105 protein-coding genes, 2 tRNA genes, 1 pseudogene and 1 riboswitch (2 of these 109 cut by a window edge) are annotated in these 112,796 nt (G+C 62.8%); of the genes and pseudogenes, 49 read left to right on the top strand and 59 right to left on the bottom strand.

Going from position 1 to position 112,796, the window contains the following annotated elements; translation table 11 throughout:
* The 7 genes from topA to rpmG all read left to right on the top strand — a co-directional run.
* On the top strand, positions 1-187 hold the 3' end of the coding sequence (topA, locus tag FJ953_RS05690) for a type I DNA topoisomerase (protein WP_140623457.1). It extends 2,435 nt beyond the left edge of the window; only the last 187 of its 2,622 coding nucleotides appear in the window; the start codon falls outside the window, past its left edge; the stop codon is at positions 185-187.
* Between the two features lie 6 nt (positions 188-193).
* Positions 194-2,512, top strand: coding sequence for a ribonuclease R (gene rnr / locus FJ953_RS05685; protein WP_140623456.1), 2,319 nt, complete (start codon positions 194-196; stop codon positions 2,510-2,512).
* Entirely contained in the window at positions 2,512-2,958 is a 447-nt protein-coding gene (locus FJ953_RS05680) for a DUF983 domain-containing protein (protein WP_140525403.1), read from the top strand. Before rnr ends, FJ953_RS05680 begins: the two co-directional genes overlap by 1 nt.
* 73 nt (positions 2,959-3,031) lie before the next feature.
* Positions 3,032-3,772, top strand: coding sequence for an NUDIX domain-containing protein (locus FJ953_RS05675; protein WP_140518285.1), 741 nt, complete (start codon positions 3,032-3,034; stop codon positions 3,770-3,772).
* Positions 3,773-3,795: 23 nt separating this feature from the next.
* Positions 3,796-4,971 carry an MFS transporter gene (locus FJ953_RS05670; protein WP_140501562.1) on the top strand — a complete coding sequence of 392 codons (1,176 nt, stop codon included), beginning with the start codon at positions 3,796-3,798 and terminating at the stop codon, positions 4,969-4,971.
* A gap of 149 nt (positions 4,972-5,120) precedes the next feature.
* Positions 5,121-5,579 carry a hypothetical protein gene (locus tag FJ953_RS05665; protein ID WP_140501560.1) on the top strand — a complete coding sequence of 153 codons (459 nt, stop codon included), beginning with the start codon at positions 5,121-5,123 and terminating at the stop codon, positions 5,577-5,579.
* 151 nt (positions 5,580-5,730) lie between these two features.
* Entirely contained in the window at positions 5,731-5,898 is a 168-nt protein-coding gene (gene rpmG, locus FJ953_RS05660; RefSeq protein WP_006201775.1) for a 50S ribosomal protein L33, read from the top strand.
* A 288-nt stretch (positions 5,899-6,186) separates the two neighbouring features.
* Here the strand turns inward: rpmG and FJ953_RS05655 are convergent, their stop codons facing one another.
* The 10 genes from FJ953_RS05655 to FJ953_RS05605 all read right to left on the bottom strand — a co-directional run bounded on the left by FJ953_RS05655 (position 6,187) and on the right by FJ953_RS05605 (position 18,099).
* Positions 6,187-7,326, bottom strand: a complete 1,140-nt coding sequence (locus tag FJ953_RS05655; protein WP_140623455.1) for a hypothetical protein — start codon at positions 7,324-7,326, stop codon at positions 6,187-6,189.
* A 573-nt stretch (positions 7,327-7,899) separates the two neighbouring features.
* The gene (gene ugpC / locus FJ953_RS05650; protein ID WP_140623454.1) at positions 7,900-8,967 is read right to left on the bottom strand and encodes a sn-glycerol-3-phosphate ABC transporter ATP-binding protein UgpC; all 1,068 of its coding nucleotides are present in this window, start codon (positions 8,965-8,967) and stop codon (positions 7,900-7,902) included.
* A gap of 3 nt (positions 8,968-8,970) precedes the next feature.
* The gene (locus FJ953_RS05645) at positions 8,971-9,819 is read right to left on the bottom strand and encodes a carbohydrate ABC transporter permease (protein ID WP_140501552.1); all 849 of its coding nucleotides are present in this window, start codon (positions 9,817-9,819) and stop codon (positions 8,971-8,973) included.
* On the bottom strand, positions 9,819-10,742 hold the full coding sequence (locus FJ953_RS05640; RefSeq protein WP_140623452.1) for a sugar ABC transporter permease: 924 nt from the start codon (positions 10,740-10,742) through the stop codon (positions 9,819-9,821). Before FJ953_RS05640 ends, FJ953_RS05645 begins: the two co-directional genes overlap by 1 nt.
* Positions 10,743-10,922: 180 nt before the next feature.
* Entirely contained in the window at positions 10,923-12,200 is a 1,278-nt protein-coding gene (locus FJ953_RS05635) for a sugar ABC transporter substrate-binding protein (protein WP_140623450.1), read from the bottom strand.
* A 29-nt stretch (positions 12,201-12,229) separates the two neighbouring features.
* Entirely contained in the window at positions 12,230-13,417 is a 1,188-nt protein-coding gene (locus FJ953_RS05630) for a PLP-dependent transferase (RefSeq protein WP_140518291.1), read from the bottom strand.
* The gene (locus tag FJ953_RS05625; protein ID WP_140520979.1) at positions 13,414-14,148 is read right to left on the bottom strand and encodes a FadR/GntR family transcriptional regulator; all 735 of its coding nucleotides are present in this window, start codon (positions 14,146-14,148) and stop codon (positions 13,414-13,416) included. Before FJ953_RS05625 ends, FJ953_RS05630 begins: the two co-directional genes overlap by 4 nt.
* 150 nt (positions 14,149-14,298) lie before the next feature.
* Entirely contained in the window at positions 14,299-15,792 is a 1,494-nt protein-coding gene (locus FJ953_RS05620) for an FAD-dependent monooxygenase (protein WP_140623448.1), read from the bottom strand.
* A 528-nt stretch (positions 15,793-16,320) separates the two neighbouring features.
* Positions 16,321-17,694: a PleD family two-component system response regulator gene (locus FJ953_RS05610; protein WP_140562440.1), complete on the bottom strand. Its 1,374-nt coding sequence runs from the start codon at positions 17,692-17,694 to the stop codon at positions 16,321-16,323.
* Positions 17,695-17,727: 33 nt separating this feature from the next.
* On the bottom strand, positions 17,728-18,099 hold the full coding sequence (locus FJ953_RS05605) for a response regulator (RefSeq protein ID WP_140501538.1): 372 nt from the start codon (positions 18,097-18,099) through the stop codon (positions 17,728-17,730).
* Between the two features lie 236 nt (positions 18,100-18,335).
* Here FJ953_RS05605 and FJ953_RS05600 point away from each other — a divergent pair, with 236 nt between their 5' ends.
* Positions 18,336-18,635: a DUF3572 domain-containing protein gene (locus tag FJ953_RS05600; RefSeq protein WP_140501536.1), complete on the top strand. Its 300-nt coding sequence runs from the start codon at positions 18,336-18,338 to the stop codon at positions 18,633-18,635.
* A 146-nt stretch (positions 18,636-18,781) separates the two neighbouring features.
* On the opposite strand, the gene FJ953_RS05595 is transcribed toward FJ953_RS05600, so the two are convergent.
* Both FJ953_RS05595 and FJ953_RS05590 read right to left on the bottom strand, forming a co-directional pair.
* Positions 18,782-20,284 (bottom strand): hypothetical protein, encoded by a 1,503-nt coding sequence (locus tag FJ953_RS05595; protein WP_140623510.1) that lies wholly within the window; start codon positions 20,282-20,284, stop codon positions 18,782-18,784.
* A gap of 94 nt (positions 20,285-20,378) precedes the next feature.
* Positions 20,379-20,966 (bottom strand): GNAT family N-acetyltransferase, encoded by a 588-nt coding sequence (locus FJ953_RS05590; RefSeq protein WP_140520982.1) that lies wholly within the window; start codon positions 20,964-20,966, stop codon positions 20,379-20,381.
* Positions 20,967-21,031: 65 nt separating this feature from the next.
* Here FJ953_RS05590 and FJ953_RS05585 point away from each other — a divergent pair, with 65 nt between their 5' ends.
* Positions 21,032-22,360: a DNA polymerase IV gene (locus FJ953_RS05585; RefSeq protein ID WP_140623446.1), complete on the top strand. Its 1,329-nt coding sequence runs from the start codon at positions 21,032-21,034 to the stop codon at positions 22,358-22,360.
* A gap of 22 nt (positions 22,361-22,382) precedes the next feature.
* On the opposite strand, the gene FJ953_RS05580 is transcribed toward FJ953_RS05585, so the two are convergent.
* A complete protein-coding gene (locus FJ953_RS05580) occupies positions 22,383-22,889 on the bottom strand; it encodes a hypothetical protein (RefSeq protein ID WP_140501529.1) in 507 nt (168 codons plus the stop codon).
* A 179-nt stretch (positions 22,890-23,068) separates the two neighbouring features.
* Between FJ953_RS05580 and FJ953_RS05575 the strand changes: the two genes are divergently transcribed.
* Positions 23,069-23,950 carry a DMT family transporter gene (locus FJ953_RS05575; protein ID WP_140623444.1) on the top strand — a complete coding sequence of 294 codons (882 nt, stop codon included), beginning with the start codon at positions 23,069-23,071 and terminating at the stop codon, positions 23,948-23,950.
* A 17-nt stretch (positions 23,951-23,967) separates the two neighbouring features.
* On the opposite strand, the gene FJ953_RS05570 is transcribed toward FJ953_RS05575, so the two are convergent.
* The 3 genes from FJ953_RS05570 to FJ953_RS05560 all read right to left on the bottom strand — a co-directional run bounded on the left by FJ953_RS05570 (position 23,968) and on the right by FJ953_RS05560 (position 30,492).
* Positions 23,968-24,771 carry a potassium channel family protein gene (locus tag FJ953_RS05570; RefSeq protein ID WP_140501525.1) on the bottom strand — a complete coding sequence of 268 codons (804 nt, stop codon included), beginning with the start codon at positions 24,769-24,771 and terminating at the stop codon, positions 23,968-23,970.
* 67 nt (positions 24,772-24,838) lie between these two features.
* A complete protein-coding gene (gene dnaE, locus FJ953_RS05565; RefSeq protein WP_140623442.1) occupies positions 24,839-28,366 on the bottom strand; it encodes a DNA polymerase III subunit alpha in 3,528 nt (1,175 codons plus the stop codon).
* Between the two features lie 113 nt (positions 28,367-28,479).
* The gene (locus tag FJ953_RS05560) at positions 28,480-30,492 is read right to left on the bottom strand and encodes an acetyl/propionyl/methylcrotonyl-CoA carboxylase subunit alpha (protein WP_140623441.1); all 2,013 of its coding nucleotides are present in this window, start codon (positions 30,490-30,492) and stop codon (positions 28,480-28,482) included.
* A gap of 202 nt (positions 30,493-30,694) precedes the next feature.
* Here FJ953_RS05560 and FJ953_RS05555 point away from each other — a divergent pair, with 202 nt between their 5' ends.
* From FJ953_RS05555 to gcvP, 9 genes are all read left to right on the top strand, one after another.
* A complete protein-coding gene (locus tag FJ953_RS05555) occupies positions 30,695-31,822 on the top strand; it encodes an S-(hydroxymethyl)glutathione dehydrogenase/class III alcohol dehydrogenase (protein ID WP_140579701.1) in 1,128 nt (375 codons plus the stop codon).
* Between the two features lie 65 nt (positions 31,823-31,887).
* Entirely contained in the window at positions 31,888-32,457 is a 570-nt protein-coding gene (gene gfa / locus FJ953_RS05550) for an S-(hydroxymethyl)glutathione synthase (protein ID WP_140623439.1), read from the top strand.
* Between the two features lie 64 nt (positions 32,458-32,521).
* The gene (locus FJ953_RS05545; protein WP_140623437.1) at positions 32,522-32,989 is read left to right on the top strand and encodes a YaiI/YqxD family protein; all 468 of its coding nucleotides are present in this window, start codon (positions 32,522-32,524) and stop codon (positions 32,987-32,989) included.
* Between the two features lie 25 nt (positions 32,990-33,014).
* Entirely contained in the window at positions 33,015-33,692 is a 678-nt protein-coding gene (locus FJ953_RS05540) for a DUF1345 domain-containing protein (RefSeq protein ID WP_140623435.1), read from the top strand.
* A gap of 116 nt (positions 33,693-33,808) precedes the next feature.
* A complete protein-coding gene (locus FJ953_RS05535; RefSeq protein ID WP_140564213.1) occupies positions 33,809-34,690 on the top strand; it encodes a cytochrome b/b6 domain-containing protein in 882 nt (293 codons plus the stop codon).
* 1 nt (position 34,691) lies between these two features.
* Entirely contained in the window at positions 34,692-35,483 is a 792-nt protein-coding gene (locus FJ953_RS05530) for a molybdopterin-binding protein (RefSeq protein ID WP_140623433.1), read from the top strand.
* Positions 35,484-35,586: 103 nt separating this feature from the next.
* Positions 35,587-35,673: riboswitch (glycine riboswitch) on the top strand.
* Positions 35,674-35,821: 148 nt separating this feature from the next.
* Entirely contained in the window at positions 35,822-36,919 is a 1,098-nt protein-coding gene (gcvT, locus tag FJ953_RS05525) for a glycine cleavage system aminomethyltransferase GcvT (protein WP_140623431.1), read from the top strand.
* A 7-nt stretch (positions 36,920-36,926) separates the two neighbouring features.
* The gene (gene gcvH / locus FJ953_RS05520) at positions 36,927-37,295 is read left to right on the top strand and encodes a glycine cleavage system protein GcvH (RefSeq protein WP_140623429.1); all 369 of its coding nucleotides are present in this window, start codon (positions 36,927-36,929) and stop codon (positions 37,293-37,295) included.
* Between the two features lie 17 nt (positions 37,296-37,312).
* Positions 37,313-40,123, top strand: coding sequence for an aminomethyl-transferring glycine dehydrogenase (gene gcvP / locus FJ953_RS05515; protein WP_140623427.1), 2,811 nt, complete (start codon positions 37,313-37,315; stop codon positions 40,121-40,123).
* A 9-nt stretch (positions 40,124-40,132) separates the two neighbouring features.
* Here gcvP and FJ953_RS05510 read toward each other — a convergent pair whose 3' ends face one another.
* From FJ953_RS05510 to cpaB, 10 genes are all read right to left on the bottom strand, one after another.
* A complete protein-coding gene (locus FJ953_RS05510) occupies positions 40,133-41,308 on the bottom strand; it encodes a diguanylate cyclase (protein WP_140495851.1) in 1,176 nt (391 codons plus the stop codon).
* Positions 41,309-41,483: 175 nt separating this feature from the next.
* Positions 41,484-41,954, bottom strand: coding sequence for a tetratricopeptide repeat protein (locus tag FJ953_RS05505; protein WP_140623425.1), 471 nt, complete (start codon positions 41,952-41,954; stop codon positions 41,484-41,486).
* Positions 41,955-42,115: 161 nt separating this feature from the next.
* Positions 42,116-42,934, bottom strand: coding sequence for a hypothetical protein (locus FJ953_RS05500; RefSeq protein ID WP_246674712.1), 819 nt, complete (start codon positions 42,932-42,934; stop codon positions 42,116-42,118).
* 72 nt (positions 42,935-43,006) lie between these two features.
* The gene (locus FJ953_RS05495) at positions 43,007-43,969 is read right to left on the bottom strand and encodes a type II secretion system F family protein (protein WP_140623423.1); all 963 of its coding nucleotides are present in this window, start codon (positions 43,967-43,969) and stop codon (positions 43,007-43,009) included.
* Position 43,970: 1 nt separating this feature from the next.
* Entirely contained in the window at positions 43,971-44,936 is a 966-nt protein-coding gene (locus FJ953_RS05490; RefSeq protein ID WP_140495848.1) for a type II secretion system F family protein, read from the bottom strand.
* A gap of 4 nt (positions 44,937-44,940) precedes the next feature.
* Positions 44,941-46,362, bottom strand: coding sequence for a CpaF family protein (locus FJ953_RS05485; protein ID WP_140623421.1), 1,422 nt, complete (start codon positions 46,360-46,362; stop codon positions 44,941-44,943).
* Positions 46,359-47,573, bottom strand: coding sequence for a response regulator (locus FJ953_RS05480; RefSeq protein WP_140561477.1), 1,215 nt, complete (start codon positions 47,571-47,573; stop codon positions 46,359-46,361). Before FJ953_RS05480 ends, FJ953_RS05485 begins: the two co-directional genes overlap by 4 nt.
* A 24-nt stretch (positions 47,574-47,597) precedes the next feature.
* Positions 47,598-47,867: a hypothetical protein gene (locus FJ953_RS05475; protein ID WP_140517033.1), complete on the bottom strand. Its 270-nt coding sequence runs from the start codon at positions 47,865-47,867 to the stop codon at positions 47,598-47,600.
* A gap of 4 nt (positions 47,868-47,871) precedes the next feature.
* Complete coding sequence (locus FJ953_RS05470) at positions 47,872-49,257, bottom strand: type II and III secretion system protein family protein (RefSeq protein ID WP_181167416.1); 1,386 nt, start codon at positions 49,255-49,257, stop codon at positions 47,872-47,874.
* Positions 49,258-49,373: 116 nt separating this feature from the next.
* Complete coding sequence (gene cpaB, locus FJ953_RS05465) at positions 49,374-50,300, bottom strand: Flp pilus assembly protein CpaB (RefSeq protein WP_246674710.1); 927 nt, start codon at positions 50,298-50,300, stop codon at positions 49,374-49,376.
* Between the two features lie 235 nt (positions 50,301-50,535).
* Between cpaB and parE the strand changes: the two genes are divergently transcribed.
* Both parE and FJ953_RS05455 read left to right on the top strand, forming a co-directional pair.
* Entirely contained in the window at positions 50,536-52,596 is a 2,061-nt protein-coding gene (gene parE / locus FJ953_RS05460) for a DNA topoisomerase IV subunit B (RefSeq protein WP_140495843.1), read from the top strand.
* A gap of 38 nt (positions 52,597-52,634) precedes the next feature.
* Entirely contained in the window at positions 52,635-54,701 is a 2,067-nt protein-coding gene (locus FJ953_RS05455) for an FUSC family protein (protein ID WP_140623419.1), read from the top strand.
* Between the two features lies 1 nt (position 54,702).
* Here the strand turns inward: FJ953_RS05455 and FJ953_RS05450 are convergent, their stop codons facing one another.
* Positions 54,703-55,827, bottom strand: coding sequence for a DUF2336 domain-containing protein (locus FJ953_RS05450; RefSeq protein ID WP_140520995.1), 1,125 nt, complete (start codon positions 55,825-55,827; stop codon positions 54,703-54,705).
* 151 nt (positions 55,828-55,978) lie between these two features.
* On the opposite strand from FJ953_RS05450, the gene FJ953_RS05445 reads away from it, so the two are divergent.
* Together FJ953_RS05445 and FJ953_RS05440 are read left to right on the top strand one after the other, a co-directional pair.
* Positions 55,979-56,431 (top strand): MaoC family dehydratase, encoded by a 453-nt coding sequence (locus tag FJ953_RS05445; protein ID WP_140623417.1) that lies wholly within the window; start codon positions 55,979-55,981, stop codon positions 56,429-56,431.
* On the top strand, positions 56,431-57,312 hold the full coding sequence (locus FJ953_RS05440) for a CoA ester lyase (RefSeq protein WP_140495837.1): 882 nt from the start codon (positions 56,431-56,433) through the stop codon (positions 57,310-57,312). Before FJ953_RS05445 ends, FJ953_RS05440 begins: the two co-directional genes overlap by 1 nt.
* Before the next feature lie 3 nt (positions 57,313-57,315).
* Here the strand turns inward: FJ953_RS05440 and FJ953_RS05435 are convergent, their stop codons facing one another.
* The 3 genes and pseudogenes from FJ953_RS05435 to FJ953_RS05425 form a co-directional block, all read right to left on the bottom strand.
* Positions 57,316-57,990, bottom strand: a complete 675-nt coding sequence (locus FJ953_RS05435; protein WP_140495836.1) for an isoprenylcysteine carboxylmethyltransferase family protein — start codon at positions 57,988-57,990, stop codon at positions 57,316-57,318.
* Between the two features lie 202 nt (positions 57,991-58,192).
* Positions 58,193-58,802: pseudogene (locus tag FJ953_RS05430) on the bottom strand (flavin reductase family protein).
* Entirely contained in the window at positions 58,803-59,387 is a 585-nt protein-coding gene (locus tag FJ953_RS05425) for a nitroreductase (RefSeq protein WP_140623415.1), read from the bottom strand.
* Positions 59,388-59,541: 154 nt separating this feature from the next.
* On the opposite strand from FJ953_RS05425, the gene FJ953_RS05420 reads away from it, so the two are divergent.
* Entirely contained in the window at positions 59,542-60,504 is a 963-nt protein-coding gene (locus FJ953_RS05420) for a hypothetical protein (protein ID WP_140623504.1), read from the top strand.
* 55 nt (positions 60,505-60,559) lie between these two features.
* On the opposite strand, the gene FJ953_RS05415 is transcribed toward FJ953_RS05420, so the two are convergent.
* The 4 genes from FJ953_RS05415 to yidD form a co-directional block, all read right to left on the bottom strand.
* Positions 60,560-61,498: a GNAT family N-acetyltransferase gene (locus tag FJ953_RS05415; RefSeq protein ID WP_140623413.1), complete on the bottom strand. Its 939-nt coding sequence runs from the start codon at positions 61,496-61,498 to the stop codon at positions 60,560-60,562.
* 119 nt (positions 61,499-61,617) lie between these two features.
* On the bottom strand, positions 61,618-63,594 hold the full coding sequence (thrS, locus tag FJ953_RS05410; RefSeq protein ID WP_140623411.1) for a threonine--tRNA ligase: 1,977 nt from the start codon (positions 63,592-63,594) through the stop codon (positions 61,618-61,620).
* Positions 63,595-63,741: 147 nt separating this feature from the next.
* Entirely contained in the window at positions 63,742-64,560 is an 819-nt protein-coding gene (gene blaOXA / locus FJ953_RS05405; RefSeq protein ID WP_140623409.1) for a class D beta-lactamase, read from the bottom strand.
* 142 nt (positions 64,561-64,702) lie between these two features.
* Positions 64,703-65,077 (bottom strand): membrane protein insertion efficiency factor YidD, encoded by a 375-nt coding sequence (gene yidD / locus FJ953_RS05400; RefSeq protein ID WP_140579725.1) that lies wholly within the window; start codon positions 65,075-65,077, stop codon positions 64,703-64,705.
* Positions 65,078-65,403: 326 nt separating this feature from the next.
* On the opposite strand from yidD, the gene FJ953_RS05395 reads away from it, so the two are divergent.
* Positions 65,404-66,309, top strand: a complete 906-nt coding sequence (locus FJ953_RS05395) for a LysR substrate-binding domain-containing protein (protein ID WP_140579727.1) — start codon at positions 65,404-65,406, stop codon at positions 66,307-66,309.
* 16 nt (positions 66,310-66,325) lie between these two features.
* On the opposite strand, the gene FJ953_RS05390 is transcribed toward FJ953_RS05395, so the two are convergent.
* Positions 66,326-66,772 carry an iron-sulfur cluster assembly scaffold protein gene (locus FJ953_RS05390; protein ID WP_140495827.1) on the bottom strand — a complete coding sequence of 149 codons (447 nt, stop codon included), beginning with the start codon at positions 66,770-66,772 and terminating at the stop codon, positions 66,326-66,328.
* A gap of 242 nt (positions 66,773-67,014) precedes the next feature.
* Between FJ953_RS05390 and folE the strand changes: the two genes are divergently transcribed.
* From folE to FJ953_RS05375, 3 genes are all read left to right on the top strand, one after another.
* Positions 67,015-67,650 (top strand): GTP cyclohydrolase I FolE, encoded by a 636-nt coding sequence (gene folE, locus FJ953_RS05385; RefSeq protein ID WP_140517057.1) that lies wholly within the window; start codon positions 67,015-67,017, stop codon positions 67,648-67,650.
* A 90-nt stretch (positions 67,651-67,740) separates the two neighbouring features.
* Complete coding sequence (gene hisI, locus FJ953_RS05380) at positions 67,741-68,199, top strand: phosphoribosyl-AMP cyclohydrolase (RefSeq protein WP_140521255.1); 459 nt, start codon at positions 67,741-67,743, stop codon at positions 68,197-68,199.
* 97 nt (positions 68,200-68,296) lie between these two features.
* The gene (locus tag FJ953_RS05375; protein ID WP_140495825.1) at positions 68,297-69,268 is read left to right on the top strand and encodes a patatin family protein; all 972 of its coding nucleotides are present in this window, start codon (positions 68,297-68,299) and stop codon (positions 69,266-69,268) included.
* An 11-nt stretch (positions 69,269-69,279) separates the two neighbouring features.
* On the opposite strand, the gene recJ is transcribed toward FJ953_RS05375, so the two are convergent.
* The 7 genes from recJ to FJ953_RS05340 all read right to left on the bottom strand — a co-directional run bounded on the left by recJ (position 69,280) and on the right by FJ953_RS05340 (position 76,053).
* Positions 69,280-71,064 (bottom strand): single-stranded-DNA-specific exonuclease RecJ, encoded by a 1,785-nt coding sequence (gene recJ / locus FJ953_RS05370; RefSeq protein ID WP_140495824.1) that lies wholly within the window; start codon positions 71,062-71,064, stop codon positions 69,280-69,282.
* Positions 71,065-71,124: 60 nt separating this feature from the next.
* Entirely contained in the window at positions 71,125-72,108 is a 984-nt protein-coding gene (glpX, locus tag FJ953_RS05365; RefSeq protein ID WP_140623502.1) for a class II fructose-bisphosphatase, read from the bottom strand.
* A gap of 179 nt (positions 72,109-72,287) precedes the next feature.
* Positions 72,288-72,455: a Thivi_2564 family membrane protein gene (locus tag FJ953_RS05360; protein ID WP_140495823.1), complete on the bottom strand. Its 168-nt coding sequence runs from the start codon at positions 72,453-72,455 to the stop codon at positions 72,288-72,290.
* A gap of 66 nt (positions 72,456-72,521) precedes the next feature.
* Positions 72,522-72,878 (bottom strand): hypothetical protein, encoded by a 357-nt coding sequence (locus FJ953_RS05355; protein WP_140495822.1) that lies wholly within the window; start codon positions 72,876-72,878, stop codon positions 72,522-72,524.
* A 128-nt stretch (positions 72,879-73,006) separates the two neighbouring features.
* Positions 73,007-74,320 (bottom strand): homoserine dehydrogenase, encoded by a 1,314-nt coding sequence (locus FJ953_RS05350; protein WP_140623407.1) that lies wholly within the window; start codon positions 74,318-74,320, stop codon positions 73,007-73,009.
* 48 nt (positions 74,321-74,368) lie between these two features.
* The gene (locus FJ953_RS05345; protein WP_140495820.1) at positions 74,369-75,586 is read right to left on the bottom strand and encodes an LL-diaminopimelate aminotransferase; all 1,218 of its coding nucleotides are present in this window, start codon (positions 75,584-75,586) and stop codon (positions 74,369-74,371) included.
* Between the two features lie 74 nt (positions 75,587-75,660).
* On the bottom strand, positions 75,661-76,053 hold the full coding sequence (locus tag FJ953_RS05340) for a hypothetical protein (RefSeq protein WP_140495819.1): 393 nt from the start codon (positions 76,051-76,053) through the stop codon (positions 75,661-75,663).
* A 98-nt stretch (positions 76,054-76,151) separates the two neighbouring features.
* Between FJ953_RS05340 and phaC the strand changes: the two genes are divergently transcribed.
* The 4 genes from phaC (at position 76,152) to FJ953_RS05320 (ending at position 81,104) form a co-directional block, all read left to right on the top strand.
* The gene (gene phaC / locus FJ953_RS05335) at positions 76,152-77,987 is read left to right on the top strand and encodes a class I poly(R)-hydroxyalkanoic acid synthase (RefSeq protein ID WP_140623405.1); all 1,836 of its coding nucleotides are present in this window, start codon (positions 76,152-76,154) and stop codon (positions 77,985-77,987) included.
* A gap of 216 nt (positions 77,988-78,203) precedes the next feature.
* Positions 78,204-79,451 (top strand): YcbK family protein, encoded by a 1,248-nt coding sequence (locus tag FJ953_RS05330; RefSeq protein ID WP_140495817.1) that lies wholly within the window; start codon positions 78,204-78,206, stop codon positions 79,449-79,451.
* A 268-nt stretch (positions 79,452-79,719) separates the two neighbouring features.
* Positions 79,720-79,794, top strand: a tRNA-Glu gene (locus FJ953_RS05325).
* 167 nt (positions 79,795-79,961) lie between these two features.
* The gene (locus FJ953_RS05320; RefSeq protein WP_140555339.1) at positions 79,962-81,104 is read left to right on the top strand and encodes a hypothetical protein; all 1,143 of its coding nucleotides are present in this window, start codon (positions 79,962-79,964) and stop codon (positions 81,102-81,104) included.
* A 40-nt stretch (positions 81,105-81,144) separates the two neighbouring features.
* On the opposite strand, the gene FJ953_RS05315 is transcribed toward FJ953_RS05320, so the two are convergent.
* The 4 genes from FJ953_RS05315 to FJ953_RS05300 all read right to left on the bottom strand — a co-directional run bounded on the left by FJ953_RS05315 (position 81,145) and on the right by FJ953_RS05300 (position 82,766).
* Positions 81,145-81,546: a DUF6074 family protein gene (locus FJ953_RS05315; protein ID WP_224646992.1), complete on the bottom strand. Its 402-nt coding sequence runs from the start codon at positions 81,544-81,546 to the stop codon at positions 81,145-81,147.
* 1 nt (position 81,547) lies between these two features.
* Positions 81,548-81,844, bottom strand: coding sequence for a DUF982 domain-containing protein (locus tag FJ953_RS05310; protein WP_140517077.1), 297 nt, complete (start codon positions 81,842-81,844; stop codon positions 81,548-81,550).
* Between the two features lie 178 nt (positions 81,845-82,022).
* Positions 82,023-82,259 carry a hypothetical protein gene (locus FJ953_RS05305; RefSeq protein ID WP_140547213.1) on the bottom strand — a complete coding sequence of 79 codons (237 nt, stop codon included), beginning with the start codon at positions 82,257-82,259 and terminating at the stop codon, positions 82,023-82,025.
* Positions 82,260-82,367: 108 nt separating this feature from the next.
* A complete protein-coding gene (locus tag FJ953_RS05300) occupies positions 82,368-82,766 on the bottom strand; it encodes a hypothetical protein (RefSeq protein ID WP_140521011.1) in 399 nt (132 codons plus the stop codon).
* Positions 82,767-82,975: 209 nt separating this feature from the next.
* Here FJ953_RS05300 and map point away from each other — a divergent pair, with 209 nt between their 5' ends.
* The 9 genes from map (at position 82,976) to FJ953_RS05255 (ending at position 91,951) form a co-directional block, all read left to right on the top strand.
* Positions 82,976-83,803 carry a type I methionyl aminopeptidase gene (gene map, locus FJ953_RS05295; RefSeq protein WP_140623403.1) on the top strand — a complete coding sequence of 276 codons (828 nt, stop codon included), beginning with the start codon at positions 82,976-82,978 and terminating at the stop codon, positions 83,801-83,803.
* A gap of 49 nt (positions 83,804-83,852) precedes the next feature.
* Positions 83,853-84,641, top strand: a complete 789-nt coding sequence (gene radC / locus FJ953_RS05290; protein ID WP_140623401.1) for a DNA repair protein RadC — start codon at positions 83,853-83,855, stop codon at positions 84,639-84,641.
* 232 nt (positions 84,642-84,873) lie between these two features.
* Entirely contained in the window at positions 84,874-86,055 is a 1,182-nt protein-coding gene (locus FJ953_RS05285) for a PfkB family carbohydrate kinase (RefSeq protein ID WP_140623399.1), read from the top strand.
* Positions 86,056-86,091: 36 nt separating this feature from the next.
* Positions 86,092-86,868: a glutamine amidotransferase gene (locus FJ953_RS05280; protein ID WP_140623397.1), complete on the top strand. Its 777-nt coding sequence runs from the start codon at positions 86,092-86,094 to the stop codon at positions 86,866-86,868.
* Between the two features lie 27 nt (positions 86,869-86,895).
* Positions 86,896-87,666, top strand: coding sequence for an ATP-binding cassette domain-containing protein (locus FJ953_RS05275; protein ID WP_140495806.1), 771 nt, complete (start codon positions 86,896-86,898; stop codon positions 87,664-87,666).
* 31 nt (positions 87,667-87,697) lie between these two features.
* Positions 87,698-88,684 (top strand): autoinducer 2 ABC transporter substrate-binding protein, encoded by a 987-nt coding sequence (locus tag FJ953_RS05270; protein ID WP_140495805.1) that lies wholly within the window; start codon positions 87,698-87,700, stop codon positions 88,682-88,684.
* An 8-nt stretch (positions 88,685-88,692) separates the two neighbouring features.
* Positions 88,693-89,679, top strand: coding sequence for an ABC transporter permease (locus tag FJ953_RS05265; RefSeq protein WP_181175000.1), 987 nt, complete (start codon positions 88,693-88,695; stop codon positions 89,677-89,679).
* Positions 89,676-90,632, top strand: a complete 957-nt coding sequence (locus tag FJ953_RS05260) for an ABC transporter permease (protein WP_140561491.1) — start codon at positions 89,676-89,678, stop codon at positions 90,630-90,632. Before FJ953_RS05265 ends, FJ953_RS05260 begins: the two co-directional genes overlap by 4 nt.
* A 2-nt stretch (positions 90,633-90,634) precedes the next feature.
* Entirely contained in the window at positions 90,635-91,951 is a 1,317-nt protein-coding gene (locus FJ953_RS05255; protein WP_140623395.1) for an ArgE/DapE family deacylase, read from the top strand.
* A gap of 195 nt (positions 91,952-92,146) precedes the next feature.
* On the opposite strand, the gene FJ953_RS05250 is transcribed toward FJ953_RS05255, so the two are convergent.
* The 7 genes from FJ953_RS05250 to FJ953_RS05220 all read right to left on the bottom strand — a co-directional run bounded on the left by FJ953_RS05250 (position 92,147) and on the right by FJ953_RS05220 (position 100,607).
* Positions 92,147-93,025: an SMP-30/gluconolactonase/LRE family protein gene (locus FJ953_RS05250; RefSeq protein ID WP_140517088.1), complete on the bottom strand. Its 879-nt coding sequence runs from the start codon at positions 93,023-93,025 to the stop codon at positions 92,147-92,149.
* Between the two features lie 37 nt (positions 93,026-93,062).
* Positions 93,063-94,025 (bottom strand): 3-keto-5-aminohexanoate cleavage protein, encoded by a 963-nt coding sequence (locus FJ953_RS05245; RefSeq protein WP_140517090.1) that lies wholly within the window; start codon positions 94,023-94,025, stop codon positions 93,063-93,065.
* The gene (locus FJ953_RS05240) at positions 94,022-94,969 is read right to left on the bottom strand and encodes a 3-hydroxyacyl-CoA dehydrogenase (protein WP_140517092.1); all 948 of its coding nucleotides are present in this window, start codon (positions 94,967-94,969) and stop codon (positions 94,022-94,024) included. Before FJ953_RS05240 ends, FJ953_RS05245 begins: the two co-directional genes overlap by 4 nt.
* 10 nt (positions 94,970-94,979) lie before the next feature.
* A complete protein-coding gene (locus tag FJ953_RS05235; RefSeq protein ID WP_140495799.1) occupies positions 94,980-95,786 on the bottom strand; it encodes an SDR family oxidoreductase in 807 nt (268 codons plus the stop codon).
* A gap of 13 nt (positions 95,787-95,799) precedes the next feature.
* Positions 95,800-97,866 (bottom strand): ABC transporter permease, encoded by a 2,067-nt coding sequence (locus FJ953_RS05230; RefSeq protein WP_140623393.1) that lies wholly within the window; start codon positions 97,864-97,866, stop codon positions 95,800-95,802.
* A complete protein-coding gene (locus tag FJ953_RS05225) occupies positions 97,863-99,404 on the bottom strand; it encodes a sugar ABC transporter ATP-binding protein (protein ID WP_140623498.1) in 1,542 nt (513 codons plus the stop codon). The genes FJ953_RS05230 and FJ953_RS05225 overlap by 4 nt, the downstream gene beginning before the upstream one ends.
* Positions 99,405-99,479: 75 nt before the next feature.
* On the bottom strand, positions 99,480-100,607 hold the full coding sequence (locus tag FJ953_RS05220; protein ID WP_140623391.1) for a sugar ABC transporter substrate-binding protein: 1,128 nt from the start codon (positions 100,605-100,607) through the stop codon (positions 99,480-99,482).
* Positions 100,608-100,823: 216 nt separating this feature from the next.
* Between FJ953_RS05220 and FJ953_RS05215 the strand changes: the two genes are divergently transcribed.
* From FJ953_RS05215 to FJ953_RS05185, 7 genes are all read left to right on the top strand, one after another.
* Entirely contained in the window at positions 100,824-101,504 is a 681-nt protein-coding gene (locus FJ953_RS05215; protein WP_140495796.1) for a GntR family transcriptional regulator, read from the top strand.
* 284 nt (positions 101,505-101,788) lie between these two features.
* A complete protein-coding gene (coxB, locus tag FJ953_RS05210) occupies positions 101,789-102,673 on the top strand; it encodes a cytochrome c oxidase subunit II (protein ID WP_140495795.1) in 885 nt (294 codons plus the stop codon).
* Positions 102,674-102,694: 21 nt separating this feature from the next.
* The gene (gene ctaD, locus FJ953_RS05205) at positions 102,695-104,464 is read left to right on the top strand and encodes a cytochrome c oxidase subunit I (RefSeq protein WP_140495794.1); all 1,770 of its coding nucleotides are present in this window, start codon (positions 102,695-102,697) and stop codon (positions 104,462-104,464) included.
* Positions 104,461-105,165: a cytochrome c oxidase subunit 3 gene (locus FJ953_RS05200; protein WP_140495793.1), complete on the top strand. Its 705-nt coding sequence runs from the start codon at positions 104,461-104,463 to the stop codon at positions 105,163-105,165. Before ctaD ends, FJ953_RS05200 begins: the two co-directional genes overlap by 4 nt.
* A gap of 13 nt (positions 105,166-105,178) precedes the next feature.
* Positions 105,179-105,898, top strand: a complete 720-nt coding sequence (locus tag FJ953_RS05195) for a heme-copper oxidase subunit III family protein (RefSeq protein WP_140495792.1) — start codon at positions 105,179-105,181, stop codon at positions 105,896-105,898.
* A 9-nt stretch (positions 105,899-105,907) separates the two neighbouring features.
* Entirely contained in the window at positions 105,908-106,306 is a 399-nt protein-coding gene (locus tag FJ953_RS05190; RefSeq protein ID WP_140495791.1) for a cytochrome C oxidase subunit IV family protein, read from the top strand.
* Positions 106,307-106,496: 190 nt separating this feature from the next.
* Positions 106,497-106,970: an aminoacyl-tRNA deacylase gene (locus FJ953_RS05185; RefSeq protein WP_140495790.1), complete on the top strand. Its 474-nt coding sequence runs from the start codon at positions 106,497-106,499 to the stop codon at positions 106,968-106,970.
* Between the two features lie 59 nt (positions 106,971-107,029).
* On the opposite strand, the gene FJ953_RS05180 is transcribed toward FJ953_RS05185, so the two are convergent.
* The 5 genes from FJ953_RS05180 to tig form a co-directional block, all read right to left on the bottom strand.
* Positions 107,030-107,851 carry a DUF2189 domain-containing protein gene (locus FJ953_RS05180; protein WP_140495789.1) on the bottom strand — a complete coding sequence of 274 codons (822 nt, stop codon included), beginning with the start codon at positions 107,849-107,851 and terminating at the stop codon, positions 107,030-107,032.
* Positions 107,852-108,163: 312 nt separating this feature from the next.
* Positions 108,164-109,099 (bottom strand): heme o synthase, encoded by a 936-nt coding sequence (locus FJ953_RS05175; protein WP_140555298.1) that lies wholly within the window; start codon positions 109,097-109,099, stop codon positions 108,164-108,166.
* A 152-nt stretch (positions 109,100-109,251) separates the two neighbouring features.
* A complete protein-coding gene (locus tag FJ953_RS05170; protein ID WP_140495787.1) occupies positions 109,252-109,632 on the bottom strand; it encodes a cytochrome c family protein in 381 nt (126 codons plus the stop codon).
* Positions 109,633-109,824: 192 nt separating this feature from the next.
* Entirely contained in the window at positions 109,825-110,343 is a 519-nt protein-coding gene (locus tag FJ953_RS05165) for a hypothetical protein (RefSeq protein WP_140555296.1), read from the bottom strand.
* A gap of 163 nt (positions 110,344-110,506) precedes the next feature.
* Positions 110,507-111,982: a trigger factor gene (tig, locus tag FJ953_RS05160; protein WP_140495785.1), complete on the bottom strand. Its 1,476-nt coding sequence runs from the start codon at positions 111,980-111,982 to the stop codon at positions 110,507-110,509.
* A gap of 475 nt (positions 111,983-112,457) precedes the next feature.
* Here tig and FJ953_RS05155 point away from each other — a divergent pair.
* A tRNA-Leu gene (locus FJ953_RS05155) sits at positions 112,458-112,542 on the top strand.
* A 62-nt stretch (positions 112,543-112,604) separates the two neighbouring features.
* Here FJ953_RS05155 and FJ953_RS05150 read toward each other — a convergent pair.
* A protein-coding gene (locus tag FJ953_RS05150) for a hypothetical protein (protein WP_140495784.1) crosses the window boundary here: on the bottom strand, positions 112,605-112,796 show its 3' portion. 27 nt of this gene lie beyond the right edge of the window; the window shows 192 of its 219 coding nt (coding positions 28-219); its start codon lies beyond the right edge, outside the window; it ends in the stop codon at positions 112,605-112,607.

Raw genomic sequence — 112,796 nt, 5'->3', positions numbered from 1 at the left:
CAATGCCACGCTGCCCAAGGGCAAGGATCCGCAATCGGTGACGATGGAGGATGCGCTGGCGCTGATCGCCGAGAAGGAAGCCAAGGGCGGCGGCGGCAAGAAGCCTTTCCGCAAAGCGGCGGCGGCCAAGGCGCCCGCTACCAAGAAGACGGCGGCCAAGAAGCCTGCCGCCAGGAAAAAGGGATAGAACGGCGTGGCGCGCAGGATCTCCGCACCAACCCACGGCGACCCGCGCACCGCCGACACAACGGCCAAGGTCAAGGGCGATTACAGGCCCTCGCGTGACGAAATCCTGCGCTACATCGCCGAAAATCCGGATCGCGCTGGAAAACGCGACATCGCCAAGGCGTTCGCGCTGCTCGGCCCGGACCGCATTTGGCTGAAGGATCTCCTGCGCGACCTGCAGGACGAAGGCGTCCTGACCAAGGAGCGTAAGCGCCTGGCCCGCGTTGGCGCCCTGCCCCATGTCACGGTGCTCGACATTTTCGACCGCGACGCCGACGGCGTGCTGCTGGCGCGTCCCACCGAACACACCGCCAATGGACCGCCCCCCATCGTTTCCATCCGCCTGTCGCGCAGTGGCGGCGGACCGGCGCCTGGCATTGGCGATCGCGTGCTGGCCAAGACCTTTCCCGCCGACGACACGAATGTCGCCTTGGGCGGCCCGGCCTACACAGGGCGGGTGATGAAGATATTCGAGAAGCGCACGGATGCCGTTCTCGGCGTCTTTCGGGTGCTTCAGGACGGCAGCTTCCGCATCGAGCCGGTGGAGCGCCGGCAACCCGAACTGATCGTCGACAAGGAATTCCAGAACGGAGCCAAGAACGGCGATCTCGTCGAGGTCGAGCCCGCCCGGGCCTCGCGCTATGGCTTGCCGAGAGCAAAAGTGCTCAACGTGCTGGGCTCGCTGACCAGCGAAAAGGCGGTCTCGATGATCGCCATCCACGCACATGACATTCCGCATGTCTTCCCGGCCGACGTCATCGCCGAAGCCGAAGCCGTCAAGCCTGCGACGATGGCCAACCGCGAGGACTGGCGCGAACTGCCGCTGGTCACCATCGACCCGGCCGACGCCAAGGACCACGACGACGCAGTGTTCGCTACGCCCGATCTCGATGAGAAGAACCCCGGCGGCGTGGTCATCACGGTCGCCATCGCCGACGTGGCTGCTTACGTCCGCTACGGCACTCCACTCGACCGTGAAGCGCTGAAGCGCGGCAACTCGGTCTATTTCCCGGATCGCGTCGTGCCGATGCTGCCCGAGCGCATCTCCAACGATCTCTGCTCGCTGCGCGAAGGCCAGGATCGCCCGGCACTGGCCGTGCGCATGACCTTCTCGGCGGACGGGCGCAAGGTCAGGCATTCCTTCCATCGCGTCATGATGAAGTCGGCGGCCAAGCTCGCCTACCCACAGGCGCAGGCGGCGATCGACGGCGTGCCGGACGACAAGACCGGGCCGATCCTCGACGCAGTGCTGAAGCCGCTATGGGATGCCTATGCGGTCCTCAAGCGCGGACGCGATGGCCGCCAGCCGCTCGAACTCGACCTGCCCGAGCGCAAGATCCTGCTGAAGCCCGACGGCACTGTCGATCGCGTCGTCGTGCCGGAACGGCTCGATGCCCATAAGCTCATCGAAGAATTCATGATCCAGGCCAATGTCGCCGCCGCCGAGACACTCGAGGCGAAGAAGCAGGCGCTGGTGTACCGCACCCACGACGCGCCCTCGCTGGCCAAGCAGGAATCGCTGCGCGAATTTCTGCAGACCCTGGGCCTGTCGCTGGCGCGCGGTGCGCAGATGCGGCCCGCCCAGTTCAACGGCATTCTCGAGCGCGTGCGCGGCGCCGACAATGAAGGCCTGGTCAACGAGGTGGTGCTGCGCTCGCAGAGCCAGGCCGAATATTCGCCCAAGAACATCGGCCATTTCGGCCTCAACCTGAACCGTTATGCGCATTTCACCTCGCCGATCCGCCGTTACGCCGACCTCATCGTGCACCGCGGGCTTATCGCCGCACTCGGTCTAGGCCCAGGGGGCCTGACGCAGGAGGAGGAAGCGCGGCTCGAGGATGTTTCGGTGCTGATTTCCGGCACAGAACGCCGTGCAATGGCGGCCGAACGCGACACGGTCGACCGGCTGATCGCCGCTTATCTCGCCGAGCGCATCGACGACCGTTTCGACGCCCGCATTTCGGGTGTCACCAAATCGGGACTATTTGTCCAATTGCCGCAGTATGGCGCGGATGGTTTCATCCCTGTGTCAACTCTGGGCGGCGATTACTATATATATGACGAAACGGCCCGCTCGCTCTACGGAGAACGCTCGGGCAAGGGTTATCAGCTGGCGGACCGTGTCGAGGTCCGTCTCGTCGAAGTGGCGCCGATGGCCGGCGCGATGCGCTTTGAGATGTTGACCGACCCGAAGCCCCTGCCTGGCTTCGTCAGGTCGTTTCACAAGGCAAAAGGCCGCGCCCGTGCGTCACAATCGCGCCCAGGCTCGCGTGGCAGGAGACGATGATGGCAAGAGGCACGGAAGAACAGGTTTTCGGCGGTGAACATCACTCGGGCCGGGTCGCGCGTCCGCTGTGGACGGCGATGAAGCGCGGCATGCTCGGCCGCTGCCCGCATTGCGGCGAAGGCAAGCTGTTTCGCGGCTTCACCAAGACCGTCGAGACATGCAGCGTCTGCGGCGAGGAGATACACCATCACCGCGCCGACGATCTGCCCGCCTATCTGGTCATCGTCATCGTCGGCCACATCGTGCTCGGCGCCTTCATGGGCGTGGAGGCGACGTCGACCCTTTCCACCTGGCAGCACATCGCCATCTGGGTACCCTTGACGATCCTGCTGTCGGTTGCCCTGCTGCAGCCGGTGAAAGGTGCCGTCATCGGATTGCAATGGGCATTCTATATGCACGGTTTTGCTGGCGAACACGACGTGGCTGAACCCCATCCCGGTGCCTGAGGTGCTGCCTGGCGCAACATGCCAACCGTCAAGGCTACTTTCGCATGCAAGACGTTTCCGCTAGGTCCTGCGCATGGAAGGAATGACCAAGGCGGACGTCGACAGGATCGACAAGGGTCTGGCCACGCATGGCGGCCGGGCGATTCGTCCACGCGATGCCGCGACCCTGATCCTGCTCGACGGCAAGGGCAACGATGCGCGGGTCCTGATGGGTCGCCGTCATGCCCGTCATGCCTTCATGCCAGGCAAGTTCGTTTTTCCCGGCGGCCGTACCGACCCGGCGGACAGCCGCATCCCCACCGCCACCGCGCTGCATCCCGAGCAGGAAGCAAAGCTCATCGCCGGCCCCGGCCGCACGAGCGAGGCGCGTGCCCGCGCCATCGCCTTGTCGGCCATCCGCGAGACCTATGAGGAAGCCGGGCTGCTGATTGGTCGCAAAGGCGCCTTCGCCACGACAAGGTCTGATTGGCAAGGCTTTGCCGAACATGGGGTGCAACCTGCCCTGGACATGCTGCGCTTCATTGCGCGCGCCATCACGCCGCCCAACCGGGTGCGCCGCTTCGACACCCGCTTCTTCTGCGCCTGGCGCGATGATGTCGCCGTCGAACTGACGGGCGGCGGTCCGACCAACGAGCTCGAGGAACTGGTCTGGCTGCCGCTTGCCAAGGCCAGGGAAGCCGACATTCCCGACATCACCCGGATGATCCTGGACGAGCTGGAAAGCCGCCTCGCCCATGATCCGCTGTTGCGTCCGGGCGGTCCCGTGCCCTTCTACCGGCTTGTCCGCAACCGCTTCACCCGCGAAATTCTGTAGAACATCGAGTATTCAGACATAACATGACGGTCGATACCCAACCAAAGGGCGACGAGCGCGTACACTGGCTGCCGATGGTGGCGGCGATCTCGTCGATCAGCGTCGTCGGCATCGCCATCGGCCTCGGCATGCCGCTGCTCAGCGTCATCCTGGAAACGCGCGGCCATTCGGCCTCGATGATCGGCCTCAACACGGCAGTCGCCGGCCTGGCCTCGATCGCCGGCGCCCCTCTGGCCACGCCGCTCGCCATGCGCTTCGGCGTCGCCTGGACGATGATCGCCATGATTGCCGCCGGTGCGCTGGCCTTCGTCGGCTTCCACTTCGCACCCGATTTCTGGATGTGGTTTCCGCTGCGCGTCGTGCTGCACATCGCGCTGACGGTGCTGTTCATCCTGTCCGAATTCTGGATCAGCACCTCGGCGCCGCCGCATCGGCGAGGTCTTGTGCTCGGCATCTACGCCACCGTGCTGTCGCTCGGCTTTGCCGCGGGGCCGTGGCTGTTCGCCCATCTCGGCAGCTCCGGCTTCAGGCCGTTCGGAGTCATCATCGCATTGGTGGCGCTGGCCGCGATCCCGGTGCTGGCGGCGCGCAACGAGAGCCCGACGATTGTATCCGACGGCGAAACCAGCAATTTCCTGCGCTACATCTGGCTGGTGCCGACCGCGACCGCCGCCGTTCTGGTGTTCGGCGCTGTCGAAACCGGCGGTTTCGCCCTGTTTCCGGTCTATGGCAACCGCATCGGCTATTCCGAAGCCGACGCAGCCTTGCTGCTCACCATGATCGGCCTCGGCAACGTGCTCTTGCAGATCCCGATCGGCATGATCAGCGATCGCGTCTCGGACCGCCGCTATCTGCTTCTGGCGTGCGCCACTGTCGGACTCGCCGGTACGATCTTCATGCCGCATCTGGCCGGCAACTGGCACCTGATGGCGGGCCTTCTGTTCGTCTGGGGCGGCGTGGTCGCGGCCATGTACACGATCGGCCTCGCCCATCTCGGCTCGCAGCTTTCCGGCCATGAGCTGGCTTCGGCCAATGCCGCCTTCGTGCTGTGCTACGGCGTCGGCATGGTGCTCGGCCCGCAGGCGATAGGCATCGGCATGGATGCGTTCGGTCCCTCTGGCTTCGGCTGGTCGCTCGGCCTGTTCTTCGCCGCCTACATGGTTCTTGCCAGCGTCAGGTTGGTCCGCAAGATCTTGTAAGCCGCCACCGGCGCAAACCGGATTCACGATCGCCCACTACCGGCTGGCCCATAACTGGCTACCCCCGGATGACTGGCTGCTGACAGAACCGTGTCAGCAGCCACGGTTTATACGGAGACCTCAAAACACCTGAAGTTGAGGAGACTCCGATGATCGACAGCGGCTTTGAAACCACATCATTGCGGATGACGCTGCTCCTGCTTGTCACTTTCCAGGCGCCGGCCGCGGATGTCGACCGCATCATGGACGCCGTGGTGGCGCTGGCGCCGCTGGCCATGGGTAAATATGACCGCAACGCCTACCAGTCGGCGCATGGCATCGAGCGCTACCGGCCACTTGACGGCGCAGCCGCCGGCGCCGAGACCGAATTGCGGCGGCGCCCCGGCACGGTCGAGGTTTCGTTCGAACTACCCGATGACCAGGAATTGGCGGCGCGCGTCGTCGAAGCGATCTTTCAAGCGCACAGCTACCAGGAACCGGTGATCCGCATTCAGCCGGTCCTTGCCAGCCGTTCCAAGGGACTGGACGACCGCGCCAATCCGAATCGCTGGTGGAACACCACGGGAGACTGGAAGAAAACCATCGTTCTGGAGGCGGAACACGTGTGAATGCCGACAGGCATGGCTTCCGTGACGGCCGCAAGGCGCGTCGGGCTTGACTTTCCGGGCGCGTTCTTTATGTGTCGCGGCAAGTTTCCCGCGTCCGGGTGTTTTCCCGTGCTCCAGCGGCCAAAACCCCACGAACAAACGGACTGATACCATGGCCAAAGCCGCAAACATCAAGATTAAGCTTCTGTCGACCGCCGACACCGGTTTCTTCTACGTGACCAGCAAAAACAGCCGCACCAAGACGGACAAGCTGTCGTTCCGCAAATACGACCCGGTCGCCAAGAAGCACGTCGAGTTCAAGGAAACCAAGATCAAGTAATCTGGTTTTTCCAAAAGAATGCCGAAACGCCGCCCATCGGGCGGCGTTTTTTGTTCCTAAAGCATTGATTTCATTGGATGGTAGTCAAACCCAGCATAACGGCCAACATAATGGATCGCGCTACCGATAGGGCTGCTATAGTCACAAAGCCCGCGTGAGGCAGGGGCCTTGTCGAGCGGCTCTCATAAACCGCGAAAGGCGTGCGCGTCGTCACCGCATAAATCTCCACGACAAAAGCCATGGCGCCTCAGCAAGGATCCAGAGAATTTGTCTCTACGCAGCTTTGCCCTAGCCACAAGAAAGTGGTTCCAAGTACCTTTTCATGACATGCAATGGCACGTAGTCACCCTCGACTAGATTTCCACCTTCCTCGTTCACAAGCACCATTAGAGCCTGAGTAGACTTTCTCATAAACACAGATAACTCAGATCGTATTGGTATATTACAAGAGAATCCTTTAATCATGATTAGAGAGAGTCGATTTTCGTCCATATTGAATTCGAGTTTAGACAAATCATCGTTAAACGGCCGACTGTGGAAAATGATAAGCTCTCCACGATCATTTATGGCTATTTCAATTTTAATGGGGAATTCAAAATTAATTCCTCCAATTACATAAGACTCACGTCTCTGAACTATCGCTAGGATTTTAGATATATCATCTTTAATATCAGATGTGTCGTTCTTTATCGAATTCGCTATCTGCAAAAATTGGTCAAATTTGGCTTCGAGTTTCGGTAGCGAATTGCGCAAATATCCAAGGCGAGACGCGATGAAGGCGACCTCCGCTTTGTGATTTTGCTTCAATGCCTCCCGCATGAAGGCAAGGAAAATAAGAGCCCAGCCCGGCTCATCATCTGTCGCCTTTCCACGAAAAAATGACGCGAAATCGGCAGGAACGGCCAGTTGGTCCTTTCCCTGCTCCGTTCCAGCGATGAGATCGCGCAGAACGCGCTTGCACGCTGCATCCAGACTCGCCTGGACCGCTGCAAAGTCGCGAGCCGATAGCGCGCCGTCCAAGTTTGTCTCTATTTCATCGACAACGTCCTTGTTGGATTCTAGCTTGAATGGCCCGCCCAATCCGATCTGCTTATGCAGATAGCGGCGCGCGGCACTAGCGAACTGAATCCTCGCGCGACGCTCCGGCGGCCGTCCGCCAAGCCGCAACTGGTCGGCCTCTTGCGTATCGACATACATGCGCACCATCACGAGTGAAGAGGTGAGTTCACTGAGTCGAATGGCGTGCTCCAAATCGTGGTTTGCTGGAACCGCGCCTGTATGAGCGCGCAGCTTGGATGCGACGTCCTCGTAGATCGCTTTATAACGTCCGCCAAACAGCGTCTCGCCGATCTTATCTAGGATGTCGCCGGCATTTTCGAGCGCCTTCCAACCGATCACCGCCCCGATGTATCCGCAAACCGAGATCATTCGTCTAGGTCCCTGATGATGGCCCAAAGTAGGGCGGCAGTTGACCAGAAATCAAGAATACCAAACGGCTGAGCCTAGCTCATATCCCGCCGCGGACGGTGGAGTTCAAAGAGATTTAGGCTGCTTTGCCGGCCGCCCTGGGATAGAGCGTGGCTTGATACTGCTGCCCTCGCTGTCCGCTAGGCGTCAATTCGCGACTGAATCTGTTCCGTGATTTCGCTGCGTATGAAAGCAATTCTCCGGTCTCCGAGCGTGATGGCAGACGGAAGCCGTCTTCTGACATACCGGTTCACCGGCCTAGGCTGGTCATTCTCGCGGCATGGTTCAGTGATACGAGCGTCGGCGGAGTTGTTATTCGCAGGCATTATAAATCTCCCCCCCGCCGCGTTGCGGCGATTCAAGAACCAAACTGATTGATGAAAGGACGCCACATGATGGCGGCAGGAGGAGGTTTCTATTAATGTGGCTCCGCAAAGCGGTTGGCCCGGGTGAAGCAAGTTTCGACTCGCCAAAAGGCCGTATGGTTAGAATATGCCCAGCGGGCAACAGAGTGGCCGCTCGGCGGCGGCGCCCCTACCCTACCCGGTCGCCGCTTTTCGGGTCGAAAACATGCAGCGCCGCCGGATCGGCCGATAGCCGCACCGTCTCGCTAGGCTTCACGCCGGCGCGGCCCATGGCGAACACGCAAAGCTGCTGGCCGGCCAGCTTGACGTAGAACTGCGTCGAGAGGCCGAGCGGCTCGACCACCACCACTTCGCCTTGCAGCGGGCCGTCATCCGCCAGCCTTATATGCTCCGGCCGCAAGCCGACGGTAACCGCATCGCCTTCCCTGAGCGGCAGGCCATCCGGCAATCGCAGTTTCTGGCCATCGGACAGCACGGCATCCGCCTTGCCGCCCTTCTCAACACTCGCCGGCAGGAAATTCATGCCGGGCGAGCCAATGAATCCGGCGACGAACATGTTGGCCGGCCGGTCATAGAGGTCGAGCGGCGCGCCGACCTGCTGGACGACGCCGTCATGCATGACGACGATGCGATCGGCCATGGTCATGGCTTCGATCTGGTCATGCGTGACATAGACCGATGTGGTCTTCAGTTGCTGGTGAAGCGCCTTGATCTCGGCGCGCATGTGCACGCGCAGCTTGGCGTCGAGGTTCGAAAGCGGTTCGTCGAAAAGAAAGACCTTGGGATCGCGCACGATGGCCCGGCCCATGGCGACGCGCTGGCGCTGGCCGCCGGAAAGCTGGCGCGGCAGGCGTTGCAGAAAATTGTCCAGCCCAAGCCGCCTGGCGGCGCCGTCGACCCGCGCGTCGATCGCCTGCTTTTCTGCCTTCCTCAGCATCAGGCTGAAGCCCATATTCTTCGACACGTCCATATGCGGATAGAGCGCGTAGGACTGGAATACCATGGCGATGTCGCGGTCCTTCGGCGCGACGTCGTTGACCAGCCGCTCGCCGATACGGATCTCGCCATCGGAAACCTCCTCCAGACCGGCGATCATGCGCAGAAGCGTCGATTTCCCGCAGCCGGACGGACCGACGAGGACGACGAACTCGCCGTCGGCGATGTCGAGGTCGACCGCGTGCAGCACACGCACGGCGCCATAGTCTTTGCGGACTTTTTCCAGCGTAACGGAAGCCATCGATTATCCCTTCACGGCGCCGGCGGTGAGGCCGGTGACGAGATAGCGTTGCAGGAAGCCGAAGAAGATGCAGACCGGAATCAGCGCCAGGATCGACGCCGCCATCATCTGCCCCCAGTCGACGGCGAACTTGCCGATGAAGGTGAGCAGGCCGACGGCGAAGGTCTTCTTGTCATCGCTGGAGATCAGCATCAGCGCGAACAGGAGTTCGCTCCAGGCAGCGGTGAAGACAAAGCCGAGCGTGGCGCCCATGCCGGGTAGCGTCAGCGGCACGATCACCCGGCGCATCGCCTGCGCGCGTGTGCAGCCGTCGATCATCGCCGCCTCCTCCAGGTCCTTCGGTATGCCGTCGAAGAAGGACTGCATCAGGAAGGTTGCAAACGCGGTATTGAAGGCGGTGTAGATGATGATCAGCCCGGTCAGGCTGTTGATCAGGCCGATCTGGCCCATCACGCGATAGATCGGTGGAATGACCATGACTAGCGGGAAAGTCTGGGTCAAAAGCAGCATCAGCGCCAGTGCCGCCTTGCCGCGAAAGGTGAAGCGCGACATGGCATAGCCGGCAAGCGTCGCGATGACAGTCACCAGTGCAGCCGTCGAAACCGAGACGATGACGCTGTTGAGGAAATAGCGCGGAAAGTCGGTCGCCTCGAGCACGGTGACGAAGTTCTGCAACGTCATCTGCGACGGCCAGAAGGTGATGCCTTCGGAATAGAGAAGCCGTTCCGGCGTAACCGATATCTTCAGCGTCCAGAAGATCGGGAACAGGGCGAAGATCACATAGGCCGCGATGGCCGCATAGAGCCCGACGCCGCCGAAGAAGCGCTGCGAAGATGAGCGTCCCGCAATCATCAGACGTGCCTCACCAGGGAGCGGCGGATGGCGATCAGCGCGATCGCATAGGCAATGAGCAGGACGAGCAGCAGCACGGCAACCGCCGATGCGTAGCCCTTGTCCAGCGACTTGAAGGCGCTGACATAGATATAGACCGGCACCGTGTTGGTCGACCCGGCCGGCCCGCCCTCGGTCATGACGAAGATTAGGTCGGCGAAAGTGGCGATCCAGATGGTACGCAGCATCACCGTGATGGCGATGGTCGGCGCCAGGAACGGCAGCGTCACCTTGGTGAAGCGTTGCCAGGGCGAGGCGCCGTCGATCGCTGCCGCCTCATGCAGTTCCGAGGGAATGGATTTCAGTGCCGCCAGCAACGTGATGGCAAAGAACGGGATGCCGAACCAGACATTGGCGACGATCGGCCCCCACATGGCGGTCGAGGGATCGGAGAGAACGTTGGTCGGCTCGGCCTTCAGCCCCAGCGCGAACAGCCAGTGCGGCAGCGGCCCGATGATCGGATTGAACAGCCATGCCCATGTCAGGCCCGACAGGAAGGACGGCACCGCCCAGGGCAGGAACACCAGCGCCTGCACCACCTTGCGGCCCCGAAACGGCTTGTCGAGCAGCAGCGCCAGGCCAAGGCCGAGGAAGAACTGGAAGAACAGGCTGGAGAGCGTCCACCACAACGTATTGACCAGCGCCTGGCCGAGCACGGCATCCGACAGCATCGCCTGGTACTGGCCGAGCCCGACATATTCCGACTTGAAGGCCGAAAACTTACGGAACGAATAGCTGATGCCGATGACCAGCGGCACCAAAAGCACCACGACCAGCAGGATGATCGCCGGGCTGAGATAAAACCAGGGTTCGGTGGCAGCGTGCGTCAGCCGCTTGCGGCGCGGCCTCCCGGCGGGTCGTATTTCGGAAACGGCATAGGTCATTTGGGCTCAACAGTGGTGAGTGGGTGCCGGCGAAGGCGACAGCACCCTTCTCCCCGTATACGGGGAGAAGATGCCGGCAGGCAGATGAGGGGCAGCGCCAGGCTGACAGAACGTAGCGCCGCCTCTCATCCGGCCCTATCGGGCCACCTTCTCCCCGTGAACGGGGAGAAGGAAGAAAAACTACTTCTTGTTCTTCGCCATCCAGTCCTGCTGTTCCTTGGTCAGGAAGGCGGCCCATTGGTCGGCAACCTCCTTGGCCGTCTTTTGGCCCAGCAGCACTTCCTGGAAATTCTTGATCGCCACCTGGTCGACGAAATTGCCGAGATTCTCCAGATGCGTCGGCGGCGTCACCATTTCATACTTGGCGCTGTCGCTGAGCTCCGTGAACCAGCCCTTGAACTGCTCGGTCTTGAAATGCGGATCCTGGTCGGCGCCGTTGTGGATCGGGACGACGCCGACTTCCTTGGCCCATTCCAGATTGTCCTTGGGCGAGAGCAGCGTCGCCATCAGCTTCCAGGCGTCGTCCTTGTGCTGCGAATTGGCGAACATTGCCCAGCCGGCATAGCCGAGCGTCGGATAGGACTTGCCGCTCGGCCCGACCGGCAGCGGCGCCACGGCGAAGTCGTCGGCGCTCATCTTGTCGGCGATGCCGAGCAGCGCGTCCGGATCCTGGTTGAGCATGGCGCAGGTGCCGGAATAGAAGCCGGTGACGGTTTCGTTGAAGCCCCAGCTCACCGCGTCCTTGGGCGCCAGGCCCTGCTTGTACATGTCGGCCAGCATCTGCAGGCCCTTGACCGAGCCCTCCTCGTTGATGGTCGAGGTGCCGTCTTCGTTGAAGTAGCCGCCCTTGCCGGCGGCGATGTTCATGAACATGTGCATGCCATTGAAGGCGCCGGGCCCGCCGCGCAGGCAGTAGCCGTATTTGCCGGGCAACGCCGAGATCTTCTTGGAATCGGCGACGAACTCGTCGAGCGTGGCCGGCGGGCCGTCGAGGCCGGCTTCCCTGAACAGCTTCTTGTTCCAGAACAGCGCGTTCACATAGTAGCCGTAAGGGATCATGAACTGGGTGTTATTGACGGTCGAGCCGAACTGCTTGGCGCGCTCCCCGAGCGTCTTGGCGTCGTCCCACTTGGCCATGTACGGGCCGAGATCCTCGAGCTGGGCGTTGTTGGCGTAGAGGCCCATCCAACGTTCCGGCATCTCGACCACGTCGGGCGTATCGCCTGCCTGCACCATGGTCAGGAACTTTTCGAAAGCCTGCCCCCAGGGCAGCGAGATCAGCTCGACCTTGATGCCGGGATTGGCCTTTTCGAATTCGGCGATCTGCTTCTTCAGGAACTCCGTGCGCGGCGGGCTGGTGATGACTTCGACCATTTTCAGGGTCGAATCGGCCAGCGCGTTTCCGGCGGAAATCGCCAATCCCGCGGCTGTGGCAAGCATGACGGTCAGTTTTTTCATCTTCAAGACTCCCATTTTGAAGCGGCTTGTTATTTTCTGGCTTTTTCGAAGGCCTGCGCCACGTCGGCCCACAGGTCCTCGACACTTTCCAATCCGACATTGAAGCGGATTGTTCGGGGGCTGACGCCGAAGCGCGCCATCGAATTCAGTCCCGGCGTCTGCTCCAGCGACGCCTTGGCCGGCACGACCAGGCTCTCATGGCCGCCCCAGCTCACGCCGATGCGGAAATATTTCAACGCATCGACGAAGACGGGGATGTCGATGTCCTCGGTGACCTCGAAGGAGAACAACCCCGCGTAACCAGCAAGCGTCGCCTTGCCCGGATGGTTCGAATAGGCGGGGTGGTTGACGCGCTCGACATTGCCATGCGCCTTCAGCCGCTCGGCGATGGCAAGCCCGCTCTTCATGTGATGCGGCAGGCGCAGCGGCAGCGTGCGCAGCCCGCGCAGCAAGAGCCAGGCCTCGAAGGGCGAAAGCTTGCCGCCGAGATAGGAATAGGTCTGCTCGTTGATGTGCTTGATGTGGGCGGCCGAGCCTGCCACCACGCCGGCGACCGTATCGCTATGGCCGCCGAGATATTTCGAAGCCGAATGCAGCACCAGATCGACGCCATGCGTGATCGGCTTCTGGAACACCGGTGTCGCCCAGGAATTGTCGATCGTGGTGACGATGCCCTGCTCCTTCGCCAGCCGGGTCAGGTGAGCCAGGTCCTGCAACTCGAACATCATCGAGGTCGGGCTCTCCAGATAAAGCAGCCTGGCGCCCGGAAGGGCCGCCGCCACCGCATCCGGATCGGAGCCGTCGACATAGTCGACCCTGATGTTGAGCCGTGGCAAAAGCCGCTCGAACAGCCGATAGGCATCACCATAGCAATTGCGCACCGCAACGATGCGCTCGCCGGCGCCGACGAAGGCGAGCACCGTGGCGCTGATCGCCGCCATGCCGCTGGAAAAGCCGCGCGCGGCCTCGGCGCCCTCGAGCGCGGCGACGCGTGCCTCGAACTCCATCACCGTCGGATTGTCGCCGCGCGAATAGATCGGCTGCTTCCGTTTGCCGGCAAAAGTATCCGCCATCTCGGCATAGTTGGCGAAGGTGAACAGCGATGTCTGGTAGATCGGCGGCACCACCGCCCCACCGGGGAAAGGTTCGTCATGCGCCAGAAGCGTCGCCGCCTCGGCAAGATAGTCGTGATCGAAACCTGAGGGATGCTCGTTCATGTCTGGCTCGAAAGTTTGAGTTTGGCGGCGCCGCGCTTCAGATCGTCCTCGACGGTGGCGATCAGCTTGAGCGCCTCGCCGCGGGCGCCGTGCGGGTCGCGCGCGGCGATGCGCTCGTAAATGGTCCGATGATAGGGAAAACTGGCGTGGCCGAAATCGCGCACGCCCAGCGGATGCTCCCAGAAGCGGTGGAACAATTCGTGCATGGCGGCGATGATCTGTTCGAACAGCGGGTTGCCGGAAACCCTGTAGATCGCCTGGTGGAACTCCCAGTCCTCTTCCGAAGACATGCCCTCGCGCGTGCGGAACGCCTGCTCCATGATGTCGAGCTTGCGCTCGATTTCGGCGATATCGGTCTGGCTCGCGCGTTCGGCGCAAAGGGCGGCGGCTTCCGCCTCCAGCGCGCGACGGATTTCAAGCGTCTGCATCAGGCTGGTGAAGTCGTTGCCGCCCGCAAGCGTCAGCGGCAGATGCAACATGTCCGGCGAAACGGCTGCCTTGAGATAGGTGCCGCTGCCTTGCCGGCGCTCGACCAGGCCGAGCCCTTCCCAGCGCGTCAGCGCCTCGCGCACCGTGTTGCGGCTGACCTTCAGCCGCTCGGCCAGGATGCGTTCCGTTGGCAGCCGCTCGCCCGGCTGGAGGGCCTCGGCACGAACAAAGCCTACCAACGCCTTCAGAACGGCGTCGTCACGCGCCGTCGTCTGAATAGGTGGCAGGCTGTTTTGATCCACGCGCGTTCCAAGTGGTCCAATGGTCCAACCAATTTCTGCACAGATGGTACCTCCTGTCAACGGGATGTCAGGAGACCTAGCACCGTAAAAGCTCGCAACGCATGACAAGCACGCGTTTGCGGGCGATGCGCCAGGCCGGCCTCGACCCTGCTACGCCACATCAACGCGCGGCCCGAACCAGGTGGTCAGCGCATCGGCCAGTCCCTGTTGGCTTCCGGAACCAACCCATGCCACGTACCCGTCCGGGCGGATCAGCACCGCGACGGGCCTGGCGACGGCCCCGAGAACTGGCAGCTCCCAGTCGCCGTCGTACACGGCGTCGACCTGCTGGACCCGATCCGCCCATGGCTTGATGTCCAGCATGCCGGGCGTGCCGAGGTTGATCAGCACCGGCCGGGCATGATGCAGCAAGGTAAACAGCCGCACCGGCCCGCTGGCGGTGAGCAGATCGAGATCGGGCATTCGCCGCCCAAGCAACGGATGGCGCTCGCCCAAGCCGTAACGAACGTCCAGGCCGGACATTTCGGCCGCGATGCGTTTGCGAGGCTCGTCCATGCCGAGCAGTTCGGCAATGGTGTCGCCCAGAGCCTTGGTGCGGTCATCCATGCGCCGAAGCGCGACCTGTGCCATCGTGTTGCGCAACACACGGGCGGCGACCGGATGGCGCTCGGCATGGTAGCTGTCGAGCAGGCTGTCCGGTGATGCCCGTTTGACGACCTGGGCCAGCTTCCATCCCAGGTTGACCGCGTCCTGCACGCCGATGTTGAGGCCCTGTCCGCCCATTGGGGGATGGATATGCGCAGCGTCGCCGGCCAGCAGGACACGTCTGTCGCGGTAAGCGGCAGCCTGGCGCGTCATATCGGTGAAACGAGAGAGCCAGGTCGGACTGTGGACGCCGAAATCGGTGCCATAGATAACGGTGAGCGCCTCGCGGAGATCGTCCAATGTCGGTTCACCACCGATGATCAGTCGTTTCTCGGTCAGCACGATGCCCAACCGGTCGCCGTCCTCGATCTTGCCTATCGCATGGGTTCCGTGGGCGTCGCTGCGAAAGCCCAATGGCGGTTCTTCCGACATCTCGACCTCGGCGATCATCCAGCTCATCGTCGGATCCCATCCAGCGAATTCGATGCCCGCCGCCTTGCGGATCGTGCTGCGTCCACCGTCGCATCCGACGAGGTACTGCGCCTTCATCCGTCGGCCATCGGAAAGCCCCACATCCACGCCACTGTCGTCCTGCATGAAATCCGTGACTTCCTGTCCGCGATGGATCGGCACCCCCAATTCGCTGATCCAGTCGGCCAATATCCGCTCGATGTGGTTTTGCCGCAGCGCCAGCAGATAGTTGTGCCGGCTGGGAAAGTCGCTGATGTCCAAACGGATCATGTGGAAGCCGACGGTCGGGAAGCATTGCCCCTGGGAGAGGAACCGGTCGGCGATCCCGCGCTGGTCGAGCACCTCGATTGTGCGTGCGTGCAGGCCACCCGCGCGCAAGCCAATCAGCTGCTGGGTCGGGCGCCGCTCGACAATGGCGACGTCGATGCCCGCCAATGCGAGTTCGCCTGCCAGCATCAATCCTGTCGGGCCGCCCCCGGCGACAATCACCGCATGATTTCGACGCGATCCATCTGTCGGTGCACGCATTCCCGTCACTCCGCTCCTATTGGCTAGGGCCGCGGTTTTACGGGAGGAACCCGGGCTTGAAGCAAGCCCCTTGGGCGCCATATGTATGAAGTGAGGAGCAACGCCCTCCGCCGGATGGCAAGAGAGCGTGCGCCGCAGCTCTCCACATCGTGGCTCGCCTTTTACAGTCCAAATGCTGTCGATATCCTGTGCGCAAAAAGCTCCTGATATCCAGAGGTTGGCGCAGAATCCTGATGCTATTTTGAAAGGGGGCCGGTCGGCGTTTGGCAGCGGTACGAGGAGGCCACTATGTGCCAGCGCCGGCCGGCCGACCCCACGGACCCAGGAGATGCGGCGGACCTGAGCATCATGGGGTATTTTTTGATCGACCCGGCTGTCTGTCCTCGTGCCGGCGTCGCTCTGTCCGTGGCCGCACATTTGCGCAAGAGCTTATGAAAATCAACAGTTTCTTAACCAAGCCTCGTGAATCGCTTGGATTAAGGTAAATGGGTAACCTTGCCGGATTGACGGATACTCTTACCCGGTCCGTCAGGCAGCCTTGGCGACGACGCGGTTGCGGCCACCGCTCTTGGCTTCATAGAGCGCCAGATCGGCGCGTTTCATCAGCGCCGCCACCGTATCCACCCCCTTCAGCACCGACGACACGCCGACGCTGACGGTGACCTCGATGGCCTTGCCGTCAGGCCCGATGACGAACGGCATCTGGGCGATTTCGGCGCGGATGCGTTCGGCCACCTTTTCGGCGATCGCTCCATCGGTGTCAGGCATGACCACTACGAACTCCTCACCGCCGAACCGGCAGGCCAGATCGATGCCGCGCACGTTCTTGCGCAGCCGCCGCGCGAATTCCCGCAGCACCTCGTCGCCACCGTCATGGCCGTGCGTGTCGTTAATCGACTTGAAGCGATCAAGGTCGGTGATCATCACCGACAGCGGCCGGCGCCGCGCCACGGCGCGGTCGAACAGCGTCTGGAGATGGCTGTCGAGATAGCGGCGGTTGTGCAGCCCGGTCAGCCCGTCGGTCACCGCCATTTCGATCGTCTGCGTCACGCTGGCGCGCAATTGGTCGTTGTAGCGCTTGCGGCGCACCTGGGTGCGCAACCGCGCCGTCAGTTCCTGCTGGTCGATCGGCCGCATCAGATAGTCGTTGATGCCGAGTTCGAGGCCGCGGATGATGCGCTCCTCCTCGCCCTCCTCCGCCAGCAGGATGATCGGCAGGAAGCGTGTGCGATCGAGCGAGCGCAGTTGCGAGCAGAGCCGAAGCGGATCGAAATCGGCGAAGCTCGTCGAGATCATCACGCATTCATAGGGCGTCTCCGCCGCCTGGAAGAAGCCGGCATGCGGATCGCTGGCGACATCCAGGTCAGCACAGTCGCGCAGCATCTTCTGGACGCGCTCGATCGACGATTTGCGCTCATCGATCAGAAGCACTTTCGGCGTCGTGTCCTCGGAGGCGAAATTGCGGCTGAGCAACTCTTCGATGCCGATGTTGCGCGTGGTCGAAGCGCGCAGCCGCAACTCGTCGGTCAGCGACTTCAGCCTGACGAGACTCTTGACGCGCGTCATCAGTTGCAGGTCGTTGACGGGTTTGGTCAGGAAATCGTCGGCGCCGACCTCAAGCCCGCGCACCCTGTCGGAAACCTGGTCGAGTGCGGTGATCATTACCACTGGAATATGCGACGTCGCCGGATCGCTCTTCAGGCGGCGGCAGACCTCGAAGCCGTCCATGTCCGGCATCATGACGTCGAGCAGCACGACGTCGACCTTACCGTTCTCGCAGGTCTCGATCGCATCCGGGCCGTTGGTGGCGGTCAACACCTCGAAATATTCAGCCAGCAGCCGAACCTCCAGCAGCCTGACATTGGCAGGGATGTCGTCGACGACGAGAATCCGAGCGGTCATTTCACAAGGCTCCGGCTTTGGCGGCAAGGTGCATCAGGAATCACCCAGGTAAGACTTGATGGTTTCGATGAAGCGCGGCACCGAGATCGGCTTGGAGATATAAGCCTCGCAGCCGCCCTGGCGGATGCGCTCCTCGTCGCCCTTCATCGCGAAGGCAGTGACGGCAATGACCGGGATGACGTGCAGGTCGTCGTCTTCCTTCAGCCATTTCGTCACCTCCAGCCCAGACACTTCAGGCAACTGGATGTCCATCAAAATGAGATCCGGCCGGTGCTGACGCGCCAGATCGAGCGCTTCCAGACCGTTGCGGGTGCGAACTGTCTCGTAACCGCTTGCTTCGATGAGGTCCCGAAAGAGCTTCATGTTGAGCTCATTGTCCTCGACGATCATGACCTTCTTAGGCATCGATATCCCGTCCCGGCCGCTGTTCCGCTCGAAGGCGGCCGTTATGCGCCCTTCCGGGACGCACCAAACCCTACTCGACTCTACGGCAATATGATTGACGAAACGGAAACCTGCGGCGAGAAAAGCTGCTCCGTTTCCACCTCGGGTCCCGCACTGAAGAGGTAACGACTTGCCGCAAGCGACGCTTGCCATTACTGCGGAAGAGACTCACATTCCGCATACCCTGAAAGGTAATGATGGCAAACGCAGCGTCAATGCGCGAAGAGGCCGAAACCATTGCCGTGAAGGCTCTGGCCTTCGTCGCCTCTGATCCCGAACTGCTGCCTCGCTTCCTGGCCATCACCGGCATCGAGGCGCATTCGATCCGCAAAGCTGCCGGCGAGCCGGGATTTCTGGCCGGTGTGCTGCAGTTCGTTCTCGCCCACGAACCCACATTGCTGCGTTTTGCCGAGGAAACCGGCACGCCACCGGCCTCCGTCGGCAAGGCGTTGCGCGCGCTGCCGCTGGGCGACGATAACCACGAGCATTCTATATGAGTGACGATCCCAAGGCGGCGCCCCGATCGCCAGGTCGAGCGAAGTCTGACTCTTGTCGCCCGGTTTGAGCGACAAGCATAAAACGAAGGCTTGAGGCGCGTCGCGCCAATCCGTTCGAAGGCGACGCGCTTTGGTGAGCCGAGTGGCTACGGTGTCGGATCCGCCTGGTCCGTCTCGTCGCCGCCATCGTCAATGCTGTCGTCCTCGGCAGGATCGGCCGGCTTCAGCATGACGCCATTGACAATGACCGAACCGTCCGGCTTGGCGTTGACGACCCATTCCATGCGGCCGTCCGTCAAGGTCTTGCCGAACCCTTTCACCATCAGGGCCACAGGCACGTACTGCGCCACCTCCGGTTCCGATTTCGCCGCTTCCTGCAGGCCTTCGACGATCTTGTCGAAGCCGGCGACGTCCACCGTCACATTGGCTTCCGGCTTCTCGCCAGGAAACGTCATTTCGCCTTCCAAGGCGATTTCGGTATCCTTGTTCTTGATGGTGCTATGGCCAATGACCACCTTCGGCGTCTTGGCCATGAAATCGGTTTTGAGCTGCTCTCCGAATTCGGCCGACAGCGGCGGGTTCTTGTTAAGATCAAAGGCTTCGATTGCCTTCTTCGCCATGCTGTCGAGATCGATGTTGGCGCCGCCGAAGTTCAGGTCGATATCGGTCGGCAGCAGCGCCATGCTCCAGCTCGGCAGAAGCTGCTGCGGCACGGTCAACCCCGACGCCTTGATCCCGTAGCCGATCGTACCGCTCTGGGCGACGCCATCCATTCCGAAGGCGGTGCTGAGCTGCGCCGCACCGAACGTGCCGACCGGGCTCTCGACCGCGAAATTCTTGAACCCGTATGTCCCGTCGATGCGCTCCCACACAGGAAGCGCGGCGAGCAGAAGCGATTTGAGCTGCGCCTGGTTGGCTTTCAGCGTGGCTTCATTCTCATTGGCGACGGCAAATGCCAGGAGATCGAGCAGCGGCTTGGTCTGCACGCCCTTGCCTTTGGCATCCACCGACAGTTCCGGTGATTTGACGGTGACCGGGAATTTCAGTCCGCTTTCGGGATCGTCGAATTTGATCGCCTCGACAAAGTTCGACACTTTTTGCGACAACGCGAAATCGACCCCGCCATTGGCAGCCTTGGTAGCGGCCATGGTCGCGGTGCCGCCGTCGGCGCTGACTTCCATGTGCTGCTTGGCATCTTGCGACACCATCGTCATGCCCGCCATCGAACTGGTGCCGCTGGTAAAGGCCGCCAGATTGGGGTCGTAGACACCGGAACCCTTGCCGTCCTTGATAGAAAATTGCGTGCTCTGCAGCCCCTGCGGCCCGTTGAACTCGAAGGAGGCGCTGTGCGAAAGATCCATCGAGACATCCCAGGTCCCGTCGCTGCGCGGCTTGACCAGCAGGGCGTAGGGCGCAAAGTCGAATTTCAACAGCTTCTGGTCGGGCAAGGTGCCGGCGAGCGCCTTGAAATCGAACATGATCTTGTAGGCGCCGCCTTCGACCGAGACCTTCAGGATGCCCTTGTCGAGGGTCTGTTTGCCGACATAGCGGGACAGGTTCTCGGATAGCTGCTTCGCACCCTGGCTGTCGACGCTCTGGCCGAAAGCGGGCGCGCTGAGCAGAAGCGCGGTAAAGGCGATTGGCAACATCCGGTTCACGTAGAATTCTCCGTTTGGTCGAAAAGGCAAAATCGTCTCCTACTTCTGGTAGGGAAAGACCGTCACAACTGCAAGACGGCGAAGTTCAGGCGCTCGGCTCCAGCACCAGCCGCATCAACGGCCGGCCCGCCTTGCGTTCCAGGAGCCGCTCGAACCCGGCCTTCTCGAACACGCGCGACGAGCCCACGAACAGCCCGATGGAGCGTGAATCCTTCGACAGGTCTATCGGGCAGGCTTCCACCATTCGCGCGCCGTTCCTGCGGGCGAAATCGATGCCGCCTTCGACCAGGCGATGGCTGATGCCCCGGCCCCGTGCCTTGGCGCGGATGAAGAAACAGGAAATTGCCCAGACGCTCGGATCCGATGCGTCCGCGGGATCGACCGGAGCCGAGCCCCGGCCCCGGTTGTTCCACTCGGGCACGTCGGCGCGCGGCCCGATCTGCATCCAGCCGACTGCCTTGCCGTCCTCGAACGCCAGCATGCCCGGTGGCGGGCCTGCTTCGATGCGCGCCCTGATGTGGTCTTTGTTGCGTTCGCGGCTGCTTTCGCGCCGAGCCGCCGGCGCCAGCCGGAAATGCGTGCACCAGCAGCCGTAGCAGGCGCCCTGCTTGCCGAAGAGATCTTCGAATTCACGCCAGAGCTCAGGCGCCAGCGGCACTATGGTCGTGCTCATGCGTTCTCCCCAGGCCAAGCTTGTCGCTAGCCTTGCACTGTCGTACCATTGTGTTTGTTCTCTTTATGTTCGCAGCGATGGCGGCTCCTGTCAATAATCCTGATCACGGTTTCTGCCGCGACTGCCTGGCCTTTCAGCGCAGCGACGCCAGGCGCTGCGAGCGATGCGGCAGCCCCAGGCTTGCCCGTCATCCCGAGCTGTACCGGCTGCATCTGGCCCATATCGACTGCGACGCTTTCTATGCGGCAATCGAAAAACGCGACAACCCGGCGCTGAAGGACAAGCCGCTGATCATCGGCGGCGGCAAGCGCGGCGTCGTCTCCACCGCCTGCTACATCGCCCGGATAAGGGGCGTGCGTTCCGCCATGCCCATGTTCAAGGCGCTCGAGGCTTGCCCCGAAGCGGTGGTTATCCCGCCCAATATGGAAAAGTACGTGGTCGTCGGGCGCGAGGTGCGCGCCATGATGCAGGCGCTGACGCCGCTGGTCGAGCCGCTCTCGATCGACGAGGCGTTTCTCGACCTTGCCGGAACCGAACGGCTGCACGGCCTGCCGCCGGCGGTGGTGCTGGCCCGTTTCGCGCTGGCCGTCGAGAAGGAGATCGGCATCACCGTTTCGTCAGGTCTGTCCTACTGCAAGTTCCTGGCTAAGGTGGCGTCGGATTTCCGCAAACCGCGCGGCTTCTCGGTCATCGGCGAAGCGGAAGCCGTGGGTTTCCTCGCCGCACAGCCGGTGAGCATGATCTGGGGGGTCGGCAAGGCATTCAACGCCACGCTCGAACAGGACGGCATCCACACCATCGGCCAGCTCCAGAAGATGGACCGTGGCGACCTCATGCGCCGCTATGGCGTGATGGGCGACCGGCTTTACCGGCTCTCGCGCGGCGAGGACGTCCGCCGCGTCGATCCCGACCAGGACGCCAAGAGCGTATCGGCCGAAACCACTTTCGACACCGATATCGCTTCGCTGGACGAGCTGGTCTCGGTGCTGCGGGGCCTTTCGGAAAAGGTCTCGGCGCGGCTGAAGAAATCCGGCATCGCCGGGCGCACGGTGGTGCTCAAGCTGAAGACGCAGGATTTCAAGATCCGCACCCGCAACCGCCAGCTCGGCGACCCGACCCGGCTCGCCGACCGTATCTTTTCGACCGGGGTCGAGCTGCTGCGCAAGGAAACCGACGGCACCAAATACCGGCTGCTCGGCATCGGCGTCAGCGATCTTTCCGCCGATGACAAGGCCGATCCGCCCGATCTGGTCGATATCCAGTCGCGCAAGCGGGCCATGGCCGAAGGCGCCATCGACGCGCTGCGCGACAAGTTCGGCCGCAAGGCGGTGGAAACCGGCTATACGTTCGGCAAAGGCCGCGACACCCACCCGCCAGAGCCGCTGGAAGACTGATAAGGATATCAGCTGTCGAGATTTAGGTGCGCTGCAGATCGATCCTGCTTGTCACCATGCTCTTGCCGGTTTTCGGATCAGTGTCGATCACCGTCAGCCGCATGCCGTTCTCGCCTCGTTTCTCGACCTTCATCTGCGCCTTTCGGTCACCATTGACCTCCTTGGCCCAACGGATGCCGAGATTGATCGCGTTGCCCGAACGGGTGCCGTTCAATTGCGCAGGCCCGGTACGAGACCCGACATAAGTGCCGCTATATTTCGCTCCGGCAGTCCTCAGGTCCGCGCTGATGGCGCGCGTCACCACGATAAGCCCTCGGCAATTGCCATCGAGCGACAATGAGGTCGACGTCGCGTTTGACCTGAACGTGCAGGACACATTCACCGTCGGCGCGTCGGTAGTCACCTTGACGATGCCCTTGCCGGTGAAATTGCCCTTGAATGACTGGAGAAATCTGGACTCGTCGGCATGTGCCGCGCCTGCCGTGACCAACAGGCAGCCAGCAAGCGCAAATTGCGCAAATGATCTCATCGAAATTCTCCTATCGACATTGAAAGGCACCTGCGAAGCACTTCCGATATTCGGAACTCAACGCCCCCTGCCGTGCCAGGTTCCGCCTTCAACATGACTGTTTTGCAACATCCGGCTGGCCCAGAAGAATGCGGCTGCTAGCGGTTGCGGCAAAAGCCACGGCCTGCGACATAGCGGAAATGGCACCCACCCCTTCCATCCCCAAGGCCGCGTTCTGGATGGCGCTGTCGATCGCCTCGTTCCTGGCGATGTCGGTCGCGGGCCGCGCCACCACGGCCGAGCTCAACGTTTTCCAGGTGCTGGAGCTGCGCTCGGTGATCGGCTTTTTCATCCTGCTGCCGCTGGTCATGCAAAATGGCGGCTTTGCCGCCATGCGCACTGGGCGCCCCCTCGCCCATGTCACGCGCAACGTGGTTCACTATACCGGCCAGGCGGCGTGGCTCTACGCCCTGACGCTGATCCCTTTGGCGGTGCTGATCTCGATCGAATTCACGACGCCGATCTGGACGGCGATCCTTGCGGTCACCTTTCTCGGCGAAAGGCTCACCCGGCCGAAGCTCGGCGCCGTGGCGCTCGGGCTGATCGGTGTCGTGATCATCGTGCGCCCAGGCGTCGGCTCGGTCGATCCGGGACATCTGGTCGTGCTGGGCGCGGCAATGTGCTTCGGCATCTCGCTGGTCCTGGTCAAGTCGCTGACGCGGACCGACAGCGTTGTGCGAATCATCTTCTGGATGCTGATCATCCAGTCGGTGCTCGGCCTGATCCCGGCGCTCTACGAATGGCGCAACCCTTCGCTCGAGCTGTGGCCGTGGATCCTGCTGATCGCCTTCACTGGCATGTCGTCACATTTCTGCATGGCCTGGGCGCTGAGCTACGCCGATGCCACCGTCATTTCTCCGATGGATTTCCTGCGCGTGCCGCTGTCGGCATTGATCGGCTGGCTGCTCTACAAGGAGCAGATCGACGCTTTTACCGCAGGCGGGGCATTGCTGATCCTGATGGGCAATATGCTCAACCTGCAGCGCCGGCAGCCAAAGCCGGCGCAAGCGGCGGCATCGTAGCGCGCCTCAATCGCCCCTCAATCACCGCTGTCGGGTATGTTGAGGAGGTGGCCGCAGGCCTTGCAGTGAACGGCGTCCGGCTCGTGCCGTTGCAGGCCGCATTGCGGACAGGGAAAGAACACCTTGGCCGGTCGGAAGATCGCCTGCGCCAGCCTGACGAACAGCGATATGCCGATGATCATGGTCACGATCGCCGTCAGTTTCCCCGCCATTCCCGGCAGCACGATGTCGCCGAACCCGGTCGTGGTCACCGTCGCGACGGTGAAGTAAAGCGCGTCGATGTAGCTTTCCAGCCCCGCTCCGCTGCGGAAGAAGAAAGTGTAGACGAAACCGGTGATCACGAAGAGGAACGTCAAGAGATTGATCACCGCGTGGCTCGCTTCGCGCCAGGGCCGCAGGCCCTGCATCTCGAAATGCCGCCAGAGCGAACCGCTGCGCGACAGCGACCACAGCCGCAGGATGCGCAGAAAGCCGAGATTGGCGAGCGCCGTCGGCATCAGCAGCGTCAAAAGGATGAAAATGTCCACCCAGGAGGTCGGCTGCTTCATCAGCCGCAGCATGTCGTTCGAGGCAAGCAGCCTGGCAACCAGGTCGGCGGCGACCAGAGCCGCCACCGCATAGTCGAGCCACAGGAATGAGGCCGACTGCTGGATGACGGGCGTGGCGATGAAGAAGGCAATGATGGCCAGGTCGATGATGACCGCAACCAGCTGAAACCGAAAAGCCGCCGGCGTGCGGCCGTGGTAGAGCTTGCGCAGCGTGTCGCGCAGCCACGCCATTGTGGAACGGTCCTGCAATCCGTCGCTGTCTTTCGTCTTCATGGCAATTGCGGTGACTTGAGCGGCGGATGCCGCCCGGCGGATTGCCACCAGTCCCCGGAAGGGGCGATCACACCAGCTCCACTTCGACCACGCCTGGCACGGCGCGCATCGCCGAGGCGATTTGCGGCGAGACGCGGTAGCCCCCCTGCAGGGCAATCTCCACCTCGCCCTGCGCTTCTTCCTTGATAACGATGATGCTCACCTGACTTTCACCACGCTGGGTAAGCTGCGATTGAATGATCGAGGCAGGCGCATCGTTTCTGACGAAGATGCGCAGCGCCTTCTGGATGCGGCTGGCCTCGTCCTCAAGCGACTGCACGGTCTGGATGCGCAGGTTGACGCCCTCCGGCCTGTCCTCCGCCGCCACGGTAATGACCACGGAGCGGCCCGGCTCCAGCATGTCGCGATACTGCGCCAATCCTTCGGAAAACAGTACCGCCTCATACTGGCCGGACGTGTCCGAGAACTGCACCACGCCCATCTTGTTGCCGGTCCGCGTCTTGCGCTCCTGCTTGGTGGTCACGGTGCCGGCGAGGCGCCCTGCGGTGGCACCGCGCTTGACCGCGGCCGAAAACTCCGCCCAGTTCTGCACCCGCATCTTCTGCAGCGCCGCCTTGTACTCGTCCAGCGGATGGGCGGAGAGATAGAAACCGACCACCTGGAATTCGCGGTGCAGGCGGTCGGCGGCGAGCCACGGTTCGGTCACGGGCAAGTTGAGCGCCTGCGACTGTGCCCCTAGAGACGCGCCGAAAATGTCGGCCTGGCCTGAGACGGCGTTCTGCTGCGCCAGTGACGCCAGCCCCATCATCCGCTCGACGCCAGCCATCATCGCGGCGCGGTCATGGCCGAAACAGTCTAGCGCTCCGGCCATGATCAGGCTTTCGAAGACGCGCTTGCCGACGATTTTCGGATCGACCCTCTCGCAGAAATCGGCCAGGCTCTTGAACGGCTTCTCGCCGCGCATGGCGACGATATGCTCCACCGCCGCGTCGCCGACGCCCTTGAGCGCGGCCATCGAATAGTAGATGCGGTTCTCGCCGACCTCGAAGGGACGAAAGCTTGATATCACCGACGGTGCCACCACCTCGATGCCGAGGCGCAGCGCATCCTGGCGGAAATCCGCGAGCTTGTCGGTGTTTCCCATGTCGAGCGTCATCGACGCCGCCAGGAACTCGACCGGATAATGCGCCTTGAGATAGGCTGTCTGGTAGGAGACGACGGCGTAGGCGGCCGCGTGCGATTTGTTGAAACCGTAGTCGGCGAACTTGGCCAGCAGGTCGAAAATGAAGTCGGCCTGCGGTTTGGCCACGCCGCGCTCGACCGCGCCCGAGACGAAGCGCTCACGCTGCTTGTCCATCTCGGCGCGGATCTTCTTGCCCATGGCGCGGCGCAAAAGGTCGGCTTCGCCCAGCGAATAGCCGGACAACTCCTGCGCGATCTGCATCACCTGTTCCTGGTAGACGATGACGCCTTGCGTCTCCTTCACCAGATGGTCGATCTTGGGATGGATCGAGGCCATCTCCTCCTCGCCGTGCTTCCTGGCGTTGTAGGTCGGGATGTTCTCCATCGGTCCCGGCCGGTAGAGCGCGACCAGTGCGATGATGTCCTCGATGCAGTCGGGCCGCATGCCGATCAGCGCCTTGCGCATGCCGGCACTTTCCACCTGGAACACGCCGACCACTTCGCCGCGCGACAGCATGGCGTAGGTTTCGGGATCGTCGAGCGGGATCGTCGCCAGGTCGATATCGATGCCGCGGCGGCGTATCAGCTTCACCGCCGTCTCCAGCACGGTCAGCGTCTTCAGGCCGAGAAAGTCGAACTTCACCAGCCCGGCCTGTTCGACATATTTCATGTTGAACTGGGTGACCGGCATGTCCGAACGAGGATCGCGGTACATCGGCACTAGCTCCGACAGCGGCCGGTCGCCGATGACGATGCCGGCGGCGTGCGTCGACGCGTGGCGATAAAGCCCTTCCAGCTTCTGTGCCATGTCGAGCAGCGTCTGGACGATCGGCTCCTTTTCGGCCTCCTCGGCAAAACGCGGCTCGTTGGCGATAGCGTCCGCCAGTTTCACCGGATTGGCCGGGTTCTGCGGCACCATCTTGGACAGCTTGTCGACCTGGCCGTAAGGCATCTGCAGCACGCGGCCGACGTCGCGCAGCACCGCGCGGGCTTGCAGCGTTCCAAAGGTGATGATCTGGCCGACCTGGTCGCGTCCATATTTCTGCTGGACATAGCGGATCACCTCTTCGCGGCGGTCCTGGCAGAAGTCGATGTCGAAATCGGGCATCGACACGCGGTCCGGATTGAGGAAGCGCTCGAACAGCAGCGAGAAACGCAGCGGATCGATGTCGGTGATGGTGGTGGAATAGGCGACCAGCGAGCCCGCACCCGAGCCGCGCCCCGGCCCGACTGGAATGCCTTGCGACTTGGCCCATTTGATGAAGTCGGCAACGATCAGGAAGTAGCCTGGGAATTTCATCTTCTCGATGATGCCGAGCTCGAACTCGAGCCTCTCGCGGTATTGCTCGACCGTATAGCCCGGCGTCGGTCCGTGCGCGGCAAGCCGGGCCTCCAGCCCTTCACGCGCCTGGCGGGCAAGTTCGGCGGCCTCGGCCTTCTCGGCTGCGTCCTTGTCCGACGCGTCGCCGCCGGTAAAGCGCGGCAGGATCGGGCTGCGGGTTTTCGGATAGTAGGAGCAGCGCAACGCGATCTCGACCGTGTTGTCGATCGCTTCCGGCAGATCGGCGAACAACGCTGCCATCTCAGCCTGGCTACGCAGGAAGTTATCCGGTGAAAGCCGGCGGCGATTGTCCACGGCGACGACCGAGCCCTCCGCTATGGCGATCAGCGCATCATGCGCGTCATAATCGTCGCGCGAGGAGAAGAACGCCTCGTTGGTGGCGACGAGCGGTAATTCGTGGGCATAGGCGAGATCGATCGTGGAATGTTCTATCAGCCGGTCGTAACCGGAAACTCGTTCCAGTTCGACATAGAGCCGATCGCCGAACAGGGCTTTCAGGGTCGACAGCCGGGTCTCCGCGAGATCGCGTCGATCCTCCTTCAGAGCCGCGCCGATAGGGCCGCGGGGACCGCCGCTGAGGCAGATCAGCCCGTCTGCCTGGCCCTCCAGCATCTCGCTGGTCAGATGCACCGCCTCGCCGGGCGGCGTCTCCAGATAGACGCGGCTCACCAGCCTGACCAGATTGGAATAGCCGGCCTCGGTCGCCGCGATAAGCACGACTGGCCGCATCTCGGGCCCCTGCCGCCGGCGGTCGCGCTGGCCGTCGACGTTCTCGCCGGAAAAGGCGAGCGCGATCTGGCAGCCGATGATCGGCTGGATGCCGTCCTTCACCGCCTTCTGCGCGAATTCGAGCGCGCCGAACAGATTGTTGGTGTCGGTGACCGCGATTGCCGGACACTCGTCCTTGACCGCATGGCCGACGATCTTGCCGAGTTGGAGCGCGCCTTCCAGCAGCGAATAGGCCGAGTGGACGCGAAGATGCACGAAAGGACGCGCCGGCGCTTCTGGCGCCGCCCCCTTCACTGCCGCTTCGCGTAGCAAGGGGTCGCGTGGAAGTCTGTCATCCGCCATGGTTTTTCGCGTTTCCCGAAGGACTTGAGTCGATCAAGATGTATTGTCCGGCACCGGGCGATGCCAGTCCAGCACAAACGAACATCGGCCACAGGCTTCCGCCCGCCCTCGCTTCAGGCGAATTCCATGATCACCGCGTCGACGGCCAGGCTGTCGCCCGGCTTGACGTTGAGTTTCGCCACCACGAGATCGCGCTCGGCGCGCAGCACGTTCTCCATCTTCATCGCCTCGACGACGGCCAGAGTCTCGCCGGCCTTGACCTCCTGGCCTTCGGCGACGGCGATCGAGACGACGAGGCCGGGCATGGGACATAGCAGCAGGTTGGACGTGTCGGGCTCCAGCTTTTCCGGCATCAGCCTTTCCAGCACGGCAATGCGCGGCAGCATGGCGCGCGCTGTCACCGAAAGCCCTTTCCAGGCGATGCGAAGGCCGTTTGGCGCAGGGCGCAGTTGCGCCACCATTTCGTGCCCGCCGACGCTGCCGCGCCAGACGAGTTCGCCCGGCCGCCAGGCCGACGAAACCGTCAGCGGCTTGCCGCCCTCGATGGACAAGTCGACTTCCATCGGAATGGAGATTATGCCCTCCAGGATGGACGCGGACAGATAGTCCTTGCCAATCTTCACCACCCAGTCGCGCTTGAGTGCTCCCGAATGCGGCGCCAAGCGCCCGCCCAGCCGGTCGAGTCGGTCGCGGCGCAGCAATTCGACCACGGTGGCGACCGCCGCCAACACGGCCTTGTCGTCATGGTCGGGCAGGATCGGCGCAAAGCCGTCGGGATATTCCTCTGCGATGAATCCGGTCGAAATCCGCCCTTCCCGCCAGCGCGGATGCTGCATGAGCGCCGCCAGAAAAGGGATGTTGTGCTCGATGCCGTCGACGACAAAACTGTCCAACGCTTCGGACATCGCGTCGATTGCCTCCAGCCGGGTCGGCGCCCAGGTGCACAGCTTGGCAATCATCGGGTCGTAGAACATCGAAATCTCCGATCCCTCGGTGACGCCGGTGTCGTTGCGGATGACGACGTCGCCGACTTGCCCTTCCTGTGGCGGTCGATAGCGCGTCAGGCGGCCGATCGACGGCAGGAAGTTGCGATACGGATCCTCGGCATAGAGCCGGCTCTCCACCGCCCAGCCATTCAGTTTCACGTCGCTTTGCTTCAAGGCGAGCTTCTCGCCGGCTGCCACACGGATCATCTGCTCGACCAGATCGACACCGGTGACAAGCTCCGTCACCGGATGCTCGACCTGCAATCGTGTATTCATTTCAAGGAAATAGAAGTTTTTCTCAGCGTCGACGATGAATTCCACCGTGCCGGCGCTCTGGTAGTCGACGGCCCTGGCCAGCGCCACCGACTGCTCGCCCATGGCCTTGCGCGTCCTGGCATCGAGGAAAGGCGATGGCGCCTCCTCGGCCACCTTCTGGTTGCGGCGCTGGATCGAGCATTCGCGCTCGCCGAGATAGAGCGCGTTGCCATGCGCGTCGGCCAGCACCTGGATCTCGATGTGGCGTGGATCGACGATAAACTTCTCGATGAAGACGCGGTCGTCGCCGAACGAGCTCTTGGCCTCCGAGCGCGCCCGGTCGAAGCCGTCGCGCACCTCGGCCCGGTTCCAGGCGATGCGCATGCCCTTGCCGCCGCCACCGGCCGAGGCCTTGATCATCACGGGATAGCCGATCTCTCCGGCGATCTTCTCCGCGTGGTCGGCGTTCTCGATGACGCCGAGCCAGCCGGGAACCGTCGAAACATTGGCGGCGTTGGCGAATTTCTTCGATTCGATTTTGTCGCCCATGGCCTTGATGGCCTTCGGCTTCGGCCCGATGAAGACGATGCCCTCCTTCTCCAGCGCCTCGCAGAAGGATGCGCGCTCGGACAGGAAGCCATAGCCGGGATGCACGGCCTGAGCGCCGGTCGCCTTGCACGCCGCGATGATTTTCTCGGGCACGAGATAGCTCTGCGCGGCTGGCGACGGTCCGATATGCACCGCCTCGTCGGCCATCTCGACATGCACGGCATCGCGATCGGCGTCGGAATAGACGGCGACCGTGGCGATGCCCATCCTGCGCGCGGTCTTGATGACGCGGCAGGCGATCTCGCCACGGTTGGCGATCAGGATTTTGGTGAACATGCGGGCAAATTCCCCTCCGGCGGACGGTCCAGTTCTATGGATTATGTCGCCATGTCTCAAGTACCGTGTGCGTGGCGCGAACGCCTGCGGTCAAGGGTATGCTACCTGCGTCAAGAAAGCCGATATTTCGTCTCATCTGGCGGTTGATGAGCAGGCCAAAACCTGAAAGCCTGAGCGCAAAATTGCGATGGAGGATTGCCAGATGAAAACCCGCGCCGCTGTTGCCGTTGCTGCCGGAAAGCCGCTTGAGATCATGGAGGTCGACCTCGACGGCCCGCGCGAGGGCGAGGTGCTGGTCGAGATCAAGGCGACCGGCATCTGCCACACCGACGAGTTCACGCTGTCGGGTGCCGATCCCGAGGGCCTGTTTCCCGCCATTCTCGGCCATGAGGGCGCCGGCGTGGTAGTCGATGTCGGCAAGGGCGTCACCTCGGTCAAAAAGGGCGACCATGTGATCCCGCTCTATACGCCCGAATGCCGGCAGTGCCCGTCGTGTTTGTCGCGCAAGACCAATCTGTGCACCGCCATCCGCGCCACGCAGGGGCAAGGCCTGATGCCGGACGGCACCTCGCGCTTCTCGATCGGGGGCGAAAAACTGTTTCACTATATGGGCTGCTCGACCTTCTCCAACTTTACGGTGCTGCCGGAGATCGCCGTGGCCAAAGTCAATCCCGACGCGCCCTTCGACAAGATCTGCTACATCGGCTGCGGGGTGACCACCGGCGTGGGCGCGGTCATCAACACCGCCAAGGTCGAGCAAGGCGCGACCGCGGTGGTCTTCGGCCTCGGCGGCATCGGGCTCAACGTCATCCAGGGCCTGAGACTTGCCGGCGCCGACATGATCATCGGTGTCGATCTCAACAACGACAGACGAGCCTGGGGCGAGCGCTTCGGCATGACGCATTTCGTCAATCCGAAGGAGATCGACGGCGACATCGTTCCCCATCTCGTCAACATGACCAAGCGCGGCGCCGACCAGATCGGCGGCGCCGACTACACGTTCGACTGCACCGGCAACACCAAGGTGATGCGCCAGGCGCTGGAGGCTTCGCATCGCGGCTGGGGCAAGTCGGTGGTCATCGGTGTGGCGGGCGCCGGCCAGGAGATCTCGACGCGGCCGTTCCAGCTGGTCACCGGGCGGACCTGGATGGGCACCGCCTTCGGCGGCGCGCGCGGCCGCACCGACGTGCCCAGGATCGTCGACTGGTACATGGACGGCAAGATCGAGATCGACCCGATGATCACCCACACGCTGAAACTCGAGGACATCAACAAGGGTTTCGACCTCATGCATGAGGGCAAGTCGATCAGGAGTGTCGTGGTTTATTGAGGGCGGCCACACGCCGCGGGCAACGGGCCCGCGACCTCTGTGGTCAAAAATGGGAGGAGAAAAGCATGGCGGAAAAACTGCATCCGAAAATCGACAATGGTCTGCCCAGGGAGAGTGCGAGCTTTACCGGCGGCACGCTGGTCTGCGCCTGTACCAGCAATCCGGTCAAGGTGAAGGTCAAGGGCCAGATCGCCCACAACCACGCCTGCGGCTGCACCAAATGCTGGAAGCCCGAAGGGGCGGTGTTCTCGGTGGTGGCCGTAGCCAGCACCGGCGACGTCACCGTCACCGAGAACGGCGACAAGCTGAAGGTGGTGGACCCGAGCGCGTTGATCCAGCGCCATGCCTGCACCGGCTGCGGCGTCCACATGCATGGACCCGTCGAGCGCGACCATCCGTTCAAGGGCCTGTCCTTCATCCATCCCGAGCGCTTCGAGGAGGATGGCTGGTCGCCGCCGGGCTTTACCGCCTTTGTTTCTTCGATCATCGAATCCGGTGTCGACCCGAGCCGCATGGACGGCATTCGCGGCCAACTGAAATCGATCGGCCTCGAACCTTATGACTGCCTCAACCCCGGCCTGATGGACTATATCGCCACCTGGACCGCCAAGAGGTCGGGAGCGCTTCCGGCCTGACGACCATGAGATTTGAGGCATGGGGCCGGACGGGTTGCCGGCCCCATGCTCATTTGGAGAGACAATGCCCGCACCCGCCATCCTCGTCGACGCAGACGCTTGCCCGGTCAAAGCCGAAGTCGAAAAAGTTGCCGAGCGCCACGGCGTCGTCGTCACCTATGTTTCCAATGGCGGCCTGCGCCCCTCCCGCGACCCAATGATCCGCAATGTCGTCGTGTCCAAGGGTGCCGACGCCGCCGACGACTGGATCGTGGAAAACGCAAAACCCAACGACATCGTGGTGACCGCGGACATTCTACTGGCCGCACGCACGGTGGCGCTCGGGGCCCATGTATTGGGGCCGACCGGACGTCCCTTCACGCCGGAAACGATCGGCATGGCGGTGGCAATGCGCGACTTGAAGCAGCATCTGCGCGAGACCGGCGAAAGCAAGGGGTACAATGCCAGCTTCGCACCGCAGGACCGCTCGCGGTTTCTCGGCGAACTCGACCGCATCTTGCGGCGCGCTCTAAAATCCGCCACACCGCAGTAGAAGCCCAGCGCCATTCGGAACCATCATGGCCGCCGAAATCCCGTCCAGGACGCCCATGCACCGGCACATGCTGTTCGCGGTGTCGGCTTGTGTCGGCGTCTTTGCGCTTCTGGTGGCCTTGCTGCTTCACGCGCCGCTCGCTTATTCGATCGGGGCCAACGCCTTTTTTGCCGCCTATGTCACGCTGGTTGTCGCCCAGATGCCCAAATTCACCGGCACCTATCTCAGCAAGAATGCGCGCGACACCGACCAGCCTGTGCTGGTCATCTTCGCCGTCACGCTGGTCGTCGTCGGCGTTGCCATCGCCGCATTGTTCCAGTTGATCAACCAGAAAGGCAGTTCGAACGCGATGGAGCTCGGCTTCGCGCTGCTGTCGATTCCCCTCGGCTGGTTCACCATCCACGCCATGGCGGCATTGCACTATGCGCATGTGTACTGGATGGACGGCGACCTGGTCGATGCCGGAACCAAGAAGAAAATCCCGGTCGGCGGCTTGCTGTTCCCCGGCGACAAACGGCCGGAAGGCTGGGATTTTCTGTACTTCTCGACGGTCATCGGCATGACGGCGCAGACCGCCGACACCAACATCTCGACAACCCATATGCGCCGCGTCGTGCTTGTTCATTCGATCCTGTCGTTCTTCTTCAACACGGTCATCGTCGCCGCCGCCGTCAATCTCGCCGTCAGCCTGGGCGGCCCTTGAGCTTCGATCTGATATTTTCGTGATCGATGAAACATCGGCTTGGCTGGCGACGTATCAGGAGGAGAATGATGCAGACAGCGGCCGCGCCGGATGGAACGGCCAGGAAGCGAGACCAGATGGAATCGGTTGCCATGAACCAACCCGCCGCCAGCGCGGACAGTGACGCTACGAAGGCCACGACATTGATCTACCGGCAATCGGCCTGGACGCGGCTGACGCACTGGCTGTGGGCCATCTCGCTCTTCTTCATGCTGCTTTCCGGCCTCCAGATCTTCAACGCCCGCCCGCAGCTCTATCTCGGCAAGCAGTCCGGCTTCGACTACAACAACACCGTCTTCGCTATCGGCGCCGAGAATACGAATGCCGGGCCGCGCGGCTATACCGAAATCCTCGGACACCGCTTCGACACGACCGGCGTGCTCGGCTGGTCTGGGCCGGCAGGACAAGAGACGCCCCGCGCTTTCCCGTCCTGGGCGACGATCCCGTCATACTACGACCTCGGCACGGCACGCGTCGTGCATTTCTTCTTCGCCTGGGTACTGACGACGACGCTGCTTGTGTGGCTGGTCGCCAGCCTGGTCAACGGCCACATCAGACGTGACCTCGCCCCTCGCCTGGACGATCTCAGGCGCCTACCGCAAGATATCGCCAATCACGCCAGGCTGAAATTCCACCACACGCGCGAATACAACACGCTGCAGAAAATGGCCTATGGCGGCGTGCTGTTCGTGCTGTTGCCGCTGATGATCCTCACGGGGCTCGCAATGTCGCCAAGCATGAATTCGGTGCTGCCGTTCCTCAACGACCTGCTCGGCGGCCGGCAGACGGCGCGCACCATCCATTTCACCGTCATGGTGCTGCTGGTCGCCTTCTTCACCATCCATATTCTGATGATCGTCGCCGCCGGCCCGATCAACGAACTGCGCTCGATCGTCACTGGATGGTATCGGACCGATCCGCCGGCCCATCACGCAAAATCCTCCGAAAGGAGCGCCTGACATGGCAAAATTCGAGATCAACCGCAGGAAATTCCTGACCGCGGCCAGCCTTGGCCTTTCCGGCATCACGCTTTCCGGCTGCGATGCTTTCGACAGCCAGCTCGGCGTGGGCGACGGCCTGCGCAGCTTCCTCGAAAACGCCAACGATCTCACACATCGCGCGCAACGTCTGCTCGCGGGCCGCGATTCGCTGGCGCCGGAGTTCACTGAAGCCGATGTCCGCCAGCCGATGCGCCCCAACGGCGTGACGTCACCCGACGACGATACCTACAAGGCCCTGCTCGCCAACAACTTCGCAGACTGGCGGCTGGAGGTTTCGGGTCTGGTCGAAAAGCCGCTGTCGCTGACCCGCGAGCAGCTCATGAACATGCCGAGCCGAACGCAGATCACCCGCCATGACTGTGTCGAAGGCTGGAGCTGCATCGCCAAATGGACGGGCACGCCGCTCTCGCTGGTGCTCGACCAGGCGGTGGTCAAGCCGCAGGCGCGCTACGTCATGTTCCATTGCCTGGACACGATCGACCGCAGCCTGTCGGGCGACATCAAATATTACGGCAGCATCGACCTCATCGACGCCCGCCACCCGCAAACGATCCTGGCCTACGGCGTCAACGGCAAGCCGCTGCCGGTCGAGAACGGCGCGCCTCTGCGTGTCCGGGTCGAGCGCCAGCTCGGCTACAAGATGCCGAAATATCTCTACAAGGTCGAGTTGGTCGACGGCTTCGCCGCCGTAGGAGGCGGACGTGGCGGTTATTGGGAAGACAACGGCTACGACTGGTATGGCGGGATCTGATCGCAATCGGCACGCTGCCGCCATTTTATTTTGCACGTCGCATGCAGGTGACAATCCGTCGTTGACGGGCTATGGATGACGAGTCGAGGGCTTTTGCGAGCCCTACCTGTTTGCGGGAGAGAGCAGCGAGAGCTGTCGCCGAAGGGGAAATCGCCCGAAATCTCTCAGGCAAAAGAACCGTAGACGGGAAAGACACTCTGGAAAGTCGGGGCCTGCCCCCGCGCCGAAGGTGTAAGCGCTGCCGACAGAGTTACGGGGCGCGAGTCTCTCAGGCTTCAGACAGAGGGGCACGGACTGGTCGCCATTCGCGACCGATTGCGTGCGACTCTGGAGAACACATGACGGGCGACACCAAACACCTTCCTCTCGAAGACATCCACGCAGCTGCCGGTGCGCGCTTTGGCGCCTTTGCCGGCTGGTCGATGCCGCTGACCTACCCGGCCGGCGTCATGAAGGAGCATCTTCACACCCGCGAACATGCGGGCCTGTTCGACATCTCCCACATGAAACTGTTCAGGGTCAGCGGGCCGGGCGCGATTCCCCTGCTCAACCGTGCCTGTCCGCTCGATGCGGGCGCGCTCGAAATTTCACAGTCGAAGCTGACGTTTTTCCTGAACGAGGCCGCGGGCATCCTGGACGATCTGATCGTCACCCGGCTGGGCGATACCAACTTCATGGTCGTCGCCAATGCCGGCAACGCGATCGCCGACGAGAAGCATTTGCGCGAGCTTGCGACCGACTTCGACGTCAAGGTCGAACCGCTCGATCGGGTCTTCCTCGCCATCCAGGGTCCCGAGGCCTGGGCGGCGCTTTCCCGCGCCGGTATCGAGACCGGGTCGCTGCTGTTCATGCATGGCATTGAACCGCGAGAGAACTGGTTCATGAGCCGGTCCGGCTATACCGGCGAGGACGGCTTCGAGATCGGCCTGCCGGAGGCAGACGCGCGCGGTCTCGTCGCGAAACTGCTCGAAGACGAGCGCGTGCTATGGATCGGCCTTGCCGCCCGTGACAGTCTGCGGCTGGAAGCCGGCCTGTGCCTACACGGCCAGGACATCACCACGCAAACCGATCCCGCAAGCGCGGCGCTGATGTGGGCCATCCCGAAGGACATCCGCGCCAACGGCACTTTCATCGGTGCCGACACGCTGCGCGCCGCCGTCGAGCGCGGCTCCGCCCAGAAGCGCGTCGGCCTGAGGCCGGATTCCCGCCAGCCGGTGCGCGCCGGCGCCACGCTCTTCGATGCCGACGGCAATCCCGCCGGCCACGTCACCTCGGGCGGCTTCGGTCCGTCTGCCGGCCATCCCGTCGCCATGGGTTATGTCCCGACACCGCTGGCAAAACCCGGAACTCGGGTTTTCGCCGACGTGCGCGGAACGAAGATACCTGTCGACGTTTCTTCCCTGCCCTTCCTCCCGCATCGCTACCGCAAAGGATAATTTTCAGATGGCAAAGACCTATTTCACCGCCGATCACGAGTGGCTCAGCGTCGAGGGCGGCATCGCCACCGTCGGCATCACCGACTACGCGCAGGAGCAGCTGGGCGACCTCGTCTTCGTCGAACTGCCGGAAACAGGCAAGAAGCTCGCCAAGGGCGACACCGCCGTCGTGGTCGAATCCGTCAAGGCGGCCTCCGACGTGTACGCGCCGGTCGACGGCGAGATCACCGAGGCCAACGCGATGCTGTCGTCCGACCCGTCGCTGGTCAATTCGGCGGCGACCGGCGCCGGATGGCTGTGGAAAATGAAGCTTGCCGACGAAAGCCAGCTCGCCAGCCTCATGGATGAGGCCGCCTACAAAGCCCATATCGGCTGAAATCAGGACGCATTGACATGACCGCAGCACCCTACCCCTTCTCGGCCCGCCATATCGGACCCGGCATTGCCGATGTGAGAGCCATGCTGGCCGTCATCGGCGTGCCCTCAGTGGAGACGTTAATCAGCCAGGCCGTGCCGAGATCGATCCGCCTCGACCAGCCGCTGTCCCTGCCCGCGCCGGCCAGCGAAGCCGAAGCGCTGGCCGAATTGTCGGCGACCATGGCCCGGAATACGGTTCTGAAGAGCTTCATCGGCGCCGGATATCACGGCGTGCACGTGCCGCCGGTCATCCAGCGCAACATGTTCGAGAACCCGGCCTGGTACACGGCCTATACGCCCTACCAGGCGGAGATCAGCCAGGGCCGCCTGGAAATGCTGTTCAATTTCCAGACATTGGTTGCGGAACTGACCGGCCTGCCTGTGGCATCGGCTTCGTTGCTCGACGAAGCGACAGCGGTCGCCGAAGCGATCGGCATCGCATTGCGCCATCACCGCGACAAGCGCACCAAGGTGGCTCTCGCCGGCACGCCGCACCCGCAGACGCTGGATGTGGCGCGCACCCGCGCCGAGCCGCTCGGCATCGAGATTGACGGCGAGACGATCGACGACAACACAGCCGCCCTGCTCGTCTCCTGGCCGGACACTTTCGGCGTCTATGGTGATCACAAGGCGGCCATCGACAAGGCGCGCGCGGCCGGCGCTCTGGTCGTCTTCATCGCCGACCCGCTCGGCCTGACACTGACCGACACGCCGGCAAGGCTCGGCGCCGACATTGCCGTCGGTCCAATGCAGCGCTTTGGCGTGCCGATGGGCTTTGGAGGCCCGCACGCCGCCTACTGCGCGGTTGCCGACAAATTGACCCGATTGATGCCCGGCCGCCTGGTCGGCCAGTCGACCGACAGCAAGGGCCGTCCAGGCTACAGGCTTGCCCTACAGACGCGCGAGCAGCACATCCGCCGCGACAAGGCAACGTCCAACATCTGCACCGCCCAGGCGCTGCTTGCCAACATGGCGACAGCCTACGCCATCTGGCACGGCCCCGCCGGCCTTCAGGCAATCGCCGGGCGCATCCACGCGCTGGCCAGCCGCCTGGCAGCCGGGCTCAAGGCGGCAGGCTTGCCGGTGATCGGCACGAGCCGCTTCGACACGGTGACGGTGGAGACGAAGGGAAAGGCCGCGCAGATTGCCGCCGCCGCCGAAAAGGGCGGCCGGCTTCTGCGCGTCGTCGATGCCGACCGTGTCGGCATCGCCTTCGACGAGACCTCTGACGAAACCGACCTGGAAGCCATTGCCGCCTTGTTTGGGGCCAAGCCAAGCGCGGAGGCCGCCGCCACCACGCCCGGCAAGCCGCGCGGCAAGGAGTTTCTCACCCAGCCCGTCTTCCACGAGAACAAGTCGGAAACCGAGATGATGCGCTTCCTACGCCGGCTGGCCGACAAGGACCTGGCCCTCGACCGCGCGATGATCCCGCTGGGGTCCTGCACCATGAAGCTCAATGCCGCGGCCGAGATGATGCCTGTGAGTTGGCCTGAAATCGCCAACATGCATCCCTTCGCGCCGGCCGCGCACTCGGCAGGCTACCGCGCCATGATCGACGATCTGGAAGGCTGGCTTTCGGAGATTACCGGCTTCGATGCGGTAAGCCTCCAGCCCAACGCCGGCAGCCAGGGCGAATATGCCGGATTGCTGGCCATCCGCGCCTATCACCGCTCGCGCGGCGAGGGCCATCGCACGGTCTGTCTGATCCCGTCCTCCGCGCACGGCACCAATCCGGCGAGCGCGGCGATGGCCGGCATGAGCGTGGTCGTCGTTCGCTGCCTGGAGGACGGCAATATCGACATGGACGACATGAGGGCCAAGGCCAACGAGCATTCCAGGAATCTCGCGGCGCTGATGTTCACCTATCCCTCGACGCATGGCGTCTATGAAGAGGGCGCGCGACATCTCTGCGCCCTCATCCATGAGCATGGCGGCCAGGTCTATTTCGACGGCGCCAACCTCAACGCTCTGGTCGGCCTCGCCCGCCCGGGCGACATCGGCGCCGACGTCTGCCACATGAACCTGCACAAGACCTTCTGCATCCCCCATGGCGGCGGCGGCCCGGGTGTCGGCCCGATCGGCGTCAGGGCGCATCTGAAGCCCTATCTGCCGGGCCATGTCACCGAAGGCTCCGCGCATGCCGTGGCCGCCGCCCCTTTCGGGAGTGCCTCTATCCTGCCCATCACCTGGATGTACATCCGCATGATGGGCGCTTCCGGCCTGAAGCAGGCGACCGAGACGGCGATCGTTTCGGCCAACTACGTCGCGACGCGGCTCGCCCCACACTTCCCGCTCCTTTACAAGGGCAGGAGCGACCGCGTTGCCCATGAGTGCATCCTCGACACCCGCGTGCTCAAGGAGAGCGCCGGCATCAGTGTCGAGGACATCGCCAAACGGTTGATCGACTACGGTTTCCATGCGCCGACCATGTCGTTCCCGGTCGCCGGCACGCTGATGGTGGAGCCGACCGAATCCGAGCCCAAGGGCGAGCTCGACCGCTTCTGCGAGGCGATGATCGCCATCGCGGGCGAAGCGGCCAAGGTTGCGAGGGGCGAGTGGCCCCTGGCTGACAATCCGCTGGTCAATGCGCCGCACACCGCCGCGGAGGCGCTGGCCGGCCAGTGGAGCCATCCCTATTCGCGCCTGGAAGCGGCCTACCCCGCCGGAGACGCCGACATGGCGGCGAAATACTGGCCGCCGGTATCGCGCATCGACAATGTCGCCGGCGACCGCAACCTGGTCTGTTCATGCCCGCCGCTGTCGGACTATTTGGGCGCGGCCGAATAGTCTCGCAAACTATGCTGAGCGCAAGGCCGGCTTGATCGGCTCGGCCTTGCCCATCCTTTTGTGGCTGACGACGCAATTGCGGCCCGCGCGCTTGGCGGCATAGAGCGCTGCGTCCGCCTCGGCCAGCACCTCGCCGAGGCTGTTGCCGTTGGCGCCGCCAAAGCCGATGCCTCCGCTGACAGTGCTGCGCAAGGGACCGTGGGAGGTCGCAACGATCTCGGTGCCGAAGGCGACGCCGATCTTGCTTGCGAGCTCGTAAGCCCTCTCTTCGGTCACCCGGGACATGACGATCGCGAATTCCTCGCCGCCGAGACGAAAGGCGTCGACGCCCGTTCTGGCATATTTTCTGATGACTGCGGCGAAGCGGCACAGAACCTGATCCCCCACCGGGTGACCATAGATGTCGTTCGTCTTCTTGAAATGATCGAGGTCGAACATGACGACAGCCATGAACGGACCGAAGGCCCGTTCGCCATGGAGCGACATCAATCCCCGGCGGTTCATCAGCCCGGTCAACGGATCGGTCATCGTCTCGGCCTTCAGCTCGATCTGCGCCTGCAGGTGATGCAGGGAAAGCGTCAATGCGCCGAGACCGGTCATGCAGGCCACGGCCACGACCGAATTCAGGCGTTCGGCCCAGTTATCGGGGGCTGCCCCGAGCGTCCATTGCCCCTTGGCCACCAGGACGACCGCGCAAAGTGCAAACGACACCGCACAGGTGCCGCCTAGGAACGAAACCACCAGCAGGATTTTGCGATCATGACTGCCGTTGAGCCAGAACATGGTTCCGATCGCCGAGAGCAGCACAGTCACCGTTACATAGGTAACGATGAAGCCTACCCCGTCGAGACCGAGGGAAGTCACCGCCGCGCAGATCGTCATGGCGGCCAATGTCGGCAAAATGGCACGCCGGTAATCCGGCACGCCGAGATACTGCATGGCCGAGAGGCAGATGACCAGGAAACCGAGGCTGAGCAATGCAAGCGCGACCTGGCAAAGCAGCGGATCAGGCTCCTTCGTGTATCGCCAGAACAGGATGACATGCACAACGAGCACGAGAATGCCGCACCCCACCGTCAGCACGAAGCTGGCCCGGGGCGCGGCGAACCAGATCGCGAACATGGTGATGCTGAGGCAGATGCCCGACAGCGCGGCTGCGAGCAGGAGCGAACTGAAATCCAGCATATTGGGCGGGGGTTCCCTGAGCGTCGGCCTTACCGCTGCATTCTAGGTCAACGACAGCCATCAGACATGATTTTCAACTGATCTTCCGGCTGAGACCTTCGGATAGAGTTTACAAAGCGTCGACGCCGAGTGTCCCAAAATCGTCCTCGCGACGATCGTGGCCACCAGACAGCCGTCAGCCCTTGTTCAGGAGGGCAAGATTGGCATCGACGACCGTGGGGTCGGCCATGCCGGCCTTGGCTTCGAGCAGCAGCGCCCTTGCCTTTTTCCTGTTGCCGCGCAGCAATTGCGAATAGCCCATATTGTTGACGATCTGCGGCTTGCGCCCGGCGACCTTGAGCAACTGATCGTAGGCACGATCGGCGAAGTCGAAGCGGCCGAGTTCGTCATAGGAAGCGGCGAGGCCCATCCAGGCTTCCGGATTGTCGGCCTTCAACTCGACGGCCTTGCGGAAATGCTGTTCGGCAAGACCGTAATTCGCGTCGCGAAATTGCGCCTTGCCTTCCGCCAGATCGGATGTGCTGACGTCCTTCGCGGCCGGTTGAATGCCGGTGGTTTTGGTGGTGTCGACGCCACTCGTCGTACAACCAGACATCATCAAGACGGCCGCCATCGCGGCCATTGCCGTGAAATTACTGTGACGCATGCCCCTGCCCCATCGCCCGGTTTTTGCCGGGTCGTTCTTCAGGAAACACACTATACCGAAGCAATTAAACTTAGGTGCCGAAACGCCGCCAAAATTAGGCCTTGGGTACACCACCTATTAACCACCAGGCCGCAACGCCTCAGCCATGGCCAGCGGCGTTCTCACGGTTCCAGGGCCTTGAGCCCCGCCGGAACCGTATACCGGCTGCCGTCATAGCGCAGCCGGTAGGTTTGGCTCACGGACTTGCCGGGATGGGACTGGCACTCGCCATTGTTGTCGGGCAACGGATTGTCGGTGTCCATCCGTTCGACCACCACCATGTCGTGGTAGCCATGATGTTTGGCCGGGCTCATCGCCAGGCTCACCTGACTGGTATGGAAGGATCCGGCGCAATTGGTATCGCCCTCGCCGCCATTGCCGGCCACGACCAGGCCATCGAGAACCATCCGCAGGGCATCGTTGTCGATGGCATAGAGCCGCAGGTCGATTTCACTGAAAGGGTTAGGCAGCGAATTGTTCGCCATTTCGATGCGCAGGCCGAAGGCGGAGACATCGGGCGCCAGCGCATACCGGCCGGTATCGAGTTCGACCTTGCGGATGGCGATGGCATCATCATTCATCAGCCCGGGCTGCAGCAGGCGCTGGCGCACCTGCCGGCTCTTCCTGTCGATGACCAGAAGCTCGATATCGCCGGCATGCGCGTAGTCGCTGGGTTGCGAGCTGTCCATCAGCGGCACCGCGACCAACAGCAGGGCCTCATGGGCGGGCCATATCTTGCAGACCAGCCCCGGCGGGTCGCCAAATGCAGACGTCAGGGCGATGCTGGTGTAGGGTTCGAGCGTGAACGAGGCACCGTCAGCGCTTTTGCGGGCGTTGGGATAGGCCTGCTGCACCAGGGCAGCGGCATCGCCGCAATCATCGGCCGCAGCCCAGGCGGGCGACAGACTGGCCCCGGCAAGGCCGAGGACGAGCAACAGCATTCGCATGGACTTCTCACTCATTTACGGACTTCGCAGGTCGCTCAGGCCGGCCTCACTGAATATCAGCAAATCCTAGTGGCCGGTCATTTTGACGATGATCGGAATGACCGCGATCATCAGCACCACCGGCAGGATGCAAACCACGACCGGCACCGACATCTTGGCCGGCAAGGCATGCGCCTTTTCCTCGGCCAGCGACATGCGCTTGTGGCGCATCTCGTCGGAAAAGACGCGCAGCGCCCCCGACAGGCTGGTGCCAAGCTCCTTGGACTGTTGCAGCAGCGTGGCGAAGGAGCGCACCTCGTCCAGGCTCAGGCGATCGGCGAGCGCCTTCAGTGCATCGTCGAGGCCGCGCCCGGCCCGCAACTCCAGCGACACGAGCTGCAGGTTCTGGCTGAGCGACGGGTAGGTCTTTGCGAGTTCCTTCGAGACGCGCTCGACGCCCGCTTCCATGCTCATGCCGGCATCCGAACAGACGATCATCAGGTCCATGAAATCGGGGAAGCCGTTGCGGTATTCGCGCATCTTTTCCCGTATCTTCTGGGTCAGCACCAGCCCTGGCAGGAAATAGCCGGCCACGCCCGACAACACGACGAAGGCCCAGCGGCTGGTCACCGTGGCGTCGGGACTGGCCATCCAGCGGTTGAGCACGAAGACGGCGAGCGCGATGCCCACCATCGCCGTGAAACGGATGAGGAAGAACATGCCGACGGCGCGCGGCTCCATGTAGCCCGCCTGGATGAGTTTCAAGCGCAGGCGGGCGACATTTTCCGGATCGCTCTTGGCGTAGAACTCCTGCGCCTTCTTCACCGCCTTCTCGCGAACGACACCGGTATTCTTCTTCTGGGCCGGTTCCGGCCTGGCGGCCACTGGACCCTCGTCGACCTTGAGTCTGCGCCTGACTTCGTTGCGATCGCCCTTTGCCACCACCATCGGCCAGGCAAAAGCGGCAGCGCCCACGGCCAGCAGCAGGACAGCCACCGGCATCAGCGAGGTCGGCGCGAGCGAGGCGAGGAATTCGATGACCTTCTGCATGTCAGAATTTGAAGTTCGACATTTTGAACATGATCAGATTGCCCAGCATCAGCCAGGTGACCGAGCCACCAACCATGTACCACGTCTTAGGCACGCCCCAGACGTCGCTGTAATACCCAGGCATGAATGCCATGATGGTCGTGAACAGCAGCGCCGGCACGGCCGTCAGGATATAGGCCGACAGACGGCCTTCGGTTGAAATGGCGCGCACCTTGCGGCGCAGCTTGCCGCGTTCGCGGATCGTCGTCGACAGTCCGTCGAGGATTTCGCGCAGATTGCCGCCAGAACTCGTCTGGATCGACACGGCGGTGACGAACAGCGGCAGATCCTCATGGCCGACCCTGTCGAACAGCGAATTCAGCGCCGAAACCAGATCCGAACCAAAGGTCACCTCATCGGCAATCACGCCGAACTCGGTGCCGATCGGGTCGGGCATTTCGCGCGACACCATGGCGATGGCCACCGGCACCGGATGGCCGGCCTTGAGGCCGCGTGTGATCAGTTCCAGTGCTTCCGGCAACTGCATGCCGAACCGCTTCAGCCTGCGCTTGCGCATTGAGCGCATCGCCATCACCGGCAGCACCGGCACCACCACGACAAACAGAATGGCGCCCATCAGCAGCGGCAAGCCATACCAGATGGCGGCAAGGGCCGCAGCCAGCGCCATCCCCGAAGTGATCATCAGGAACTTCGACAGCGGCATGATCATGCCCGACTGGGCGCGCAGGGCGCGAAAACGGTCAGGCGAGAACAGCGACGTGCCCGCATCGAGACCGCGCTCCTTGCGCAATTGGATCAGCACCTGTTCCTGGCTGATCCTGTTTTCCTGCAGCTTCATGCGCCGGTTGATGGCGGTGCGCCTGTCGCTGCGGCCGGCATAGAGCAGGTAAACGGCCTCGGCGATCATGATGCCGGTCAATGCAGCCCCGGCATAGACGACATAGATCGCGCTGAATCCGTCCAACACCTGGTTACTCCTGCGGCCGGCCGGGTTCGAAATAGCGCCCGGGAAACTCGATGCCCATGGCGCGCAGGTCCTCGAGGAAGCGCGGCCGGATCCCGGTCGCTTCGAAATGGCCGAGGATTGTGCCATCGGCGTCCATGCCGGTACGCACGAAGCGGAAGATCTCCTGCATCTGGATGACGTCGCCTTCCATGCCCGTCACCTCGGCGACGCTCGTCACCTTGCGCTTGCCGTCGGAGAGCCGGGTCAACTGGACGATGATGTCGATGGCGCTGGCGATCTGGCTGCGGATCGACTGCACCGTCATCGGCATGCCGGTCATGCCCAGCATCTGCTCGAGCCGCGAAATGGCATCGCGCGGCGTATTGGCGTGAATGGTGGCCATCGACCCTTCATGGCCGGTGTTCATGGCCTGCAGCATGTCGAAGGCCTCCTCGCCGCGGCACTCGCCGAGGATGACGCGATCGGGCCGCATGCGCAGCGCGTTCTTGACGAGGTCGCGCTGCTTGAGCTCGCCATGGCCTTCGATGTTGGCCGGCCGGGTTTCCATGCGCGCGACATGCGGCTGCTGCAACTGAAGCTCCGCCGCGTCCTCGATGGTGATCAGCCGCTCGTCCTCGGGAATGAAGGCCGACAGCGCGTTGAGCATGGTCGTCTTGCCGGTGCCGGTGCCGCCCGAAATGATCGTCGTCTTGCGGGCATGTACTGCCGCAGCAAGCACTTCGGCCATGTTCTGGGTGATGGCGCCGAATTCGACCAGCCGGTGCAGGCCGAGCTTGTTCTTGGAAAATTTGCGGATCGACACCAGCGGCCCGTCGACCGCCACCGGACGGATGGCGGCGTTGAAACGCGAGCCATCCAGCATGCGGGCGTCGACCATCGGCTGCGATTCGTCGACGCGGCGGCCGACCGCGGCAACGATTTTGTTTATGATTCTAAGCAGATGCGCCTCATCCTTGAACGGAATGTGGACCTGCTGCAGCTTGCCCTTCTTTTCGACGAAGCAGTTCTGATGGCCGTTGATCAGTATGTCGTTGATATCGGGGTCCTTGAGCAGCGGCTCGAGCGGGCCGAGCCCGACCATCTCGTCGACGATGTCGTCGACCAGGGCATCGAGTTCGACGGTGTTGATCGCCATCCGCTCTTCGCGCGTCTTTTCCGACACGAAATCATGCACCTGCCGGCGCATCTCGTCCCTGGGCAGCCGCTCCAGCGCGACAAGATTGATCTCCTCGAGCAGCAACCGGTGGATACGCACGCGCGCATCGAGCACCTTGTTGGCGCTCTTGCCCGGCACGGCTTCGACTTTCGCCGGCAAGACCTTCCGGCTCGTCGGGATGACGACCGCGTGGTGCGCAAACGCCGTCGGCTCGGCGGAGCGCTGCGGACGCGCATCGCGGTTCTGCAAGGTGGAAAAGCGGCTGCTCATCCGGCCTTCCTCTTCAAAAGGCTCTTGCCGAAGCCGAACAGCGATTTCGATTTGCCCGGCGCCGCCGCCACTTCCTCCGGAAGGATGATCCTCTTGAGGTCGTTGACGACGTTGGCATTGGCATCGATCTCGTGCAGCGGCACGCCGCGATCGACAGCTTCGCGCACCAGCCGGTAATTGTTGGCGATGCCGCCGACGAAATGCTCGCCGAGGATTTCCTGGACGTCCGCCTGCTTGATGCCGCTGTCAAACATCTTCTGCTCGAAACGGTTGACGATGACGTTCGGCTTCACTTCCTTGCCGGCGGTCTCGTAGACCGCCTGGATCAGGCGTTGCGTGTGGCGCAGGCACGGTACCGTCATTTCGGCGACGATGTAGAGCTTGTTGGAGCCGAGCAGCACCGTCTCCGTCCACGGAAACCAGGTGCGCGGCATGTCGATGACGACATTGTCGAAATAGGCCGAGACGAGGTCCAGCATCCGCACCACGACATCGGTCTTGAACGAGCGCATCTCCGCCGGCTGCGTCGGTGCGGCCAGAACACAAAGTCCGCTGGCATGCTTCGACAGCATCACGTCGAGCAATTGCCTGTCGAGACGCTCCGGCTGGTTCTCGATTTCGGTGATGTCGAAACGTGGCTCCAGGTCGAGATATTCGGCGCAGGCGCCCTGCTGGAAATTCAGGTCCACCACGCAGGTCGAGGCGCCGCGCGTCACTGAATGATGCAGCTGGAACGCGGTCTGCAAAGCCAGCGTCGTGGTGCCGACGCCGCCTGCCGCGGGCATGAAGGTGTAGATCTGCGACTCGGTGTTTTCCTCGCGCCCCGGCCCTTGCAGCGCACGCACCACCGAACGTACGAGATCGGCCGTGGTGATCGGCTTGACCAGGAAATCCGCGACCTTGAGCTGCACGAGGATGCGCGCGGCGGCGGCGTTGAACTCCTGGGTGACGACCACGACCGGCGCCTTGCCTTCCAGCCGACGCATGACGCGTTGCAACGCATCGATCTCCTCAAGCTTCGCTGCGTCCATATCGACGATGATCGCGCCGAGATCGGCCTCCTGGACCTCGCCGCGAAGTTCGGTGATGTTCTTTTCCACCGTCGAGAGCTGGATGATCTCCGAGGCGGCAAACGCCGTCCGCGTGTCCTGCGCGAAGGTTCTGTCCGTCGATATGAGCAGGATTTTCCTGGTCTTGATGCCGTTTGCCATTACTTGTCAGCCTGTGATCTCGGATCAATTGTCGGCGCTGGCTTGCGATGCCTTGGCGCTGGCCGCCTGCTCGGCGGTGGCGGGTTCCGTGCTGCCGCGCTGGGCAGGCACGAGAAGCCTGGTGTTCTGGACGCCGTATTTCCAGGGATCGACCATCTGCATGACTGTGTTGGCTGCCTGGGCCTCCCCGGCGCCGCTCGTCACGCCTTCGCTGCGCACATAGTCGTCACTCGTGCATCCGGCGGTGAAGCCGGCAAGCAGCAAGGCGACGCTCGAGCTCAAGACCATCCGCATGGCTTCAGTCCTTCGGCAGGTCGAGGAAATGCCCGACTTTGGTGGCGGGAGCGGCACGCGCGGCGCTGCCGTCAGCCAGCGCCAGCGCGCGATTGGTGTCCGACGCCCTCACCTCCTCGGTGTTGTTGAGGAAATAGTCGACATTGCTGGCAGGCTGCGTGCCATCGGTCGGCTCGGCCATTTTCTTCGACGGATCCACCGGCTTGACCAGGTAAGGCGTGACGATGATCACCAGGTCCGTCTCACGCCGCTGGTAGGATTTCGACGAGAACAGGGCCCCGAGCACAGGCATCTTGCCGAGGCCCGGTATGCGCGAGGTGGTGATGTCGTTCTGCGACTGCAGCAGCCCCGCGATCATGAAGCTCTGGCCGTTCTTCAGGTCGACCGACGTCCTGGCGCGGCGCACGATGAAGCCGGGCACCGAGATGCTGCCGATATTGTAGGAAGCCGACGCGTCGATCGAGGAGACTTCCGGCGCGATGTCGAGGCTGACCAGCCCGTCCTTCAGAACCGTGGGCGTGAAATCCAGGCTGACGCCGTACTTCTTGTAGCTGACGGAAATCTTGCCGTTGTCTTCGGAAACCGGGATCGGAAACTCGCCGCCGGCCAGGAAGCTCGCGGTCTCGCCGGACCGGGCGATCAGGTTCGGCTCGGCCAGCCGACGAGCCAGGCCGCGCTCTTCCAGTGCCTTGATGGCGATGTCGATGGAAACGCCATTCGACAACAGCTTGCCGATGATCTCGCCGGTCCCCGCCGGCTCAATGGTGCCGGGAGCAATCGTCACGTCGCGTCCGCCCATGCCATAAGCGAAATTGGCGCTGTATTTGGCGCCGAGGTCCTGTCCGGCCTGACGGTTGATCTCGACGAAGCGGACATTGAGCTGGACCTGCTGCGAGGACGAGATGTTGACCGAATTGATCACCTCCTCATTGCCGGAGAAGCGGGTGGCGATCTTGTTGGCCTTTTCGGCGGCGACCGCGTCATCCGCCTCGCCCGACAGCACGACACGCCCATTGGCGGAGCCGACCTTGATCTTGGCGTCCGGCACGCTGGCGCGGATGGTGTCGGCCAACTGGTCGGTATCGAGCGTCACTTCGATGTCTACGGTGCCGACGAGCTGCTTGTTCTCGTCGAACAGCGCAATGCCAGTGGTGCCGAGATTGTTGCCCAGCACATAGAAGGATTTGTCGGTCAACGGGTTGACGTTGGCGATCTCCGGATCGCCGATGACGATCTGGTAGAAGGCCGCGCTCGTCATGATCGTCTTTGGCTTGCCCTTGGCGACCTTGATCGAGGCGTTCTTGGTCGCCGAGACATAGACGATGTCGTTGTCCGCCCTGGCCGGGCCGGCGAAGATGCCGGCCGCCGCCATCGTCACCGCCATCGCCATCGCCTGCGCGACGTGCAACCGGCCTGTCGTTCGATATTGAAGTTGCCTGAACATTGTTCCCGTCCCGTCCGGTCCCCACCGGTCCTGCTCTGGTTCCACTCAGGAACCTGATATTCCTATTTCTGGTCCCGCGCAGGAACCTGATATTCCTCGGCCGTCGTTCCACGCGTCACGATGACCGTCTTGAATTTCGGCTTCTCAGGCTCCTTTGCCATGGCGTCGAACAGCGAGCCGGCCGCGGCCTGCGCCTTGCCCGCCACCGATCCGCCAAAGGAGGAGATGGTGGTCACACCGTCCTTGCCCTCGCCGCCCTCGCTGGCGGAGCGAAGCGACAGCGACAGCGTGCCGACAGTGCGGGCCAGCGCCACTTTCTGCGCGCCTTCGGTGGTCACCTCGATGGTTATGGAATTGGCCACCTGCGGCGTCGTTTGGCGCTCGTCGGCGCCCTGCCCGACGCTCAGCACCTTCGCGTCGGCAACGACGATCTCTGAGGTGATGGTCGAACCGGCGGCGCCTTGCGCATTCTTGGCCACTTCCTGGATTTCGCCGGCATCGCGCGTCAGCACGACATCGACCCGATCGCCCGGCGTGACGAAGCCGCCGACGCCCGCGATCTCGTCGGTGCGGATGGTGACGGCCCGCATGCCGGGCGTCAGCATGTTGGAGAGCGTGGCGCGGCCATTCGGGCCGGACAGCTTTGTAAGCAGCACCGGTTCGTTGACCTCGATCGGCGACAGCACCACGCGGTTGCCGTCCCCGAGCAGTCCATCGATGGTGGCGAAGGCGCCCTGCGGCAGCGAATCCTGCGGCCACGGAATTTCGCTGAGTTTCGCGCGGTCGAGATCCATGCCGTACCGCAACGGTGCATTCGCCACCACGATGGTCTTGAATTCGACCGTCGGCGCGGCCGGAGCGGTGATCGATGCGGTTTTCTCCTCGGCGTCGGCCCTGGCCTGGCGCTTGACCCAGAAATCCGCGGCAAAGATCGAGATCGCGCCGAAAACGGCGGCGATGCCGATCATCGTTATGGCCTTGCCCCTCACGCCCAAACCCCTGATGCCCGTCGTTTCTTGTTATGTTGGCTCACGCTAGGCGGCATTGTTAAAGAATCAGGAATCTTCTCGCTGGCTATCGGCCTGATTTCCGCCGGCTTGGTTATCGAATGGTTTTAGGATAAGAGGGGGTTAATCCCCGAACGTAACAGGAACCTCCGTCGCTTGGCGCTGAAAAGCGTGGCAGTATCGGCGGGTGATTCGCAGCTTGGGCTCTATGGCAGGCATGGACGACAACAACGATCTTTTCGGCAATCTGGAGAAGCAGCCGCAACCGGTTCGCACACCGGCGCGTCCGGCCGATCCGCTGGTGCAGGCGGCAGCCAAGCGTCCGGCGGCGGCGTCTCGTGACGGCTCAGAGGGCTACAGCGCCGCCGATATCGAGGTACTCGAAGGCCTGGAGCCGGTGCGGCGCCGTCCGGGCATGTATATTGGCGGCACCGACGACAAGGCCATGCACCATCTGTTCGCCGAGGTTATCGACAACTCGATGGACGAGGCGGTTGCCGGCCATGCCACATTCATCGATGTCGAGCTTTCGGCTGACGGCTTTCTCACCGTCACCGACAATGGCCGCGGCATTCCCGTCGATCCGCATCCGAAGTTCAAGAAGCCGGCGCTCGAAGTGATCATGACGACACTGCATTCGGGCGGCAAGTTCGATAGCAAGGTCTATGAAACCTCGGGCGGCCTGCACGGCGTCGGCGTCTCCGTGGTCAACGCACTGTCGGATCATCTCGAAGTCGAAGTCGCGCGCGGACGGCAACTTTACCGGCAGCGCTTCTCGCGCGGCATCCCGGTCAGCGGCCTCGAGCACCTTGGCGAAGTTCACAACCGGCGCGGCACCAGGACCCGCTTCCATCCCGACGAGCAGATTTTCGGCAAGGGTGCCGCGTTCGAGCCAGCGCGGCTCTACCGCATGACACGCTCGAAGGCCTATCTGTTCGGCGGCGTCGAAATCCGATGGACCTGCGATCCTTCGCTGATCAAGGAAAAGGACACCACTCCGGCCAAGGCCGAATTCCATTTTCCCGGCGGCCTCAAGGACTATCTGAAAGCGTCGCTCGGCGACGAATTCCAGGTAACGCGCGAAATCTTCGCCGGCAAGAGCGACAGGCAAGGCGGCCATGGCTCGCTGGAATGGGCGGTGACCTGGTTCGGCGGCGACGGCTTCATCAACTCCTACTGCAACACCATCCCGACCGGCGAAGGCGGCACCCACGAGGCCGGCTTCCGCAACGTCTTGACGCGCGGCCTGCGCGCCTATGCCGACCTCGTCGGCAACAAGCGCGCCTCGATCGTCACTTCGGAAGACGTCATGATCTCGGCGGCGGGCATGCTGTCGGTGTTCATCCGCGAGCCTGAATTCGTCGGCCAGACCAAGGACAGGCTGGCGACGATCGAGGCGATCCGCATCGTCGAGACCGCGATCCGCGACCCGTTCGACCATTGGCTGGCCGACAATCCGCAGGAAGCGTCGAAGCTGCTCGAATGGGTTATCGCACGCGCCGACGAGCGGGTACGACGCCGCCAGGAAAAGGAAGTGTCGCGCAAGAGTGCGGTGCGCAAGCTGCGCCTGCCGGGCAAGCTTGCCGATTGCACGCAGAATGCGGCCGCCGGCGCCGAACTCTTCATCGTCGAAGGCGATTCGGCCGGCGGCTCGGCCAAGCAGGCCCGTGACCGCGCCAGCCAGGCGGTGCTGCCGCTGCGCGGCAAGATTCTCAACGTCGCGAGCGCCGGCAACGACAAGCTGGCCGCCAACCAGCAGATTTCCGATCTGATCCAGGCGCTCGGTTGCGGCACGCGGTCGAAGTATCGCGACGAGGATCTTCGCTACGACCGCGTCATCATCATGACCGACGCCGACGTCGACGGCGCTCACATCGCCTCGCTGCTGATCACCTTCTTCTACCAGGAGATGCCGAACCTGGTTCGCGGCGGACATCTCTATTTGGCGGTGCCGCCGCTCTACTCGATCCGGCAGGGCGGCAAGGTCGCCTATGCGCGTGACGACGCGCACAAGGACGAATTGCTGCGCACCGAGTTCACCGGGCGCGGCAAGGTCGAGATCGGTCGCTTCAAGGGCCTGGGCGAAATGATGGCCGCGCAGCTCAAGGAGACAACCATGGATCCGAGGAAGCGTACGCTGCTCCGCGTCGATGTGATCGATGCCGAGGCCGCCACCAAGGACGCGGTCGATGCGCTGATGGGCACCAAGCCGGAGGCTCGTTTCCGATTCATCCAGGAACGCGCCGAATTCGCGGAAACGGAAGTGCTGGATATCTGAGCGCAGGCCGGTCGATCAAGGCTTGCGGAGACGCGCGTGTGGGCTGGCAACGGCTGAAAGACTATTTCGAAGCGGCTCTTGCCGGGCTGACACAGCCGACCCGGTCGGACTGGATCTTCGCCTTGCGCACGGTCTCGGCCGGCCTGATCGCGCTTATGGCCGCCTACGCCCTCAAGCTCGATCACCCGCAATGGGCGATGATGACGGTGTTCATCGTTGCCCAGCCGGTCGCCGGCATGGTGTTGGGGAAAGGCTTTTATCGGTTGCTCGGCACGCTGGCGGGCGGTGCTGCCGCAATTGCCATCACCACTGTCTTCGGCACGAATCCCTGGGTGCTGGTGACGGTGCTTGCCCTATGGATCGGCATTTGCACCTTCGTGTCGTCGCTGCTGCGCAACCCGGAAGCTTACGGAGCGGCGCTGGCCGGCTACACCGCGATGATCATCGGCTTGCCGGCGTTTGGCCAGCCGCATCTCGTCGTCGACCTCGCGGTCGCGCGCTGTGCCGAGATCGTACTCGGCATTGTCTGCGCCGGCCTGACCAGTCGGCTGATCCTGCCCAAATTGGCCAGCGAGGCCATCATCTCGCGGCTGAAGCGCAGCATTCTCGACCTTGCCACCTATGCCGGCGGCGCCTTTTCCGGTGGCGACACGGCAATGCTTTCCGGCCTGCACCAGAAGCTGGTCGCCGACACCCAGACGCTCGCCGAGATGCGCGCCTATGCCAGGCTGGAGGCCCCGAGCTTCGCGCCGCGCGCCCATCCGGTCCGGCGCACCATCGGACAACTGCTTTCAGCCCTGTCCGCGGCCCGCGCGCTGCATTCACACGCCGCACCGAAGAACGCGGCGCTCATTCCGGTGCGCTCGGAGCTGCAAGCCCTCGTCACTGAAATGGCGGCGACGCCGGGCGCGCTCGACGACACGGCGCCCTGGCTGGCACGGCTCGACGCGATCGGCGCCAAAGCGACGCAGATGCCCGACGCCTTGGCCGACCAGGACGGCGACAGAGTCGGCACCGTCACCCGGCTCACCATCGCCGCCGATTTCGCCGAAGCGCTGAAGCAGACGCTGCGCGGTCTCGATGCCTTGCGTGCGCCCGTCACGCGGCCTTCACGCGAACGCAGCCCCCCGGCGCTGGTTGTACATCGCGACTATCACGGGGCGAGCCGCAACGCGGTCCGCGCGGCACTTGCAACGCTGCTGGTCGCCGCTTTCTGGCTGACGACGAGATGGTCGGAAGCCGCCGGCACGGTCATTCTGGTTGCCGTCGTGTCGAGCTTGTTTGCCGCCCGCCCCGATCCGGTGCGGGTAGCCTGGGGGTTCTTCCAGGGAACGCTGTTGGCTCTGCCCTTTGCCTTTCTCGTCGGCCAGATCGCGCTTCCCGTTTTTCCTGGTTTCGGCTGGTTCATGCTGTTCGTCGTACCGATCCTGGTGCCGGCGGCGCTCGCCATGGCCAATCCCCGCTATGTCGGCGTGGCGACGGCCTTCGCCATCAATTTTCTTGCTTTCCTCAGCCCGCACCAGGCGATGACCTACGACCCGGGCCCGTTCTTCGCCGGCTCGGCCTCGATCCTGGTCGGCATCCTTTTGGCAATCGGCGTCTTCATCATCGTGCTGCCCGCCGACCCATGGCTCGCGGCGCACCGCATCGTGCGGGCCATGCGCGAGGATCTGGCGCGGCTTTGCCTGCACGAGCGCGTGCCGAGGCGTTCGGCCTTCGAGAGCCTCGCCTATGACCGCATCAACCAATTGATGCCGCTGGTGCAGACCAGCGGCAGGAAGGGTGAAGCGGTTCTGGGCGGCAGTGTCGCCGCCGTCACCGTCGGTCTGGAGATCCTGCGGCTGCGTGCCGCGCAGCAGGCGCACGCGGTTCCGGCCGAGACGACGCTTTCGATCGCCAACTTCCTGCGTGGACTGGCACGCGAACTGCTCTTCCGCGCCCCGGGCGACCCGCAGACAGCCACCATTGCCGTCGCCCGGCAGTATGCCGCCGGCATCGCTCAGCGAAACGCCACTGGTGAAATGCTCCAGATTGCGGCGTCACTACGGATTATCGCGGCGGCGATGGAGGATTTCCCGGATTTTTTTGCCAAGGATAAAGGCTAAGTTAAGCGGCGGCAATCGCCAGCGCATGGCCGCGCGCATTTTCACGCAACGCAGCGAGATGGATCGACTTGATCAGCGCGGCGAGATCGCCTTCCGCGGACTGTCCGCCCAATTCCTTCAGCATCAGCCAGCTGACTTCCTGCACGCCGGCGACGCGCTTGCCGTTGGCGACCTCTCGCCAGATTTTCAGCGCGCGCAAGATGACCGCGTGCGTGGCGGCAGCCAGGCCGGCACTGCGGAACAGCGCCTGCAAGGCCACGTCGTGTCCGCCGGCCAGCAGCGCCCTCACTCTTTGGGCGGACTGCTGGCTGAGCGCGACCAGCGCCGAGCCGAAGAAGTCGACCTTGCCATGCGCGATGGTGCGGATGAGGAAGCTCGCGGTGAGATCGCCGCGTAGCCTGAGATGCTCGATCAGTGCTGCATGCTCTTCCTGGCGCGTGCTCTCGATCAGCGTCACGCAGGCCTTAACGCAGGCGTCGCGCATGACGCGGTCGGCCCGGGCGGCTCCCATCAAGGCCATGACCAGCGGCGAGGTCTTGAGCATCTCACCGAGCTTGACGAGCAGCATGTGCCGGCAGTCGGCGGGCAGGCGTGAATCCGATATAAGCGCCTCGCGCACCAGCGGCAGATGGCCGTGGCGCTCGGCCATGCGGCGAAAACTCAACGAAGCGACATCGGCCCCGCTGTTGGCCAAAAGCACGGCGCAGGCCTCCGCCTCGCCGATCTCTGCGATAGCCGCCGACAGCGCCATCGAGACCAATGGCCGATCGGCGATCAGTTTTTGCGTCGCCTTCGGACCTGAAGCCACGCGATCGATCAGGTCTGCGTCGGTAAGCAGTGGCGATCGCGTCAGCACGACGCCGGCGACTTCCGGCTGGTCGGAAGCAAGCGCGCTGATGATCTGGGGCGGTGCGTGATGGCTCATGGACAGCGCCTCGGCCATCGCCAGCCGTACCTTCGACGATGCGTCGTCGAGCAGCAAGGTCAGCGCCGCCTCGGCGGCGCAGCGATCCTCGAACGGCAATTCCGCGTCGACATAGGCGCGGGCGAGCGCGCTTGCCGCCGCGGCGCGCTCCGATACCCTGGCCGTGTAGATCCATTTCAGGAAATGCGAGACAACAACCATACCGCCTGCTTACGCCCCTTGCCGGAAGGTTTCCGACCCCGTGCCGGACGTTAGGACGAATTGGTTTATGAAGCGTTCACCATGTTTGTTAACTGGCTTGCGAGCGCTGGATGCAGCGCCTATCAACCGTCCAGCAGCGGAGGAGAATGAAATGGCTGGGCTTTATCTCGAGGAGTTCGTCGTCGGCCATGTCTTCCAGCACACGCTGCGCAAGACTGTCACCGAAAGCGACAACATGCTGTTCTCGGTGATGACGCTGAACCCGCAGCCGCTGCATATCGACTTCGATTTCGCCGCCAAGAGCGAATGGGGCAAGCCGCTGGTCAACTCGCTGTTCACGCTCGGCCTGATGATCGGCATTTCGGTTAACGACATCACCGTCGGTACGACGGTCGCCAATCTCGGCATGAAGGAAACGGTGTTTCCGCATCCGGTCTTCCATGGCGACACCATCCGCGTCGAGACCACTGTCGTCTCGGTGCGCGAATCCAGGTCGAAGCCCGATCGCGGCATCGTCGAGTTCGAACATCGGGCCTATAACCAGAACGGCGACCTCGTCGCCAAATGCACGAGACAGGCCATGATGCTGAAGAAGGTAGCCTGATGCGTTCGCTGCTGTTCGTTCCCGGCGATTCCGAGAGGAAGCTGGAGAAGGGCTTTGGCGCCGGCGCAGACGTGGTCATTGTCGACCTCGAGGATTCGGTGGCGCCCCAAAACAAGGCATCGGCGCGAATGACCGCGGCGCGCTTCATCGCCAGCCACAGGGCGAAAACAAGGTCGGCAATCTACGTCAGGGTCAACGACCTTTCGACGGGATTGACGGACGACGATCTTGCGGCGCTTATCCCGGCAAAACCCGACGGCGTCATGCTGCCCAAATCGGCTGGCGGCCAGGATGTCCAGCACCTCTCGGCAAAGCTCAGGCTGCGCGAAGCGGAGAACGGCCTGGCCGACGGCGCGACAAAAATCCTGCCGATCATTACCGAAACACCGGCGGCCGTGCTGGCGGCGGCGAGCTACGCCGGGGCAAGCGCGCGACTTGCCGGGCTGACCTGGGGCGCGGAAGACCTGTCGGCGGCGATCGGCGCGCGCACCACCCGCGACCAACATGGCCGTTACACCGAAATATTCCGCTTCGCTCGCGCCATGACCATTCTCGCCGCCGGCGCGGCGGAAGTCGCGGCGATCGACACCGTCTTCCCGAATTTCCGCGATATGGCGGCCTTCGAGGCCGAATGCAGGGAGGCCGAACGTGACGGCTTCACCGGCAAGATGGCGATCCACCCTGATCAGGTGCCGGTCATAAACGCCGCCTTCACGCCCTCGGTGGAAGCGGTGCAACAGTCGGCGGCAATTGTCGCGGCATTCCAGGCGGCGGGAAATCCCGGCGTCGTCGGCATCGACGGCAAGATGTATGACCGGCCGCATCTGCGGCTGGCCGAGCGGCTTCTGGCACGCGCCCGGGCAGCCGGAATCTCCGCCTGACCGCTACCAGACCAACGGGATCAGGCGGTAGCGGACATGGGCCGCATAGTCGTCATAGCCGCGCAGGCCGGTGCGAAGCGTTTTTTCCTCGATGAATGTGCGGATGGCCAAGAGAACGATGAACACGACGACCAGTGCCAGCCCCCACCAGGAGCCGAGCAGGAGAGCCGTGCCGGCAAAGAAGAGGATGGCGCCGGCATACATGGGATGGCGCACATAGCTATAGGGACCCGTTGTGATCACTTGCTGTCCGCGCTCCGCCTGGATCTTCACGACGGGCGCCGCGAAGCTATTCTCCAGCATCGTCAGATAGCTGATCCATAGTCCGACCAGCAGAACCAGCGCACCGATCGCCTGTACCCAGACCGGAACGACGGACCAGCCGAAGCGGTAGTCGAAACCCATGAAGGCCAGCCAGGCAAATATGCCGAGCAGGAGTATGCTCAACAGAACCTTGTCGGCCGCGGTCTGGTCCTTCTGGATGGGAGAGCTCAGCCGTTCGTTCATCAGCCCGGGATCGCGCCGGGCCAGCGTCACGCCAAGGGTCAGGCTCAGCCCGGTCATCACCGCCAGATATACCCAGGCTCCCGGCCAGGTCAGCGTACCCGCTGTCAGGAAAAGCAGCGCGCCCATGGCGCCGAACCACACGAACGTCTGGAGGATCAATCTCGAGACCATGATCAACCTTCCATGATATTTGCCGTCGGCATTTACCAGCAACAGACTACCGCCGACCCTCAGCGGACTATCGCCCATCCCGCGGCTGGACGAAACGGTCCTGGTGTGCAGAAGGTTTCGTCATGCCGCGTCATCAAGCTCAGGGCGCGTCGTGATGACGGCTCGCCGTCAGGAAAGCACAGTGACTGGGCCCCCTTGCGGGCTAATCCTTGCCCCAACGCGGCCGGCGCATCGAAAACACTTCGTTGACGCTGGCATAATCCATGTAGCCGAGGCGAGCGACATTGCCGGCCTTGCTGATATCGAACAGGCCGTCTTTCAGGTAGGCATCGTCAATATGCACGCCGATCACTTCGCCGGCCACGACGACGGCGCTGGTCGGCGTTCCGTCCAGGGCCTTTGGCCGGAACACTTCGGTCACCTTGCATTCGAGTGCGGCGGGTGCGGCCGCCACGCGCGGCGGCGCGACAAGACGCGACGGCGCCATGGCGAGATCGGCATAAACGAACTCGTTGACGCCGCGCGGCGCGTCGACCGACGTCCGGTTCATCTTCTCGGCGAGATCGCGGCCGACCAGATTGGCGACGAACTCGCCGGTCTCCTGGGCGAAGGAGGCGCTGTCCTTCTCGCCCTCGGAGGAAAACCAGACGATGAAGGGCCTTGTCGAAACGGCATTGAAGAAGGAATAGGGCGCGAGGTTGATCTCGCCGGCCCCGTTCAGGGTCGAGATCCAGCCGATCGGGCGCGGCGCCACGATCGCCTTCGACGGATCATGCGGCAGTCCGTGCCCCCTTTGACGGCTCGTAGAACACTTACCCCGCCCAGGGCCCGGCATAGTTCGCATAAAGCTTTGCCGGATCGGGGCGCGGCCGCTCCGGCGCCGGGCCGCCATAGGAGCCGATATGGACGAAGCCGATTACGCGCTCTTGCGGCGCCAGCCCCAGGATCGCCCTGCCCTCCGGCACGTCCGAATACCAGTTGCTGATCATGTTGGTGCCATAGCCCAGTGCGTTGGCGGCAATCATCAGGTTCATCGCCGCCATGCCGCCGGACAGGAACATCTCCCATTGCGGGATTTTTGGATTTTCCTTCGGCACCGACACGACGCCGATCACCAGCGGCGCGCGCGAGAAGCGCGCCAGCTCCTGGTTGCGGCGGCCATCCGGTAAAGGTCCCTCCCGCTGTTCGGCAAGGGCCGCCAGCTTCCTGCCGATCTCGATGCGGGCATCGCCGCGATAAAGAATGAAGCGCCAGGGCTCGAGCCGGCCATGATCGGGCACGCGCGTGGCGGCGGCGATCATCGTGGCGATCTCGGCGTCGCCGGGCGCGGGCTCCTTCAACTCCGGTATCGGCGCTGAATTGCGGGTCAGCAGGAAGTCGATGATCGGGGACGCCATGGGCGCAAGTCTCCTAAGTTCGATTTTGAGCTGAAGCGCGCCATGGGAATGCGGGGCGGCTCGGGCATCGACGCGGGCGCGCCAGGCTGGAGAGTCGTATCCGTCGGACTCTTAAGCCTTGAAATTGCCACCGCCATGGGCTTCAACGCAAGGCATGTTTGAGGGGGCTTTGCGTCTTTTCCTGATCTGGGTCTGCACCCTGCTGCTCATGGCGCCGGTTTCCTTTGCCGTGGCACAGAACGTGGATGGCGTCAGCGACCTGAAGCTTCCCGGAATTTCGAGCTACGCGACGCCGAAAGGCGAGACATCGCTGGCGCTTGGTGGCGGCGGCGCCATCACCTTGTCCGCGCAATTGACCGACAAGGGAGGCGATATCACTCGCGGTATCGTCTGGCGCGTCTTCAAGCCGGAGGCCGTCAACGGCAAATTGCCGATGGTGGCTTCCGCCCATGGCGGCACGGCGGTCTTCCAGCTCGAACCCGGCAGCTATCTGGTTCACGCTTCCTACGGCCGGGCCGGTGCCACCAAGCGCATCACTGTCGGCAAGGACGCCAAACGCGAGAGCCTCGTGCTCGATGCCGGCGGCCTGAAGCTCGACGCCGTCCTTTCCGGAGGGGCGCGCATCCCGCCAAAGAAGTTGCGCTTTTCGATCTATGAGGGCAATGCCGAACCCAATGGCGATCGCGCGCTGATCATTCCCGACGTCGAGCCCAACAGCGTCGTGCGTCTCAATGCCGGCATCTACCACGTGGTCTCGACCTATGGCGCGGTCAATGCCGTCATCCGCTCCGACATCCGCGTCGAGGCCGGCAAGCTGACCGAAGCCACCGTCGAGCATCACGCCGCCGAGATTACCTTGAAGCTGGTGCGTGAAGCGGGCGGCGAAGCGATCGCCGACACGTCGTGGTCGCTGCTCAACGAATCCGGCGATCCGATCAAGGAAACCGTCGGCGCCTTCGCCTCCATGGTGCTGGCCGAAGGCGACTACACGATCATCGCCAAGAACCGCGACCGGATCTACCAGAAGGATTTCACTGTCGTGGCCGGACAGAACCAGGAAATCGAGGTTCTCGCGACGGAAGCCGCCGCGATGGATCCGGAAGAAGGCGCGGATTAGTCAAAACCCCGGGTAAGCCTGAGGCGGTTCCCTTCGGATCGTCGACGAAATGGACCTAGGCCGCCAGCTTGGCCCGTGCCGGCAGGAATGGAATCCGGCGGCGAGGCACCGGCGGCGCCAGATCGAAGACGCCTTTATAGAGGCGCTCGAGCAGCGCCTTGCGGTCGCGCACGGGCTCCAGTTCGTTCCAGTTCAGCACATCGCCGACACGCACGTCGATCGACTTGCCGGAAAGCCGGGCGAACTCGTGGATAAGCAGCGAAATGCGCAGCGTCAGCGATGCCTTGCCGACGAACTTCGCCACGCGTCCATCACGCTCGGCCATGTTCATGGGACCGCTGACCAGATGGAACAGCCTGCCGTTCTGGCCGGAGAAATGCATCGGCACTACGGAAGCCTTGGCATCCTGTACCAAGCGGGCCGGAAACATCTTCCATGGCAGGTCCCGTGCCCGGCCAAAGCCTTTTGGCGCGGTGGCGACGCCGCCGGCCGGAAACACCACGATGGTGACACGTTCTTTCAAGAGCCGCACAGCCTCGTGACGCACCGCCATGTTGTTCTTCAGAGCGTCCTTGGTCTCGGAAAAGTCGATCGGCAGCGAGTAGGGCTCCATCTCGCTGATCTTGAGCAGATCCTTGTGGATCATGACCCGGAACGGCCGCCCAAGCTGCTCGGCCAGCGACAGAGCGGCAATGCCGTCGCCGATGCCGAAGGGATGATTGGCGACGATCACCAGCGGCGTGTCGGGCAGGTTCTTCGGGGGCCATTGGTCGGGGGTTCGCACCCGCACGTCGATCAATTCGAGCATGCGACTGAACACGCGCTCGCCGGTCGGGACCACCTGGCGGCGCCAAAAATCATAAAGCGCTGCAAACCGATCGCGTCCGGACAGGCCTTCGATGGAATGGATGACCCACCGCGTCAGGACCGGCTGTCGTGGATTGGCATAGGAAAGCTCGGGAAACGGTTTTTCGCGCATTTTCAGCTTGAGCATGAGGGCTTGTTACAAGACTGCCGTGACAAGGATGTGAAAACGGCGGGATGTGAGAACGGCGGGGTATAAAAATGGCGGTGGACTGCTCCACCGCCATTTCGGCTTCAAATACTGTCTGATCAGGCGGCGCGTTGGCGCCGGCGATCGGGCGTGATCGCTTCTTCGGTCAGCTGCGCGACCGCTTGGGCGAGACCCAGCGACTCCTGGTCGCGCGATCCGAGCCGGCGCATGTTGACCGTCTGCTCCTCCGCCTCGCGCTTGCCGCAGACAAGAATGACCGGAACCTTGGCTAGGCTGTGCTCGCGGACCTTATAATTGATCTTCTCGTTGCGCAGATCCGCCTCGGCGGACAAGCCCGCGGCTTTCAGCTTCGCCACCACTTCGTTCGCATAGCCGTCGGCGTCCGAAGTGATCGTCGCCACCACTACCTGCAGCGGCGCGAACCACAGCGGGAAATGGCCGGAATAGTTCTCGATCAGGATGCCGAGGAAGCGCTCCATCGAGCCGCAGATGGCACGGTGCACCATGACAGGCTGTTTCTTCTCGGAATCCGAGCCGATGTAGAAGGCACCGAAACGCTCCGGCAGGTTGAAGTCGACCTGCGTGGTGCCGCATTGCCATTCGCGGCCGATGGCATCCTTCAGCACATATTCGAACTTCGGCCCGTAGAAGGCGCCCTCGCCAGGATTGATCGAGGTCTTGATGCGGTTGCCCGATCGCGTCCTGATCGTCTCCAGCACGCCGCTCATGATCGCTTCGGCGTGATCCCAGGCTTCGTCGGTGCCGACGCGCTTGTCCGGCCGGGTCGACAGCTTCACGCTGATTTCGTCGAAGCCGAAATCGGCATAGGTCGACAGAATCAGATCGTTGATACGCAGGCACTCCGACGCCAGTTGCTCCTCGGTGCAGAAAATATGCGCGTCATCCTGCGTGAAACCGCGCACGCGCATCAGCCCGTGTAGCGCGCCCGACGGCTCATAGCGATGCACATTGCCGAATTCCGCAAGCTTTACCGGCAGGTCGCGATAGGATTTCAACCCGTGCTTGAATATCTGCACATGGCCAGGGCAGTTCATCGGCTTCAGCGCGAAGACGCGGTCGTCATCGGTATCGTCGCCGGCGACCGTCACCTTGAACATGGCGTCGCGGTACCAGCCCCAATGGCCCGACGTCTCCCACAGGCTCTTGTCGAGCACCTGCGGTGCGTTGACCTCCTGGTAGCCCTGCTCGTCGAGGCGGCGGCGCATGTAGTTGACCAGGTTCTGGAACATCTTCCAGCCCTTGGCATGCCAGAAGACGACGCCCGGCCCCTCTTCCTGGAAGTGGAACAGATCCATCTCGCGGCCGAGTTTTCGGTGGTCGCGCTTTTCGGCTTCCTCCAGCATTGTCTGGTAGGCGTCGAGCTGCGCCTGATCAGCCCATGCCGTGCCGTAGATGCGCGTCAGCATCGGGTTATTCGAATCTCCGCGCCAATAGGCGCCCGCCACCTTCATCAGCTTGAAGGCATTGCCGATCTGCCCGGTCGAGGCCATGTGCGGACCGCGGCAAAGGTCAAACCAGTCGCCTTGCGCGTAGATCTTGAGATCCTGATCGTCAGGAATGGCATCGATCAGTTCCAGCTTGTAGCGCTCGCCCTTCTCGGCGAAGACCTTTTTGGCCTTGTCGCGCGACCAGACTTCCTTGGTGAACGGCTTGTTGCGCGCGATGATCTCGCGCATCTTCTTCTCGATCACCGGGAAGTCGTCCGGGGTGAACGGCTCGTTGCGGGCGAAGTCGTAATAGAATCCGTTCTCGATCACCGGCCCGATGGTCACCTGCGTTCCCGGCCATATCTCCTGCACGGCCTCCGCCAGCACATGTGCCGCGTCATGGCGGATGAGTTCCAGCGCGCGCGGATCGTCGCGGGTGATGATCTCGATCTTGCCGGACTTGCCGAGCGGATCGGAGAGATCGCGCACGGTACCGTCGATGGCATAGGCCACGGCCTTCTTGGCCAGCGACTTGGAGATCGATTCGGCAAGGCCGGCACCGGTCATCGCCGCGTCGTAGTCGCGCACGGAGCCATCGGGAAATGTCAGGGAAACGGCATTCAGCATCAGGTATTCTCCTATCCAGTCCCGCAAACGAGCGCGGGTGGTGAAATGCAGGTCGTCAGCTGTTCGAGGCTGCGACCTGCCAGGTAGCCGGAGGCGTCCGGCGGCGGCAGTCTTTTATGGGCAGATGCCGCCGCCGTAAAGCCTCGGCTATTTAATCAGCATTGGCAGGTCCTTCAGGAAGGCCGCGCGCGTCGCGAGCCCCTTCGGCATGTCGCTCCGCTTGGTGTCTACGACAAGTCGGGCAAACACGATCTGGCGGCCGTCTTTCTGCGCCCAGCCGACGAACCAGCCTAGCGAACGCCTGTCCTTGCCGCCCTCCCCGACCCTGGTGCTGCCTGTCTTGCCCTGGACGGTCCAATCGCCGGCCTTGAAGCTGGGTATGACGGCTTTCGTCATGTCGTGAGCCTTGGCCGAGACCGGCATCTTGCCGGCGAGCAGCTTACGCAGGAAATCGACCTGCTCGACCGGCGTGATCTTGAGCGAGGAGTTCACCCAGGAATGAGTCAGGCCGTCATTCTTGCCGGGATCGCCGGAAACGTCCGCATTGCCATAGCCGAACTTCGAGACGTAGCCGGCAAAGCTCTCCGGTCCAAGCCGGCGGGTGATCTCGCGCGAATACCACAGCACCGAGTCCCGCTCCCAGATCGTCGGATCGACGGTCTTGTGGTCCCGCTTGACCGCCTTGAATTCAGGCTTGTAGTCCCAGCTCGGCGTGTGCTCGTCGCTCAGTATGCCGGCATCGTAACCGATCAGCGACAGCGGCACCTTGAACGTCGAGGCCGGGCTGAATCGCTGATCGCAGACGCCGTTTTGGTAAAGCGTCTTGCCGCTCTGCGCATCGGCGATCAGCGTGCATTGCACATCCCCGAGCGGCGCCGACTGCGCGCGCATCGGAAATCCCAGAAGCCAGGCAAGCAGGAACAGGACTCCGGCAAGGATGAAGGGAAGACGGTCGACATTGCGCATTGGATGCTCGCTCCAGAGGGGGTTCGGCGAGCGGCTTAGCGAGGTCTCTTGTCTCGATTTTGTCTCAAATTCGCAGTTGTTGTGCAGGCTGCCGTTAACCCTACCAGATCGTAAACGGTTGCCTTGAAGAACTGACCGGCACTCAGCTTCGCGCCTCGTCGCGTTTGCTGCCGATCCGCCAATATCGCCACGGCGTGAACCAGACATACCGATCCGCCAGAACCTCCGGAACAAGGTCGACGCCATGGGTGCCGAATGGTCCGCAGCGCAGAACCCTGAAAAATCCCATCCAGCCGCCGGCCCAAAGGCCATGGCGGGCGATCGCCTCATGCGCGTATTCCGAGCAGGTCGGCAGGTGACGGCAGGAATTGCCGATGAAGCTGGACAGCGTCAGTTGATAGAGGCGCACCAGCGACGTGCCCAACACCCGGCCGGGGGTCTTGCGCCACGGGCCGGACCAGTTCCGGCCTTGCCGCGGCGGCCCGGCTGTATGTGTATGCCGATGCTGGTCGCCCACTGCGATCTCCGTCTTTCCACACGATAGATGTGGGCTTCATCGGGAGAACGCAATCCCGCCCCTGCTTGCGGAGCTTTCACGGGCGGAAGCGGCGAAGTGGCTGCCGATCAGCCGGCGGTGCCCATCGGCAGGGGCTAGACTGCTCCTCGTAACGCTTTCGACAGGTTCTTTCGTCACGCCACTGAAAGGTTGCAATCCGCATCATATCGCCAAGAATCTCCAGCAACTGGATCATGGCCGTATCTCCTTGGCGACGAGTAGACCGCCGCTGGCCTTCGCCTTCAAACGAGTATAATTTCCACTTCGGATAACCCTGGGTTATGCGAATGAAGCGTGGGCGACTGCCGCTGACGGCCTTGAGGAGCTTTGAAGCAGCCGGGCGGCACCTGAGTTTCAGCAGGGCGGCCGAGGAGCTTTTCGTCTCGCAGGCAGCGATCAGCCGGCAGATCCGCGAGCTCGAGATCTTTCTGCGCCGGCCCCTGTTCGAACGTCACCATCGCCGCGTCGAACTGACCGATGCGGGCCGCCAGCTGCTCAGTCAGCTGGTCAGGAGTTTCGACGCCATCGACGCCCTGCTTTCCGAGTTGGTGGCGGCTCCCGCGCAGACAGTGGTTCGCGTCAGCGTCGAGCCGTCTCTGGCATCGGTATGGCTGGTGCCGCGGCTCAACCGTTTTCGCCAATTGCGGCCCGACATCGACGTCGCGCTCGAAGTCGATCCAAGGCTGATTGAGTTTCGCGGCGACCAGCCTGAACTTGCGTTACGCTTCAGTGCGCATGCTGCCTCGTGGCCGCGCAGCGAGGCCGAGCAGCTTGCCTCGACGGTCGATTCACCGGTTCTGTCGCCGGCGCTGCTTGCCGCGGGGCCTCCCCTCGACAAGCCGGCCGACCTTGGCCGCTATACGCTGTTGCATGAGGAAAACCGACAGGGTTGGGCGCGCTGGTTTGAGGCGGCTGGTGTGCCTGCCGACGCCGTGCCCGCGCGCGGTCCCATGCTGGCGGATGCATCGCTTTCGAAGCAGGCCGCCCTGCTCGGACACGGCGTGGCGCTGGGCGATCTCCTGCAGATCGGCGAAGAGCTCGCCTCCGGCACGTTGGTCAAGCCGTTCGACATCGACGTCGCGTCCGGCGCCTATTGGCTGGTGGCCAGAAGCCTGCGCGATCTCCCCGAGCCAGCCGCCGCGTTCGCCGACTGGGTGAGAAGCGAATTCGCCGAAAGCAGACGGCTCCAATAGGCCGCCAAATGGGCTATCAGGCGGCTTCTTCGGCGCGCTTCTTCTCGATCTGACCAATCGCGTCGACCACCGCGTCGAAGGTCAACATGGTCGAGGCATGGCGCGCCTTGTAGTCGCGCACCGGTTCCAGATATTTGAGATCGGCGAAGCGGCCTTCCGGCGGCGCTCCGTTCTCTTTCAGCATTTTCAGCATGGTCTCGCGCACCGCGCGCAATTCGTCGGCCGTAGCGCCAACCACATGCTGCGCCATGATGGAGGACGAGGCCTGGCCGAGCGCGCAGGCCTTCACGTCATGTGCGAAATCGGTAACCACGCCGTCTGCCATATTGAGATCGACGGTAACGGTAGAGCCGCACAATTTGGAATGTGCCCTCGCGCTGGCGTCGGGATGATCGAGCCGGCCGATCCGTGTGATATTTCCGGCAAAACCGAGAATTTTCGCATTGTAGACGTCGTTGATCATTATTTTCCAGTCCGTCGCCGCCAAGCGAACAGCGTTTGCCGCTGACGCGTCTTTCTTTCGCTCGTCATGACCATATATAATGGTGGCAGTCCGGTATCGACAAGGCGACGAAAAGCCCACGTCTTTGCCGCAGTTTGCTCACGCCGCTTACGGGGCTGGAAACCGGGCGAGTTTCCGACGCCGAAAGGTCGTGGTCCGTTCAACTCGTTCCTCCTGAGAGAGGGACTACGGGAGACGCCTTTATGGATGCCGTTATCAAGAAGTTCATGCCCCAGTCGGCCTACATGGAAAAGCCCGTCACCGACCGGCCGAGCGAGGCCGAGGTCGAGGCTGCGGTCCGCACGCTTTTGCGCTGGACCGGCGACAACCCCGATCGCGAAGGGCTGGTCGACACGCCCAAGCGGGTGGCCAAGGCCTATCGGGAAATGTTCGGCGGCTATGACATGTGCCCGGCCGAAGAGCTTGGCCGCACCTTCGAGGAAGTGGCTGGTTACGACGATCTTGTCATCGTCAAGGACATCCAGTTCCATTCGCATTGCGAACATCACATGGTGCCGATCATCGGCAAGGCCCATGTCGGCTATCTGCCGGACGGCAAGGTCGTCGGCCTGTCCAAGATCGCGCGCGTGGTCGATATCTTCGCCCACCGCCTGCAGACCCAGGAAGCCATGACCGCGCAGATCGCCGGCGTCATTCAGGATGTGCTCAATCCGCGCGGCGTTGCCGTGATGATCGAGGCCGAGCACATGTGCATGGCCATGCGCGGCATCCGCAAGCAGGGCTCCACCACGCTGACCTCGACCTTCACCGGCGTGTTCAAGGATACTCCCGAAGAACAGGTTCGTTTCGTCACCATGGTGCGTGGCGGTGGGGTGTAAGCCGCCTCGCCCGGCATCGTCGGGACCATGATTCCGAAAGTGGCTACCGGTTTTCGGATAATCATGGTCAAACAGGAAGATAGCCCGGCGATGTCGGCACTGGAATTTCCGAAGGCTCCCTCAGACAAGAAATCGCTGGAAGAAGGCGCGGTGTTTTCACCGCGCTTCGATGCCGCCGGCCTGGTCACCGTCGTCGTCACCGATGCGGCAGACGGCGTGCTTTTGATGGTCGCGCACATGAATGCGCAGGCTCTGGCGTTGACGCTTGAAACAGGTATCGCCCACTACTGGTCGCGTTCGCGCAATGCGCTGTGGAAGAAGGGCGAAACGTCAGGCAATCTCCAGCATGTCATCGAGGTGCTCACGGATTGTGACCAGGACGCCATATGGTTGCGCGTCAAAGTGCTAGGCCACGACGCAACTTGTCACACAGGCCGGCGTTCCTGCTTCTATCGGACGGTGGGGCTGATCGACGGCAAGGCGATGCTTGCCGACGATGGCAGCGAGCCCTTGTTCGATGCGGAAAAAACGTATCGGAAGCTCCCGTGAATAACCAGCTTGAACCTTTTGCCCGCAGCCAACCACATAGATTCACCATTTCGATACGGCCCGCCTATATATTAGCTGTGGGACAAGGGAGATCATGATGCTCGAGTGGGCGTCATTGCGTAACAGAGCGGACGTACGAGAGGCGAATGGTCCCGCTTCGTCCGGCGGCGCGGCCGAAACAACATCACCAAAGAAAACTGGCATCTCGCTTGCACTGGGCGGCGGTTGCGCAAGAGGCTGGGCGCATATCGGCGTGCTGCGCGCGCTCGATGAAGCCGGCATCGAGGTTTCGATGATTGCCGGCACCTCGATCGGCGCGCTGGTCGGCGGCTGTTACCTCGCCGGAAAACTGGACGAGTTGGAAGAGTTCGCCCGCAGCCTGACCAGGCGGCGCATCTTCGGCCTGCTCGATCTAAACCTGCGCGGCAGCGGTCTGTTCGGCGGCATGAAGCTGGATGCTCGCCTGCGTGAGCATGTGGCCGGCATTCGCTTTGAGGATTTGTCCAAGCCGTTCGTCGCGGTCGCTTCCGAAATCCGCACCGGCCATGAGATTTGGCTGTCGAACGGTTCGCTGATAACAGCCATGCGCGCTTCCTATGCCTTGCCCGGCGTGTTCGAGCCGGTGACTTGCAATGGTCGCGTGCTGGTCGACGGAGCTTTGGTCAATCCGGTGCCGGTGTCGGTCTGCCGTGCCTATGAGCAGCCGCTGGTTGTCGCGGTCAACCTTCATTACGACCTGTTCGGCCGTGCCGCCGTCATCAAGCATAGCGCCGGCGAACTGGTCGTCGAGAACGATGCGCCGCGCAGTGGCCAATTCGACCCTGAGCACCGGGCACATCAGACGCGGCTTGGCATCACCGGCGTCATGGTCGAGGCCTTCAACATCATCCAGGATCGAATCTCGCGCGCCAGGCTTGCCGGCGATCCGCCCGACATGTCGCTGCAGCCCAAGCTCAGCCACATCGGCCTGACCGAATTCCACCGCGCCGACGAGGCGATCCAGATCGGCTATAGGGCGACGATGGCACAGATCGGCGAACTGACCCGGCTTCAGACGGTTCTCGCCTGATCAAAGACGCATCAGGCGCGTGCCGCGTCGACGATGCGGAACTGCACGCTGCGATTGCCGTTCCAGTAATTGCCCGACAATGAGCCGGCGACGTGGATCGTCTTACCGCGGTTCTTGAACAGGAAGTCGCCGAGCACGGTGTCGACGGCACGAAAGGCGATCGCCTGGATGCGACCGCCACTGCCCGACTGGAGGTCGGCGCGGATGTGGTTGGTGCCGACCAGCCGGGCGTCGGCCAGCCGATGGCGAGGCAGCGCGAAAACAGGCGCGACATGCCCTGCACCGAACGGGCCGGCCTTTTCCAGCGCATCCAGCAAGGCCAGCGTCGCACCCTCGGCGGCAAGCGCGCCGTCGATCGCCAGGCTTTCCTCGTCTTGCAATCGGAACACGTCGGCTGCTGCGCGCTCCTCGAAAAATGCCCTGAGCTCGCCGAGCCGCGTGCGCTCGACGGTAATGCCGGCTGCCATGCCATGGCCGCCGCCCTTGACGATCAGCCCGGCATCTGCGGCTTCGCGCACCAGCCGGCCGAGATCGAAGCCCGACACCGAGCGACCTGAACCGGTGCCGGTGCCGGTGGCGTTGAAGGCGATGGCGAAGGCCGGCCGTCGGGCATGGTCCTTGAGCCTGGAGGCAAGCAGGCCGACGATGCCGGGATGCCAGTTGGTGCTAGCGGTAACGACGATGGCCGGCCCGCTGCCGCCGGCAAGCTCGGCATCGGCCTCGGCACGCGCCGCAGCCAGCATCTCGTGTTCCATCAGCTGCCGCTCCTGGTTGAGCCGATCGAGCGTCTCGGCGATGGTGCGGGCCTCGACCGGATCGTCGGTCGCAAGCAGCCGGCTGCCGAGGGCGGCGTCGCCGATGCGCCCGCCGGCGTTTATGCGCGGTCCGATCAGGTAGGCCAGATGGAAGGTGCTGAGCGGCTCGCCGACGCGCGAGACCCGCGCCAGCGCAGACATTCCCTCGTTCTTCTGCTGGCGCGCCACTTGCAAGCCCTTGACGACGAAGGCACGGTTGACGCCGGTGAGCGGCACCACATCGCAGACCGTGGCCAGCGCCACGAGATCGAGCAGCGAGAGCAGGTCCGGCGGCGTGGCGTCGGCCAGCCGGCCGCGCAGGACCTTGGCCGTCTGCACCAGCGCGAGAAAAACCACTCCGGCGGCGCAGAGATGGCCCTGCCCGGAAAGGTCGTCGTCGCGGTTGGGGTTGACCACCGCGTGTGCCGCCGGCAAGGCGCCGCCGACCTGGTGATGGTCGAGCACCACGACATCGGCACCGGCGGCATTGGCCGCGTCGATGGAAGCAGCGCTGTTGGTGCCGCAATCGACGGTGACGATCAGCGTCGCGCCGCGCGAGATGAGCTCGCGCATGGCTTCGGGATTGGGACCGTAACCCTCGAAGATACGATCGGGAATGTAGATTTCCGACGATATCGAGAAATGCGCGAGGAAGCGTTTGAGCAAGGCCGACGAGGCGGCGCCATCGACATCGTAGTCGCCGAAGATCGCCACCTTCTCCCGGGCCATCACCGCGGCGGCTATTCGAATGGCCGCCTTGTCCATGTCAGTCAGCGAAGCCGGGTCCGGCAGCAGGTCGCGGATCGTCGGGTCGAGAAAGCGCTCCGCCTGTTCCGCCGTCACGCCACGTCCGGCAAGCACGCGCGCGACGATATCGGGCACGCCGTGCCCCTGTGCGATGGCAAGCGCGACCATGTCCTGCCGCTCGGTCAGCCGATGTTCCCAGGAAACACCGGTGGCCGACTGTCGGACATCGAGAAAAAGGCGTCTCTCGCCCGTCATGCGAGGCGACGTTTGCGGATGATCATTGCCCACAATATGCGACGGCCAGTCAGGAATGCATCAAAACTTTTCCAGGTCCTGATGCCGGGCCTTGATCTCGCGCACGGTGCGCGACGACGAGCGCAGCACGATCGTGTGCGTTGTGATGTAGTTGCGGCCGAACTTGACCCCTGCCAGCATGTTGCCGTCGGTGACGCCGGTGGCCGCGAACAACACATCGCCGCGCGCCATGTCCTCGGCCCGGTAGACCCGCTTCGGGTCGGCAATACCCATCTTGCCGGCGCGGGCGACCTTTTCGGGCGTATCGAGGATCAAGCGGCCCTGCATCTGGCCACCCGTGCAGCGCAGCGCCGCCGCGGCCAGCACGCCCTCCGGCGCGCCGCCAATGCCGAGATAGATATCGATGCCGGTTTCCTCGGAATCGGTGGTGTGGATGACACCGGCGACGTCGCCATCGCCGATCAGCCGGATTGCCGCCCCGGTGGCGCGCACGGCGTCGATCAGCTTGCCATGGCGCGGACGGTCGAGGATGCAAGCGGTGACATCGGACACCGCGACGCCCTTGGCCTTTGCCAGGCTGGCTATGTTTTCGGCCGGCGACGCATCGATGTCGATGACGCCCTCGGCATAGCCCGGACCGATGGCGATCTTGTCCATGTAGACGTCGGGCGCGAACAGCAGGCTGCCCTTCTCGGCGATGGCGATCACGGCCAGCGCGTTGGGCAGGTTCTTGGCGCAGATCGTGGTGCCTTCCAGCGGGTCGAGCGCAATGTCGACCGCCGGGCCTTTGCCGGTGCCGACCTCCTCTCCGATATAGAGCATCGGCGCCTCGTCCCGCTCGCCTTCGCCGATCACCACCGTGCCCTTGATGGCGAGGCGATTGAGCTCCTGGCGCATGGCGTCCACCGCGACCTGGTCGGCGGCCTTTTCGTCACCGCGTCCGCGCAGCCTGGCGGCCGCGACGGCGGCGCGCTCGGTGACGCGTACCAGTTCCATGGTGAGTATCCGGTCAAGTCCGGCGATAATGTTGTGGGCCACGTTCATCAGGTCGATCCTCGTTCGCATGCCGCCTCCCGCCGGAGGCGCGCCTCTTGTGTCAAACGAGCATGACAACGGCAAGACCTCTCGAAGGTTTTCTCGAAAAGCCTGCAATATCAACCGATTAAATTATGGATAGCACGATTCCGGCGAACTTGGGCCGCTTTCAAAGTAGGTATCGAGATCTAAAACACGGCCAGATATTTCAATAGCGAAACGATGCCGATGATGATGACGATGATCTGCGCGATCTGCCGCATCCTGGCGTCCAGCGGCAATCGCTGAATGAGGTAAAGCACCAGAATGATCACCAGGAACGTGATCAGGATGCCGATCAGGACGGAAGAAGCCATAGTGCTCCCCTGGAAATTGCTCGACGGACAGGTAAGCCGGCAAAAACCGGCTCGGTCGTTACCGGATCAATACCAGCGGCGCTGGCTGTCATTCATCGACTGGCCAACGGCGAGGCCGGCCAGAAAACCCAGCAGCCCGATGACGCCGACCACTGCCGTCGTCGTGCCCGGGTTTTCACGCGCGACCTCCGAGACCGCCTGGGCGTGGCTGCGCAACTGCTGAGCCGTTCGCGACGCACGGCTCGCCGCGCTGTCGTAGACGTCGGATGCCTGAGCCGAGGCCTCGTCAACCAGTTCCGCACCTCGCTCCGAAAGGCTCTTGTTGATCCTGGTGATCTCCTTGCGCAGGTCGGCGATCTGCTTTTCGAGCGTCTTTTGGATGTCGTCGATCTGGGGGGTGTCGGATTTCGATGTTTCGGCCATTGGCATTCCCTCGGTTTGCACCTCGGGAGAACGGCGCTGGCCGGGATTGGTTCCGGCGAGCCAGGCAGCGGCATCGGCCGCAACAGTATCGTCGCAGCAATCCAGTGGTACACGACGGAAGGAAATATCTATCCTGCCCGTTCGATCCGGATGACCTGCGGCTTGTCGGTCAGGTGGCCATCCTTGGTGATACCGTCCACGGCCTTGCGCACCGCGGCTTCGGTGGTCTCGTGGGTGACGAGGATCACCGTCTTTTGCGCCGCCGCTTCGCCGCTGATCGCGTGCTGGACGATCGATTCCAGCGAGATATCGTTGTCGGCCATGCGCTTGGCGATGGCCGCGAACACGCCAATGCGGTCATGCACGGTCAGCCGGATGAAATAGCCGCCGGCATGGCTGCGCATCTGCGCCTTCTTGTAAGGCTTCAATTCCCTCGCCGGCCTGCCGAAGACCGGGCCGTGCTGGAAGCCGGGACGGCTCTTTGCTATATCGGCGATGTCGCCGATGACGGCCGAGGCGGTGGCATTGCCGCCGGCGCCGGGGCCGGAGAGCAGCAGTTCGCCGAGGATGTCGGTTTCGATCGCCACCGCATTGATGACGCCGTGGACCTGCGCGATCACCGAGGCCGTCGGCACCATGGTCGGATGCACGCGCTGCTCGATGCCGCTCTCGGTGCGCTGGGCAACGCCAAGCAGCTTGATCCGGTAGCCGAGATCGCCGGCCGCACGGATATCGGCCTGGGTGATGTTCGAGATGCCTTCCATGTAGATGTCGTTGGCGGCGATCTTGGTGCCGAAGGCCAGGCTGGTCAGGATCGACAGCTTGTGCGCGGTGTCATGGCCTTCGATGTCGAAGGTCGGGTCGGCCTCGGCATAGCCCAGCCGCTGCGCGTCCTTGAGGCAGGCGTCGAACGAGATGCCTTCGGCCTCCATCCGGGTCAGGATATAGTTGCAGGTACCGTTGAGAATACCGAAGACGCGGGTGACCGAGTTGCCGGCCATCGCCTCGCGCATCGTCTTGATAACCGGAATGCCGCCCGCCACCGCGGCCTCGTAGTTGAGCAGCACGCCCTTCTTCTCGGCGATCTCGGCCAGTACGACACCATGTTTGGCCAGCAGCGCCTTGTTCGCGGTAACGACATGGCGGCCGGCTTCGAGCGCCGCCCTGACCGCCGCGAACGCCGGCCCCTCGTCGCCGCCGATCAGCTCGACGAAAACGTCGATCTCGGCGGCCTGCGCCATCTTGACCGGATCGTCGAACCATTTCGCGGCATTGAGATCGACGCCGCGGTCGCGCTTGGGATCACGCGCCGAAACCGCCGACACGACGACGTCGCGCCCACACTGCCGTGTCAGCTCCGCCGCCTTGTCGCGCAGCACGCGCGCCACCGAGGCGCCGACCGTGCCGAGGCCGGCAATTCCAACACACAGAGCTTCAGCCATGGCCGGCGATGTCCCCCGAAAGATCAAACGAAATTGTGTGCGGAAAGCTTACCGATGGGCGGAAAGCGGCACGACATTGTTGGGTTGTTTGGCACTGGTCGCCAGGAAGCGCTTGATGTTGCGCGCCGCCTGCCGGATCCGGTGCTCGTTCTCGACCAGCGCGACACGCACGAAATCATCGCCGTGTTCGCCGAAGCCGACGCCTGGCGCCACCGCAACGTCGGCATGTTCGATGAGCAGCTTGGAGAATTCGAGCGAGCCGAGATGGCGGAACGGCTCGGGAATCGGCGCCCAGGCGAACATGGACGCAGCCGGAGCCGGAATGGTCCAGCCCGCGCGGCCGAAGGCATCCACCATCACGTCGCGCCGCTTGTGGTAGATGTCGCGCACTTCGGCGATGTCGGCGCCATCGCCGTTGAGGGCGTGTGCGGCCGCCACCTGGATCGGGGTGAACGCACCGTAATCGAGATAGGATTTCACCCGGGTCAGCGCCGAGATAAGCCGCTCGTTGCCGACCGCAAAGCCCATGCGCCAGCCGGGCATGGAGAAGGTCTTCGACATGGAGGTGAACTCGACGCAAACGTCGATCGCGCCCGGCACCTGCAGCACCGAAGGCGGCGGATTGCCGTCGAAATAGATCTCCGAATAGGCAAGGTCCGACAGGATGATGATGTCGTTCTTCTTCGCGAACGCCACCACGTCCTTGTAAAAATCGAGCGAGGCGACCAGCGCCGTCGGGTTCGACGGGTAGTTGAGGATCAGCGCCAGCGGCTTCGGAATCGAATGGCGGATGCCGCGCTCGACCGCCGGGATGAAACCGTCATCGGGTTCCACCTGCAGCGACCGGATGACGCCGCCCGACATGATGAAGCCGAAAGCATGGATCGGGTAGGTTGGATTCGGGCACAGGATCACGTCGCCAGGGGCGGTGATCGCCTGCGCCATGTTGGCGAAGCCCTCTTTCGAACCCAGCGTTGCCACCACTTGCGTATCGGGATCAAGCTTCACGCCGAAGCGGCGCTGATAGTAAGCGGCCTGGGCGCGGCGCAGGCCCGGAATGCCGCGCGAGGAGGAATAGCGATGGGTGCGCGGATCGCGCACCACTTCGCACAATTTGTCGACGATTGCCTTGGGCGTCGGCAGGTCCGGATTGCCCATGCCGAGGTCGATGATGTCGGCGCCGCGCGAGCGGGCGCTGGCCTTGAGCCGGTTGACCTGCTCGAAGACATAGGGTGGAAGCCGGCGGACCTTGTGAAACTCTTCCATGGCAGTTCCAGACATCACTTGGCGTTTGGCAAGGCGCGCCGTGTCGGCAAGTGCCTTGGGCGCGCGCTATATACTTATTTGCAGGTAGGGTCGAGGGTGGGGTCGCATTTGCCTTCGATCTGCTTCAGCGTCTGCGCGCCATGCTTGCTGGCCAGGTCCGTCAGCGCCGCCTGATTGGTGACGTTGGGGGCGCCGCCATTGGCTGCCTGCGCGCTTTCGTCCCCCTTCAATTCCGCGAGCCTGGCATTCCTCTCGGCATCGGTGAACTGTTTGGCCGCTACTTTCGGCGGGATGTTCAGGTTCGGAAAGGTGCCGGTATCCTTCGGTCCCGCTGATGTGGCGATGGGCACCGGGCCGCTGGTATTGGTGCTCGAGCAGGCCCCAAGGCACAGCAGGGCAATTGCCGCACCGATGCGGCAAAAACGACCGGCGCCGAAAAAAACAGTCTCGCCAATGTTAATCGTCATATTGTTTCCTTGGCAGCCGGGGTAGAGCGAGGTTGGACCCAGTCGGATGTCCCATGGTAATATGTCAAGAAAACGCTTCGGGAGGAACCCCGCGCACCATGTCCAAAACACCCGATTCGGGCAAAGCGGAAGATGGCGGACCTTCGACGGTCGAGCAATATCTGGTGAAGGACCCGGAACGCTTCGCCCTGAACATGGCGCGCATGATCGAGCAGGCCGGCAAGGCGGCTTCCGCCTGGGCCGAGCCGCGCGAGAAGGGCGAAGTGCGCGACCATGTCGCCGAACCGGTCGTCGACATGGTGAAGACCTTCTCCAAGCTCAGCGAATACTGGCTTGCCGACCCACAACGCGCGCTCGAAGCGCAGACGCGGCTGTTCGCCGGCTATATGACGGTTTGGGCGAACGCCATCCAGCGCGTCAGCGCCGATGCCGAGCGAACCGAGGACGCGGTCAAGCCGGAGCGCGGCGACAAGCGTTTCCAGGATCCGGAATGGGGCCGCAACGCCTTCTTCGATTTCTTGAAACAGGCCTATCTCGTCACCTCGCGCTGGGCGGCTGATCTTGTCGAGCACGCCGAAGGCCTGGATGACCACACCCGCCACAAGGCGAGCTTCTACGTCAAGCAGGTGTCCAACGCCATCTCGCCGTCGAATTTCATCCTGACCAATCCGGAACTGTTTCGCGAAACCATCGCCTCGAACGGCGAAAATCTTGTGCGCGGCATGAAGATGCTGGCCGAGGACATCGCGGCCGGCAAGGGCGACCTGAAGCTGCGTCAGGCCGACTACTCGCCCTTCGAGATCGGCCGCAACATCGCCACCACCCCCGGCAAGGTGGTCGGCCGCAGCGACGTCGCCGAGATCATTCAATACGATCCCGCCACCGAGACGGTGCTGAAACGGCCGCTGCTGATCTGCCCGCCCTGGATCAACAAGTTCTACATACTCGACCTCAACCCGCAGAAATCCTTCATCCGCTGGGCGATCGAACAGGGCCATACCGTGTTCGTCATCTCCTGGATCAACCCTGATGAACGCCACGGCATGAAGAACTGGGAGGCTTATACAAGAGAGGGGCTGCAATACGGCCTCGACACTATCGAGAAGGCCACAGGCGAGAAAGAGGTCAACGCTATCGGCTACTGCGTCGGCGGCACGTTGCTGGCGGCGGCACTTGCCCTGCTGGCGCAGGAGGGTGACGATCGCATCAAATCGGCGACCTTCTTCACCACCCAGGTCGATTTCACCTATGCCGGCGACCTCAAGGTGTTCGTCGACGAGGAACAGGTCGCGGCGGTGGAAAAGGCGATGAACGAAAAGGGCTATCTCGACGGCACCAAGATGGCGACCGCCTTCAACATGCTGCGCTCGGGCGACCTGATCTGGCCCTATGTCGTCAACAACTACATGCGCGGCAAGGATCCCCTGCCCTTCGACCTGCTTTACTGGAATGCCGATTCGACACGCATGGCGGCGGCCAACCACTCCTTCTATTTGCGCAACTGCTATCTCGAGAACAACCTCTCGCGCGGCAGGATGGAACTTGCCGGACGCACCGTTTCGCTCGCCGACATCAAGATCCCCGTCTACAACCTCGCCTCCAGGGAAGACCACATCGCTCCCGCGCTGTCCGTCTTCCTCGGCTCGAAATATTTCGGTGGCGAGGTCGAATACGTGATGGCGGGCTCCGGTCATATCGCCGGCGTCGTCAACCCGCCCGCATCGGGCAAGTACCAGTACTGGACCGGCGGCAAGGCGGAGGGCGACTTCGGCGAGTGGATCGCAAGGGCTACCGACCATCCTGGCTCCTGGTGGCCGCACTGGCAGAGCTGGATAGAGGCTAAGGACAATAATCGCGTGCCTGCCCGCAAAGCAGGCAAGCATATGAAAACTTTTGGTGATGCCCCCGGCACCTATGTCAAGGTGCGTGTGTAACCGACTGTAATGTCTGGTGAGTTGACGGACCCGTAAAAGCGGGCGAAATGGTGTCGTCAACCATCTTGCCGCCTAAATTCGGCAATTGCCGCAAAAATACTTCCAGGCTTGCTGATTTGACACAGGTCTCGTTTCCGGATCGGAGACAAGGGGCACCTCGACGCAGCCGTTCGGACGCCGCGCCAAGGATATACCGATCGGATATCGAGGGGGAATTTGACTTTGAAATCAGCAGGGTGGAGCCTCGCGAAGGGAGAACGCCGCACCATTGCGGCGGCGCTCTGCTCCGTGCTCCTGGCCTCCTGCACCTCGGCCGGCGACCCCACAATGTCGGTTGGCATGCCCGGCTACAATGCCTCCGCGTCGGACATCAACGCAGCCTCGACAAACAAGCCGATCGTGGCCGGCGATTCGTCGTCGCAGACGGCGACCACGCAGACCACAGTGATGGCGGAAGGCGACACAGCGCTGCCCGAGACGGTCGCCTACGTGCCGATTACCAAGCCGCAGGCGGCCTTCCCGCTCACCGCGCCGGCTGAAGCTGAAACGATTGCCGGAAACACGCCGCAATCGCTGGAGCAGCAGCCGCAGACGGCGCAGCAGACCGATGCGGCGGCGCAGAAGATCGCCGCCGCCGACGCGGCCGTGACGGCGCCGAAGCAGGCCGCCACACCGGCGATGAACAATCCGGTCTATGTGACCGCTGGCGAGGCGCAGCAAGCGGAGGCGCCGAAGAAAAGGGGTTTCCTGGCCTCGATGTTTGGCGCCACGCCGGCTTCGGCGAAGCCCGCTCCACTGGTCAACACGCGCGCAGGCGAACAGCCGGCTGTGCAGGCCAAGCCCGCCCCGGCGGCGGCAAAGCCGATCATTACACTGGCCTCGGCCGATTCCACGGCGAAACCGGTGCAACTGGCTTCGCTCGGCGACGACTCAGGTCACATCACCGGCAGCGATGCCCTGCCGGGCGTCCGCCAGACGGCGCTGTTCGAGATCAAGCGCAAATCCGGCCTCGACGACGAAAGCGACGTCGACCTCAACGAGGATGAAGGTTCGGGCGGCCTCTACCAGGTAGCTTCCGCCGCCGGCATGGCGCGCCTGGCGCCCAACGGGCTCTTGAAGCAGAACGAGAGTGTCGACGTGGCGTGCCTCAAGCCCTCGCTGGTGCGCGTGCTCAAGACAATCGAAGGCCACTACGGCCGCAAGATGGTCGTCACCTCCGGCTATCGCGACCCCGCCCGCAACCGCCGTGCCAACGGCGCCAAGAATTCGCTGCACATGTATTGCGCCGCCGCCGACATCCAGGTGCCGGGCGTCTCGAAATGGGAGCTGGCGAGCTACGTCAGGACGATGCCCGGCCGCGGCGGCGTCGGCACCTACTGCCACACCGAATCGGTCCACGTCGACGTCGGCCCCGAGCGCGACTGGAACTGGCGCTGCCGCCGGCGCAGCGGTGGCGAAGGCTGACCAGGGCCGGCTCGGCTGGACGCGCCAAAGCGCGTCGCGCTGAAACGGAGCTCACTTTTGAGCGACATGCATTTGCATCGGGCCGCTTCCGCAATCGTCTGAAAAGTGCCCGGAAATCCACGCAGCGGCTGGTGACGGCCGCCAGAAAAATTGCCGCTGGCGCTGCGTGAATCACTCGCTTCGGCAGGCAGGAAAAAAGTTGTCCAAGCCGGCACCTGACGGGTTGCCGGTTGCGCACAACGCCAGTATAAGCCGCTTTCATCTGAGCGCGCCCATCGTCTAGCGGTCAGGACACCGCCCTTTCACGGCGGTAACAGGGGTTCGATTCCCCTTGGGCGTACCAGCTTCACTCGATGTCCCCTCCGCTCCTTTCGGCGTCAAGAGCTATTGCGCCGGACAGGGTAACACCCCCTTCCGAAACGTCATTTTACGTGTTGACCATTCCGCCGCCTCGACCTTGTCGAGGGCAAGGCTCGATGGTTAAATCGGCTTTCCCAGGGGGATGCTAATATGGCAGTTCACCTTTCGGCGGATGCTCGAGCTCCTGCGGCGACGCCGCCACAAAGATATCTCTTTGGCCCGCTGGCCGACTTCCTCATGCTTGGCGGCAGCGCATTCCTGATTTTGCCGGCCCTGTACTTCGTGCCTACCAAATACGACAGCCTTGTTGCGGCGGCGATGTTTTTCCTGGCCTACTTGATAAACTATCCGCATTTCGCCCACTCTTACCAACTCTTCTATCGCAATTTTGGAAGCAAGGTGCGCGGCGAGGGATACGACAGGGGCCTCCAGATCCGCTACATTTTCGCCGGCATTGTCGTTCCCCTGCTCATGGTCGGGTTTTTTGCTTACGGCTCGATAACGGCGAACGCCCGGCTGCTCGGAAACGCAGCCAACGCGATGTTCTTTTTCGTGGGCTGGCACTACGTCAAGCAAGGCTACGGCATGTTGATGGTGGACGCCGTGTTGAAGCGCAGGTTCTTCACCAATCCGGACAAGAAAATCTTGCTGGTCAACAGCTATGCCGTATGGCTGTTCGCATGGCTTCAGACGAACACGGCGGTCAGCCAAGCAAAATATTACGGCTTGGAATATTATACGTTTGCTACGCCTGCGTGGCTCAACACGATTGCGCTGTCGGCCGCGGCCGCTTCCACGGCCGCCACCGTCGTGATGCTGATCAATCGCTGGAGTAAAAATGGCGGCAGCCTGCCGTATAACGGCGTCGTCGCTTATATCGCGTCCCTATATCTTTGGATCCTGGTCGTGAGAATAAACCCGCTGTGGCTGCTCGTGGTGCCGGCTCTCCATTCGCTGCAGTACCTGGCCGTGGTCTGGCGCTATCAAAGCAATGTCGAGCGTGACGGTCCCGATGCACAAAAGGTTCCGGACTCCAGAATCCTGTCCGTTCTTGGTCCGATCTACAGGACGCGAGTCCTGGGGTTCGTCGTCGCCGGCGGGGTCCTCGGCGGTCTCGGTTTCTGGCTGATCCCGGCGGCACTGACTGCCTTGATCCCTTACGACAAGGAAGTCCTGGGTTCGTCGCTGTTCTTCTTCATAGTGCTGATCTTCATCAACGTGCACCACTACTTCCTTGACAACGTCATGTGGCGACGCGGCAACCCCGAAGTTTCAAAATATCTGTTCCGCTAGCGGTGGCATGGACCGGCTGTGGGACGCCTTGCGGAGCACTTCAGGCGGAAAGAATTGGCATCGGCTCAGTGGCCGCGCCGGCCGATATCTCTTTTTGCACGGCGAAGAAGAACCTGCGCACCTCGTCGCTGGCCGCCGCCCTGTCCCTGCCTGACCTGACGACGAGATCGAACAACTCCGTCGCCTTGGCCCTCCAGAACGAGGTGGCGCTGTCGCCATGCAAACTGTCGAGCCTGGCAGCCACCTCCCGAACCAGGAATGCCTGACGGTCGATCGGGAATGCACGGATTTTTTCTGGGGACATCTTCCGAACCACGAGACTGACGCAACGAATCAACCATTGCCGAACAAGCATGGCGTAGCCGCGAAAGTGGAAACGGAAGCTTAATGGCATCGGCATCGATGCGCCGTTCGGCCAGGAGAACGAAAGAGCGCAGCGCACCTCAGGCTTGCAGCCCTCTCGCCTGGCCACCGCGCTTGCGCGGCGCCATCATGTCCCGGGCCATCAGCCCGGTCACCCGGCAGAACGCCATGAACGCCCGGCAGGCATCCTCGGTCTTGACCACGTCCACGGTGGCGCCGAAGCAGGCGTTGAAGGCCTTCTGGTAAATCGGGCCTTGCCGGCGCAGCGGCCAGGCCTGGAGAAAATCAAGGGCCTGTTCGACGCTGTAGATCTCCTCGACAGGTAGGCCGGGTCCGGGCGCGATACGCACCGGCACCTCAAATTGCAGTCTGTCCATCCGCCATCTCCCGAACTGTCGTCACCAGCGGCAACGCCATCCGTCGTAAAAAGTTGCTCTGGCCGGTCGCTACCGCAGGAATGTGGCGTCTCCGCGGTCATGGACGTTTTGCCGCAGCCGCCGCAAGCAAGCGCCAAGGCGCCCGGCCTTGTCGAACGCGGGCGCCTTGGCGGTCCGGCTACTGGTTGGCGGGATCGGTCTCCGCATCGAAGGCCATGCGCACCGCCGTAAGCAGCACGAGAGCAGACGGCACAGCGAAAATCCCGCCAAGGACAAGTGCCCCTGTCGCCGAAAGGCCGAGCGTCTCCGTCAGCGCCCAGTAGACGGTTCCGATACAGATGAGCGCCTGGACGGAAAGGAAAATGGCGGCGCAGGCCGCGCGCGAAAGGCTCTTGAGTGTCTTGATACGTTGCATGGAAACAATCCGGAAATGACGCGCTACGCACCGCTGCGCGACCGAAGCCGCCGCGCGGATCGAGGCGCGAACAGGAAGTGGTTTGAGTGAAGGAGCGGTTGAAACCGCTCAGGCCGGAACCGATGGCGGCGCGCGCGGCTGATTGGCAGTCGCCCACGGTGTGCGGGCGTCCCTGTCGGCGGCGACGACCTCTGCCGGCGGAACCGAAACAAACCAGGAAAAGACGGTGTCCCGAGCCGGCAGGGCCGGATGGCCGCCGGCGAACTTAACCAGGGCCGGCCGGCCGGAACGAACTTCCAGCGCCTGCCCCTTGCCGGTGATGCGCAGCAGCGCCGCCGCTTCGCCGGACCGCTCCACGCCGGCGCTGGCGACACCGGAGGCTGCTCCGGCAAAGACGGGCACCTCCGCCCGGCCAAGCGACAGCATCGCCAGCAGCACAAGGCTCATCAGCAATGAGCAGGCCGCCTTCAACGGCGCTTCAGGCAATCTGGCGTGCTCGACGCTCATGAAATCTCCAAAAACCTCCCTCGCCCTACCGCACGGTCGACTGAAAGGGAAGGAACAAGGGCGTCAAGGACATCGGGGCGCGCCGAATATCCCTGCCGCTTGGTCGTGTCCGGGCAGTTCTTCCTTGAACCTTTTGCCCTCAAGTGCCAAATCTGGCGAGATTTTCACGCCGGCTCCCTTGCAGAGCCACACCGGCAAGACGGACACCAATGGTCACTTATCTCGACGCCGCCACGGCACCGCTCAGAAACACCGGCCAGATCCGCCTCTATGGCGAGGAAGGTTTTGCCGGCATGCGCAAGGCATGCGACCTCACGGCGCGCTGCCTCGACGAACTGGTGCCGATGGTTGCGCCCGGCGTCACCACCGACACCATAGATCGTTTCGTTTTCGAGTTCGGCATGGATCATGGCGCGCTGCCGGCGACGCTCAACTACCGCGGCTACACCAAGTCTTCCTGCACCTCGATCAATCATGTCGTCTGCCATGGCATCCCCGACAACAAGCCGCTGAAGGATGGCGACATCGTCAACATCGACGTCACCTACATCCTCGACGGCTGGCACGGCGATTCCTCGCGCATGTACCCCGTCGGCACCATAAAACGCGCGGCGGAACGCCTGCTCGAAGTCACCCACGAATGCCTGATGCGCGGCATTGCCGCGATCAGGCCTGGCGCCCGCACCGGCGTCATTGGAGCGGCCATCCAGAGCTATGCCGAGGGCGAGCGCTGCTCGGTGGTGCGCGACTTCTGCGGCCACGGCGTCGGCCAGTTGTTCCACGACGCGCCCAACATCCTGCATTATGGCAGCGCCAATGAGGGCGTCGAGATGCGGCCCGGCATGATCTTCACCGTCGAGCCGATGATCAACCTCGGCCGGCCGCATGTGAAAGTCCTGTCGGACGGCTGGACCGCGGTGACACGCGACCGCTCGCTGTCGGCGCAATACGAACACACGATCGGCGTGACTGACACCGGCTGCGAGATCTTCACGCTCTCCCCCAAAAAGCTCGACCGCCCCGGCCTGCCAGCCTAATGTTTCGTTCTCCCGGCGCTCGCGGTCGGGGAGTTGGGGGGCAGACGAGATGTCAGGTGACGACGACGAGCGCAGTTTCTTTGCAGAAAAGCCTGCGCAGCTTTCCGCGACCATGCACTCTCCTGGGACAGCCGGGCCTGCCGCGAAGACCAAGGGGATCGAGGAGAAGCCGCATTATCTCGGCCATCGCGACCGTTTGCGCGAACGCTTCGCCTCGGCAGGTCCCGACGCCCTGCCCGACTATGAGCTTCTGGAACTCCTGCTCTTCCGCCTGATCCCGCGCGCCGACACCAAGCCGGTCGCCAAGGCGCTGCTCTCCCGCTTCGGTACCCTGGCCGAGGTGCTTGGCGCGCCCGTCGGCCTCCTCCAGGAGGTCAAGGGCGTGGGCCCGGCGGTAGCGCTCGACCTGAAGGTCATTGCGGCGACGGCCCAGCGCATGGCGCGCAGCGAGGTCCATGGCCGCGAAATCCTCTCCTCTTGGCAGCAGCTTCTCGACTATTGCCGGTCAGCCATGGCCTTCGAGGCGCGCGAGCAGTTCCGCATCCTGTTCCTCGACAAGAAGAACACGCTGATTGCCGACGAGGTGCAGCAGACCGGCACCGTTGACCATACGCCCGTCTATCCGCGTGAGGTGGTCAAGCGCGCGCTCGAACTGTCGGCGACGGCGATCATCCTGGTGCACAACCACCCGTCGGGCGATCCGACGCCATCGCGTGCCGATATCGAGATGACCAAGGAGATCATCGACGCTGCCAAGCGGCTGGGCATTTCCGTGCACGACCACATCATCATCGGTCGCAAGGGCTATTCCAGCATGAAGGGCTTGCTGCTGATCTAGATCATCGGCTCGGCGAAGCTATCCGAATGAAAGCAGGCAATTCGCCGACGCAGTCTTTCGGCTTAAGAATTGAAAAACGTTCAATTCTGGAACGAATGACCCGCAATTGGGGGCCACATCGCCATAGTTTTCCAAGTTTCTCTGCAAATTCCAGACCTTTTTAGAAGATAATTCCGTTGAGGGGCGGCATTTCCGTTGATACCGTTTGAAACGCTTCAATCGGAGCCAACCATTGCAACGCAAGCGCCCAACCATAGCGGATGTCGCACGCGCGGCCGGTGTCTCCATCGGAACGGTGTCGAACTTTATCAATGGGACTGCCGGCCTGAAGGAGGCCACGCGCGAACGCATTGAAAAGGCGATCGCCACGCTGATGTACCGGCCGAGTTCGTTTGCGCGTTCGCTGCCGGGCCGCGCGCCCCACAGGCCGAAGAATCTCGATCATCTGCCGAGGCTCCTGGTCGCGGGCCGGGTCAGCGTCGACTTTCTCTGCCGCGTCGACGTCCTGCCGCATCGCGACGACCGCATCACAGCCAGTCATATCGAGAAGGCGCTGGGCGGGCCGGCGGCCAATCTCGCGGTTGCCGCCGCCGGTGTTGGGACGCCCTACGCTCTCGACGTGGAACTGGCGACGGCGGTCGGCGAAGACCCGGAGAGTGACTGGGCGCTCGGCGCGCTTTCCAAACTGGGCGTCCACGCATTGCCGATCCGCAACACGCCCAACAACCGCCTTTCGCAGGCCATCGTGATCATCGAGCGCAATGGCAGCCGCACGATCATCAGTGAACCGTTCGAACTCGGCGAGATCGATCTGACCGCCAATCTGGACATCCAGCCCGAACCGCGCCCGGCCTGTCTTCACATCGAAGGCTTCCACTACGAAACGATGACCGCTTCCATCGCGCGCTTTCATCAGGCCGGCTGGAGGGTGAGCCTGCATTCGGCCGGCCTGCCCAAGAGCGCACGCACGCCTGAAACCTTCACGCAGATGGTCCGGCACATCGACCTGACCTTCATCAACGATGTGATGATGCGGGAGATTTTCGACTTTCGCTCCAGGATGGCGACGATGATCGAAGAGGTGCGGCTGATGCTGGCGCGCATCAAGCCGCGCGGAACGGTCGTGCTCACTCTCGGCGAGTTTGGCGCGGTCGTCTTTCCGGCGAATGGCGGACCGCAGATCGAGGTGCCGGCACTGCCTGTCGACCGCGTCGATGCGACGGGCGCCGGCGACAGCTTCGCCGGCATATTCCTAAGCCTCTGGCTGCATGGTGCGTCGCTGGACGACGCCGCCCGCCATGCGGCGATCGGCGCGAGCCTGACGACCACGGTCGAAGGCGCACAGGGCTACATCGCGGATTTCGCGACTTTGAAGGCTGCCGCTTTGGCGAACAACGCCATGTTGGCAAGCTGAACCAACAACTTACGGGAACCCAGGAGAGTATTGGTCATGGCGAAAACAAGAGTGCTTCTGGTCGGCGAGAGCTGGATGAGTTCGGCGACCCACTACAAGGGGTTCGATCAGTTCGGCAGCGTCACCTTTCACCTGGGCGCGACGCCGCTGGTCGATGCCTTGAAGAGCAGCGAATTCGACCTCGACTACATGCCGGCCCACGAGGCCGTCGAAAAGCTGCCCTTCAGCATGGAGGGCCTGTCGCAATACAAGGCCATCATCCTCTCCGACATCGGCGCGAACTCGCTGCTGCTTCACCCCGATGTCTGGCTGCACGGCAAGACAGTGCCAAACCGGCTCAAGCTTCTGCGCGACTGGACGCAGGCCGGCGGCGGCCTGGTCATGATCGGCGGCTATTTCTCTTTCCAGGGCATCGACGGCAAGGCGCGCTGGCACCGCACGGCCGTCGAGGAGGCGCTGCCGGTAACCTGCCTCCCCTATGACGACCGGCTCGAGATTCCCGAAGGGTTCCGGCCTGAAATCACCGGTCCCAAGGATCACCCGATCTTTGCCGGCATCGAAGGCGAATGGCCGCTGCTGCTCGGCGCCAACGAGGTCGTCGCTCGCGATCGCGATGACGTCGAAATCCTCGCACGGTTGCCGCAGGATCACGGCGGTCATCCGCTGCTGGTCACCGGCCGCCATGGCCAGGGCCGCACGCTGGCCTGGACGTCGGATATCGGCCCGCATTGGCTGCCCAACAGCTTCGTGGAATGGCCCGGCTATGCGCGTCTTTGGACCAACGTGCTGCGCTGGGTCAGCAAGGCCGTCTAGCCGACCAGCAACCGCCGGGGAACCGCCATGACAGAACCGTTTCTTGTCGCCAGAAATATCGCAAAGCGCTTCGGCGCTCTGACTGCGCTTGCCGATGTCGACCTGGAAATCCGCTCCGGCGAGGTGCTGGCGCTTCTCGGCGACAACGGCGCCGGCAAATCCACCTTCATCAAGATCCTGGCGGGCGCCCATCCGCCCAGCGATGGAAAGCTTCTCATCGAGGGCAATCCGGTGGCTTTCTCCTCGCCCAAGGATGCGGCGTCGTCGGGGATCGCGACGATCTTTCAGGAACTGGCGCTCTCGGAAAACCTGTCGATTGCCGAAAACGTCTTTCTCGGCCGCGAATTGAAACGCTCCATTTTGGGTATTCCCTTCCTGAAGCGCAAGGAAATGCGCCAGCGCGTCGACGGCCTGCTGAAAGAGCTCGACGCGCATATTTCCGATCCGGAAGCACCCGTCGGCAGCCTGTCCGGCGGTCAGCGCCAGGCCGTGGCCATCTGCCGGGCCCTCAATCTGAATGCCAGGCTGGTCATCATGGACGAGCCGACGGCGGCCCTTGCCGTCGCCGAAACCCGCAAGGTCCTGGCACTGACGCGGCGGCTTGCCGCGCGCGGTTGTGCCGTCGTCCTCATCAGCCACAACATTTCCGAAGTGTTCGAGGTTGCCGACCGCATCGTAGTGTTCCGGCGCGGCCGCAAGGTGGCCGAACGGCTGGCGGCCGAGACCAATCACGAGGAAGTCGTTTCGCTCATAACAGGCGCTCATCCCGACGTGCGGGCGCTTGAAAAATCAAACTGAAATGCACGTCCATTCCAGAGAGGATAAACCAATGCTTTCTCAACTCAAAAAAGCGCTCGCCGTTTCCGTGCTGTCACTCGTGGTCGCCACGGCGGCGCATGCCGCCGACAAGCCCAAGGTCGCCTTCGTCCCGCAATTGATCGGCATACCCTATTTCAATGCCATGGAAGCCGGCGGCAATCGCGCCGCGAAGGACCTGGGCGTCGATTTCATCTATTCCGGCCCCGTCGACACCAACCCGGTCGATCAGTTGCAGATCGTGCAGAACCTGATCGACCAGGGTGTCCAGGCGATCTCAGTCAGCGTGCTGGATGCGTCCAGCATCGCGCCCGTCGTCGAGAGCGCCAAGGCCAAGGGCATCAAGCTTTTCACCAGCGACAGCGATGCACCCGACAGCGGCCGTGCCGTCTATGTGGCGCAGGCGACCGACGAAGGGCTCGGCACGACGATCATCGATGAGTTGGTGAAGCGCGTCGGCGAGGACGCCACGATCGGCATCGTCTCCGGCGAGGCGACGGCGTCCAATCTCAACGCCTGGATCGGCTTCATGCAGAAAGAGGCCACCGCCAAATATCCGAAGCTGAAACTGCTCGCTCCGCAATTCGCCGGCGGCACGGCCGAGCGCGCCGCGCAGATATCAGGCGATCTCATGGCCGCCAATCCCGACATCAAGGCCATCATCGCCGTCGCATCCTCGACCTGTCCGGGCGTCGCCCAGGCCATCGAAACCGCCGGCAAGATCGGCTCCGTCATAGGCACGGGCTATTGCAGCCCGAACACGGCGCGATCCTACCTGAAGAGCGGCGCCTTCGGCTTCACCGTGCTGTGGGATCCCGAACAGCTGGGCTATCTCACGGTCTGGGCCGGCAAGCAGTTGATCGACGGCAAGAGCTTCGAAGCGGAAAACAAGATCGCCGGCCTCGAAAAGCCCGCCACCTATGATGCCGCCAAGGGCATCCTGCTGCTCGGGCCGCCGGCGGTCTTCACCAAGGACAATGTCGACAAGTTCAACTTCTGAGCCTTGGGATGAACACGGTGCGACAGTTTGGAGACGGCGTTTTGGCCATGAACGGGCGAGAGTGGTCCTTGCTTGCCGCCTGTCTCCTGGCGATCGTCATCTTTTCTGTCGCATCGCCCCACTACGCGACGCCAGGCAATGCGGCGACGGTCCTGCGCAACAGCGTCGAACTGCTGCTGATCGGCCTTGGCATGACATTGCTGCTTGCCATGGGCGGCATCGACGTGTCGATCGGCATCATCATGGGCCTCGCGGCCATTGCCATCGGCCGCGTGCTCAGCGCCGACGGCAGTCCGCTGCTGGCGCTCATCGCTGGCCCGGCGGTCGGTGCGCTGCTCGGCTGCGTGACGGCCACCGTCGTCGTCCTCGGTCGCGTTCCGGCAATCGTGGGAACGCTCGGCCTGCTTGGCGTCTACCGCACCGCCGTCTTTGTCCTTCTCGGCGGGCAGTGGCTCTCGGGCCTGCCCTCGAGCCTTACCAATGTTCTGGCAACCACCGTACTCGGCATTCCGGTCCCAGCCATCGTCATTGCCATCGCCTATCTGGTCGTCTGGCTGGCATTGCGGCGAACCCCCTACGGCCCGCATCTGCTCGCGATCGGCAATTCCGAGGAAAAGGCGCGGCTGTCCGGAATCCCCGTAGTCAAGGTACGCTTCATGACCTTCGTCATCAGTGGCGTCCTGACTGGCATTGCCGCCACGTTTTACGTCGCCACCTACCGCAACGTGGAGATGACGATCGGCAGCACGCTGGCGCTCGATGCGATCGCCGCGGTCATTCTCGGCGGCACGAGCATATTGGGCGGCAGATGCAGCTTGATCGGCACGGTCTTCGGCGTACTGCTTCTGAGAATTCTCCAGAATGGATTGCTTCTGATCGGCGTCCCCTCGCTTTGGCAGCCTGTGGTTACCGGCGTTCTCATCATCGGCGTGCTCGGCTTCGAAGCCGTCTCCAACCGGCTGCCGCTTGCCCAATTCCTGCGAGCCCGCGCATGAACAGGATCCGGAACCTGCAGGGCCCCGCCCTCACTTTGGCTCTGCTGTGCGGCCTTTGGCTGGTCGTTATTGTCGGCCTGCTGGCGCTCAAGCCTTCGGTCTTCAATCTCGGCACCGTCACCACGATTTTGCAATTTTCGACGATCCTGGCCCTGGTCGGCCTTGGACAGGCGCTGGTCGTCCTGGCCGGGGGCGCGGGCATCGACCTGTCCGTTGGCGGCGCCGTTTCGCTCTCGGCGATCGTTGCCATGCTTTCCCTGAAGCTGGGGTTGCCACCCCTTCTGTTGCCGGTCGTCTGCATCCTGGCTGGCGCTATGCTCGGCGCCTTGAACGGATGGCTGGTGAACGGGCTCGCCCTTCTCCCCTTCATCGCGACGCTGGGAACATTTTTCGTGTATTCCGGCCTGGCGCTTGCGGTCACCGGCGGCGCGGCCCAGTCCGGCGTGCCTGCCTGGCTGCTAGTTTGGGGGCGCGGTGCGATCATGGGCATCCCCGTGCCTTTCCTTACGCTCGCCGTCCCCTGCTTCGCGCTTGCCGGTCTCGTGCTGCTCTCGACGGCCTGGGGGCGCTGGATCTACGCCATGGGCTTCAATGAACGTTCGGCCAAACTGGTCGGCATCCCGGTCGATCGCGTGCGCTTCATCCTTTATGTGCTGAGCGGCGCGCTTGCCGGTGCGGCCGGCCTCGTCTCTCTCGCCTGGCTCGGCAGCGGCAGGCCCAATATCGGCCAGAACCTCGAACTGGAATCGCTGACCGCGGCCATGCTGGGAGGCATCGTCATCACTGGCGGGCGCGGTGGCGTCGGCGGCGTGTTCGCGGCCGTCCTGCTGCTGGTCACGTTGAAGACCGGCCTTTTGCAATTGAACATCAACACGGTCTGGCAGGTGGGGATTGTCGGCGCCCTTCTGGTTTTCGTCCTTCTCGCCGACCGACTTTCCCAACGTTGGAGATAACAATGCCTTCCATGGAAGAGACCATCGCCGCGCGCGTCGAGGCAGCCGCCGAGCGCATCGTTAAGACGCTGAGCGATCTCGTCGCCTTCCCTTCGATCGTGAAATCGAATCCGAAGGAGGCCGGCCCCGGCGAGCGGGATTGCCAGCTCTACCTGCAAAAGCGCCTTGAGGCACTCGGCTTCTCGACCGATCTCTGGGATCCAGACGGCCCGGCACTCTACGAAAAATACAAGGGACGTGCCGGCGCCAACAAGGGCAGGACGTTCGAGGGCCGGCCCAATCTCGGCGGCGTTTTGAAAGGCACCGGCGGCGGGCGGTCCATCATGCTGACCGGCCATATCGACGTCGTGCCGCCGGGTGCCGCCGGGCACTGGACCACCGATCCCTTCCAGCCTGTCCTGAAAGATGGATTCCTGCACGGTCGCGGCACGGTCGACATGAAGGGCGGCGTCGCTTGCATGCTGATGGCGGTCGAAATCCTGAAGGAACTCGACGTTTCCCTCTCCGGCGACGTCGTCTTCACCACCGTCGTCGACGAGGAAATCGGCGGCATGGGGTCGCTCGCCATGGTTGATCGCGGCTTTCGCGCCGACGCCGGCATCATGACGGAACCGACGGCGAACAGGATCGCACCGCTTTGTCACGGCATTCTGTGGGGCAAGATCATCATCGACGGCATAGGCGGCCATGCCGAACTGACGCCGAACGCCTGGTATTCGAGCGGCCCGGTCGACGCCGTCCAGCTTTGCCGGCAGATCCTCGACGGCATCGACATCCTCAACCGGCGATGGATGTTCGATCCCAGGAAGAACCACCCGCTGATGGACCTGCCCAACCAGATCATCGTCACCCAGATCAATGCCGGCGAACATCCATCCTCCATGGCAGGACGCGGCGAGATCATCATCGACGTACAGTATCTGCCGAGCGAGCATGACGAGTTCAGGCTGGGCGGCAATGTCAAACGCGAAATCGAAGAGCACATCGCCAATGTCTGCCAGGCGGATCCTTATCTGCGAAAGCACCCTGCCCGTGTCGAATGGATCCTCGATGCCGATTGCGCCGAGATCCCGTCGGACAACCCCTTTGTCGGCCTGTTCCAGGAGGCCGTCAAAGCAGCCGACCTGTCGCCGGCCCTGAGCGGCTTCGGCGCACACAGCGACATCGGCCTGCCGACCGGCCTGGGCAACACCCCGACCGTCAACTTCGGTCCTGGCGATCCGGCGCAGGCGCATCAGCCGAACGAGCGCGTTTCGGTGCGCGATCTCGTCGACTGCACGAAGGCCATCGCCTTAGCGGTGGAGAAATGGTGCCGATAGTTTTTAGCTGACTGCGAGCGGCAGGAAGTTTGCGGAAGACGTCCGGGAGGAGCGGCGAGAGCAATTCCAGGAAAAGTGTGTACGGTTTTCCCGGGAAAAGCGCGTAGCGCTTTCCCTATGGAATTGCGCAAAAACAAAGAGATAGAGCGGTTCGCCGTTTCCATGAAACGGTGAACTGCTCTAAGAGGCCGCCCGTCAGCCACCAAACCTCGGCTCGGGAACTCCGGTCACGCCAAGGCCGGTGATGGCGAACAGGCTGCCGCGCAGCACGCCATCGCCGGGAAAACGCGGCAGCGGCGGCTTGGCCATCGAGGTGACGTAGAGCGTGTCGAGCTTCGGTCCGCCGAACATGGCGCTGGTGATCTTCTTCACCGGCATGTCGATGATACGGTCTATGCTGCCGTCCGGCGCGTAGCGCACCAGGCGGCCGTCATAGACCAGCGCATTCCACAGACAGCCTTCGGCATCGACGGTCGAGCCGTCGGCGGCACCACCGCGGCTGGTATCGACGCGAACGAAGGTGCGGCGGTTGCTGGCCGTACCGGTCTCGATGTCGTAATCATAGGCCCAGATCTCGCCGGTCCAGGTGTCGGCGAAATAGAAGGTGCGGTCGTCGGGGCTCCAGCATGGACCGTTGGAGCAGATGATGCCGGAATCGATCCTGGTGACGGAGAAATCCGGATCGAGCCTGTAAAGGCCGCCGGACGGCCCCTCTTCCATCGTGTCCATCGAGCCGGCGAAGAAGCGGCCGCGCCGGTCGACCTTGCCGTCGTTGAGACGGTTCATTGGCTTGTCCGGCTCCGGATCATGGATCGGCGTCACCTCGCCGGTGGCGAAATCGAGCAGATGGAAACCGCGCTGCAACGAGACGACAGCGCCGCCGCCATCCTTGCGCAGCGCCATCGAGCCTATCTTCATCGGCACGTCCCAGGAGCGGATCTCGCGCCCGTCGGCGGTCGCGCGGAAGACGCGCCCGTCGAAACTGTCGATCCAGTAGAGACGCTCCTGCTCGACGTCCCAGAGCGGTCCCTCGCCAAGCGTGGTCTTCACGTCCACCACGACTTCGATCTTCATGCCGTCCTCCTCTTTGCTCGCGCGGCGATTGGCTGCGTCAGAAAGCGACCTTGTCGCCGCCCTTCAGCGACAGGATCTCGCGCGCTTCGTCCGGCGTCGCCACCTCCATGCCGAGCCCCTCAATGATCTTGCGCGCCAGCACGACCTGCTCGGCATTCGACTTGGCAAGCTTGCCCCTGCCGGCCCACAGGCTGTCCTCCAGCCCGACGCGAATATTGCCGCCGAGGGCCGCCGATTGCGCGGCGATACGCAACTGGCTGGCGCCGGCGCCGAGCACCGACCACCGGAACTGGTCCCCGAACAGCCGGTCCGCCGTGCGCTTCATATGCGCGACATCCTCCGGATGCGTGCCGATGCCGCCCAGCAGGCCGAACACCGACTGCACGAAGAAGGGCGGTTTCACCAGCCCACGGTCTGCGAAGTGGGAGAGATTGTAGAGATGCGCGATGTCATAGCACTCGAACTCGAACCGCGTGCCGTTGTCGTAGCAAGTCGCGAGAATGTACTCAATGTCCTTGAACGAGTTGCGGAAGACGAGGTCGCGCGTCGCTTCCAGATGCGGCTTTTCCCAGTCGAACTTGAAGGTCTCGTATTTGTCGGCGAGGTGATAGAGCCCGAAATTGATCGAGCCCATATTGAGCGAGGCTACCTCCGGCTTGAACTGGGCGGCCGGGCGCACCCGCTCCTCGACCTTCATGTAGGGGCTGCCGCCGGTGGTGATGTTGATGGCGGCGTTGGTGCCTTGCTTGACGCGCGGCAGGAAACGGGCAAAGGCCTCCGGCGTCTGGTCGGGCTTGCCGGTCTCCGGATCGCGGGCATGCAGATGCAGGATCGCGGCGCCGGCTTCCGCGGCGGCGATCGCCTCCGAGGCGATCTGGTCCGGCGTGATCGGCAAATAGGGCGACATGGTCGGCGTGTGGATCGCCCCCGTCACCGCGCAGGTGATGATGACCTTGCCCCTGGCCGCCGTGGCGCCGGGCTTGCGGCTGGTTTCTTTCATTGTCCGAACTCCTGATCCGATTTCTTCTTGTGCGCCGCCAGCGCCATCAGCCGGCGATCGCGCCATACCTGCCGATCGCCCAGTTTCTCCCTGGGCAAGCGCCTGCTACGCTCGGCCTCGACGGTTTCCATCACCTCGCCCGCCCAGTCGACGCGACGCAGCATCTGCGGGAAAATATTGGAATAGATGCCCTGGTAGCGCTCGGCATAGTCGCGCACGCCGCCCGGCGCGTTGAGATCGATGGTCTCGAAGGGCCCCATGAACGACCAGCGCAGCGCCAGCCCGTCGCGGATGCCGATATCGACGTCCTCGACGCTGGCATAGCCGTCGGCGACAAGCCGGAAAGCTTCCTCGAGCAGCGCCCCTTGCAGCCGGTTCATGATGAAGCCGTCGAGCTCGCGCTTCATCACCAGCGGCGCGTGGCCGGCATCGAGGAGGAAGGCGCGCGTCCTTTCGAGCGTCTCGGCGGACGTCCACGGCGCCGGCACCACCTCCGCCGCCGGAATGAGGTAGGGCGGGTTGATCGGATGCACGACCAGGCAGCGGTGCCGCCCCGGGAGATGATCGGTGAATTTCGACGGCAGCAGCGCCGAGGTGGAGCTGGCGATCACCGCCTGCGGATCAGAGAGGGAATCGATCCGCGAAAACACCTCGCGCTTCACTTCGAGGTTTTCCGGTGTGTTCTCCTGGATATGCACGGCGCCGGCCAGAGCCGCGTCCAAGTCTCCCATGACGACGATGCGCTCGAGCACCGCGTGCGCGGTCTGTCCGCGCAGCAGATCATTCGAAGCGAGATCGCCGAGCACGCCTTCTATGTAGTCGCGCGCGCCGCCTGCCGCGACCGGCGACTGGTCCCACATGCGCACATCATGGCCGGCGCGCGCGAAGCTGATCGCCCATGCCCGTCCGATGAACCCGCTTCCGACAATTGCAACCCTGGCCATGGCTTGCTCCTCAAAGCGTTTCGACGTTGCCGTCGACGCCGAGCGACTGGCCTGAAATGTTGATGCCCGCGTCGGACAGCAGGAATGCGACCATCGAAGCCACGTCGTACGGGCTGGTCATGCGGCGCAACGAGATGTTCTGCAAATAGCGTTCGGTCATCTCCTGATGGCTGATGCCGACCTGTTTGGCGCGTGCCGAGATAACGCTCTCGATGCGCGGCCCCTCTATGATGCCCGGCAGGATGGCGTTGACCCTGATCCCGTGCGGCCCAAGCTCCTTGGCAAGGCTCTGCGTGAAGCCGATGACGCCGAATTTGGCCGCCGAATAGGGCGTGCGGAACGCATAGCCGTGGCGGCCGGCCGCCGACGACATCGAGACGATCGAACCGCCGCCGGCCCCCTTGATGAGCGGCACGGCGCGCCGTGCGCACAGGAACTGGCCGGTCAGGCCGATGTCGAGACAGCGCCTCCAGTCGGCCGGATCGATTTCGTCGACGCCGCCGGTCGGCCCGGCGATGCCGGCATTGTTGATCAGTGCGTCGAGGCCGCCGAGTTTCTCCTCCACCGCCTCGAACAGCCGGTCGACATCGTCGTCGCGCGACACGTCGGCCTTGACCGCTGCGACGAGCGCCATCTTCTTGGGGGCGGCCGCCAGGGCTTCGTCGGACACATCGCAGACGACGATGCGCGCACCGAGCCGCGACAGCGTTTCGGCAATGGCGAAGCCAATGCCGCCGGCGCCCGCCGTGACCAGGACACGTTGCCCTTTGAGCCCCGCCAGGAATTCGTCGGGCGATTTGGGTGCGCTCGTGCTCATGATTCCATTCCCTTCATTGTATGCGTCTTTCGCGCAGCGCCATGACGGCGCCGAGCACCACCAGCCCGAACAGGATCGCCCGTGTGGCGTAGGGCAGCGTCGTGCCGGCCAGAAGCATCTGCAGCGCCGTCAAAAGCAGCACGCCGCCGAGCATGCCGAGATAGTGGCCGCGCCCGCCGGTGATCAGCGCACCGCCGACCACGACAACGGCGATGGATGGCAGGAGATAGTCGTCACCCATGCCAAGGCTGGCCTGGCCTGAAAAGCCGGTTAGCATGACGCCGACGATCGCCGCACACAATGCCGACAGCATGTAGACGAAAATCAGCGTCCGTCCGACGGCGATGCCCGAGAGCTGGGCCGCGCGCAGGCTGTTGCCGATGCCGTAGACCTTGCGGCCGAAGGCGGTACGGCCGAGCAGCAGCACCGCAAAGACCACGAAGACGATCATGAATGGCACGACCGGCGTCACCACCCATATCTTGCCGGTCATGAACCAGCGCAGCATCGGCGAGGAGAAGCCGGCCGGCGTGCCTTGCGAATAGAGAAGCGCGAAACCTTGCAGGATGCCGTTGGTGGCGAGCGTCATGACGATCGGCGAGATGCCGAGGAAAACGATGCCAATGCCGTTCGCCAATCCGATAAGACAGGCGATGGCGAGCACCACAGGCAGCGCATAGGCGAGTGCCGCGTCCGATCCGTTGACCATGCCGGCAAGGAGGATGCCCGACAGGCCGATGGTCCACGGCACCGACAAGTCGAGCCCGCCGGTGAGAATGACGCTGCCCTGCCCGAGCGCAAGCACGGCAAGGAAACTCGACAGCACGAACAGCGAGTTCCAGTAGGTGGGATTGAAGATGGCCCGGCCGAGCCAGATCTGGGTGACGATCATGACGATGGCCAGGCAGACATAGGCCGGCAGCGCGTAGCGCAGCGCCTCGGCATTGCGCACGCGAAAGCCGGGCGCCTGTCCTGGAATGGGCGTTTTGTGAGCGATGCGCAATCTGCGGTCGGTGGGATCGAGTTGCGACGGCAGCATGCCGGCACGCCAGGCGGCGAGCCGCGCGCGCAAGGCGCGGATTTGGTAGGCGAGGACGGAGCCATGCGACAGCGAGCCCGCGAGCACGGCAAGGATCAGGATGGTGCCCTCGGCAATGGTCGAATAATAGGCCGAGACGTTGAGCACGAGCAGGACGTTGACGACCATCATCAGGATATAGGCGCCGAAGACGGTGCCGAACGGACCACCCTGCCCGCCGCCGAGCCGCGTGCCGCCGACCACGACGGCGGCGAATATCGACAACAGCAGCGGATTGCCGACCAGCGGATCGCCGCTGCCGGTCTGGGCGCTGATGAACACGCCGGCAAGCCCGTAGCAGCCGCCGGCGATGACATAGACGAGGAAGCGCACGAGAGCGACGCGCACGCCGACCGCGGCCGCAGCGTCTGGATCGCTGCCGACCGCGTAAAGCGCCGTGCCGAACCGCGTGCCTTTCAGCCAGAACCATGCCAGCAGGACCATGCCGATGACGACCAGCGGCATGGGCAACCAGCCCGGGATCGCATCGCCGAGATAGAAAGAACCGAGATCGGGCGAGACGAAGCCGCCGGGCTTGTCCATGACCAGCAGTGTGATGCCTTGCAAGATGAACATGGTCGACAGCGTGACGACGATGGGCTGCATGCGCAGCACCGCGATGAAGAAGCCGTTGAACGCCCCGACGAGCATGCCGACGCCAATGCCGGCCATCGTCCACAGCCAGACGCTCGTTCCGGTCGCCATCGGATCCATCGACGTGGCCAGCACCACATTGACCAGCGAAACCACGGCGCCCGCCGACAGATCGAAACCGCCGGACAGAATGACGATGGTCTGGCCCATCGCCGCCAGCGCCGAGGTGGCGCCGCCGCTCGACAGGAACGAAATGTCGAAATAGGTGAGCCGCCCGGCGCTGATCAGGTCGACGACGACGAGCAGCACTGCAAAGACGATCGCCGCGATGATGGCGCCGCGATGCCGCGCCAGGAGGCGCACCAGGGATCCGGCCTGTCCGGTTGCCGTCGAACCGACCGCGCTCACTGTGCTGCCTCCAGCATATTGCCGCCATGTCCCAGCGCCGGACGCATGATCGCGCTCTCGGTGATCTCGTCGCCGGCGAGCTCGGCCACCAGCCGTCCGTCATAGAGAACGAGCACGCGGTCGCATTGATGGACGAGTTCGGGAATTTCGGTCGAATGCAGCAGGATCGAGCCGCCCGCCGCCACATAGTTGCGCATCATCACGTAGAGCTCATGCTTGGTGCCCACATCGATGCCACGGGTCGGGTCGAAGAGCAGCAGGATGCGGCTTTCGGCGACCAGCCACTTGGCGATGGCGATCTTCTGCTGGTTGCCGCCGGAAAAGGCGCCTGCCCTTGTCCACAGCGCTCGGTTGTCCACCTCGACCGTCGAGAAGGCCGCCTGCACGGCGCGTGCTTCCTCCTCCTCGCGGATCAAGCCGAGCCGGGTGAAGCGGCCGACCACCGGCAGCGATGCATTCTGCCGGCCCGACAATTTCAGGAACAGGCCTTCGGTCTTGCGATCCTCCGGCACCAGCCCGATCGCCATGTTGGGCCTCAGCGCATCGGCCGGCGAGCCGAGCCACACTTTGCGGCCGTCGACCATGACGTGGCCGCGTTCGATCTCGGCCATGCCGAAGCAGGCGAGGAACAGGTCTAGCTGGCCCATACCCTGAAGTCCGGCGATGCCGAGGATTTCGCCCCTGCGCAAATCGAAACTGGCGCCGTCGAGTTTTCTGCCCGCCTTGAGGTCGCGCACGCCGAGCACCGGCGGACCGAAGACGGCCGCGCCCTCGGGCTTTGGCGGAAAGGTCTGCGCGAGGGCGCGGCCGATGATCTTCTCGATCACATCCTCATCCGAGATGTCGGCCACCGGTGCGGTGATGATGTGGCGGCCATTCCGAAGGATGGTCAAGGTATCGCAGAAGGCCCGCACCTCACGCATGCGGTGGGTGATGAACACGACCGTCGTTCCGGCGGCCTTGAGCCGCGCGATGATTGTTCCCAGCCATTCGACGTCGCCGCCCGAAAGCGTCGAGGTCGGCTCGTCCAGCAGCAGGATGCGCGGCTTGCGGTAGACGGCGCGCGCGATCTCGATCTTCTGGCGGACCGCGAGATCGAGCGTCGCAACCTCGGCGTCGAGATCGACCGAAAAACCGAGATCGGCAATGTGCCGGCCGACTGCCTTGCGCGCGGCCGACCGCCTGATCAATCCGGTCGGGCCGGATGGCGCATAGGGCAGCAGCATATTGTCGAGAACGCTGAGGTCGCGGACCAGCGTCATCTCCTGGAACGCCGTCTGCACCCCGCGGTCGTGCGCGGCGCGCGGCGAACCGAGCGCGGCCGGCGCGCCAAGGATGCTGATTTGGCCCTGATCGGGCCGCACCAGTCCCGATAGGAGCTTGACCAGCGTCGACTTGCCGGCGCCGTTCTCACCTAGCAAAGCGTGCACGCTGCCAGGCGAGATCGCGAAGGAGACGTCGTCAAGCGCGACCGTGGCGCCAAACGCCTTGCGTATGCCGTCAACGGCAATAGCCGGCACATGCGTTGTTGAAGTCATCATTCCCGGTTCCGGCATGCCATGCTTGCGGGCGCGTGGAGCCCACAGTGCCCCACGCGCACGGATTGCTGAAGCCTACTCCTCGGGCTGGCCGACGAGCGCCGCGTTGAGACCGATCTCGGGCGTCTGGTCGGAGAAGATCGACGCGAACCAGCCTGGGTTGGAAACCAGCGACGGCTTGAAGGTGTTGCATCCGGCCTTCATTTCCGCCCAGGTGCCCTCGTTGCAAAGCTTGATCGTCTCGTTGGTGACGATCGGCAGCGGCAGGATGGTCGCTTTCGGCACATCCTTGCCCTCGAGCGCCTCGATGGCGAGCTTCAAGGCGAGCGCGCCGGAATAAGGCGGCGAGGCATAGGAAATGCGCGGCGCGCCGAGCGGCGCGTAGGGAGAAGCAGCGCCCTCGACCTCCGTGCCTTCCGGCAGCATCTGGATGCGGCCGCCATTGGAGCCTTCGCCGGCGCAAGGCAAAAGCGCGCCGGCTTTCCTGCCTGCCTCGAGCTGCATCGAATTGGCGGTGAAGCAGCCCACCTGCATCCACAGCCCGTTAATGTCGTCCCAGCTGCGCGTGGCGAGAATCTTGGAAAGCTCGGTGCGTGCCACGGCCTGGCTCCACATGCCGACCGCCTCGCCGACGATCTTGATGTCGGGATATTTGGCGAAGACCGCCTTGGCGGCCTTGGTGCGCAGGTCATCGACCGAAGTGCCGGGAACGCCGGTCACGGCGATGATGTTGCCCTTGCCGTTGAGCTTCTTGGCCAGCCATTCGGCTGTCACCCTGCCAGCCTCCTCCTGGTCGATATGGACATTGTAAGCGCATGGCTCGGTGATCTCGGCGTCGTAGGCGAAGACCTTGACCCCCTTCTCGCAAGCGTTCTTGACGACCTGGTTCAGCGCCGTCGGCGAGATCGGATAGATCACGATCGCCTCCGCTCCCGCCTGCACCATGGCGTTGATCTGCTGGATCTGGCGCTGCGCGTTCGGTCCGGCCACCTGGACCTGCAGGTCGATCTTGTCGACCATGCTCTTGTGCGCGGCCATCGCCTTGACCATGTTCGCCGCCTCGGCCTGCCAGTCATTGCCGATGAAGCTCATGCTGAGAAAAATCTTGTGTTTTTCAGCGGCCTCGGCCGCGGAGATGCCAAAAGCACAGGCAGCCATGCCGGCCAGCAGCGCAAGCCGCCGGGCTTTCAATCCGATACCCATTATGAAACTCCTCCCGATCCGAACGATCGGATGCCTCCCAAGGGCACGAGACGTGACCTTGCCATCCGATATCGCAACCGTATCACCATTTGATCAAAGATCAATGATGAAATATGCTCATGACAAGGCGACGGCCGGGGTGCTTGACGCCGCAGCCGGAAGCCTGCATTCCGGATACGGGTTATGGCGCAGCTTGCGCGGGAAGGTTGAGGGGAGATGGCTGGAGCGGCGTTCAGAAAGCCGGGTGTCGAGATCGCGCCCCTGTCCAAGGAGACCTTGCAGGACAGGGTCTATCGCCATGTCACCGAATTGATCCTCGACGGCAGCATCGTGCCGGGCGAGATGGTAACGGTGCAAAGCCTTGCCGATGCTTTCGGCGTCAGTCCGATGCCGGTCAGGGAGGCCCTGCGGCGGCTGACCGCCGCCAACGCGCTGATGGTGGTTTCAGGCCGCTCGATCGGCATTCCCGCACTCAGCCGCACACGCCTCGTCGATCTGAGAAACGTCCGCTTCGAGATCGAAGCGATCGCCGCCGCATGGGCGGCCGAGCGTATGGACGACCAAGCTATCGCCCGGCTGCGCCAGCATCTGGACGCGCTCGAACAGGCCAATGCGGCGGGAGACGTCAAGTCCTATCTGCGCGCCAACTACGCCTTTCATTTCTCCATCTACCGGGCGGCCGGCTCCGAGAACATTCTCAACATCATCGAGAACTTGTGGCTGCAGATCAGTCCTTATTTCAACATGCTGCACGATTCCGGAAACTATTCGACCGCCAATGCGCACCATCAGGAGATGTTCGCTGCGTTGCGCGACCGGGACGCGGAAGCGGTCAAGGCCGCGGTCCGCGCCGACATCGACGCCGCCTTCGACGTTCTGGTCGGCCTGCTGAAATAGCACAAACGAAACTTCGTCGGCGCGAAGATCGAATTCGGCCTGCCGACGTGGCTTGGCACACCCCACCGTCGACTTCGCCCAAACGATCCGGCGCAGGCGCATCAGCCGGACGAACGCGTCCCCGTGTGTGATGGACGGCTCCTCTCGAAGGGTTGGCGCAGGCAAGGCGGGATTTTTCCCGTCAAGACAGTCGGCTCTAGAATTGCGACCCCAAATCAAGCTATGATGCACTTGGCATTTCCGGAGACGGCTTCGCGCCCCTGGAATGCCGGGAGGAACGGGACATGGCCTTCGCGCTTGTACTCGTTTTGATAGTTGTGGGCTCGGTGCTGTTCCACCTCCTGAGCCCATGGTGGTGGACGCCGATTGCCTCGAACTGGGACTATATCGACAACACCATCATCATAACTTTCTGGATCACCGGCGTCGTCTTTGCCGCCGTGGTTTTGTTCATGGCCTATTGCGTCTTCCGCTTCCGTCATCGGGAAGGCAATCAGGCGGCGTATGAACCGGAGAACAGGCGGCTCGAATCCTGGCTGACGGTTGTCACCGCGGTCGGCGTAACGGCTTTGCTGGTTCCCGGCCTGTTCGTCTGGAACCGGTTCGTCAACGTTCCGAGCGACGCAACCGTGGTCGAAGTTGTCGGCCAGCAATGGCAATGGAGTTTCCGCCTGCCCGGCAAGGACGGCAAGCTCGGCACGTCCGACACCCGCGGCGTCACCGCTGACAATCCGTTGGGCGTGATCACCAGCGATTCCAATGGCCAGGACGATGTCGTGGTCGAAGCGGCCGATCTGCATCTGCCGGTTGGCAAGCCGGTCAAGATGTTGCTTCGCTCGATCGACGTGCTGCATGATTTCTATGTGCCGGAATTCCGCGCCAAAATGGACATGATCCCGGGCTCGGTCACCTACTTCTGGTTCACCCCAACGAAAACCGGAACCTTCCAGGTCCTGTGCGCTGAACTCTGCGGCCAAGGACATCCGATGATGCACGGTGTGGTGATGGTCGATACGCAGGAGGATTACCTGGCGTGGCTTGGCCAGCAACAGACGTTTGCGCAATTGTCGGCGCCCCAGCAGACGGGCTCGGCAAGCCAGGCGTCGGGTCCAACGACGGTGTCAAGTTCGAGGATTGCAGCAAAGCTCGAAACCGTCGGGTCTCGCTAAAAAGGACACGGAGGTGTTCCTATGGTCGATATTACCCCTGCAGATGCCATCCCGCCGGCCGAAGTCGCGGAAGTCGAACTGTATCATCCGCACAGTTGGTGGACGAAATACGTCTTCTCGCAGGACGCCAAGGTCATTGCCATCCAGTATTCGGCGACGGCAACGGGAATTGGCCTGGTCGCCCTGGTGCTGTCCTGGCTGATGCGGCTGCAACTCGGCTTTCCCGGCACCTTCGACTTCATCACGCCTGAAGCCTACTACCAGTTCATCACCATGCACGGCATGATCATGGTGATCTATCTGCTCACGGCGCTGTTCCTCGGCGGTTTCGGCAACTACCTGATCCCATTGATGGTGGGGGCTCGCGACATGGTCTTTCCCTATGTCAACATGCTGAGCTACTGGATCTACCTGCTTGCCGTGCTGGTATTGGTGTCGAGCTTCTTTGCGCCTGGCGGACCGACGGGGGCCGGCTGGACGCTGTACCCGCCGCAGGCAATCATGACCGGCACACCGGGGGGCCAGGACTGGGGCATCATCCTGATGCTCGTCTCACTGATCCTGTTCATCATCGGCTTCACCATGGGCGGGCTGAACTATGTCGTGACGGTGTTGCAGGGCCGCACGCGCGGCATGACGCTGATGCGTCTGCCGCTGACTGTCTGGGGCATCTTTACCGCGACCGTCATGGCTCTGCTCGCCTTCCCGGCGCTATTCGTCGCCTGTGTGATGATGCTGCTTGATCGGACGCTCGGCACCAGCTTCTTCATGCCGGCGATCGTCGAAATGGGCGAGCAATTACAGCATAATGGCGGCAGCCCGATCCTGTTTCAGCATCTGTTCTGGTTCTTCGGCCATCCCGAGGTCTACATCGTGGCCCTTCCGGCCTTCGGCATCGTGTCGGACCTGATCAGCACCCATGCGCGCAAGAACATCTTTGGCTATCGCATGATGGTCTGGGCCATCGTCGGCATCGGTGCGCTGAGCTTCGTCGTCTGGGCGCACCACATGTATGTCAGCGGCATGCATCCCTATTTCGGTTTCTTCTTCGCCACCACGACATTGATCATCGCGGTTCCGACCGCCATCAAGGTCTACAATTGGGTGCTGACATTGTGGCGCGGCGACATCCACCTCACCATACCGATGCTATTTGCCCTGGCTTTCATCGTCACCTTCGTCAATGGCGGGTTGACCGGGCTGTTCCTTGGCAATGTCGTGGTCGACGTCCCGCTGTCGGACACGATGTTCGTCGTTGCCCATTTCCATATGGTCATGGGGGTCGCGCCGATCATCGTGATCTTCGGTGCGATCTACCACTGGTATCCGAAGGTCACCGGCCGGATGCTGAACGAGGCGCTGGGCCGGTTCCATTTCTGGGTCACCTTCCTCGGCGCCTACCTGATTTTCTTTCCCATGCACTACCTCGGACTGATGGGCGTGCCCAGGCGTTACAATGAACTGACCGATATGACGGTGATGACAGAATCGGCCCACCATCTGAACTCGTTCATCAGCATCATGGCGTTCATCGTCGGCTTTGCCCAGATTGTGTTCCTGTTCAATCTGATCTGGAGCATCCGTCATGGCCGCGAGGCCGGCGGCAACCCGTGGCGGGCCACGACCCTCGAATGGCAGACGCCGCAAACACCACCGGCCCATGGCAATTTCGGCAAAGACCTACCGATCGTCTATCGCTGGGCCTATGACTACAGCGTACCGGGCGCCAAGGAGGACTTTATCCCGCAAAACGTACCGGGCTCCTTCGGTCCCTCCAAGGAGCCGGCATGAGCGTCATTCTGGTCTTCATGCTCGTGATCGCCGGTTTTGCCGGATGGTGGCTTTCCCACCAGCGGCTGATGACCAAGCCATGGCTCGAGCAAGGTATGGCCGGGGATTTTGTTGGTATGGAAGGATCGGCGCTACCGACCGCCAAGATCGGCCTCGGCGTCTTCCTGGCGGTCGTCGGCTGTCTGTTCGCGCTGATCACCAGCGCCTACTTCATGCGCATGGCGCTGTCGGACTGGCAGGCGCTGCCGCTGCCGCGGCTGCTCTGGTTCAACACCGGCATGCTGGTCCTCAGCAGCATTGCGCTGCAATGCGCCTCGCTCGCGGCGCGTAAGGGTCAAATGGACATGGTTAAGCTCGGCCTTGCCACCGCCGGGTTTACGGCGCTCTCCTTCCTGATTGGACAGTTTATGGCCTGGCGCGAGCTGTCTGCCGATGGCTACTTTCTGGCTTCCAATCCGGCCAACAGTTTCTTCTACCTGCTTACCGGAATGCATGGCCTGCACATACTGGGCGGACTGGTGGGCCTGGGCAGAACAACCGTCGGCGCTTGGAACGGGGCAAGGCCGGCGCGGCTTCGCCTCAGCGTCGAGCTGTGCGCCATGTATTGGCATTTCCTGCTTTTCGTCTGGCTTGCCATCTTCGCGCTTCTGGCCGGCTGGGCCGCGACTTTCATCGATATTTGCCGGGGGTTACTGACGTAGGAGGAACGGGCGGATGGCTGAGACACTCACGCATATCGCTCAGACAGAGCCGCGGCCCGCAGGCTGGCAAGGCATCGCCGCCGACTGGTCCTCGGATCAGCGGGCGTTCAAGAACGTGTCATGGGGCAAGGCCATGATGTGGATCTTCCTGCTCAGCGACACCTTCATCTTCGGCTGCTTTCTGCTCTCCTATATGACCGCGCGCATTTCGACACGCGTGCCGTGGCCCAATCCCAGCGAGGTCTTTGCGCTTCGTATCGGCGGCTCGGATATTCCGCTGATCCTTATTGCCATCATGACTTTCGTGCTGATCTCAAGCAGCGGAACCATGGCCATGGCGGTCAATTTCGGCTATCGCCGCGACCGCCGCAAAACGGCAATCCTGATGCTTCTGACCGCAGCACTCGGTGCGACCTTTGTCGGTATGCAAGCCTTCGAATGGACCAAGCTGATCACCGAAGGCGTGCGGCCCTGGGGCAATCCCTGGGGCGCTGCCCAGTTCGGGTCAACCTTTTTCATGATCACCGGCTTCCACGGCACGCATGTGACAATCGGGGTGATCTTCCTGATCATCGTGGCGCGAAAGGTGTGGCGTGGAGATTTTGACTTTGGGCGGCCCGGCTTCTTTACCAGCCGCAGGGGCCGCTACGAGAACGTCGAGATCATGGGACTCTACTGGCATTTCGTCGACCTGGTCTGGGTCTTCATTTTCGCGTTCTTCTATCTTTGGTGAGAGGCAGATATGGCTGAAGCAACCGCAAACGGCCTCGGGCAACACACGCTGCACGCTACTCATGACGCGGCGACGACCGGCGCCCCCCCGGCAGAAGTTCATCAGGAGCACCCGATCAAGCTTTATCTGGTGGTCTGGGCATGGCTGTTCATTCTCAGCACCTGCTCCTATCTGATCGATTATTTCGGTCTGCACGGCTATCTCAGATGGTCGCTGATCCTGATCTTCATGATCCTCAAGGCAGGGCTCATCGTCGCCATTTTCATGCACATGGCCTGGGAACGGCTGGCGCTGACATACGCAATCATCCTGCCGCCCGTGCTGGTGTTGGTATTCGTGGCGATGATGGTCTTTGAAGCGGATTACACGCTTCTCACCCGGATGGCGTTTTTCGGGGCTGGGCCCTGACGCCAAATCGGAGTTCAGACCTTGTCGATGGCCGATCAGGGATTCCGACGATGCTGCGGGCGGTCCGGTGCCGCCACCCTCGCCTTGAAACAATCGACGGTTGGGCCATCTTTATTCATACCGAAACGACGGAAGCGAAATGATTGCCGCGTTTTGACCTGCGTCGCGAACTCAGCAAGGGACGCCCAAAATGACAATCGCAAACAAACTGAAGGACTATATCGACCGGAAAGGGATTTCCTACGATACTGTCGCGCATCATCGCACGGCCACAAGCAGGCAGGCCGCCATAGCCGCGCACGTGCCCGGCAGCATAATGGCCAAATCGGTGCTCGTTCACCACGATCTGGGTTATGCGCTGGCCGTGGTCCCCAGCACACATAGGATCGAGCTCGGCGCGTTGCAGAAGGTCATGGACAAGAATCTTGGACTCGCCACCGAAGATGAAGCGGTTTCGCTCTTTGGCGATTGCGATACCGGCGCCATTCCGCCGATCGGCGCGGCCTACGATGTGCCGGTAGTCCTTGACGAAAGCCTTGGCGGTGCCGCCGATATCTATTTCGAGGGCGGCGATCACAGGACGCTGGTGCGTGTCAGCGGCAAGGATTTCCGTAACCTGACTATGGGCGCCCACCAGGCCCGCTTCAGCCATCCGGCTTACTGAAGCCGGAAAGGGCTCTGATCAACCTGCACGCACCGGTCCTTGCCGGCGCGGCAGGGAGTTCATCGAGGCGCCGGTCCGGCCGTCGGCGGCGGTTCCACGACCTTGCGGTAGACATGCCAGGTAGCGTGACCGAGGATCGGCAGCACGATCGCCAACCCCGCGAATACTGGCAGCGTGCCGATGATCAGGGCGACGGCGACAATCAGGCCCCATACCGCCATCACGATCGGGTTCGCCAGCACCACGCGCACCGAGGTGTGGATGGCTTCATAGGCGCCGACATCTCGCTCGAGCAACAACGGGAAGGCGACGACCGTCGTGCACAGCACGATCGCAGCGAAGACGAAGCCGATGGCGTGCCCCAGGATGATGAGCGTCCAGCCGCGTCCTGTGGCGAATATGTCATTGATGAAGCTGGAGAAGGATTGCGGTGGGGCGGGGCCGAACAGGTGTTGGTAAAACGCCTGCGCAGTCAAAAGCCAGGCGATGAAGATTGCAAGCAGCATGATCGCAACCGCGGCGATGGCTGGCAGCGCCGGAGAATTCCTGACCTCGAAGGCGGCCCTCCATGAGGCGTCTAGCCCGGCTTCCCGTCGCCGGCTGATCTCATAGAGGCCGATTGCGGCGAATGGACCAATTAGCGCAAATCCGGACACGAGCGGAAACAACAATGGGAGCGTGTTATTGCCTGATGTCCAGACTGCAAGCACGACCCCCGCAAGCGGGTAGATCAGGCAGAGAAAAATGATGTGCGACGGTTTGACCATGAAATCGTCGACGCCGCGCCTGAGCGCATCGAAAAGGTCGGTGACACCGATCTTGCGAATTCTGGTGTGCTCCAGCGTCTCGCTGGCGCCTGCTATGACGTGAAAGCTTGCCATGACCATTCCTCCAGACAGGTCTGGTAAGGCCGCGGTTTCACGGTGCTGCCGTTCTGCATGACTGGCCACGCAAACCGCGACCTGCACCAGGATCAATATACTCTCATGCGAGCGACTTGTCGCGCTTTGTAAGAAGGTTGGGTAAGAAGGCCCGGTCGCCTGTCTAGCTCTGGACGCCTTTCTTCGATATTCTCCTCAAGTCGAAGGTGAAGGGTCATGGACGGAAGGACAGTTCTCATACTCGGCCTTGGCGTCGTTGTTCTGATGCTGCTGGGTTTTTGCGCACTGCCGACGTAATGTTTTGCGCCGGCGTCAATGGCCGGCTGATGCGATCGTACGCATTACAATAGTGTCGGCAAGTAACGTTGCAAAGATCGCGAACAGATAGAAAATCGAATAAGAAAACAACGCCTTTGCTTGCTTCATCTCCTTGTCGGGGATGGTGAGCACCTTGCAGGCGCGCCAGACGAATCCCGCACCCAAGACGGTCGAGACAGTCCCGTAATATCCGCTCGCGAATCCAAAGGCCCAGGGAAGCACGCCGATTGGCGCCAGAACCAGCGAATAGGCCAAGATTTGCTTTCTGGTCGAGGGTTGGCCAGCCACGTTCGGCATCATGGGGACGCCCGCCGCGGCGTACTGTCCGACCTTGAACAGGGCTAGCGCCCAGAAATGCGGTGGTGTCCAGAGGAAAATGATCAGGAACAGAATGATGCTTTCAATGCCGATGGCGCCGGTGGCAGCAGCCCACCCGATCACCGGAGGAAGAGCGCCTGCCGCGCCACCTATGACGATGTTCTGCGGTGTCGAGCGTTTCAGCCAGATCGTATAGATGACGACGTAGAAGAAGATGGTGAATGCCAGCAGCGATGCGGCAAGCCACCCCACCAGCACGCCGAGCACCGTCACCGAAAGTGCGGAAAGCACCAGACCGAAGCCGAGGGCTTCGCCTGGCGCGACGCGGCCCGACGGGATTGGCCGCTTGGACGTGCGAGACATCAACGCATCTATGTCCGCGTCGTACCACATGTTGAGCGCCCCGGCCGCGCCTGCTCCCATCGCAATCGCACTGATGGCGATCACCGCGATGACCGGATTCGTCGGGCCAGGCGCCGTCATTAGGCCCACGAAAGCAGTGAATACGGCAAGCGCCATGACCCGCGGTTTTAAAAGCGCGAAGAAATCACCCGCCGTCGCTTCCGGAAGGCGGATGACGATATCCTTGAGGCGGCTTTCCCTAGTCGACATCTCAGACCGATGGAAGCAAGAAACCTAGGCCATGATCCCGAACCGAAGGCACGCGTGAGCGAAATTGAAACCCGGTTTTTGCTTACGCGGCCCCTTCGGGTTCGGACGAGATCACGGCGAACGAGAGGATAGACGCATGGCGGAGGAGAAAGTCACTTGGAGAACGTTTTCAAATAGGCGATGACGTTGGTCACGTCTGCATCGTTCTTGAGGCCGGGAAACGCCATCTTGGTGCCTTTGACCATAGCCTTGGGATCGTGAAGATAGGTCATCAGTGTTGGTTCGTCCCATTTGACGCCGGATTTGCCGGCCGCAATCATGGCGTCGGAATATTTGAAACCGGGATGCGTACCGGCAGTGCGGCCGATGACGCCGTGCAGCGATGGACCGATCTTGTTCTTGTCCTCGTCCGCAATGTGGCAGGCCTTGCATTTGGTGAAGACCTTCTCGCCAGCCGCAGTATCCTGAGCCTGCGATGGATTAGCGACGAAGGTTGCAACAAACACGACGGCGAAAAATGCGGCTAAGCGCATGACTTTTTCCTCCCTGATCGTCAAATGCGCCTGAGACGATCTGGTATAAGCCAGCATCGTCAGCGATGCGCCTTGTACGGCAGAACAGATTGTCCGCTTCTCCCATATGAAATTGCGGCCTCTATATACCACGGAATCTGGCCGGCAGGTAGAAGAGGTCGACCTACAAAGGTTTAGGTTGTCCGCAGCGGATCAAGGCATAGCAGCGTTGCAGCTGCCGGCGAGCTGGCTGACCGCTTCATCAAATCCGGTCAGGTCGAAATCGGCGTGGCCCCGCCCCGACAGCAGCCCGAAGCGCCACGAAAGCTGGAGCCGGTTCGCGGCGGTAAGGCGCTTTATGCCGTCGGCGCCATCGCGCACCAGCATGCGGCCGCGCGGGCCGACCAACCAGCTCTCGTCGAACTTGTTGTCGTCGTCGACGGTGACCGACATGGTGATCTTGCGATTGGCCGAGACGGTGTCGTTCAATTGCAACCATTCGGTCCAGCGCGGTTGGCTGTCCGGGCGGCAGGCGATGGTCAGGATCGGGCTATAGCTCAGGGCGCCACCGCCGGTGATCAGCTTGTTGGTGGCATGGACCGAAGCCGTGACAAGGCCGTCATCGTCCGTGCCGATGCGCCAGGTGCCGGCATCGGCCTGGGCGAAATCGCAGGCAAGGGCCAGGACGATCGCCAAGGCGACGACGCGTCGCGTTTCGAAGAATAGGCTCAACCGCCCCTCCAACAACCCTGTGGTTTGCAGCAGGAGCGCAGATAGTGATCAATGCTTGGTATCGACAATGGTCACCGTCCGCGAAACGGATTGGCTGTTGCAGTTTCGCAACGAAAAAGGCCGCCTCGAGGGGCGGCCTTCGTCAGTTCCATCAACTCGGGATTTACTCGGCGTCCTTGGCGGCCTTTTTCTTCGGCGCTGCCTTCTTCTTCGGCTCTTCCGCGTCATCGCTCTTCTTGTCTTCAGTCTTCTTCGACGCGGCCTTCTTCGCCGGCTTCGCCTTGGTCGCGGTCTCGGCTTCCTCGTCGTCGGCCATCAGCTCTTCCTTGCTGACCTTGACGTCGGTGACCGAGATCTGCCCGAGCAGGTGATCGACCACCTTCTCCTCGAACATCGGCGCGCGCAGCGCGTTCAGCGCCTCGGGATTGTTGCGGTAGAACTCGAAGGCTTCCTGCTGCTGGTTGGCCGGGAAGCGACGAACCTGCTCGAACAGACCGCGCTGCAATTCCTCGTCCGACACGGTGACCCCGGCCTTCTCGCCGATCTCGGCCAGCACAAGACCAAGGCGCACGCGGCGCTCGGCGAGCCGCATATATTCGGCGCGCGCTTCTTCCTCGGTCGTCTCTTCATCGGCGAAGGTGCGGCCGGCCGCTTCCAGATCGCGGTTGACCTGCGCCCAGATGTTATTGAACTCGGCCTCGACAAGCCTCGAAGGCGCCTCGAACGAGTAAGCCGCGTCAAGCTGGTCGAGCAGCTGGCGCTTGACCTTCTGGCGCGTCATCGAGCCGAACTGGCTCTCGATCTGGCCACGCACCACATCGCGCAGGCGCTCCAGCGATTCCAGGCCGAGGTTCTTGGCGGTCTCATCGTTGATTTCGAGTTCGCCCGGCTTGGACACTTCTTTGACCGTGACGTCGAAAGTCGCTTCCTTGCCGGCCAGATGCGCCGCCTGGTAGTTTTCCGGGAAGGTCACGGTGACCTGCTTTTCATCGCCGGCCTTGGCGCCGATGAGCTGATCCTCGAAGCCCGGAATGAATTCCTTGGAGCCAAGCACCAGCGGCTGATCCGTGCCGGCGCCGCCGGCAAAGGCCTCGCCGTCGATCTTGCCGACATAGTCGATCGTGACGCGGTCGCCTTCGGCCGCCTTGCCGGTCTTCGGCTCGTAGCTGCGCGCCGATTCGGCGACGCGCTTGACCTGCTCGTCAATCTCCGCGTCAGGGACGTCGAACACCTGGCGCGTCACCTTGATGTCGGAAAAATCCTTGATCTCGATGGGCGGGATGATCTCGTAGTTAAGGCGGAATTCGAAGTCGGCGCCGCCGGCCAGGATCTTCTCGGCTTCCTTCTCGTCCTCGGTCATGATGACTTCGGGCTGCATGGCGGCTTTTTCGCCGCGGCCCGAAATGATCGACCGGGTCGAATCGTTGAGGATCTCGTTGACCACTTCGGCCATGAACGACTTGCCATAGACCTTGCGCAGGTGCTGCACCGGCACCTTGCCGGGACGGAAGCCGTTGATGCGAACCTTGTTCCTGGCGTCCGTCAGCCGCGCCATCAGCTTGGCTTCCATGTCACCAGCCGGCACGGTGATCTTGATCTCGCGCTTGAGACCGGAATTGAGTGTTTCGGTGACCTGCATCGTAAAACCTTTGTTTTCACCAATGAGGCTGCCAAACGGCTCTCTGCCGTTCACAGCCTGCCGGTATAATCTTGCCGGGAATGGCTTTTGGTACGGAACCTGGCGATTTGACCTGAAATACGGCTCAAACTCTTCCAAACTGCGTTCCAAAATGTGAATAAGTCTTTGTTTTTCCTACTTCTTATCACATTTTGCAGAAGCGGATCGTCGCGTCCCGTCACATTCGACACGCCTTTTGTCACAGGCGAGGCCAATTTTCAACCATCTTCGCGTTTAGGCGAATAACCATCATTTCGGCCCTGACATTGACAGAATGATGGCTAATGGGATCGCCAGACCGTGCGGGCGTGACGGAATTGCCAGACCCTCAGGTCGCGGCTGGCGGCTGCCGCGATATTCAAAGGACGATGCGGTATTCCACCTCACTCCCAAGACCTCGACAAGGCCGCCGAGGCTCTGCTACAGCCCGCCCGAGGCGCGTGTGGTGGAACTGGTAGACACAGCAGGTTTAGGTCCTGCCGCCGCAAGGCTTGGGGGTTCGAGTCCCTTCACGCGCACCACTGCCGCATGGCATCGGATAGTCCACTAGCGCACAGGCGCTGGCAGGAAATCAGGACACTGCCTAGGCGAGCTTCTTGATACGTCCCTTGTCGAGGCGGAAGATGCCATCGTTACCGCCTTGGCGCTGGAAATCATCCTGCAATTCGTCCCATGTGCCAAGATACTGACCGCAGTCGTCGCACCGGATGCCCGTCGAAGGTTCGGCATCGGCAGGAATCCGCAGCCTTATTGTGCCGCAAAAAGGACACTCCAA

This window comes from Mesorhizobium sp. B2-3-6, assembly GCF_006442305.1.
Lineage (GTDB): Bacteria > Pseudomonadota > Alphaproteobacteria > Rhizobiales > Rhizobiaceae > Mesorhizobium.
The sequence above is the reverse complement of the archived record's forward strand: the minus strand, read 5'-3'. Positions and strand labels throughout refer to the sequence as shown.

What these genes read in the sequence shown, in the direction of transcription:
- FJ953_RS05680 (WP_140525403.1), top strand. Translation starts at nt 2,512, where the DNA reads ATGGCAAGAGGCACGGAAGAACAGGTTTTCGGCGGTGAACATCACTCG.
- FJ953_RS05675 (WP_140518285.1), top strand. Translation starts at nt 3,032, where the DNA reads ATGGAAGGAATGACCAAGGCGGACGTCGACAGGATCGACAAGGGTCTG.
- FJ953_RS05670 (WP_140501562.1), top strand. Translation starts at nt 3,796, where the DNA reads ATGACGGTCGATACCCAACCAAAGGGCGACGAGCGCGTACACTGGCTG.
- FJ953_RS05665 (WP_140501560.1), top strand. Translation starts at nt 5,121, where the DNA reads ATGATCGACAGCGGCTTTGAAACCACATCATTGCGGATGACGCTGCTC.
- rpmG (WP_006201775.1), top strand. Translation starts at nt 5,731, where the DNA reads ATGGCCAAAGCCGCAAACATCAAGATTAAGCTTCTGTCGACCGCCGAC.
- FJ953_RS05655 (WP_140623455.1), bottom strand. Translation starts at nt 7,326, where the DNA reads ATGATCTCGGTTTGCGGATACATCGGGGCGGTGATCGGTTGGAAGGCG.
- ugpC (WP_140623454.1), bottom strand. Translation starts at nt 8,967, where the DNA reads ATGGCTTCCGTTACGCTGGAAAAAGTCCGCAAAGACTATGGCGCCGTG.
- FJ953_RS05645 (WP_140501552.1), bottom strand. Translation starts at nt 9,819, where the DNA reads ATGATTGCGGGACGCTCATCTTCGCAGCGCTTCTTCGGCGGCGTCGGG.
- FJ953_RS05640 (WP_140623452.1), bottom strand. Translation starts at nt 10,742, where the DNA reads ATGACCTATGCCGTTTCCGAAATACGACCCGCCGGGAGGCCGCGCCGC.
- FJ953_RS05635 (WP_140623450.1), bottom strand. Translation starts at nt 12,200, where the DNA reads ATGAAAAAACTGACCGTCATGCTTGCCACAGCCGCGGGATTGGCGATT.
- FJ953_RS05630 (WP_140518291.1), bottom strand. Translation starts at nt 13,417, where the DNA reads ATGAACGAGCATCCCTCAGGTTTCGATCACGACTATCTTGCCGAGGCG.
- FJ953_RS05620 (WP_140623448.1), bottom strand. Translation starts at nt 15,792, where the DNA reads ATGCGTGCACCGACAGATGGATCGCGTCGAAATCATGCGGTGATTGTC.
- FJ953_RS05610 (WP_140562440.1), bottom strand. Translation starts at nt 17,694, where the DNA reads ATGACCGCTCGGATTCTCGTCGTCGACGACATCCCTGCCAATGTCAGG.
- FJ953_RS05605 (WP_140501538.1), bottom strand. Translation starts at nt 18,099, where the DNA reads ATGCCTAAGAAGGTCATGATCGTCGAGGACAATGAGCTCAACATGAAG.
- FJ953_RS05600 (WP_140501536.1), top strand. Translation starts at nt 18,336, where the DNA reads ATGGCAAACGCAGCGTCAATGCGCGAAGAGGCCGAAACCATTGCCGTG.
- FJ953_RS05595 (WP_140623510.1), bottom strand. Translation starts at nt 20,284, where the DNA reads ATGTTGCCAATCGCCTTTACCGCGCTTCTGCTCAGCGCGCCCGCTTTC.
- FJ953_RS05590 (WP_140520982.1), bottom strand. Translation starts at nt 20,966, where the DNA reads ATGAGCACGACCATAGTGCCGCTGGCGCCTGAGCTCTGGCGTGAATTC.
- FJ953_RS05585 (WP_140623446.1), top strand. Translation starts at nt 21,032, where the DNA reads ATGTTCGCAGCGATGGCGGCTCCTGTCAATAATCCTGATCACGGTTTC.
- FJ953_RS05580 (WP_140501529.1), bottom strand. Translation starts at nt 22,889, where the DNA reads ATGAGATCATTTGCGCAATTTGCGCTTGCTGGCTGCCTGTTGGTCACG.
- FJ953_RS05575 (WP_140623444.1), top strand. Translation starts at nt 23,069, where the DNA reads ATGGCACCCACCCCTTCCATCCCCAAGGCCGCGTTCTGGATGGCGCTG.
- FJ953_RS05570 (WP_140501525.1), bottom strand. Translation starts at nt 24,771, where the DNA reads ATGAAGACGAAAGACAGCGACGGATTGCAGGACCGTTCCACAATGGCG.
- dnaE (WP_140623442.1), bottom strand. Translation starts at nt 28,366, where the DNA reads ATGGCGGATGACAGACTTCCACGCGACCCCTTGCTACGCGAAGCGGCA.
- FJ953_RS05560 (WP_140623441.1), bottom strand. Translation starts at nt 30,492, where the DNA reads ATGTTCACCAAAATCCTGATCGCCAACCGTGGCGAGATCGCCTGCCGC.
- FJ953_RS05555 (WP_140579701.1), top strand. Translation starts at nt 30,695, where the DNA reads ATGAAAACCCGCGCCGCTGTTGCCGTTGCTGCCGGAAAGCCGCTTGAG.
- gfa (WP_140623439.1), top strand. Translation starts at nt 31,888, where the DNA reads ATGGCGGAAAAACTGCATCCGAAAATCGACAATGGTCTGCCCAGGGAG.
- FJ953_RS05545 (WP_140623437.1), top strand. Translation starts at nt 32,522, where the DNA reads ATGCCCGCACCCGCCATCCTCGTCGACGCAGACGCTTGCCCGGTCAAA.
- FJ953_RS05540 (WP_140623435.1), top strand. Translation starts at nt 33,015, where the DNA reads ATGGCCGCCGAAATCCCGTCCAGGACGCCCATGCACCGGCACATGCTG.
- FJ953_RS05535 (WP_140564213.1), top strand. Translation starts at nt 33,809, where the DNA reads ATGGAATCGGTTGCCATGAACCAACCCGCCGCCAGCGCGGACAGTGAC.
- FJ953_RS05530 (WP_140623433.1), top strand. Translation starts at nt 34,692, where the DNA reads ATGGCAAAATTCGAGATCAACCGCAGGAAATTCCTGACCGCGGCCAGC.
- gcvT (WP_140623431.1), top strand. Translation starts at nt 35,822, where the DNA reads ATGACGGGCGACACCAAACACCTTCCTCTCGAAGACATCCACGCAGCT.
- gcvH (WP_140623429.1), top strand. Translation starts at nt 36,927, where the DNA reads ATGGCAAAGACCTATTTCACCGCCGATCACGAGTGGCTCAGCGTCGAG.
- gcvP (WP_140623427.1), top strand. Translation starts at nt 37,313, where the DNA reads ATGACCGCAGCACCCTACCCCTTCTCGGCCCGCCATATCGGACCCGGC.
- FJ953_RS05510 (WP_140495851.1), bottom strand. Translation starts at nt 41,308, where the DNA reads ATGCTGGATTTCAGTTCGCTCCTGCTCGCAGCCGCGCTGTCGGGCATC.
- FJ953_RS05505 (WP_140623425.1), bottom strand. Translation starts at nt 41,954, where the DNA reads ATGCGTCACAGTAATTTCACGGCAATGGCCGCGATGGCGGCCGTCTTG.
- FJ953_RS05500 (WP_246674712.1), bottom strand. Translation starts at nt 42,934, where the DNA reads ATGCTGTTGCTCGTCCTCGGCCTTGCCGGGGCCAGTCTGTCGCCCGCC.
- FJ953_RS05495 (WP_140623423.1), bottom strand. Translation starts at nt 43,969, where the DNA reads ATGCAGAAGGTCATCGAATTCCTCGCCTCGCTCGCGCCGACCTCGCTG.
- FJ953_RS05485 (WP_140623421.1), bottom strand. Translation starts at nt 46,362, where the DNA reads ATGAGCAGCCGCTTTTCCACCTTGCAGAACCGCGATGCGCGTCCGCAG.
- FJ953_RS05480 (WP_140561477.1), bottom strand. Translation starts at nt 47,573, where the DNA reads ATGGCAAACGGCATCAAGACCAGGAAAATCCTGCTCATATCGACGGAC.
- FJ953_RS05475 (WP_140517033.1), bottom strand. Translation starts at nt 47,867, where the DNA reads ATGCGGATGGTCTTGAGCTCGAGCGTCGCCTTGCTGCTTGCCGGCTTC.
- FJ953_RS05470 (WP_181167416.1), bottom strand. Translation starts at nt 49,257, where the DNA reads ATGGCGATGGCGGTGACGATGGCGGCGGCCGGCATCTTCGCCGGCCCG.
- parE (WP_140495843.1), top strand. Translation starts at nt 50,536, where the DNA reads ATGGACGACAACAACGATCTTTTCGGCAATCTGGAGAAGCAGCCGCAA.
- FJ953_RS05450 (WP_140520995.1), bottom strand. Translation starts at nt 55,827, where the DNA reads ATGGTTGTTGTCTCGCATTTCCTGAAATGGATCTACACGGCCAGGGTA.
- FJ953_RS05445 (WP_140623417.1), top strand. Translation starts at nt 55,979, where the DNA reads ATGGCTGGGCTTTATCTCGAGGAGTTCGTCGTCGGCCATGTCTTCCAG.
- FJ953_RS05440 (WP_140495837.1), top strand. Translation starts at nt 56,431, where the DNA reads ATGCGTTCGCTGCTGTTCGTTCCCGGCGATTCCGAGAGGAAGCTGGAG.
- FJ953_RS05435 (WP_140495836.1), bottom strand. Translation starts at nt 57,990, where the DNA reads ATGGTCTCGAGATTGATCCTCCAGACGTTCGTGTGGTTCGGCGCCATG.
- FJ953_RS05425 (WP_140623415.1), bottom strand. Translation starts at nt 59,387, where the DNA reads ATGGCGTCCCCGATCATCGACTTCCTGCTGACCCGCAATTCAGCGCCG.
- FJ953_RS05420 (WP_140623504.1), top strand. Translation starts at nt 59,542, where the DNA reads ATGTTTGAGGGGGCTTTGCGTCTTTTCCTGATCTGGGTCTGCACCCTG.
- FJ953_RS05415 (WP_140623413.1), bottom strand. Translation starts at nt 61,498, where the DNA reads ATGCTCAAGCTGAAAATGCGCGAAAAACCGTTTCCCGAGCTTTCCTAT.
- thrS (WP_140623411.1), bottom strand. Translation starts at nt 63,594, where the DNA reads ATGCTGAATGCCGTTTCCCTGACATTTCCCGATGGCTCCGTGCGCGAC.
- blaOXA (WP_140623409.1), bottom strand. Translation starts at nt 64,560, where the DNA reads ATGCGCAATGTCGACCGTCTTCCCTTCATCCTTGCCGGAGTCCTGTTC.
- FJ953_RS05395 (WP_140579727.1), top strand. Translation starts at nt 65,404, where the DNA reads ATGAAGCGTGGGCGACTGCCGCTGACGGCCTTGAGGAGCTTTGAAGCA.
- FJ953_RS05390 (WP_140495827.1), bottom strand. Translation starts at nt 66,772, where the DNA reads ATGATCAACGACGTCTACAATGCGAAAATTCTCGGTTTTGCCGGAAAT.
- folE (WP_140517057.1), top strand. Translation starts at nt 67,015, where the DNA reads ATGGATGCCGTTATCAAGAAGTTCATGCCCCAGTCGGCCTACATGGAA.
- hisI (WP_140521255.1), top strand. Translation starts at nt 67,741, where the DNA reads ATGTCGGCACTGGAATTTCCGAAGGCTCCCTCAGACAAGAAATCGCTG.
- FJ953_RS05375 (WP_140495825.1), top strand. Translation starts at nt 68,297, where the DNA reads ATGCTCGAGTGGGCGTCATTGCGTAACAGAGCGGACGTACGAGAGGCG.
- recJ (WP_140495824.1), bottom strand. Translation starts at nt 71,064, where the DNA reads ATGACGGGCGAGAGACGCCTTTTTCTCGATGTCCGACAGTCGGCCACC.
- glpX (WP_140623502.1), bottom strand. Translation starts at nt 72,108, where the DNA reads ATGAACGTGGCCCACAACATTATCGCCGGACTTGACCGGATACTCACC.
- FJ953_RS05360 (WP_140495823.1), bottom strand. Translation starts at nt 72,455, where the DNA reads ATGGCTTCTTCCGTCCTGATCGGCATCCTGATCACGTTCCTGGTGATC.
- FJ953_RS05355 (WP_140495822.1), bottom strand. Translation starts at nt 72,878, where the DNA reads ATGGCCGAAACATCGAAATCCGACACCCCCCAGATCGACGACATCCAA.
- FJ953_RS05350 (WP_140623407.1), bottom strand. Translation starts at nt 74,320, where the DNA reads ATGGCTGAAGCTCTGTGTGTTGGAATTGCCGGCCTCGGCACGGTCGGC.
- FJ953_RS05345 (WP_140495820.1), bottom strand. Translation starts at nt 75,586, where the DNA reads ATGGAAGAGTTTCACAAGGTCCGCCGGCTTCCACCCTATGTCTTCGAG.
- FJ953_RS05340 (WP_140495819.1), bottom strand. Translation starts at nt 76,053, where the DNA reads ATGACGATTAACATTGGCGAGACTGTTTTTTTCGGCGCCGGTCGTTTT.
- phaC (WP_140623405.1), top strand. Translation starts at nt 76,152, where the DNA reads ATGTCCAAAACACCCGATTCGGGCAAAGCGGAAGATGGCGGACCTTCG.
- FJ953_RS05320 (WP_140555339.1), top strand. Translation starts at nt 79,962, where the DNA reads ATGGCAGTTCACCTTTCGGCGGATGCTCGAGCTCCTGCGGCGACGCCG.
- FJ953_RS05310 (WP_140517077.1), bottom strand. Translation starts at nt 81,844, where the DNA reads ATGGACAGACTGCAATTTGAGGTGCCGGTGCGTATCGCGCCCGGACCC.
- FJ953_RS05305 (WP_140547213.1), bottom strand. Translation starts at nt 82,259, where the DNA reads ATGCAACGTATCAAGACACTCAAGAGCCTTTCGCGCGCGGCCTGCGCC.
- FJ953_RS05300 (WP_140521011.1), bottom strand. Translation starts at nt 82,766, where the DNA reads ATGAGCGTCGAGCACGCCAGATTGCCTGAAGCGCCGTTGAAGGCGGCC.
- map (WP_140623403.1), top strand. Translation starts at nt 82,976, where the DNA reads ATGGTCACTTATCTCGACGCCGCCACGGCACCGCTCAGAAACACCGGC.
- radC (WP_140623401.1), top strand. Translation starts at nt 83,853, where the DNA reads ATGTCAGGTGACGACGACGAGCGCAGTTTCTTTGCAGAAAAGCCTGCG.
- FJ953_RS05280 (WP_140623397.1), top strand. Translation starts at nt 86,092, where the DNA reads ATGGCGAAAACAAGAGTGCTTCTGGTCGGCGAGAGCTGGATGAGTTCG.
- FJ953_RS05275 (WP_140495806.1), top strand. Translation starts at nt 86,896, where the DNA reads ATGACAGAACCGTTTCTTGTCGCCAGAAATATCGCAAAGCGCTTCGGC.
- FJ953_RS05270 (WP_140495805.1), top strand. Translation starts at nt 87,698, where the DNA reads ATGCTTTCTCAACTCAAAAAAGCGCTCGCCGTTTCCGTGCTGTCACTC.
- FJ953_RS05265 (WP_181175000.1), top strand. Translation starts at nt 88,693, where the DNA reads ATGAACACGGTGCGACAGTTTGGAGACGGCGTTTTGGCCATGAACGGG.
- FJ953_RS05260 (WP_140561491.1), top strand. Translation starts at nt 89,676, where the DNA reads ATGAACAGGATCCGGAACCTGCAGGGCCCCGCCCTCACTTTGGCTCTG.
- FJ953_RS05255 (WP_140623395.1), top strand. Translation starts at nt 90,635, where the DNA reads ATGCCTTCCATGGAAGAGACCATCGCCGCGCGCGTCGAGGCAGCCGCC.
- FJ953_RS05250 (WP_140517088.1), bottom strand. Translation starts at nt 93,025, where the DNA reads ATGAAGATCGAAGTCGTGGTGGACGTGAAGACCACGCTTGGCGAGGGA.
- FJ953_RS05245 (WP_140517090.1), bottom strand. Translation starts at nt 94,025, where the DNA reads ATGAAAGAAACCAGCCGCAAGCCCGGCGCCACGGCGGCCAGGGGCAAG.
- FJ953_RS05240 (WP_140517092.1), bottom strand. Translation starts at nt 94,969, where the DNA reads ATGGCCAGGGTTGCAATTGTCGGAAGCGGGTTCATCGGACGGGCATGG.
- FJ953_RS05235 (WP_140495799.1), bottom strand. Translation starts at nt 95,786, where the DNA reads ATGAGCACGAGCGCACCCAAATCGCCCGACGAATTCCTGGCGGGGCTC.
- FJ953_RS05225 (WP_140623498.1), bottom strand. Translation starts at nt 99,404, where the DNA reads ATGACTTCAACAACGCATGTGCCGGCTATTGCCGTTGACGGCATACGC.
- FJ953_RS05220 (WP_140623391.1), bottom strand. Translation starts at nt 100,607, where the DNA reads ATGGGTATCGGATTGAAAGCCCGGCGGCTTGCGCTGCTGGCCGGCATG.
- FJ953_RS05215 (WP_140495796.1), top strand. Translation starts at nt 100,824, where the DNA reads ATGGCTGGAGCGGCGTTCAGAAAGCCGGGTGTCGAGATCGCGCCCCTG.
- coxB (WP_140495795.1), top strand. Translation starts at nt 101,789, where the DNA reads ATGGCCTTCGCGCTTGTACTCGTTTTGATAGTTGTGGGCTCGGTGCTG.
- ctaD (WP_140495794.1), top strand. Translation starts at nt 102,695, where the DNA reads ATGGTCGATATTACCCCTGCAGATGCCATCCCGCCGGCCGAAGTCGCG.
- FJ953_RS05200 (WP_140495793.1), top strand. Translation starts at nt 104,461, where the DNA reads ATGAGCGTCATTCTGGTCTTCATGCTCGTGATCGCCGGTTTTGCCGGA.
- FJ953_RS05195 (WP_140495792.1), top strand. Translation starts at nt 105,179, where the DNA reads ATGGCTGAGACACTCACGCATATCGCTCAGACAGAGCCGCGGCCCGCA.
- FJ953_RS05190 (WP_140495791.1), top strand. Translation starts at nt 105,908, where the DNA reads ATGGCTGAAGCAACCGCAAACGGCCTCGGGCAACACACGCTGCACGCT.
- FJ953_RS05185 (WP_140495790.1), top strand. Translation starts at nt 106,497, where the DNA reads ATGACAATCGCAAACAAACTGAAGGACTATATCGACCGGAAAGGGATT.
- FJ953_RS05180 (WP_140495789.1), bottom strand. Translation starts at nt 107,851, where the DNA reads ATGGCAAGCTTTCACGTCATAGCAGGCGCCAGCGAGACGCTGGAGCAC.
- FJ953_RS05175 (WP_140555298.1), bottom strand. Translation starts at nt 109,099, where the DNA reads ATGTCGACTAGGGAAAGCCGCCTCAAGGATATCGTCATCCGCCTTCCG.
- FJ953_RS05170 (WP_140495787.1), bottom strand. Translation starts at nt 109,632, where the DNA reads ATGCGCTTAGCCGCATTTTTCGCCGTCGTGTTTGTTGCAACCTTCGTC.
- tig (WP_140495785.1), bottom strand. Translation starts at nt 111,982, where the DNA reads ATGCAGGTCACCGAAACACTCAATTCCGGTCTCAAGCGCGAGATCAAG.